Annotated in this window: 104 protein-coding genes and 2 pseudogenes (1 of these 106 running past the window's edge); 58 read left to right on the forward strand and 48 right to left on the reverse strand. The window is 59.3% G+C overall.

The window, feature by feature from the left end:
- The 6 genes from ALO80_RS26135 to ALO80_RS26160 form a co-directional block, all read left to right on the forward strand.
- Positions 1-840: hypothetical protein (locus tag ALO80_RS26135; RefSeq protein WP_055011069.1), on the forward strand; the 840-nt coding region annotated here is incomplete at its 5' end.
- Positions 840-1,196, forward strand: coding sequence for a hypothetical protein (locus tag ALO80_RS26140; RefSeq protein WP_055011070.1), 357 nt, complete (start codon positions 840-842; stop codon positions 1,194-1,196). The genes ALO80_RS26135 and ALO80_RS26140, both read left to right, overlap by 1 nt.
- Positions 1,189-1,467, forward strand: coding sequence for a tail fiber assembly protein (locus ALO80_RS26145; protein WP_055011071.1), 279 nt, complete (start codon positions 1,189-1,191; stop codon positions 1,465-1,467). Before ALO80_RS26140 ends, ALO80_RS26145 begins: the two co-directional genes overlap by 8 nt.
- Positions 1,468-1,527: 60 nt before the next feature.
- Positions 1,528-2,073 carry a glycoside hydrolase family 19 protein gene (locus tag ALO80_RS26150; RefSeq protein WP_055011072.1) on the forward strand — a complete coding sequence of 182 codons (546 nt, stop codon included), beginning with the start codon at positions 1,528-1,530 and terminating at the stop codon, positions 2,071-2,073.
- 95 nt (positions 2,074-2,168) lie between these two features.
- Positions 2,169-2,348 (forward strand): hypothetical protein, encoded by a 180-nt coding sequence (locus tag ALO80_RS26155; RefSeq protein ID WP_055009974.1) that lies wholly within the window; start codon positions 2,169-2,171, stop codon positions 2,346-2,348.
- Positions 2,345-3,589, forward strand: coding sequence for an SGNH/GDSL hydrolase family protein (locus tag ALO80_RS26160; protein WP_055011073.1), 1,245 nt, complete (start codon positions 2,345-2,347; stop codon positions 3,587-3,589). The genes ALO80_RS26155 and ALO80_RS26160 overlap by 4 nt, the downstream gene beginning before the upstream one ends.
- A 246-nt stretch (positions 3,590-3,835) precedes the next feature.
- Here the strand turns inward: ALO80_RS26160 and ALO80_RS31470 are convergent, their stop codons facing one another.
- The gene (locus ALO80_RS31470; protein ID WP_055011074.1) at positions 3,836-4,180 is read right to left on the reverse strand and encodes a hypothetical protein; all 345 of its coding nucleotides are present in this window, start codon (positions 4,178-4,180) and stop codon (positions 3,836-3,838) included.
- Positions 4,181-4,379: 199 nt separating this feature from the next.
- Between ALO80_RS31470 and ALO80_RS30155 the strand changes: the two are divergent.
- Positions 4,380-4,541 (forward strand): annotated as a pseudogene (locus ALO80_RS30155) (YncE family protein); the annotation flags it as partial.
- A 78-nt stretch (positions 4,542-4,619) separates the two neighbouring features.
- Here ALO80_RS30155 and ALO80_RS26170 read toward each other — a convergent pair.
- Genes ALO80_RS26170 through glcD form a run of 4 tightly spaced genes read right to left on the reverse strand, consistent with a single transcriptional unit; the run spans position 4,620 to position 8,855 of the window.
- A complete protein-coding gene (locus ALO80_RS26170) occupies positions 4,620-5,027 on the reverse strand; it encodes a heme-binding protein (protein ID WP_054985301.1) in 408 nt (135 codons plus the stop codon).
- Between the two features lie 41 nt (positions 5,028-5,068).
- Positions 5,069-6,295, reverse strand: a complete 1,227-nt coding sequence (gene glcF, locus ALO80_RS26175) for a glycolate oxidase subunit GlcF (RefSeq protein WP_055011075.1) — start codon at positions 6,293-6,295, stop codon at positions 5,069-5,071.
- Between the two features lie 2 nt (positions 6,296-6,297).
- Positions 6,298-7,356, reverse strand: a complete 1,059-nt coding sequence (gene glcE / locus ALO80_RS26180; protein ID WP_055011076.1) for a glycolate oxidase subunit GlcE — start codon at positions 7,354-7,356, stop codon at positions 6,298-6,300.
- Complete coding sequence (gene glcD, locus ALO80_RS26185) at positions 7,356-8,855, reverse strand: glycolate oxidase subunit GlcD (protein WP_055011077.1); 1,500 nt, start codon at positions 8,853-8,855, stop codon at positions 7,356-7,358. Before glcD ends, glcE begins: the two co-directional genes overlap by 1 nt.
- Positions 8,856-9,016: 161 nt before the next feature.
- On the opposite strand from glcD, the gene maiA reads away from it, so the two are divergent.
- Both maiA and hppD read left to right on the forward strand, forming a co-directional pair.
- Positions 9,017-9,652, forward strand: a complete 636-nt coding sequence (gene maiA / locus ALO80_RS26190; protein ID WP_055011078.1) for a maleylacetoacetate isomerase — start codon at positions 9,017-9,019, stop codon at positions 9,650-9,652.
- Between the two features lie 142 nt (positions 9,653-9,794).
- Entirely contained in the window at positions 9,795-10,871 is a 1,077-nt protein-coding gene (gene hppD / locus ALO80_RS26195; protein WP_055011079.1) for a 4-hydroxyphenylpyruvate dioxygenase, read from the forward strand.
- A 117-nt stretch (positions 10,872-10,988) separates the two neighbouring features.
- Here hppD and ALO80_RS26200 read toward each other — a convergent pair whose 3' ends face one another.
- Entirely contained in the window at positions 10,989-11,777 is a 789-nt protein-coding gene (locus ALO80_RS26200) for an IclR family transcriptional regulator (RefSeq protein ID WP_055011080.1), read from the reverse strand.
- A gap of 138 nt (positions 11,778-11,915) precedes the next feature.
- Here ALO80_RS26200 and hmgA point away from each other — a divergent pair, with 138 nt between their 5' ends.
- Both hmgA and fahA read left to right on the forward strand, forming a co-directional pair.
- Positions 11,916-13,220, forward strand: coding sequence for a homogentisate 1,2-dioxygenase (gene hmgA / locus ALO80_RS26205; RefSeq protein WP_055011081.1), 1,305 nt, complete (start codon positions 11,916-11,918; stop codon positions 13,218-13,220).
- Positions 13,220-14,515 carry a fumarylacetoacetase gene (gene fahA, locus ALO80_RS26210; RefSeq protein WP_055011082.1) on the forward strand — a complete coding sequence of 432 codons (1,296 nt, stop codon included), beginning with the start codon at positions 13,220-13,222 and terminating at the stop codon, positions 14,513-14,515. The genes hmgA and fahA overlap by 1 nt, the downstream gene beginning before the upstream one ends.
- Before the next feature lie 19 nt (positions 14,516-14,534).
- Here fahA and ALO80_RS26215 read toward each other — a convergent pair whose 3' ends face one another.
- Positions 14,535-15,149 carry a TetR/AcrR family transcriptional regulator gene (locus ALO80_RS26215; RefSeq protein WP_054985292.1) on the reverse strand — a complete coding sequence of 205 codons (615 nt, stop codon included), beginning with the start codon at positions 15,147-15,149 and terminating at the stop codon, positions 14,535-14,537.
- Positions 15,150-15,343: 194 nt separating this feature from the next.
- Here ALO80_RS26215 and ALO80_RS26220 point away from each other — a divergent pair, with 194 nt between their 5' ends.
- The 3 genes from ALO80_RS26220 (at position 15,344) to ALO80_RS26230 (ending at position 18,782) form a co-directional block, all read left to right on the forward strand.
- Positions 15,344-16,435: an MBL fold metallo-hydrolase gene (locus tag ALO80_RS26220; RefSeq protein WP_055011083.1), complete on the forward strand. Its 1,092-nt coding sequence runs from the start codon at positions 15,344-15,346 to the stop codon at positions 16,433-16,435.
- A gap of 119 nt (positions 16,436-16,554) precedes the next feature.
- Positions 16,555-17,778, forward strand: coding sequence for a cyanate transporter (locus ALO80_RS26225; RefSeq protein WP_055011084.1), 1,224 nt, complete (start codon positions 16,555-16,557; stop codon positions 17,776-17,778).
- Positions 17,779-17,846: 68 nt separating this feature from the next.
- A complete protein-coding gene (locus tag ALO80_RS26230; protein ID WP_055011148.1) occupies positions 17,847-18,782 on the forward strand; it encodes a LysR family transcriptional regulator in 936 nt (311 codons plus the stop codon).
- A 6-nt stretch (positions 18,783-18,788) separates the two neighbouring features.
- On the opposite strand, the gene ALO80_RS31665 is transcribed toward ALO80_RS26230, so the two are convergent.
- The 6 genes and pseudogenes from ALO80_RS31665 to ALO80_RS26255 all read right to left on the reverse strand — a co-directional run bounded on the left by ALO80_RS31665 (position 18,789) and on the right by ALO80_RS26255 (position 23,956).
- The gene (locus ALO80_RS31665; RefSeq protein WP_083493421.1) at positions 18,789-18,938 is read right to left on the reverse strand and encodes a hypothetical protein; all 150 of its coding nucleotides are present in this window, start codon (positions 18,936-18,938) and stop codon (positions 18,789-18,791) included.
- A gap of 118 nt (positions 18,939-19,056) precedes the next feature.
- Positions 19,057-19,734: a type 1 glutamine amidotransferase domain-containing protein gene (locus ALO80_RS26235; RefSeq protein WP_055011085.1), complete on the reverse strand. Its 678-nt coding sequence runs from the start codon at positions 19,732-19,734 to the stop codon at positions 19,057-19,059.
- Between the two features lie 144 nt (positions 19,735-19,878).
- On the reverse strand, positions 19,879-21,096 hold the full coding sequence (locus tag ALO80_RS26240; RefSeq protein ID WP_055011086.1) for an aldose 1-epimerase family protein: 1,218 nt from the start codon (positions 21,094-21,096) through the stop codon (positions 19,879-19,881).
- Positions 21,097-21,397: 301 nt separating this feature from the next.
- Positions 21,398-21,730 carry a DUF7693 family protein gene (locus ALO80_RS26245; RefSeq protein ID WP_055011087.1) on the reverse strand — a complete coding sequence of 111 codons (333 nt, stop codon included), beginning with the start codon at positions 21,728-21,730 and terminating at the stop codon, positions 21,398-21,400.
- 83 nt (positions 21,731-21,813) lie between these two features.
- A pseudogene (locus ALO80_RS26250) lies at positions 21,814-22,730 on the reverse strand (hypothetical protein).
- A 65-nt stretch (positions 22,731-22,795) separates the two neighbouring features.
- Positions 22,796-23,956 carry a TDT family transporter gene (locus tag ALO80_RS26255; protein WP_055011088.1) on the reverse strand — a complete coding sequence of 387 codons (1,161 nt, stop codon included), beginning with the start codon at positions 23,954-23,956 and terminating at the stop codon, positions 22,796-22,798.
- 130 nt (positions 23,957-24,086) lie between these two features.
- Here ALO80_RS26255 and ALO80_RS26260 point away from each other — a divergent pair, with 130 nt between their 5' ends.
- Positions 24,087-25,040: a LysR family transcriptional regulator gene (locus tag ALO80_RS26260; protein WP_055011089.1), complete on the forward strand. Its 954-nt coding sequence runs from the start codon at positions 24,087-24,089 to the stop codon at positions 25,038-25,040.
- Here ALO80_RS26260 and ALO80_RS26265 read toward each other — a convergent pair.
- The 11 genes from ALO80_RS26265 to ALO80_RS26315 form a co-directional block, all read right to left on the reverse strand.
- The gene (locus ALO80_RS26265) at positions 24,974-26,392 is read right to left on the reverse strand and encodes a lipid II flippase MurJ (RefSeq protein ID WP_055011090.1); all 1,419 of its coding nucleotides are present in this window, start codon (positions 26,390-26,392) and stop codon (positions 24,974-24,976) included. The genes ALO80_RS26260 and ALO80_RS26265 overlap by 67 nt on opposite strands.
- A 15-nt stretch (positions 26,393-26,407) precedes the next feature.
- Positions 26,408-27,229 carry an acyltransferase gene (locus ALO80_RS26270; RefSeq protein ID WP_055011091.1) on the reverse strand — a complete coding sequence of 274 codons (822 nt, stop codon included), beginning with the start codon at positions 27,227-27,229 and terminating at the stop codon, positions 26,408-26,410.
- Positions 27,226-28,641, reverse strand: a complete 1,416-nt coding sequence (locus tag ALO80_RS26275; protein WP_055011092.1) for an O-antigen ligase family protein — start codon at positions 28,639-28,641, stop codon at positions 27,226-27,228. The genes ALO80_RS26270 and ALO80_RS26275 overlap by 4 nt, the downstream gene beginning before the upstream one ends.
- Positions 28,641-29,741: a glycosyltransferase family 4 protein gene (locus ALO80_RS26280; protein ID WP_055011093.1), complete on the reverse strand. Its 1,101-nt coding sequence runs from the start codon at positions 29,739-29,741 to the stop codon at positions 28,641-28,643. Before ALO80_RS26280 ends, ALO80_RS26275 begins: the two co-directional genes overlap by 1 nt.
- On the reverse strand, positions 29,732-30,949 hold the full coding sequence (locus ALO80_RS26285; protein ID WP_055011094.1) for a glycosyltransferase family 4 protein: 1,218 nt from the start codon (positions 30,947-30,949) through the stop codon (positions 29,732-29,734). The genes ALO80_RS26280 and ALO80_RS26285 overlap by 10 nt, the downstream gene beginning before the upstream one ends.
- A gap of 3 nt (positions 30,950-30,952) precedes the next feature.
- Positions 30,953-32,266: a cellulase family glycosylhydrolase gene (locus tag ALO80_RS26290; RefSeq protein WP_055011095.1), complete on the reverse strand. Its 1,314-nt coding sequence runs from the start codon at positions 32,264-32,266 to the stop codon at positions 30,953-30,955.
- Position 32,267: 1 nt separating this feature from the next.
- Positions 32,268-33,446: a glycosyltransferase gene (locus ALO80_RS26295; protein ID WP_055011096.1), complete on the reverse strand. Its 1,179-nt coding sequence runs from the start codon at positions 33,444-33,446 to the stop codon at positions 32,268-32,270.
- Positions 33,446-35,437 carry a GumC family protein gene (locus ALO80_RS26300; RefSeq protein ID WP_055011097.1) on the reverse strand — a complete coding sequence of 664 codons (1,992 nt, stop codon included), beginning with the start codon at positions 35,435-35,437 and terminating at the stop codon, positions 33,446-33,448. Before ALO80_RS26300 ends, ALO80_RS26295 begins: the two co-directional genes overlap by 1 nt.
- 17 nt (positions 35,438-35,454) lie before the next feature.
- Entirely contained in the window at positions 35,455-36,234 is a 780-nt protein-coding gene (locus tag ALO80_RS26305; RefSeq protein WP_054985274.1) for a polysaccharide biosynthesis/export family protein, read from the reverse strand.
- A gap of 133 nt (positions 36,235-36,367) precedes the next feature.
- Positions 36,368-37,825 (reverse strand): mannose-1-phosphate guanylyltransferase/mannose-6-phosphate isomerase, encoded by a 1,458-nt coding sequence (locus tag ALO80_RS26310; RefSeq protein ID WP_055011098.1) that lies wholly within the window; start codon positions 37,823-37,825, stop codon positions 36,368-36,370.
- The gene (locus ALO80_RS26315; RefSeq protein ID WP_055011099.1) at positions 37,825-39,261 is read right to left on the reverse strand and encodes an undecaprenyl-phosphate glucose phosphotransferase; all 1,437 of its coding nucleotides are present in this window, start codon (positions 39,259-39,261) and stop codon (positions 37,825-37,827) included. Before ALO80_RS26315 ends, ALO80_RS26310 begins: the two co-directional genes overlap by 1 nt.
- A 523-nt stretch (positions 39,262-39,784) precedes the next feature.
- Here ALO80_RS26315 and yegS point away from each other — a divergent pair.
- Complete coding sequence (gene yegS, locus ALO80_RS26320; RefSeq protein WP_055011100.1) at positions 39,785-40,702, forward strand: lipid kinase YegS; 918 nt, start codon at positions 39,785-39,787, stop codon at positions 40,700-40,702.
- Here the strand turns inward: yegS and ALO80_RS26325 are convergent.
- Together ALO80_RS26325 and ALO80_RS26330 are read right to left on the reverse strand one after the other, a co-directional pair.
- On the reverse strand, positions 40,686-41,348 hold the full coding sequence (locus ALO80_RS26325; protein ID WP_055011101.1) for a response regulator: 663 nt from the start codon (positions 41,346-41,348) through the stop codon (positions 40,686-40,688). The two genes, yegS and ALO80_RS26325, sit on opposite strands and share 17 nt — an antisense overlap.
- Positions 41,349-41,510: 162 nt before the next feature.
- Positions 41,511-41,942, reverse strand: coding sequence for a hypothetical protein (locus ALO80_RS26330; protein ID WP_054985269.1), 432 nt, complete (start codon positions 41,940-41,942; stop codon positions 41,511-41,513).
- 451 nt (positions 41,943-42,393) lie between these two features.
- Here ALO80_RS26330 and ALO80_RS26335 point away from each other — a divergent pair, with 451 nt between their 5' ends.
- Positions 42,394-43,320: a chemotaxis protein CheV gene (locus ALO80_RS26335; protein ID WP_054985268.1), complete on the forward strand. Its 927-nt coding sequence runs from the start codon at positions 42,394-42,396 to the stop codon at positions 43,318-43,320.
- A gap of 102 nt (positions 43,321-43,422) precedes the next feature.
- Positions 43,423-44,232, forward strand: a complete 810-nt coding sequence (locus ALO80_RS26340) for an MOSC domain-containing protein (protein ID WP_055011102.1) — start codon at positions 43,423-43,425, stop codon at positions 44,230-44,232.
- A gap of 48 nt (positions 44,233-44,280) precedes the next feature.
- On the opposite strand, the gene ALO80_RS26345 is transcribed toward ALO80_RS26340, so the two are convergent.
- Positions 44,281-46,209, reverse strand: a complete 1,929-nt coding sequence (locus ALO80_RS26345) for a transglycosylase SLT domain-containing protein (protein ID WP_054985266.1) — start codon at positions 46,207-46,209, stop codon at positions 44,281-44,283.
- 204 nt (positions 46,210-46,413) lie between these two features.
- Between ALO80_RS26345 and ALO80_RS26350 the strand changes: the two genes are divergently transcribed.
- Complete coding sequence (locus tag ALO80_RS26350; protein ID WP_055011103.1) at positions 46,414-48,324, forward strand: ATP-binding cassette domain-containing protein; 1,911 nt, start codon at positions 46,414-46,416, stop codon at positions 48,322-48,324.
- A 67-nt stretch (positions 48,325-48,391) separates the two neighbouring features.
- Here the strand turns inward: ALO80_RS26350 and ALO80_RS26355 are convergent, their stop codons facing one another.
- A complete protein-coding gene (locus ALO80_RS26355; protein ID WP_055011104.1) occupies positions 48,392-48,832 on the reverse strand; it encodes a universal stress protein in 441 nt (146 codons plus the stop codon).
- A gap of 130 nt (positions 48,833-48,962) precedes the next feature.
- Between ALO80_RS26355 and ALO80_RS26360 the strand changes: the two genes are divergently transcribed.
- The 7 genes from ALO80_RS26360 (at position 48,963) to ALO80_RS26390 (ending at position 57,402) form a co-directional block, all read left to right on the forward strand.
- Positions 48,963-49,400: a hypothetical protein gene (locus ALO80_RS26360; RefSeq protein ID WP_055011105.1), complete on the forward strand. Its 438-nt coding sequence runs from the start codon at positions 48,963-48,965 to the stop codon at positions 49,398-49,400.
- Between the two features lie 649 nt (positions 49,401-50,049).
- Complete coding sequence (gene fadB, locus ALO80_RS26365) at positions 50,050-52,215, forward strand: fatty acid oxidation complex subunit alpha FadB (RefSeq protein WP_055011106.1); 2,166 nt, start codon at positions 50,050-50,052, stop codon at positions 52,213-52,215.
- Between the two features lie 4 nt (positions 52,216-52,219).
- Positions 52,220-53,395, forward strand: coding sequence for an acetyl-CoA C-acyltransferase FadA (gene fadA, locus ALO80_RS26370; protein ID WP_054985261.1), 1,176 nt, complete (start codon positions 52,220-52,222; stop codon positions 53,393-53,395).
- A 103-nt stretch (positions 53,396-53,498) separates the two neighbouring features.
- Complete coding sequence (locus ALO80_RS26375) at positions 53,499-53,735, forward strand: DUF1653 domain-containing protein (protein WP_054985260.1); 237 nt, start codon at positions 53,499-53,501, stop codon at positions 53,733-53,735.
- 114 nt (positions 53,736-53,849) lie between these two features.
- Positions 53,850-56,462 (forward strand): type I DNA topoisomerase, encoded by a 2,613-nt coding sequence (gene topA / locus ALO80_RS26380; RefSeq protein WP_055011107.1) that lies wholly within the window; start codon positions 53,850-53,852, stop codon positions 56,460-56,462.
- A gap of 123 nt (positions 56,463-56,585) precedes the next feature.
- Entirely contained in the window at positions 56,586-57,107 is a 522-nt protein-coding gene (locus ALO80_RS26385; RefSeq protein ID WP_055011108.1) for a DUF6586 family protein, read from the forward strand.
- Between the two features lie 61 nt (positions 57,108-57,168).
- Positions 57,169-57,402, forward strand: coding sequence for a hypothetical protein (locus tag ALO80_RS26390; RefSeq protein ID WP_003315798.1), 234 nt, complete (start codon positions 57,169-57,171; stop codon positions 57,400-57,402).
- 18 nt (positions 57,403-57,420) lie between these two features.
- Here the strand turns inward: ALO80_RS26390 and sulA are convergent, their stop codons facing one another.
- Together sulA and lexA are read right to left on the reverse strand one after the other, a co-directional pair.
- On the reverse strand, positions 57,421-57,891 hold the full coding sequence (sulA, locus tag ALO80_RS26395) for an SOS-induced cell division inhibitor SulA (protein ID WP_055011109.1): 471 nt from the start codon (positions 57,889-57,891) through the stop codon (positions 57,421-57,423).
- Between the two features lie 9 nt (positions 57,892-57,900).
- Positions 57,901-58,509 carry a transcriptional repressor LexA gene (gene lexA, locus ALO80_RS26400; protein ID WP_003315796.1) on the reverse strand — a complete coding sequence of 203 codons (609 nt, stop codon included), beginning with the start codon at positions 58,507-58,509 and terminating at the stop codon, positions 57,901-57,903.
- A gap of 258 nt (positions 58,510-58,767) precedes the next feature.
- Here lexA and psrA point away from each other — a divergent pair, with 258 nt between their 5' ends.
- The 3 genes from psrA to ALO80_RS26415 all read left to right on the forward strand — a co-directional run bounded on the left by psrA (position 58,768) and on the right by ALO80_RS26415 (position 61,370).
- On the forward strand, positions 58,768-59,484 hold the full coding sequence (gene psrA, locus ALO80_RS26405; RefSeq protein WP_054985256.1) for a transcriptional regulator PsrA: 717 nt from the start codon (positions 58,768-58,770) through the stop codon (positions 59,482-59,484).
- A gap of 137 nt (positions 59,485-59,621) precedes the next feature.
- Positions 59,622-60,620 (forward strand): beta-N-acetylhexosaminidase, encoded by a 999-nt coding sequence (nagZ, locus tag ALO80_RS26410; protein WP_174518977.1) that lies wholly within the window; start codon positions 59,622-59,624, stop codon positions 60,618-60,620.
- Between the two features lie 9 nt (positions 60,621-60,629).
- Positions 60,630-61,370: an S-methyl-5'-thioinosine phosphorylase gene (locus ALO80_RS26415; protein WP_054985254.1), complete on the forward strand. Its 741-nt coding sequence runs from the start codon at positions 60,630-60,632 to the stop codon at positions 61,368-61,370.
- Between the two features lies 1 nt (position 61,371).
- On the opposite strand, the gene ALO80_RS26420 is transcribed toward ALO80_RS26415, so the two are convergent.
- Complete coding sequence (locus ALO80_RS26420; protein WP_055005375.1) at positions 61,372-61,911, reverse strand: cytochrome b; 540 nt, start codon at positions 61,909-61,911, stop codon at positions 61,372-61,374.
- A 218-nt stretch (positions 61,912-62,129) separates the two neighbouring features.
- On the opposite strand from ALO80_RS26420, the gene ALO80_RS26425 reads away from it, so the two are divergent.
- The 3 genes from ALO80_RS26425 to ALO80_RS26435 are packed head-to-tail and all read left to right on the forward strand — an operon-like array spanning position 62,130 to position 65,157.
- A complete protein-coding gene (locus ALO80_RS26425; RefSeq protein ID WP_055011110.1) occupies positions 62,130-62,915 on the forward strand; it encodes an endonuclease/exonuclease/phosphatase family protein in 786 nt (261 codons plus the stop codon).
- Complete coding sequence (clsB, locus tag ALO80_RS26430; RefSeq protein WP_055011111.1) at positions 62,912-64,162, forward strand: cardiolipin synthase ClsB; 1,251 nt, start codon at positions 62,912-62,914, stop codon at positions 64,160-64,162. The genes ALO80_RS26425 and clsB overlap by 4 nt, the downstream gene beginning before the upstream one ends.
- Positions 64,159-65,157 (forward strand): lysylphosphatidylglycerol synthase domain-containing protein, encoded by a 999-nt coding sequence (locus ALO80_RS26435; RefSeq protein ID WP_055005372.1) that lies wholly within the window; start codon positions 64,159-64,161, stop codon positions 65,155-65,157. Before clsB ends, ALO80_RS26435 begins: the two co-directional genes overlap by 4 nt.
- Positions 65,158-65,219: 62 nt before the next feature.
- On the opposite strand, the gene ALO80_RS26440 is transcribed toward ALO80_RS26435, so the two are convergent.
- Positions 65,220-66,128 carry a MurR/RpiR family transcriptional regulator gene (locus ALO80_RS26440; RefSeq protein ID WP_054985249.1) on the reverse strand — a complete coding sequence of 303 codons (909 nt, stop codon included), beginning with the start codon at positions 66,126-66,128 and terminating at the stop codon, positions 65,220-65,222.
- 272 nt (positions 66,129-66,400) lie between these two features.
- Here ALO80_RS26440 and ALO80_RS26445 point away from each other — a divergent pair, with 272 nt between their 5' ends.
- The 15 genes from ALO80_RS26445 (at position 66,401) to ALO80_RS26515 (ending at position 85,987) form a co-directional block, all read left to right on the forward strand.
- Positions 66,401-68,338: a bifunctional 5-dehydro-2-deoxygluconokinase/5-dehydro-2-deoxyphosphogluconate aldolase gene (locus ALO80_RS26445; RefSeq protein WP_055011112.1), complete on the forward strand. Its 1,938-nt coding sequence runs from the start codon at positions 66,401-66,403 to the stop codon at positions 68,336-68,338.
- 46 nt (positions 68,339-68,384) lie between these two features.
- A complete protein-coding gene (gene iolE, locus ALO80_RS26450; protein WP_055011113.1) occupies positions 68,385-69,290 on the forward strand; it encodes a myo-inosose-2 dehydratase in 906 nt (301 codons plus the stop codon).
- A gap of 13 nt (positions 69,291-69,303) precedes the next feature.
- Positions 69,304-70,113, forward strand: coding sequence for a 5-deoxy-glucuronate isomerase (gene iolB / locus ALO80_RS26455; RefSeq protein ID WP_055011114.1), 810 nt, complete (start codon positions 69,304-69,306; stop codon positions 70,111-70,113).
- Positions 70,114-70,140: 27 nt separating this feature from the next.
- Positions 70,141-71,643: a CoA-acylating methylmalonate-semialdehyde dehydrogenase gene (locus tag ALO80_RS26460; protein WP_055011115.1), complete on the forward strand. Its 1,503-nt coding sequence runs from the start codon at positions 70,141-70,143 to the stop codon at positions 71,641-71,643.
- 35 nt (positions 71,644-71,678) lie between these two features.
- Entirely contained in the window at positions 71,679-72,509 is an 831-nt protein-coding gene (locus ALO80_RS26465; RefSeq protein WP_055011116.1) for a TIM barrel protein, read from the forward strand.
- Between the two features lie 85 nt (positions 72,510-72,594).
- Positions 72,595-74,532, forward strand: a complete 1,938-nt coding sequence (gene iolD / locus ALO80_RS26470) for a 3D-(3,5/4)-trihydroxycyclohexane-1,2-dione acylhydrolase (decyclizing) (protein ID WP_055011117.1) — start codon at positions 72,595-72,597, stop codon at positions 74,530-74,532.
- Positions 74,533-74,597: 65 nt separating this feature from the next.
- On the forward strand, positions 74,598-75,608 hold the full coding sequence (locus ALO80_RS26475) for a Gfo/Idh/MocA family oxidoreductase (protein WP_055005368.1): 1,011 nt from the start codon (positions 74,598-74,600) through the stop codon (positions 75,606-75,608).
- 53 nt (positions 75,609-75,661) lie between these two features.
- Entirely contained in the window at positions 75,662-76,522 is an 861-nt protein-coding gene (locus ALO80_RS26480) for a sugar phosphate isomerase/epimerase family protein (RefSeq protein WP_054986462.1), read from the forward strand.
- A gap of 66 nt (positions 76,523-76,588) precedes the next feature.
- The gene (locus ALO80_RS26485) at positions 76,589-77,608 is read left to right on the forward strand and encodes a Gfo/Idh/MocA family protein (protein ID WP_055011118.1); all 1,020 of its coding nucleotides are present in this window, start codon (positions 76,589-76,591) and stop codon (positions 77,606-77,608) included.
- A gap of 475 nt (positions 77,609-78,083) precedes the next feature.
- Positions 78,084-79,013: a sugar ABC transporter substrate-binding protein gene (locus tag ALO80_RS26490; RefSeq protein WP_055011119.1), complete on the forward strand. Its 930-nt coding sequence runs from the start codon at positions 78,084-78,086 to the stop codon at positions 79,011-79,013.
- A gap of 69 nt (positions 79,014-79,082) precedes the next feature.
- A complete protein-coding gene (locus ALO80_RS26495) occupies positions 79,083-80,660 on the forward strand; it encodes a sugar ABC transporter ATP-binding protein (protein WP_055011149.1) in 1,578 nt (525 codons plus the stop codon).
- 47 nt (positions 80,661-80,707) lie between these two features.
- Positions 80,708-81,733, forward strand: coding sequence for an ABC transporter permease (locus tag ALO80_RS26500; protein ID WP_055005366.1), 1,026 nt, complete (start codon positions 80,708-80,710; stop codon positions 81,731-81,733).
- A gap of 301 nt (positions 81,734-82,034) precedes the next feature.
- On the forward strand, positions 82,035-82,439 hold the full coding sequence (locus ALO80_RS26505) for a TraR/DksA family transcriptional regulator (RefSeq protein WP_002554078.1): 405 nt from the start codon (positions 82,035-82,037) through the stop codon (positions 82,437-82,439).
- A gap of 563 nt (positions 82,440-83,002) precedes the next feature.
- Positions 83,003-84,223 (forward strand): methyl-accepting chemotaxis protein, encoded by a 1,221-nt coding sequence (locus ALO80_RS26510; RefSeq protein WP_375233013.1) that lies wholly within the window; start codon positions 83,003-83,005, stop codon positions 84,221-84,223.
- A gap of 270 nt (positions 84,224-84,493) precedes the next feature.
- Positions 84,494-85,987 (forward strand): T6SS phospholipase effector Tle1-like catalytic domain-containing protein, encoded by a 1,494-nt coding sequence (locus ALO80_RS26515; protein WP_055011121.1) that lies wholly within the window; start codon positions 84,494-84,496, stop codon positions 85,985-85,987.
- A 19-nt stretch (positions 85,988-86,006) separates the two neighbouring features.
- Here the strand turns inward: ALO80_RS26515 and ALO80_RS26520 are convergent, their stop codons facing one another.
- Positions 86,007-86,246 (reverse strand): DUF2789 domain-containing protein, encoded by a 240-nt coding sequence (locus ALO80_RS26520; RefSeq protein WP_055011122.1) that lies wholly within the window; start codon positions 86,244-86,246, stop codon positions 86,007-86,009.
- A gap of 444 nt (positions 86,247-86,690) precedes the next feature.
- Between ALO80_RS26520 and ALO80_RS26525 the strand changes: the two genes are divergently transcribed.
- Positions 86,691-87,158, forward strand: coding sequence for a hypothetical protein (locus ALO80_RS26525; RefSeq protein WP_055011123.1), 468 nt, complete (start codon positions 86,691-86,693; stop codon positions 87,156-87,158).
- Positions 87,159-87,177: 19 nt separating this feature from the next.
- On the opposite strand, the gene ALO80_RS26530 is transcribed toward ALO80_RS26525, so the two are convergent.
- The 7 genes from ALO80_RS26530 to ALO80_RS26560 form a co-directional block, all read right to left on the reverse strand.
- Complete coding sequence (locus tag ALO80_RS26530; protein WP_054986470.1) at positions 87,178-87,558, reverse strand: Na+/H+ antiporter subunit G; 381 nt, start codon at positions 87,556-87,558, stop codon at positions 87,178-87,180.
- Positions 87,555-87,833, reverse strand: a complete 279-nt coding sequence (locus tag ALO80_RS26535) for a K+/H+ antiporter subunit F (protein ID WP_002554071.1) — start codon at positions 87,831-87,833, stop codon at positions 87,555-87,557. Before ALO80_RS26535 ends, ALO80_RS26530 begins: the two co-directional genes overlap by 4 nt.
- Positions 87,830-88,318: a Na+/H+ antiporter subunit E gene (locus ALO80_RS26540; protein WP_054986471.1), complete on the reverse strand. Its 489-nt coding sequence runs from the start codon at positions 88,316-88,318 to the stop codon at positions 87,830-87,832. The genes ALO80_RS26535 and ALO80_RS26540 overlap by 4 nt, the downstream gene beginning before the upstream one ends.
- On the reverse strand, positions 88,315-90,000 hold the full coding sequence (locus ALO80_RS26545) for a monovalent cation/H+ antiporter subunit D (protein WP_055011124.1): 1,686 nt from the start codon (positions 89,998-90,000) through the stop codon (positions 88,315-88,317). Before ALO80_RS26545 ends, ALO80_RS26540 begins: the two co-directional genes overlap by 4 nt.
- Complete coding sequence (locus ALO80_RS26550) at positions 89,997-90,341, reverse strand: Na+/H+ antiporter subunit C (RefSeq protein ID WP_002554068.1); 345 nt, start codon at positions 90,339-90,341, stop codon at positions 89,997-89,999. The genes ALO80_RS26545 and ALO80_RS26550 overlap by 4 nt, the downstream gene beginning before the upstream one ends.
- The gene (locus ALO80_RS26555; RefSeq protein ID WP_055011125.1) at positions 90,341-93,259 is read right to left on the reverse strand and encodes a monovalent cation/H+ antiporter subunit A; all 2,919 of its coding nucleotides are present in this window, start codon (positions 93,257-93,259) and stop codon (positions 90,341-90,343) included. The genes ALO80_RS26550 and ALO80_RS26555 overlap by 1 nt, the downstream gene beginning before the upstream one ends.
- A 160-nt stretch (positions 93,260-93,419) precedes the next feature.
- Positions 93,420-94,343 carry a DMT family transporter gene (locus ALO80_RS26560; RefSeq protein ID WP_055011126.1) on the reverse strand — a complete coding sequence of 308 codons (924 nt, stop codon included), beginning with the start codon at positions 94,341-94,343 and terminating at the stop codon, positions 93,420-93,422.
- Between the two features lie 110 nt (positions 94,344-94,453).
- Here ALO80_RS26560 and ALO80_RS26565 point away from each other — a divergent pair, with 110 nt between their 5' ends.
- Both ALO80_RS26565 and ALO80_RS26570 read left to right on the forward strand, forming a co-directional pair.
- Positions 94,454-95,023, forward strand: coding sequence for a helix-turn-helix domain-containing protein (locus ALO80_RS26565; protein ID WP_054986475.1), 570 nt, complete (start codon positions 94,454-94,456; stop codon positions 95,021-95,023).
- Between the two features lie 42 nt (positions 95,024-95,065).
- The gene (locus ALO80_RS26570; protein ID WP_055011127.1) at positions 95,066-96,469 is read left to right on the forward strand and encodes an FAD/NAD(P)-binding protein; all 1,404 of its coding nucleotides are present in this window, start codon (positions 95,066-95,068) and stop codon (positions 96,467-96,469) included.
- A gap of 151 nt (positions 96,470-96,620) precedes the next feature.
- Here ALO80_RS26570 and ALO80_RS26575 read toward each other — a convergent pair whose 3' ends face one another.
- Together ALO80_RS26575 and ssuD are read right to left on the reverse strand one after the other, a co-directional pair.
- On the reverse strand, positions 96,621-97,727 hold the full coding sequence (locus ALO80_RS26575; RefSeq protein ID WP_055011128.1) for a sigma-54 interaction domain-containing protein: 1,107 nt from the start codon (positions 97,725-97,727) through the stop codon (positions 96,621-96,623).
- A complete protein-coding gene (ssuD, locus tag ALO80_RS26580; protein ID WP_054986478.1) occupies positions 97,727-98,866 on the reverse strand; it encodes an FMNH2-dependent alkanesulfonate monooxygenase in 1,140 nt (379 codons plus the stop codon). The genes ALO80_RS26575 and ssuD overlap by 1 nt, the downstream gene beginning before the upstream one ends.
- A 389-nt stretch (positions 98,867-99,255) precedes the next feature.
- Between ssuD and ku the strand changes: the two genes are divergently transcribed.
- Positions 99,256-100,161 (forward strand): non-homologous end joining protein Ku, encoded by a 906-nt coding sequence (ku, locus tag ALO80_RS26585; RefSeq protein WP_054986479.1) that lies wholly within the window; start codon positions 99,256-99,258, stop codon positions 100,159-100,161.
- A gap of 20 nt (positions 100,162-100,181) precedes the next feature.
- A complete protein-coding gene (gene ligD / locus ALO80_RS26590) occupies positions 100,182-102,806 on the forward strand; it encodes a DNA ligase D (RefSeq protein ID WP_055011129.1) in 2,625 nt (874 codons plus the stop codon).
- Between the two features lie 62 nt (positions 102,807-102,868).
- Here ligD and pssA read toward each other — a convergent pair whose 3' ends face one another.
- Positions 102,869-104,212 (reverse strand): CDP-diacylglycerol--serine O-phosphatidyltransferase, encoded by a 1,344-nt coding sequence (gene pssA, locus ALO80_RS26595; RefSeq protein ID WP_055005359.1) that lies wholly within the window; start codon positions 104,210-104,212, stop codon positions 102,869-102,871.
- Positions 104,213-104,455: 243 nt separating this feature from the next.
- Positions 104,456-105,598 carry a glycerophosphodiester phosphodiesterase gene (locus ALO80_RS26600; protein ID WP_055011130.1) on the reverse strand — a complete coding sequence of 381 codons (1,143 nt, stop codon included), beginning with the start codon at positions 105,596-105,598 and terminating at the stop codon, positions 104,456-104,458.
- 317 nt (positions 105,599-105,915) lie between these two features.
- Between ALO80_RS26600 and ALO80_RS26605 the strand changes: the two genes are divergently transcribed.
- From ALO80_RS26605 to ALO80_RS26615, 3 genes are all read left to right on the forward strand, one after another.
- On the forward strand, positions 105,916-106,848 hold the full coding sequence (locus ALO80_RS26605) for a 2-hydroxyacid dehydrogenase (protein WP_055011131.1): 933 nt from the start codon (positions 105,916-105,918) through the stop codon (positions 106,846-106,848).
- A 110-nt stretch (positions 106,849-106,958) separates the two neighbouring features.
- On the forward strand, positions 106,959-107,693 hold the full coding sequence (locus ALO80_RS26610) for a CTP synthase C-terminal region-related (seleno)protein (protein WP_055011132.1): 735 nt from the start codon (positions 106,959-106,961) through the stop codon (positions 107,691-107,693).
- A complete protein-coding gene (locus tag ALO80_RS26615) occupies positions 107,690-108,016 on the forward strand; it encodes an antibiotic biosynthesis monooxygenase family protein (RefSeq protein ID WP_055011133.1) in 327 nt (108 codons plus the stop codon). The genes ALO80_RS26610 and ALO80_RS26615 overlap by 4 nt, the downstream gene beginning before the upstream one ends.
- A gap of 3 nt (positions 108,017-108,019) precedes the next feature.
- Here the strand turns inward: ALO80_RS26615 and ALO80_RS26620 are convergent, their stop codons facing one another.
- From ALO80_RS26620 to ALO80_RS26630, 3 genes are all read right to left on the reverse strand, one after another.
- Positions 108,020-109,438 (reverse strand): short-chain fatty acid transporter, encoded by a 1,419-nt coding sequence (locus tag ALO80_RS26620; protein ID WP_055011134.1) that lies wholly within the window; start codon positions 109,436-109,438, stop codon positions 108,020-108,022.
- Positions 109,439-109,615: 177 nt separating this feature from the next.
- A complete protein-coding gene (locus tag ALO80_RS26625) occupies positions 109,616-110,272 on the reverse strand; it encodes a CoA transferase subunit B (RefSeq protein WP_054986487.1) in 657 nt (218 codons plus the stop codon).
- 41 nt (positions 110,273-110,313) lie between these two features.
- Entirely contained in the window at positions 110,314-111,015 is a 702-nt protein-coding gene (locus ALO80_RS26630; RefSeq protein WP_054986496.1) for a CoA transferase subunit A, read from the reverse strand.
- A 128-nt stretch (positions 111,016-111,143) separates the two neighbouring features.
- Here ALO80_RS26630 and ALO80_RS26635 point away from each other — a divergent pair, with 128 nt between their 5' ends.
- The 3 genes from ALO80_RS26635 to ALO80_RS26645 all read left to right on the forward strand — a co-directional run bounded on the left by ALO80_RS26635 (position 111,144) and on the right by ALO80_RS26645 (position 113,137).
- The gene (locus tag ALO80_RS26635) at positions 111,144-112,034 is read left to right on the forward strand and encodes a LysR family transcriptional regulator (protein WP_055011135.1); all 891 of its coding nucleotides are present in this window, start codon (positions 111,144-111,146) and stop codon (positions 112,032-112,034) included.
- Positions 112,035-112,123: 89 nt separating this feature from the next.
- Entirely contained in the window at positions 112,124-112,405 is a 282-nt protein-coding gene (locus tag ALO80_RS26640) for an outer membrane protein assembly factor BamD (RefSeq protein WP_055011136.1), read from the forward strand.
- A 123-nt stretch (positions 112,406-112,528) separates the two neighbouring features.
- Positions 112,529-113,137 (forward strand): LysE family translocator, encoded by a 609-nt coding sequence (locus tag ALO80_RS26645; protein ID WP_055011137.1) that lies wholly within the window; start codon positions 112,529-112,531, stop codon positions 113,135-113,137.
- 8 nt (positions 113,138-113,145) lie between these two features.
- Here the strand turns inward: ALO80_RS26645 and ssuE are convergent, their stop codons facing one another.
- Positions 113,146-113,723, reverse strand: partial view of an NADPH-dependent FMN reductase gene (gene ssuE, locus ALO80_RS26650; RefSeq protein ID WP_055011138.1) — the 3' portion only. The gene runs 4 nt beyond the window's last position; 578 of the gene's 582 nt are visible here — the last part of the coding sequence; its start codon lies off the right edge, out of view; it ends in the stop codon at positions 113,146-113,148.

Here is a 113,723-nt window from a genome sequence, read left to right on the forward strand (position 1 = left end):
ATGTCTATCTCGCCGAACTATCAGGGCGCAACCAATGGCGCTGGCGGTTATGCGCTCGCTCCGCTACAGGGCTACGTCAAGGAATCCGCTGACCGGCTGCGGGCGCTGGTGCTCCAGTATGGTGACAAGCTTGCTGCTCTGGGCACCACTGGCAACTATGACATCTTGCCACTAGCGAAGGGTGGGACCGGCGTAGCTGTGACGAGCAATGCGGCATTACTGGTTGCCCTCGGAGCCATGCCGTCATCAGGTGGGGCATATGCGCCGAAACTGCAAAGCCTTCAGGTCTCTCAGGTATCCGTCAGTGCTACGCAAGGCGGCTTTGTCGGCTGGAACGAAGGGAACATTGCCGGTTTTAGCGGCGAGATGGCATTCGTCTGCAACAAGGGCGGCGGGACTGGAGGCTTCACATTCAGTACCGTAAACGCCAACAACACAGAACGCACCGGGGTGGCCACGCTCACTTCGGCAGGTGTTTTCAACGCTGCCGGAATTCAGGTGGCAGGGCGAAATGTTGTTGAAGCAGGAAGCAATACAAATGGGAATTTTGTTCGCTTCGGAGACGGAACGCAGATATGTTGGAACCGAGCTTACGCATTCGGTCCATCAGGTGCAGGTACTACGGCTACGGCATTCTGGACGCCGCCCATGCCATTTGTTGGAAACGCCGCAGAAGTAAGCGTCACTCTTCAATTTGCGGAATCAAATGACAACTTCACCTGCACACGCATCAGTGGGTACATGGTTGCAGGCAGCGAAACGCGTGCAACCATCACAGCAAACTTTAGCGTTTCTCAGGTCTACAGACTCGGATTGATGGCTATAGGAAGGTGGTTCTGATGAAAATTAATCTTACGCCCCAGCGCCGAGACGATACGCTCGAAGCTTATAAATACGGGAGCACTATCGTCGTCAATGGTGAGTCATTTGACTTCTCGCCAATGCTGGAGGGATCAACCCTGCCAAGGTCTGCAATATCCTCTATCTGGCTTGAGGGGGATGTTGAGCTAAATAATGGCGAGCTTGAAATAACTTTGTTAATCCCGCTTCCGCAAAACTATAGCCAAGAACAGGCGTTTCCTGTTCCGCTTCTGAATGTTCCTGACGGGCTGATACAGTTACCTCAACCCCTGCCTATTCCAGTAATGCGCTTGCAAGAAGACAGCCCTGAAATCAAGGAGCAGTCCAATGAGTAACATAGATTGGTCACGTCTGATCACCAAGGAAATGAAGCAAGAGCAAGCCGCCAAGCAGCGCCTGGCCGATGTGGTTAGCGAAATTGCCCGCCTTCGAAAGATCGCGGACTACACAATAGCCCCTCTTCAGGATGCCGTGGATATCGATGACGCTACTGCCGATGAGGTGGCGTCACTGAAAGCCTGGAAGCAATACCGGGTTGCTCTAAATCGAATCCCGACTCAGCCCGGCTACTTCGAGTCTATCGACTGGCCAGTGATGCCAAGCTGAATCAGAAAAAACAACGAGCCCCGCCATCGAGCGGGTATTTTTTTGCCCGGAGAAACACTGATGCCGATCACCGCGCAGCAACTACTGCAGATCCTCCCGAACGCCGGCCAGAAAGCCGGCGTTTTTGCACCCGTTCTCAACACGGCCATGAACAAGTACCAGATCGTCACGGTGCCACGCATTGCGGCGTTCATTGCTCAGGTCGGTCATGAGTCTGGCCAGTTGCGTTACGTGCGCGAGCTGGGCGGCAGCGCCTACCTGTCAAAGTACGACACCGGCAAGCTGGCTGAGCGCCTGGGCAACACGCCGGAGGCCGATGGAGACGGCCAGCTCTACCGTGGCCGTGGCCTGATTCAGGTTACGGGCCGGGCCAACTACGAGGCGTGCGGCGAAGCGCTGGGCCTGGACCTGATCAACCATCCTGAATTGCTCGAGCTGCCAGATCACGCAGCCATGTCGGCTGCATGGTTCTGGGACAGGGCAAAACTCAACACGCTGGCAGACAAGGGCGACCTTCTCCAAATCACTCGCAGAATCAACGGTGGCACGAATGGTCTCGCCGATCGGCAGGCGCTGTACGCCCGGGCATTGAAGGTGCTGGCGTAAACACCGTGCTCCACTCGACCAATCCATTTCAGGCCATAGGCCGCAGGGGGAATGCTGTGCAGACAGTGACGAAACAAGAAACCTACGACCGCACCATGAAAGTGACATTGGCAGTAAAGGCGAACGGCGGATCGGTGTCAGTCCAGATCCAGGCCGGTGATAGCTGGATCAATACCGACACGTTCTGGAAAGACGGCGGCTATCAGCTGAGCATTCCGCCAGCGACAATCCGCTATGTGCCAACCGGTGGCGCTGCATTTGAGGTGTACGCATGAGCCTTCTGGTCAACCCGATCCCAAGCCGCCAGCCGATACGCCGCGGACTTGGTCTGCTGGGCGATAGCTTCTCGGGCAACTGCCACACTATCGCGGCGACGGCCTTCGGTACTGAGGCGTATGGCTACGCGGCCTGGATCGCGGCGCGCACCGGCCTGTTTCCAAGCTACCTCGACAACCAGGGCAAGGTCGGCGACCACACCGGGCAGTTCCTGGCCAGGCTACCGGCCTGCATTGCGTCGTCGACGGCCGATCTGTGGCTGCTGTTATCCCGCACCAACGACAGCACCACGGCAGGTATGGGCCTGGCTGACACGAAAGCCAACGTGATGAAGATCGTGACCGCGGTCCTCAACACGCCGGGCAAGTACCTGATCGTCGGCACTGGTACGCCGCGCTTCGGTAGCAGGGCGCTGACCGGGCAGGCGCTGGCCGATGCGATCGCCTACAAAGACTGGGTGTTGACCTATGTCAGCCAGTTCGTGCCGGTCGTGAATATTTGGGATGGCTTCACAGAAGCCATGACGGTGGAGGGTCTGCACCCCAATATCATTGGCGCTGAATTCATCAGTTCGCGCGTGGTGCCGATCATCAATGCCAACTTCGAATTCCCCGGCATCCCGCTGCCCACCGATGCTGGCGACGTTTACTCGGCCATCCGGCCCTACGGCTGCCTCAATGCCAACCCGCTGATGGCGGGCACTGGCGGCACTCTACCGGCGGGCGTGAACGCTGTGGCCGGATCTGTTCTGGCGGACAGTTACAAGGCGGTGGGCTCTGGCCTGGCCGGAATCACCACTCGCTGGTACAAGGAGCCTGCCGCGCTTGGTGAGGCGCAGTGCATCGAGCTGGGCGGGAGCATGGCGGCGGCGGGCGGCTACATTTACGTGCAGCCAACGGCCAACGTTGTGCAGGCCAACCTAGCAGCCGGTGACGTTATTGAGATGGTGTCGGCGGTGGATATCGTCGGCTCGTCGCGCGGCATATTGGCCTGGGAGGCTGAGTTGACCATCACCAAGCCCGTCAGCGGGGCCTCGACCACAATCTACTATCGCTCGATGGACAAGTACCAAGAGCCGTTCACCATGCCGGCACGCTTTGCCGGGGCGCTGGAGACGCAGCGCGGCACGATTGACCTGACTGAAACCGTGATCACGTCACGTATGGGGCTGTACCTGGCAGCAGGCGTGCCGCAGGGCTCGACAGTCAAGGCCGCGCAGTTCGGCATCAGGAAGGTTTAAGTGCCATCAGGCCGTGTGCTAGAGCGAATCCCGTAATCTGGAGTTCGTGAAGTTTTTCCCCGTTATGGCTGATTCGCGGTTCTGTCAACCAAACTTCCTTTCTGATCCGCCGATTTGTCAACTTGCGCAAAATCGCAAGTTGGCAGACCGGGAATATTTTCTGGAATATTCTGATGTGGATTATGTAGCGCGGCTAGGCAAGGCCGGGCAGATCGGGAGTCGCAAGGTGTAACGCTGCTTCGACTGCTACGCCTCGCCGCCCCATCTTTCAGGGCTGATTCCCGCTTCTCTCATCACCTCGCGATGCTGGGCGATGACGTACTTCTGCGAGTTGATTGTCGCCCAGGAATCGCAGGCGTCGCGTAGCAAGTCAGATATCCGGCTGTCCGCATCCCTCAGCTTTATCCTGAGCTTGTCACGCTCGAGCGCCGCATCGTTGTGCATGTCGATGAGCTTCGTGACGTGCTTGCGATATCGGTCGACCTCGTCGCGCAGCAGTCTGTTTTCTTCCGCCACCAGGTGAGCGTGCTGTTTAAGCATCTGTTCCTCTGTGGGGCAGAACGGCCAGTCTTCGGCGTAATCGATGTTCATGATGGATGATTCTCAATTGCTGTATGGGCATACAGTAGTTGAGTGGTTCAGATTTGGGGAGTGGTGTTCGTCGGCAGGACGCCGGGGGAGGGTTTGGTGTGCGTAAACTCGTACCACTTTTCGTACCAATCAATGTGCCCTATAGGGGGTTTTAGTGCCATTCAGTAGCGCTGTAACCCCCTATTTACCGCATCTGTCATACACCTGTAACTACGACGTGTACCGGATCGACACCGTCAAGGGAATCGCCACCTGTATCGCGTACTTTCCTTCGGTAGGTGGCGCGGTGCTCAACAGCACGGGGACGTATATCTATTCCACCCACCCGGACATGAGCTGGATTTCGATCTACAGGTTGTAGCAGCTTCTGCGAAGCCTGCTACGACCGATTACAGAGACGCAGTGGCTGGATGTCTCTGTCATCGGGCGGCTTTAACGATCAGTCGGCATTCAGCGCAGCGATACCAGCTTTGGCGATCCGGGCATCCTGCTCGGCCTTCACGCCGGAAACACCTACCGCGCCAACCACCTGGCCATCAACGATGACCGGCACACCGCCTTCCAGCGAGGTGAGCAGCGGAGCGCTGAGGAATGCAGTGCGCCCTCCGTTGATCATCTCTTCGTAACCCTTGGATTCACGTTTGCCGAGTGCCGAGGTGCGGGCTTTTTCGATCGAGATATAGCTGCTGATCGGCGAGGCGTCGTCCAGTCGCTCGAATGCCAGCAGATGGCCGCCGTCATCAACGACAGCAATGGCGACAGCCCAGTCATTGGCCTGCGCCTCATCGCGTGCGGCACCCAGCATCAGGCTGACTTCGGTCTGGGTCAGGACGGCTTTGATTTTCATTGAGTTCTCCGGAGCAGTGGTTATCGATTAGCAGTTCAGTGTCAATCAGGAGTGCCAAGCGCTTGGTCAATCAGCTCGATCCAGTGTCGCACCGGCGTCCGGCCAGCACTGGCGAGGTGCGTCTGACAGCCGATATTGGCGGTGGCGATGACCTGAGGTTTGCCGCTTTCCAGCGCGTTCATGCGGTTGTCGCGTAATTGCCGGGCCAGCGCCGGCTGGGTGATGGAGTAGGTGCCGGCAGAGCCACAACATAAATGACCGTCCGGCACAGCGGTCAGGTTGAAGCCTAGTCGAGTCAGCACGCGTTCTACTTCACCACCGAGTTTTTGTGCATGCTGCAGGGTACACGGGCAGTGAAACGCCAGCCGCGTGTCGGCCTTGATGCCGAGGGTTTCCAGCGGTTCGTCGCGCAGTACTTCGACCAGATCCTTCGTACGGGCGCTGATGCACATGGCCTTGTCGGCGTAGGCCGGATCATGTTGCAGCAAATGACCATAGTCCTTGACGAAGGCACCGCAACCGCTGGCTGTCTGGATAAGGGTTTCGGCACCGCCCTGGAGAGCAGGCCACCAGGCGTCGATGTTACGTCGCGTCCGATCCAGCCCCGCGTCCTGTGCATTCAGGTGGTAATCCACAGCGCCGCAGCATCCGGCCGTGCTGACTGGGGTAATACCGATACCCAGACGATCGAGCACGCGTGCCGTGGCGGCGTTGGTGTTGGGTGACAGGCCTGGCTGCACGCACCCCTCAAGCAACAGCACCTGACGCGCATGAGCGCAAGCCGGGCGACGCCCGGCAGCATGGACCGTTACAGGCAGTTTGGCTGCCAGTGTCTGCGGCAATAACGGCCTGAACTTCATGCCCACTCCGGTCAGGAACCGGAACAGGCCTGCATGGGGGACTATCTGGCGCAAGCCTTCACGCAGCAGGCGCTGGCCGAGCGGGCGGGGGACCAGGGCATCGACTGCCGCACGGCCGATGTCCAGCAGGTTGTGGTAATCCACGCCGGACGGGCAGGTGGTTTCGCAGTTGCGACAACTCAGGCAGCGGTCCAGGTGCACGCGAGTCTTTTCGGTGACGTGCTGGCCTTCCAGGACCTGCTTGATCAGGTAGATTCTGCCGCGTGGACCGTCCAGTTCATCACCCAGTAACTGATAGGTCGGGCAGGTGGCATTGCAGAAGCCGCAATGCACGCAACTGCGCAGGATACGCTCGGCTTCATCGGCACGTGGCAGGGTTCTGGCGTGTTCACTCAGTGTGGTCTGCATGCTTAAAACTCCGCGTACAGTCGGCCGGGGTTGAAAATGCCTTGCGGGTCGAGCCGGGTCTTGAGTGCCTGATGGTAGCGCAGCAGAGGTGCGGCCAACGGCTGAAAGGGGCTGTCGACAACGCCTGGGCTGAAGCAGGTTGCATGTCCGCCAAGCGCCGTCGCGATTGCTCGGATGGCTTCGCCGTCAGCGTCGGATTTAAGCCAGCGTTGCGCGCCCCCCCAATCGATCAGTTGTTCGCCTGGCAGATCCGGCATGCCGCTGTCGGCAGGCACGCAGAGCCGCCACAAGGGACGCGGGTCGAGGAAAAAGGGCAGGCGCTGTTCGTTCAACTGTTGCCAGTACACAGCCTCAAGCAATTCGCCGCCGAGCCGCTCATGGGCGGCGGCCACCGAGCTTTCACCGCCTTCAAGGCGCAGGCGCAGCACCTGACCGTCGTGGCTGGCAGCACTGATCGGTATCGGCTGCCGGCCCCATTCAGTGAGGCAGGTCAAGGCACGCGTGCAGTCCATCTCCAGCGCGATGCTGCTGCACAGCCGCGGCCTGGGCAGCACTTTGAGCGACACTTCGGTCAACACCCCGAGGCAGCCGAAACTGCCCGCCATCAAGCGCGAAACATCGTAGCCTGCGACGTTTTTCATGACTTCGCCGCCGAAATGCAGGTGCTTGCCGAGCCCGGTGATGACCCGCGTACCCAGTACAAAATCACGTACCGAGCCACTCCACGGCCGGCGCGGCCCCGACAGCCCCGCAGCGACCATGCCGCCAAGCGTCGCTGCGCCGAAATCGGGCGGCTCGCAAGGCAGCATCTGGCCTGCGCCGTCCAGCGCCTGCATCAGTTCGATCAATGGCGTACCGGCGCGGGCGCTGATCACCAGTTCTGTCGGGTCGTAACTGACGATGCCACGGTGTTCGCGGGTATCGAGCACTTCGCCTGCTGTTTCACGGCCGAGAAATACCTTGCTGTTGCCCCCTTGAATCCGTAGCGGCGTGCTGTCCTGGAGGGCCTGATTGACTCGCTCAAGCAGCCTCTGGCTGGCGTCATTGTCCATTGCGCTCATCAGAAGCGCTCCAGTTCGGGAAATGGCAACTGCCCGGCATGAACATGCATGGCACCGAACTCCGCACAGCGATGCAGGGTCGGGATGTTCTTGCCAGGATTGAGCAGGCCGCTGGCGTCGAACGCGGCCTTGATGGCGTGGAAGAAGGTCAGTTCGTCACTGTTGAACTGCGCGCACATCTGATTGATCTTCTCGCGACCGACACCGTGCTCGCCGGTGATACTGCCACCGACCTTGACGCACAGTTCGAGGATTTTGCCGCCCAGCGCTTCGGCGCGCTCCAGCTCACCCGGTTGATTGGCATCGAACAGGATCAGCGGGTGCATGTTGCCGTCGCCAGCATGAAAGACATTCGCCACGCGCAATCCGTATTGCCCGGACAGTTCCTTGATACTGCGTAATACGCCCGGCAACTCGCGCCGCGGGATGGTGCCGTCCATGCAGTAGTAATCCGGCGACAGACGGCCGACGGCCGGAAAAGCGTTTTTGCGTCCGGCCCAGAAGCGCGCCCGCTCGGCCTCGTCCTGTGCCTGGCGTACTTCGGTCGCGCCGGCCAGGGTCAATACCTCGCGAACCCGTTCGCAATCGGCATGCACGTCGGCTTCGACCCCGTCCAGTTCGCAGAGCAGGATAGCTTCGGCGTCGACCGGGTAGCCTGCGTGAATGAAGTCTTCGGCGGCGCGAATCGCCAGATTGTCCATCATCTCCAGGCCACCGGGGATGATGCCTGCGGCAATGATATCGGCCACCGCACGTCCGGCTTTTTCTACCGAATCGAATGCCGCCAGCAGTACGTTGGCCACTTGCGGCCTGGGCAATAGCTTGACCGTGACCTCGGTGATAACACCAAGCATGCCTTCGGAGCCGGTAAACAGTGCCAGCAAGTCGAAACCGGGCGAATCCAGCGTGTCGCTGCCCAGTGTCATGGGCTCGCCCTCGACGGTCAGTATCTCGACCCTGAGCAGGTTGTGCACGGTCAGTCCGTACTTGAGGCAATGCACGCCACCGGCATTTTCCGCCACGTTGCCGCCGATGGAGCAGGCGATTTGCGAGGAGGGGTCAGGCGCGTAATACAGGCCGTGGGGCGCTGCTGCCTGGGAAATGGCCAGGTTGCGCACACCGGGCTGAACCCTTGCCAGACGAGCGGCCGGGTCAACATCGAGGATCCGGTTGAAGCGTGTCATCACCAGCAGTACGCCTTTTTCCAGCGGCAACGCACCCCCTGAAAGCCCGGTGCCCGCACCACGAGCGACCACCGGTACACGATGCGTGTGGCACAGCCTGAGCAGGGTTTGGACTTCTTCGACATGACGCGGCAATACCACCAGCATTGGCGTGGTGCGATACGCCGACAGCCCGTCGCATTCATAGGGCCGCAGTTCTTCGGGACGATGCAGGATGTCCAGATCCGGCAGTTGCCGTTGCAGCGCATGCAGTAACTGCTGTTTGTCGACCGCAGGCAACACGCCGTCGATGCGTTCGTCGTAAAGAATATTCATGCCGTCCCCCTGCGTTATTTTTTTATCGGGTTAGTGCATCGTAGCTCATTCGGCTCAAGCCTTGAGTTGACAGCGTCGGGTGGATCGCGTAATTTACGCATTGCGTAATATGGTTATGAAAATAATAAAGACAGCACCCGTGCGTCGGGCAGGCGATTTCCGTGGACCTATTCACTTACTACCGCTCGACATCCAGTTACCGTGTGCGTATTGCGCTGGCCCTCAAGGGGCTGGATCACACTGCCATCCCGGTCAATCTGTTGCTCGACGGCGGTGAGCAGCGCCAACCCGGTTACAAGGTGCTCAACCCGCAGGGCAGAGTGCCCTCATTGAGGCTTGACGATGGTGTTGTCATCATCCAGTCACTGGCGATCATTGAATATCTGGAAGAGTGTTACCCGCAGCCTGCGTTACTGGCGCATGACCCTGTCATGCGGGCTCGGCAACGGGCCGTCGCAGGGCTCGTCGGTTGTGATATTCACCCCTTGCACAACGTCTCGGTGCTCGACCGGTTGCGCAGTCTGGGGCACGATGAGGCTGCTGTTCTGGCCTGGGCAGGCCACTGGATCGGCGAAGGTCTGCAGGCTGTCGAGCAGTTGATCGCAGAGAGCGGTTTCTGCTTTGGTGCGAGCCCCGGTCTCGCGGACGTTTACCTGTTACCCCAGTTGTATGCGGCCCATCGCTACAACGTCGATTCGAGTGCATACCCGCGTATCCAGCGGGTCGAGCGTCTGGCCATGCAACATGCGGCCTTTCAACAGGCGCACCCCGATGCACAACCGGACAAGCCGGAGTAGGCTGCCCTCATGAAGATTCTCGGTCTGCAACTGATATTTGGTGATTTCCTCGCACGCAGCGTGCGAGGGATTCCGTGTGCGCCGCCCGCAGGGACGTGATTGCGTTGATAACCCACTCTCACTTTCCTGCAAGGAGCCAGTCATGGCTGATCTCTATGAAAATCCAATGGGCCTGATGGGCTTTGAATTCATCGAATTTGCGTCACCTACCCCCAACAGCCTGGAGCCTGTGTTTCAGATGATGGGCTTCACCAAGGTCGCCATTCACCGCTCCAAGGACGTGACCCTGTATCGCCAGGGCGCGATCAACCTGATCCTCAACAACGAGCCGCACAGCCTGGCGTCCTACTTTGCCGCCGAGCATGGTCCCTCGGTATGCGGCATGGCGTTTCGCGTCAAAGACGCGCAAAAGGCCTACGGCCGGGCGCTTGAACTGGGCGCACAACCACTGGAAATCGCCACCGGGCCCATGGAACTGCGTCTGCCCGCGATCAAGGGCATCGGTGGCGCGCCGTTGTACCTGATCGACCGTTTTGGCGAAGGCACGTCGATCTACGACATCGATTTCAACTTTATCGAAGGCGTTGAGCGCCACCCGGTCGGTGCCGGTCTGAAATTCATCGATCACCTGACCCACAATGTGTACCGCGGCCGCATGGCGTACTGGGCGAGTTTCTATGAAAAACTGTTCAACTTCCGCGAGCTGCGTTATTTCGACATCAAGGGCGAATACACCGGCCTGACTTCCAAGGCCATGACCGCTCCGGATGGCATGATCCGTATTCCGCTGAACGAGGAGTCGTCCAAGGGGGCCGGGCAGATCGAAGAGTTCCTGATGCAGTTCAATGGCGAGGGCATTCAGCATGTGGCGTTCTTTACCGACGATCTGATCAAGACGTGGGATGCGCTGAAAGCGACCGGCATGCGCTTCATGACCGCGCCGCCGGATACCTACTACGAAATGCTGCAGGGACGCCTGCCCGATCATGGCGAACCGGAAGCCGAACTCAAGTCGCGCGGCATCCTTCTCGATGGCTCCTCCGAGAGCGGTGAGCGCCGACTGCTGCTGCAGATATTTTCCGCAACCCTGATGGGCCCCGTGTTCTTCGAGTTCATCCAGCGCAAGGGCGATGACGGCTTTGGCGAAGGCAACTTCAAGGCGCTGTTCGAATCCATCGAGCGGGACCAGATCCAGCGTGGGGTACTGAGCCCGGACTGATTCCCTGACCTTTGGGGGCTGCGGAGCGGTAGACCGCTCGTCATGCCCATAGACGTTGGCGTGCGGCGCTTTGCGCTTCGCGCCAGATGTTGACTACGCGACGTTGCACTGGCTGCCCTAAACCGGCAGCCTGCCACCCATACGCTCGCTGATCGCCACGGCGGTCTCTGACAGGCGCCGAGCCGCCAGGCTGTGCGCCTCATCAGTCAGCACCGATCCTGGCCCCACCACGGTAATCACCCCCACCAGCTTGTCACCCATCGCAAACAGCGGGGCCGACGCTGCGTTGATGCCAGGCATCAGCAAGCCCTGAATCTGGTGGACGCCCGTCGTACGGATCTGCTCGTGATGCAGCTCGACGTCGTGCAACTGGTCGTTATCGAGAAGGGGCACTTCCTGTTGGCGAAGCCGGACGGTGTCGCGGTCTGCCAGAAAGCTGTCGAACACCAGGCCGGTAGACGAGCCGAGCAACGGCAGTACCGAGCCAATCTGCGTGACCAGCGTCACTGCGCCCACAGACGGCTCGACATACACCACAGTCGGGCCCTGGTTGCCCCATACCGCCAGAAAGCAGGTCTGGTTCAGTTCGTCACGCAAGCTGGCCAGCCACGGTGCCGAGACCTTCAGTACATCCAGCTTGCCGAGTGACGCCAGCCCGACCTGCAATGCCTCGCGGCCCAGCCCGTAATGATTGTTGACAGCATCCTGTTCGGCAAAACCACTGGCAATCAGCGCCTGCAGATAACGATGTACCTTGCTGGCGGGCATGCCCAGATGGTCCGCCAGCTTCGACAACGACGTAGAGGGTGAGAGTTCGGCCAGCGCTTTGAGCACGCCCAGCCCGACCTCTGCGGCCTGAACCTTCTGTTGACGTCCGCCTGTCGGGCTTTCGATTTCCTGGGTCATGGGTGCTGTGCGCCGCTCGGTAAAGGCAGCTTTATAGCTTGACCGGCTGGCAAACTCAAATTACGTTATGCGTAATGAGTTTACGTTAAATGATGTTTCATCCTGTCTCTGTTCGACCCATAACAACAAGAGGTCCAGATGGCTATCCGTTCCAGTTCCGACGCATTGGCTTACCAGTCGGGCTTTGGCAACCAGTTCAGCAGCGAGGCGCTGCCCGGTGCATTGCCCATTGGCCAGAATTCTCCCCAAAAGCACCCGCTGGGCCTGTATGCCGAGCAGTTCTCCGGCACCGCGTTCACGGTCGCACGCAGCGAAGCCCGGCGTACCTGGCTGTACCGCATCAAGCCTTCGGCTGCTCATCCGCCTTACCAGCGCCTGAATAAGCAGATCGCCGGTCATGAGCAGGGCCCGATCAACCCCAACCGGCTGCGCTGGAATGCCTTCGACATCCCTGCCGAGGCTGCCGACTTCATTGACGGCCTGATCCCCCTGGCCAGTACCTCGGCAGCGGATCAGGCCGAAGGCGTCAGTGTCTACGTTTACGCAGCCAATACCTCCATGCAGCGCGCCTTTTTCAATGCCGACGGTGAATGGCTGATTGTGCCGCAACAGGGGCGACTCAGGATCATCACGGAAATGGGCCTGCTGGACATCGAGCCGCTGGAGATTGCCGTCCTGCCGCGCGGTATGAAGTTCAGCGTGCAACTGCTCGACAACAGTGCCCGCGGTTATGTCTGCGAGAACCACGGTTGCGCCTTGCGCCTTCCGGAGCTGGGTCCGATTGGCAGCAACGGGCTGGCCAATGCCCGGGATTTCCTGACGCCGGTGGCCTGGTTCGAAGACAGCGATCAACCGATGCAACTGGTGCAGAAGTTTCTTGGCGAATTGTGGTCGACACAACTGCAGCATTCACCCTTCGACGTGGTGGGCTGGCACGGCAACAACGTTCCATACAAATACGATCTGCGGCGTTTCAACACCCTGGGCACGGTCAGCTACGATCATCCGGACCCATCGATTTTCACCGTGCTGACCTCGCCTGGGGCCATGCACGGCCAGGCCAATATCGATTTCGTGATCTTCCCGCCGCGCTGGATGGTGGCGGAAAATACCTTTCGCCCGCCGTGGTTTCATCGCAATCTGATGAACGAGTTCATGGGGCTGCTCGACGGTGCCTATGACGCCAAGGCCGAAGGTTTCATGCCTGGTGGTGCCTCGCTGCACAACTGCATGAGCGCTCATGGCCCTGATAATGTCACGTCAGAAAAGGCCATCGCTGCCGACCTGAAACCGCACAGGATCGAGAACACCATGGCGTTCATGTTCGAAACCGGCAAGGTATTGCGCCCAAGTCGTTACGCGCTCGATTGTCCGCAACTGCAAACCGATTACGACGCCTGCTGGAATGACATGGCCAGAACGTTCAACAGGGGACCGCTCTGATGACTGCTCACCTCAATCGCCACAGCTGGGTGGCATCGGCCAACAATCACCCTGATTTTCCGCTGCAGAACCTGCCGCTGGGCGTATTCAGCCACGGCGAAACCGGTCCGCGTGGTGGCGTGGCCATTGGCGATATGATTGTTGATCTGCGTGCAGCAACAACCGCACGGGTTTTTCACGGGCAGGCGGCAGAAGCTGCCGAAGTGGCCAGCCGCGACCAGCTCAACGATTTTTTTGCGCTGGGCGCATCTGCCCGTCTGGTATTGCGCAGCGCATTGCTGCAACTGCTGGATGCGGACAGCCCGCAGCGTGGCAGTCTGCAAACAGTCACAGGCCTGCTGCTGCCGATGAGCGAATGCACTCTGCACATGCCTGCGCGGGTGGGCGATTACTCTGACTTCTATGTCGGTATTCACCATGCGCTGAACGTCGGCAAGCTGTTCCGCCCGGACAACCCGCTATTGCCGAACTACAAATACGTGCCGATTGGCTATCACGGCCGGGCATCGACCCTGTGTACGTCCGGAACGCCTGTCAGACGGCCCCGCGGGCAGACCCTCGCGCCAGGGCAGGAAGTACCGGTTTTCGGACCTTGCAAACGCCTGGATTACGAACTGGAACTGGGCGTATGGATCGGGCCGGGAAATGCTCAGGGCGACGCCATCGGGATCGATCGGGCTGCCGAGCACATCGCCGGGTTCTGTCTGCTCAACGACTGGTCGGCACGCGATATTCAGGCGTGGGAATATCAGCCGTTGGGACCTTTTTTGTCCAAGAGCTTTGCCACGACGATTTCGCCCTGGGTGGTGACCGCCGAAGCGCTGGCACCGTTTCGCTGTGCTCAGCCGGCACGTCCCGAGGGCGATCCTCAGCCGCTGCCATACCTGCTTGATCAAGGCGATCAGCAGGGCGGTGCGCTGGACATCGAGCTGGAGGTGCTGCTGCTGACAACCATGATGAAAGCCCAAGGGCTGGCGCCTGAACGGCTGGGCCTGAGCAACTCGCTGAACATGTACTGGACAGTGGCGCAGATGGTCGCACACCACAGCGTCAACGGGTGCAAGCTGCAACCGGGCGATCTGCTTGGCACCGGAACGCTGTCCGGTCCGCAGGAAGGTCAGCATGGCAGTCTGCTGGAGATGACCCAGGGCGGCAGGCAACCCGTGACGTTAGCCAACGGCGAGGAGCGAATGTTTCTGCAGAGTGGCGACGAAGTGATCCTGCGTGCCCGCTGTCACCGCCCCGGGCACGTGTCGATCGGCTTTGGCGAGTGCAGGGGCGTTGTGCTCGACTGAAAAACCGGATCGGTCAGCATCAGTGGGTTATTTCATACCAACCCAGAAACATGTTCAGTGCAGACTCAACCACATCATTTTGCTCCTGAGGATTGAGCAGGGCGGCATTGAAGGTGACCTGTGGCCAGAATGCGAACGATTTGAGCAGAGCGTGCATCTGCGTGGCTGCAAAGCCAGGATCGACAGGCTTCAAACGACCGTTTTTCTGCGCCGCCCGGATCCAGGCACTGAAGGTCTCTTCGCGTTCGTTGATACGCGCCATCCACACCTGAGCGCGCTCGGGGGAGTGAATGGTGGCACCTACCACGACACGGGCCAGGTCGAGAAAATGGCTGTTGGTCAGGTTGCGCATCTTGCCCCAGAGCAGATCCCGAAGTTGCTCGCGCAAGCTGACATCCGGGTGGTAAATCACTTCCGACTGCGGTGGAGCGCAGCTCCAAAGGCGCTGAAGCATCTCCGCGAACAGCTCTTCCTTGCTGGGGAAATGGTTGTAGACCGTGCGTTTGGAGACCTCGGCTCGTGCCGCGATGCGGTCCATGCTGGTGACTTCGAAACCACGATCGCCAAATTCGGCAATAGCTGCCTGGACGATGGATTCGCGTTTCTGATCGGTAAGGCGCATGGGTGCGGTCATAGGTTCGCTTCAAACGTACGTTTAGAGAAAATTACACTCAGCAGTTTACTTGTCGCCAAGGATCATGCAAGCTTAAAACTACACCGTGTAGTGTAAAAAACTGTTACATATTTTTCATCGAGCATCCTGCAACGGGATCACGTACGAAGTATGCACGGCTGGAGCCTCAACCTGTCCCCAGGAGTCAGCACACCATGGCCTCGACACATCAGAAAAAGGATGCTTCTTCACTGCCTGTCTTGTCCCGTCACGAGGGGCGATACCGGAACCATGCGACGATGAAACCGGCAAGTCTGCTGCGAACACTTCGCATTTTCTGGGATCAGGCGTTCAACAAGCCCAAGGATACGCGCCCGGCAGGTGAGATTCCGGTGCAGCCGCTGTCGCGCCAGCAACTGCTGGCAGCCCCGAACAACACCGTATATCGCCTTGGGCATTCGACGGTGCTGCTCAAACTGCGTGATCAGTTCTGGCTGACCGATCCGGTGTTTGCCGAGCGCGCGTCGCCGGTACAGTGGGCAGGACCGCAGCGCTTTCACCAGCCGCCGATCAGCCTCGAAGAGTTGCCACCGATCAAGGCTGTGATTCTTTCGCACAACCATTACGACCATCTGGATCGCACGGCTATCAAGGCCCTGACCGACAAGACCGAGCATTTTCTGGCACCGCTTGGAGTGGGCGATACGCTGATCGAGTGGGGGGTGCCTGCACACAAGGTACGTCAACTGGACTGGTGGCAGTCCACGCAAGTGGCAGGCATCGAATTTGTCGCTACCCCGTCGCAGCACTTCTCCGGGCGTACGCTGCTCGACAGCAACCGGACTCTGTGGGCGTCCTGGGTGATGATCATTGGTGATCAGCGGATCTTCTTCAGCGGCGACAGCGGCTATTTCGATGGCTTCAAGACCATCGGCGAGCAATACGGGCCGTTCGATCTGACGCTGATGGAAACCGGGGCCTACAACGTTGAGTGGCCGCACGTGCACATGCAGCCCGAGGAGACGCTGCAGGCGCATCTGGATCTGCGCGGTCGCTGGCTGCTGCCGATTCACAATGGCACCTTCGACCTGTCCATGCATGCCTGGCACGAACCGTTTGATCGCATTCTGGCGCTGGCCTGGGAGCAGAATGTATCAATCACCACGCCGATGATGGGGCAGCCGTTCTACGTGCAATACCCGTGTCGGGGTTTGACCTGGTGGCTGGGTGTCGATGAAGCTGTCGAGGTCGAGTCTGCGCAGACAGGTAGTCCAGCGCCCTGCAAATGCCGTCGCCAGAACGCCTGAAGATTGCCTGCGGTATCGCCGAACTGATTTCTCGATAGCACGATCCAGAATTTGATTTGCCCTGTCAGCATACGCCCGGCTTAATCGTGACCCCTCGACGGCAATGGTGGCGGTACGGTATGCAGGCGCGTGGCTTGGCGGTTCGGAATATAGGGTTGATGGCCAGTATCGTACTGGTGGCACTTAACTTGCGCCCTTCGATGGCTGCGGTCGGTCCATTGCTGGCTGCAATACGCCTGGAGGTGCCACTGGGTTTCGGGGCCGCCTCGTTGCTGACCATGCTGCCGGTCATGGCTATGGGCCTGGCGATGTTTTTCGGGATGGGCATTGCCCGCCACCTGGGGGCGCATCGCAGCATCATGTTGTCGCTGTGGGTTATCGGTGTGGCAACTCTGGCACGTCTGTTTCTCGACTCTGCTGTCGAGCTGATTGTCAGCGCGGTGCTGGCGGGCTTTGGCATTGCCTTGATTCAGGCGCTGATGCCCGCGTTGATCAAATCGCGCTTCAAGGCCAATGTCTCGTTGTGCATGGGGTTGTATGTCACCGCGATCATGGGTGGCGCGGCGCTGGCCGCGTCGTTCAGCCCGCTGGTGATGAACGGCAGCGGCAGCTGGCGCGCCGGTCTGGCAGTGTGGTCGCTCCTGGCGCTATTGGCATCGTGCGTGTGGTTTGCCCAGCGGCATGTGTCAGAGGCAGACGCGTCAACCGCTGCTCGGGTTCGGCAGACTTTCTTCTACACGCCACGGGCCTGGATGCTGGGGGTCTTTTTCGGGCTTGGTACAGCAGCCTATACCTGCGTGCTGGCATGGCTTGCCCCGTATTATCTGGAAAATGGCTGGAGCGAGCAGGGTGCAGGGCTGGTGCTGGGCTTTCTGACCCTGATGGAGGTCGTATCGGGTTTGCTGGTTCCGGCGCTGACCAATCGCAGCCGCGACAAACGCGTGGCTCTGGCGGTGCTGCTGGTGTTGATGATGATCGGTTTTGCCGGGCTGATTCTGATGCCGCGGCAGTTGGGTCTGTTGTGGGCCTGCTTGCTGGGGTTGGGCATCGGCGGCCTGTTTCCGATGAGTCTTGTCGTGTCCATGGATCACCTTGATGACCCGCAACAGGCGGGCGATCTGACTGCATTCGTGCAGGGTACAGGGTATCTCATCGCCAGCCTGTCGCCGCTGCTTGCCGGAGTGATCCGAGACCTGACGGGCAGTTTCGCCGGCGCATGGTGGTCACTGATTGCGCTGGTCGCGGTCCTGCTGTTGATGGTGGTGCGACTCGATCCTCGACGCTATGCTGATCACCTGCGCAGCGCCCGTCTCAGACCTGTAATCAATGGCGATACGGCATGATTGCATTTTGATGCTATCTTGTTCGCGTGGATCTGATCGTCCGATCGCAGCGCCAGCGAGATGCCTCGATGCTCAACAGTAATGCCCTGAGAAAGCTGGACATGCAGGACCTGATGGTCTTTGTCTCAGTGTATGAACAGCGCAACCTGACCTTGGTCGCGGAAGCGTTGCATGTCAGCCAGTCGACGGTCAGTTATTGCCTGAAAAAGCTGCGTGCCAACTTCGAAGACGACCTGTTTATCTGCACCCGCAATGGCATGCGCCCGACCCGCAAGGCGTTAGCCATGCACGCCCATGTTCAGCAGATTCTCGAGTCGGTCAACTTGTGCCACGACGGCCTGAACCTGTTTGATCCAACCCGCAGGCAAACCACCTTCACGGTATGTGCTCCGGAATATTTCGAGCTGCTGGTGTTGCCGCATTTGATGCGCGATTTTGTCGCCGCAGGTTTTTCAGTGACGGTAAACGTCCAGAAGCTTGCGAAGCAATTGCCAGCCGAGCAGTTGAACGATGGCCTTTTCGACCTTGCCCTGGGATTCGGCCCGGGTTTTCACCGAGTGCCGGACAGCCTGATTTCGCAAGTGTTGCTTGAAGACGATCTGGTTTGTGTCATGGATTCGCGGTTTGCACCGCTCAGCGCTCTGATCGACACTCAAACCTTCGTCAAGCACCGCCATGTCTACCCCACGCCGTGGACGTCCGACACCAACATGGTAGATGGCTGGCTGCAACGTCAGGGGCTGGAACGCAATATCGTCGCGCGCGCCAACAGCTACCGCGCCGCACTGCAATTGCTTGAAGGCACTGATTTCATTCTGGTCTTGCCACGACGCATTCAGACTCTGCTGGGCAATGAACCCTGGATTTCAGTGTTCGAGCTGCCGCCGGACCTGCCCGGCTTCAGTCTGGACATGCTGTGGAGCGCTCAGGCCGATCAGGACGAGGCCAGTGGCTGGCTGCGTGAACAGGTTGTGAAAGTCTGTGCCGAGCGCGGCTTGCTCTGACGCGCGTCAGTTGCCGGATTTGTCTTTCTGCGGGTCTGGTGAGGTGCCAGGTCTCGGCTGCTCGCCCTGTTGATTGAGCTGCTTGTTCTTCTCGCCCACCTTGCCGGCGTTTTCCGCTTTGTGATCGAGGTCTTCACGTTTGGATTCATCTGCCATGATCGTATTCCAGATTATTGGGTTATCTGATGGTTGGTCAGTGGCGGATCTGCAAGATTCGATTTGAATGACGTGCGGTAGGGTGCGATGTTTTCGGGCACCGAACCGCACACACCGGTCAGTTCAGCAGGGTAAGCACGTCCTTGGCCGCCTGGGCGGAACTGGCCGGGTTCTGCCCCGTCACCAGCTTGCCATCGGTCAGCACATAGACGCCCCAGTCATCCCCCTTGGAGTAATCCCCGCCCAGCGTCTTGAGCGCGTCCTCTACCAGAAAGGGCACGACGTCGGTGAGGCCAACGGCTTCCTCTTCACTGTTGGTGAAACCGGTGACACGGCGACCCTTGACCAGCGGCTGACCGTCTGGCGCTTTTACATGGCGCAGCACGCCAGGCGCATGGCACACCAGACCGTGCGGTTTGTCGGCCTTGGCAAAGGCTTCGATCAGCTTGATCGACAGCGGGTCTTCGGCCAGATCCCACAGCGGACCGTGACCGCCAGGGTAGAACACCGCATCGAAATCGGCAGCGTTGACATCGGCCAGGCGGCCGGTAGTGGCCAGCACGTTCTGGGCATCGGTATCTTTGGCGAAACGCTCGGTTTCCGGGGTTTGGGCGTCGGGCTCGTCGCTTTTCGGGTCAAGTGGCGGCTGACCGCCAGCAGGCGATACCAGCGTGACCTCGGCACCGGCATCCTTGAATACGTAATAAGGCGCTGCAAACTCTTCGAGCCAGAAACCGGTTTTCTTGCCGGTGTCGCCCAGTTGGTCATGGGAGGTCAAAACTATCAGGATTTTCATATTCGTGCTCTTCGTTGAAGGGTTGAGAGTGTGTAGACACGCGAAACCTTCAGGTGTTGTCAGAATATTTTACGACCGTCACGTTTCAAGGCCGGATTTCAGCGCAGTGGCCTGCGTCGAAACCCGGCGTTGCTCAGACGAGGATCACTGCTCCTTGGTCAGGTCTACCAGCGGCTCCTTACGCACTTCGGTTTCGCGTCCGTCCTGAATGCTCTTGACCTGGCCAAGCGCTTTGTCGACAGCCCCCTTGTCAGCCAGCAGGCTGTAGCTGATCTGGAACTGACGTTGCTCTTTGGGCGCAATGGTCGGCACCAGATTCAGCGGGCGCTGAAAGCGACGGTTGTAGGAGAAGCTGGTCCCCGGTTCCAGTCCGGTCACGTAGCCCTGACCTTTGGTGTCCGTGTTTTTCCACAGTGAGAACACCGGCAGCTGTCTGGTATTGAAACCAACGGACACACCCAGGCTGCCAGCCTTGTTGTGCAGTACAGTGAGCGTGTCGCCCTTGGCATCGCCATAGGGGACGACGTTGTAGACCGTCTCGTCATAATCCGGCGTCGGTGCACGGTAGGTCTGCCAGTCACCCAGATCACCCTTGGCTTTCTCGTTGAACGGAGAGACCTGCTTGACCGGTGCCTCAAAGCGCGCCCCTTGCTCCAGGAACGGCGTGCTGAAATTGCTGTGGTACAGCGCCTGGTATTCCTTCGGGTAATCGCCATTGTTGGTCAGCGTGTCGTTAAGCGAGAAGCTCGTGCTGCCGGGCTCGGTGACCAGCTCGGTCTGTACCGAGAAGTCGACTTTCTTGAATGCCTGCTCCTTCAGTTCGCCCTTGAGCCGTATTGCATAAGGCGGCTTTTCGTCGATCTCCAGCGTCACCTTGCTGGCCGGAATGTTCGCAGCACGGCCGTGCAGCGTCAGCAGCTCGCCGTTGTCCATGCCCGGATGGCCCACCCATTCGTATCCGCAGCGGGTCACCAGTTCGTTGAACCCTTCCAGCCAGCCCAGTCCGCCGCGACCATTGAGTTCGATGAATGCCGGGTTGACCACGTCCTTGACAGGCGAATCCCAGCCCATACGCACATCGCCCACCGATGCCTGCAGCACGTTCATGCCACGGGTCGGGACGACTGAAAGCTTCATTGTGCCGTTGTCGATATCGATGATGCTCACGCCTTCCTGACGACCGCCGTGCAGGGTGCGCATCGTGATCGTGAAGGGCTTGTCGGTCTTGACGCCCAGTTGCTGACTGGTGATCTGTTGATTCTGCGCAGCCTTGTCGGTGTCCAGGAGCACGTAATCCCAGGCAAACGCACTGGAAGCGGCAGCAAGGGCGCCGAGGCCCACGAGCAGAGGAAGGGATTTCATGGCGATGGTCCTTCTGTAATTATTGGAATTATAGTTTTGCCTATTGTCTGAACGCCTGTTTAACGCTCAGTTAAACGATTCAGCAATCGATTGAGTCTAGCCAAATCGGAAGCGGCTGTGGAGCTGTATTTCAGTGAGGTGCTCAGCGGCCACGCTGAGGTCTTCGTGAGGTGGCTCACGTACGCAGGTGGCGGGCACATGTCGCGCCTGTGAGCGGGGCGGCGATTCGCCTGGATCGCGCTATCGTACTGACAGATCACCAAGAGAACAGACAACCGCACTGTCCTCTTGGTGAGCGAGCCTATTCCTGCGGTGCGGGATAGTCACTGTGCATCTGGCTGGCTTCTGCCTCACCCAGCAAACGCTCGATCTGCGCATGCTCCCAGCCACTGAGCAGGCTGACCGGATCGGTGCGCAACCAGCTTTCGAATGAGCCTTCCCGTCCTTGCGGGCAGCGGCACGCACGGCAGCGGGTCGGGCTGCCTTCGGTTATTTCCAGGGTCAGCAGCCAGCTGTCGATTTCGACGTGCTGCAGCCCTGAGGCAGTGGGGGCGCCGATACGCTTGAGTATCCGGGTGCCCATCGCAGCATCTCGCAGTTGCTGGTATACCTCACGAGTCGTCAGCGCTTTCATAGGCTTTCCGCAGTTCCATTTTGCCGAGTAAAGCACAATTCCGAATCGTGCCATGTGAGATAACCGCTCACGCCCACTGTGGTTCAGGGCTTCAGTGCCGCACCGAACAGGCTTTCGATCTCGGGCCGGGTCTGGTTGATCGCGCCCAGTTGACGGATAAGCTCGGCCTGTCTGCTGCCGCGTATGCCTGCGGTAGTCATGATTGCGTCACGCACGTAGGTATAGACCCCGCTGACACCAAACGGAGTGATATAACGAACGTGCCTGCTGATGCCTTGAGTGAGGGCCTTGAACTGTTCGCTGGCGTAATAGGTCCGACGGGCCCAGGCCGATTCGAATACCAGCTCCATCATGACAATGTTCAGGCGTGATTCCTCGACCGTGTGATTGACATCGGGCGCGGGCGGGGCGGGCTGGGCGTTGTCGTAGGGCAGTGCGAGGTGCAAACGCAGTTTGAGCACGGCACCGGCACCGGCCATTTCGCGGGCGAGCTTTTCAATGGCTGTGCGGGCGGCTGGCAGGTCATCGCCAGCGAGGTGAAAATGCAGGTGCAGTTTGTCCAGTGTGGCGGTTTCGTTGGGATCGGATCTGGCAGACGATCCACCAGTGTGCTGGAGCCATCCGGCACGTCATAGGCGATGGTTTCTTCGAACATGTTCTGTTCATCGGAGAACAACAAGGCGCTGGCGTCCTTGAATTGCTTCTGATCCTCGGCAGACAGAAAACCGATCTCCACGCCGCCATCCAGCACGTAGTCAGGCAATGGCTTGATGTCTTCGATCACCGGCCACAAATGACCGTCCTTTTCACGCGTCAGGTGATGCTGAACATACCAGCCCAGGCCTTGAAGCCTTGCACACAGCGGGCCGTGAACATCACGCCAGTAGGTGGCGAACACATCGTGGGGAACTCCCGTCCTGCGCAGGACTGTGGTGTAGGAATTAATGACGATGTTCTCATCGCGAGCGCCGTAGTTACCGGAAAACCCTGAGGTGTGCATGAGTGCTCTCTGTTCTGAAGATGTCTATCTCAGGCGCTTCGTCCCCGGCGTAAGTTCAAGGAAATTTACCGGCGGATACATTTGGCCGAAGCGATACAGGGCGAGACGAACAGATGCCCGCGGTAGGCACCTGCCAGCGTACGTGTCGACACCATCAACCACATCAGCGTCAGCAGCGCGACGAGTCCTGTGCCGAAGGCATCGAAAAAGCCCAGGTGCAGTGCAGCGCCGAGTTTAAGCGTCGCCAGTGCATACACGCCGAGCGGAAAGGTAAATGCCCACCAGCCCAGATTGAACTCCATGCCCTGCTTGAAGTAGCGCGCCGTGATCAATACGGCCAGCGCCATCCACCACAAACCCAGACCCCAGAACAACGTACCGACCACCACGCCGATGCCCGCCGCCACCGTGCCGACCGACGCCAGACCGTGAGCGGCAAAGATGGCCGGGGCTTCGCTGCCCATCACCAGCATGCCCAGTGCACCGGTGCCGATGGGACCGAGTGCAAGCCAGCTCGAGGCCGCCATGCTTTCATGAGGCAGTTTGTGCAATGCCAGGCGCAGCAACAGAATCACCAGAATGCTCAATGCCACCGGCACCGAGTAGGCCCACAACACGTAGCTGGTGACCAGCACAGCGAACTGCGAGTCTGCGGCGGCAAGATGCGGCGTGAGCAACCCGCCGCAGGCTGCTGCAACTTCTGCCGCCACCACGGGCAACAGCCAGACAGCGGTCATCTTTTCGATGCTGTGGTCCTGACGGGTGAACATCATGAACGGGATCAGCACGCCACACACCATTGCCATCGCCACGTCCAGCCACCACAACGCTTCTGCGAGTGGAACGATGGCGGTGCCCCAGCGCGCAGGTCCGTACACCAGCAGGCCGCTGATGATCGTCGCCAGTCCCATGGGAATGGTGCCGAAGAACATTGATACGGTGGAATGGCCGAACACCTGACGCGCCTCGTCGAAAAACAGCAGCCAGCGGCAGGCGTACATTACGCTGAAAAGCATGAACAGGCCGATGTTCAGGAACCACAACGCTTCACCCGCTTCGCGCACTGCTGCCATGTTCCCTGGCAGTTGCGCCAGCGCCAGCGACAGAACGCCGGTGCCCATGGTCACTGCGAACCAGTTGGGGGTGAATTGCCGGATCGCCTCACGCGGGCTTGCCAGCGCTGTAAGGGGCGTGTGGTCCTGGATGAGAACGACGAACCTGTTCATGACAGGTCTCCTGTTGATGGTTGCGGAACAGGCCGTCAGTCTACGAAGCCACGGTAAATCTTCTAAACGGGTAATCTATCTTCTTGTTACCTGATTTTCAGGTAGATATTTCCGGCAACGGAGTTCGCCCTTGAGACTTAACCTGCGTCAATTACAGATTTTTTGCGCAATTGCCCGTTCTGGCAGCACGACCAGCGCTGGCCAAGCGTTGTCGTTGTCCCAGTCAGCCACCAGTGCAGCATTGAACGAGCTGGAAGGCGCGCTGGGCACACGGCTGTTTGATCGGGTGGGCAAGCGGCTGGCCCTCAACGATAACGGTCAGACCCTGATGCCCCGTGCCATGAAGCTGCTGGAAAGCGCCCAGCAAATCGAAGACAGCTTTCTATTGCCCGGTGCGGCCTTGAATGCTCGTCTGCGCATCGGCAGTAGCAGCACCATCGGCAATTACGCAGTGCCACAGATCGTCGGCACTTTGCGCAGGTCGACGCCTCTGCTGCGGGTCGATGTGGACATCGGCAACAGCGCGCTGATCGCCCGAAAGGTTGCGCAGTTTGAAATCGATATGGGCCTGATCGAGGCTCCGTGTCATCTGCCCGAGCTGATTGCCGAGCCGTGGCTGGTCGACGAAATGGTCATCGTTGCCGGCTGTGGTCATCCGCTGGCCCGGCAGAACCACGTTTCGCTGGAAGAACTGCAGAGCGCGGAATGGCTGTTGCGTGAACCGGGCTCGGGCACTCGGGAAGAGATCGAACACCTTTTGCTCAGGCATTTGCACGATCTGCAGGACATGCGCCAGGTCGGCAGCTCGGAAGCGATAAAGCGCACCCTTGCTCAAGGCATCGGCATCAGTTGCCTGTCCCGTCGGGTCGTCGCCGACCTGCTGGCAAGCGGGCAACTGCGCACACTCGCCAGTCCGCTGCCTGCGCTGAATCGCCGGTTTTTCATGATCAGGCACCGCGACAAGTTCATTTCACCGAGCCTGGAGCGCTTCAGGGAGGCCTGCCGAGAAGCTGCCGATCAAGCGTTCACGCTGCGCCACGGTTTGAGCCACAACGCCAGTCCGACCAGCAATGACGCGCCATAAAGACAGCTCAGGCCCAGTTGCAGCCAGATGTCATGCAGTGGATGCAGCAACAGGGCGGCGAAGATCATCAGCAGGCTGGCCAGCAGCCAATGACTGCGCCAAGGCAAAGCGTCCAGCAACGACTGGCGACGCATCAGCAGCAGGCCTGTAACCAGCGCGCCACCCAACGCGGCGATGGCGATCCCGGTGAGGCCCAAGGCAAAGGGCAACGCCGCCAGCAGCAGCAGCGCGTTGCACAGGCTGCCGATCAACTCGCAGTTGAGCGGCAGGCGTGTGTCGCCAGCCGCATAGGCATAGCGCGCCAGCAGGGCATTCCAGGCACCGAACATCAGCGGTACGGCAAACCAGGCCAGCAGCCCCGGCAGCGGACCCTCATGGCTCTGGCTGGGCAGCAACAGTGTCACCAGCGCGCCAGCTGCACCGATCAACCCGGCCACCGCCGGCAGGGTCAGCAAGGTGGCGCTGCCCAGCCCGCGTCGGAGCAGCGACAGGCGCTGATCGCCGGCGCTGCCGCTCATCAGCCCGAGCAGTACCTGGTTCAGGCTCATCAGTGCAATCAGCGGCAGGTTGATCAGTTTGCGCGCCAGGTTGACCCAGGTCACCGCGCCTTCACCCAGCAACGAAGCCACCATTCGCTCAAGCAGGGCAAGCCCTTGGCTGGCCAGGTTGCTGCTCAGCAGCGGGCCGATACGTTGCAGCAGTTCACCCATTGCGCCAGCTTCCGACCGCCACTGCCAGGGTCGCCAGCCCGAGCGATACAGCGCAGGCACCAGTACGCCCGGCATCAGCACGCTGCCCAGCACGCAGGCACCGGCCAGCCCGTCTGACGTCGAGGCGTGGCTGAATGTGGCGAGGTAGATGACCGGCGGCAGATTGAAAAGCAGCGAGCCAAGCCCGGCCAGCACGAAGCGCGACCGGGCTTGCAACGGTATGCAAAACAGCGCATGCAGCATGAAGCCCGGCGCGCACCATGCCAGCCAGCGCAGGCCGCCGGCCGCCTGCGCATAACCGTCGGCGTCCAGCCCCGGACCGATAAGGCGCACCAGCCCCCCGGCACCGATCGCCAGCACTGCGCTCAATACCACGCCGGTCAATAACAGGCGCGGTGCCATACCGCCCAGCCAGCGTTGTTGCCGGTCTGCGGAGCGCTGTTGATAAAGAGGCAATGCGGCAGCGCTGAGCAAGCCTGCGGCGAGCGACATGCGCAACGCCTCGGGCAGGAACATCGAGACCAGAAATGCATCGCTCTGCCCCCCGGCTCCCCACGCTGCCACCAGTAGCCATTCACGGGCGAAACCGGCTGCCAGGCCGGTGAGGGTGGCCAGTGTCAGCCAGAGTGTCGAACCCAGCATCGCGTGCGGCGCTGATCAGTGAAACAAGGTGAACAGGCCTTTGCCGCCCACCTTGTAGTTGAGGTTTCGAGCGCGCTCGCCTTTGATTTCGGCATTCGGCCCACTGACGATGGCGTATGGAGGAACCGGTTTGGAGACCACACTATTGCCGCCCACTACCGCACCTTCGCCGATGTCTGCACCGAACGAGAGCAGCGCACGGCTGCAGATCCATGCGTAGTCGGCGATGAATACCGGTCCGCCCACTGCCCAGAACTCCGGCTCGTTGAGGTCATGTCCACCCGCGATGATCAGCACATGTGAAGCGATGGTGACGTGATCGCCAATCACCAGCCCACCCCGTGCATCCAGCTGACAATGCCATCCCACGGTGGTGTCGTTGCCGATGCGCAGACTGTCGACACCGAGCACCTCGGTATTGCGCCAGACGGTCGAGCCCTTGCCGATCTTTGCTCCGCCGATGCGCAACCACAACAGGCGCAGGGTATGGCTGGGAATCTTGCAGATCAGAATGTTGTAAGCCTGCTCCCAGGTTCGCAGCATGCGGTCGCGCAGGGTTGGCCAGTTGATTCCGTACAGTGGAATGAGGGCACCCTTGGTCTCATTGGCCAGCAGCTTATAGAAGCGCCGTGCCAGCGGGTGCTCGATGCGAGGCTCGATGTCGAGGTAGCAAATGAACGACAGGGTGCGTTCTTTGATTCGCGTTTCGAAGCACACTTCGTTATCCAGCATCCACTGGTAGGCGGCTTCCAGCTCTTCGAGCGGTACCGCCATCTTGCGCGCATAGTCGGGCAGTGCCTCTCTGAGATTATGAGAATGCATCATGCGGTGTTTCATGAGGAGGCTCCCGGCTCGGGTGAGGCGTCAGGGTGTTTAAGAGGGGTTGCGGTTTTGCCGCGCAGGCGTGTGGTTTCATGCAGGCTGATGCCGACAAATAGCCAGAACAAGGCAACCAGCACGCTGGTGAAACTGAAGTAGTGGTCAAACAGGCCGCTGAGCAACGCAGCCAGCACGCCCGTGGTGCAGCCAAGCGCAATCGCGTTCTCCGGAGTCAGTACGACCCGGTCGCTGCCTGGGCGAACTTCCTTCCACCAACTGACGGTAATGGCTATGAACAGCAGCATGCCCGGCAGGCCGATCTTGTAGATGAAATTCAGCCACAGATTGGAAATGCCGAATTTCGTATAACCCAGTACTGGCGGGTCGGTCTTGAAGCCGATGCCGAAAGGGAAGGTGGCCACCGCGTCGGGAAAATTGCTGTATTCGAGGAAGCGGATCGCGGTACTGACGTCGTCACTGGTAAACAGCCCCATCAGCCTGTCCTGCAGCGGCGGGTAGAACATCAGCAGGAAAATGCCGGCCACCATCCCGCCCATCAGCAGCCGTCCCAGATGTGGAATGCGTCGCCGGGCCATCAGCAGCATCACGGCGATCAGACTCAATAGTGCCCCGCGTGAGCCGGTCAGCAACAGGCCGATGGCGCCCAGTACCGCTACCGCCAGGCCCAGCCTGCGAGCCGAACCTGTGCGCGTCATGCCGAAGCAGAACGCCAGCGGCAGCAGCATCGCCAAGGCACCGCCTGCCACGTTGGGGTGCATCCACGGCGAGCCCATGCGGCTGGCGAGCGACAGCAGGCTCTCGCTCAGGATGTCCGCGCCGCTGTAGCCCAGACTGCCGAGAATCGGAATGATGGCAGTTGCCGAGCCTTTGGTTATATAGACCGTGATCGATAACAGCAACAGCAGCAGAGTCCCGCCAAGCAGCGCCATGACTGCGCTTTCCAGAGTCTTGGGGTCCCTCAGCAGGCGCGGTACCAGAAACAGGATCGACAGGTTGAACAGCCAGCGGACCCAGTTGATCGGGCCGTTGCCCTCTGCGACGACGGTCAACTGACCGACCAGAAACGGGAACGCACTGAACAGCATCAATGCCACCAGCAGTTTTTCGGTGCGCAGCATTTTGGGCACCGTGTTGCGTTCCTGAAAGACTGCGTGCAGCAGGTAGCTGGCCCAGGTCAACATGATCAATGCTTCGGAAACCGTGGTACGAACGCCGATCTGAATCGTAGAGTAGGGCAGGAAGGTCCCGATCAGGCAAAACAGCAGAAGCCCGCGTAGCGGACGACGAATGATCGTCGCAGCCGCCGCCAGACCGATTGCTGCCGCCACGACGAACGGTGCAGGCAGCATGCAGATCATCACGCCGAATATCAGGCTGAACATCAGCCCCAGGGGCAAGGCCAGTGGCATCAGCGTAATTCCTCCAGCGTCGCGTGCACGCGTTCGCAAAAGGCTTTCAACTGGTAGCGCTCGGTCCATTGTCTGGCAATTGCAGGGTCGTCTTCAGGCGCATGCGACAAAGTACCCATCAGCCTGATGAGGTTGCCGCTGTCGACAGGCGAAAAGCGTGGGCTGTCGGGCGGGGCGATTTCGTCCAGCGAAGAGCCTGTGGCCACAGCAACCGGTGTGCCGGTACTCAAGGCTTCGATGACCGGCAGCCCGAAACCTTCGCTTCTGGACGGTTGCCAGAGCCGATCGGCATTTTTGTACACCGCGTGCAGTTCAGCATCGCTCAGACCGCTCAGGACGTGCAGCCCCGGTAACTGACGCTGCGCTTCGGTCAGCGGGTCATCGCCGCCGACCAGCACCAGCTCCGGGGTATCGACGAACTGCATGCGTGCGGTTTGCCAGGCGTCGACGAACCACTTGATGTTCTTGCGCGGTTCGCGCGTGCCCACGCACAGCCAGTAACGCAGGGGCAGCCGCAGCGCACTGATATCGGCGGGCTCGCCCTTGAAGCCTTCTATCAGCAGCGGCACTACGCGCAGCTTGCCCTTGGCTTTGGGGAACAGGCGCGCGACTTCGTTGGCGGTGAATTGCGAAGGCACCCAGACCTGGTCGGCCACTCTCAGTGACCAGGCAATCGACAGGTAATCGGTCAGCCGGTAGATCCTGGCCTTCAGCCGCGAACCGTGGCTGTTGTGCTGAGTGATCTGAAACAGATCGTGCAACTGTAATACATAGCGCATGTCAGCCGGCTTGCGCCCCAGTGGCAGGCCCATGTTGATATTGGCGAAGTAGATCTGCACACCTGCATCGCGCAGCGCCTCGGGCAGGAACGAGCCTTCGAAGCGCAAACGGTCCGGCAGGCGATGTACCGAATCCAGCGGTGTCGCCCAGCGCGGGGTATGCATTAAGCGGCGTACCGGATGATCGTAGGGGGCCACACCGAACAGCTGCAGTTGCACATCCGGATGTTCACGAAACGCCTGTTCCAGGGCGAGGTTCTGGCGACCGATGCCGCTGGTGGGATAACCGGCTGCCGCGCGGTAGTCGAGTCCTATACGCATGAGCGCGATCCTTGCTTGGGGTGCGAAAAACGGGTGTAGATCACTTCCAGTTGGGCGGCCGAAACGGACCAGTCGTGGCGGGAGCGAACATAAACGCGGCCGGCCTCGCCGATCTGGTCGAGCCGGAGCGGTTTGTCGGTGTATTCGACAATCAGTGTTGCCAGCCCTGACGCCTCTTCGCTGCCCAGATAATGTTCGCCATTGGTGACCGCCAGCCCGGAGACGCCTTGCCCGGTAGTGACCACCGGCAGGCCGGCGGCCATGGCTTCCAGGGTCTTGAGCTTGGAACCCCCGCCCTGACGCAGTGGCGCAAAGAACATAGAGGCACTGGCCTGCAACACGCGCAGGTCGGGTACGAAACCCAGCCATTCGATACGCGGGTCAGGCCAACGCTCACGCCAGGCCTCAGGCAGACCGAAGCCACCAATGGCGAAGCGCACATGGGGGGCCTGAGCCCATACCAGTGGCATGATCTCGTCCAGCGCCCACTCGACGGCATCGATATTGGGGCCGTATTCGTAGTTGCCGATGAACAGTAGCCGATGGCTGTTACGGTCTGCATGAACGCTGGCGTAGTACGCGCAGTCGACACTGTTGACGACATAGGAGGTGGCCCTGCCACTCAGGCGCGAAAGTACCTTGGCGTCGTCTTCGGTGACCGCGATCAATTCGCTGGTCTGGCGGAACACGCGGGTTTCCCAGCGGCGATAGCGCCAGCGGTCGTAGACGGCGAAAGCATTGGCCCAGCGTGGCAAGCGGTCGTAACTGGCGGCACCCAGATCCGATTCGACATTGTGCTCGGTCAGCACGAACGGTTTGCCCGAGCGTTTGAGTGCTCGTTCGAACGGCTGAAAGAAGTAGGTGTGCTGCAACTGAATAATGTCCCAGTCCTGTTCAAGTAACTGTTCAAAGACCTTCTCCAGCTTTGGTGCGTAACCGTTGACGCTGGCCAGCATCGGTGCTGGCGCAAAAGCCACGGCCAGCAGTGTGCGCGGGCTGAGCAACGGGCGGCGATCGATCACGATCAAGCGTTCCAGCCAGGGCTCCAGTGCCGCACGGGCGCTGTCGTCCAGCGCGATCTTGGACTGGACCAGCAAGGTGATGCGATGGCCGCGCGCTGCCAGGTTGCGCAGCAAATGGTATTCCCGGGTTTTGCCGCCGCTGGTGGTTGGCCAGGGCAAGTAAGGGAGCGTCCATAAAATTCGCATGGCTCAGGGCTTCCATTCCAGAATTTGCAGAGTCGGCTTCAGCAGCAGGGTGACGCCCTGGCTGCCCGACAGTGGAGTCCGGCTGCCGGTCAATGGGTCATGCACGACCGCTTCGGTGATGTTCGGGAAATTCAGCGAGGTGCCGGTCGCGCTCCAGAACATCAGCAGATGAGCGCCATCGTCACGGGTCCACGGCACTGCGTACAGATCGTCCGGTACACGGCTCACTGCGGGCGGTTCGGCGGGTTGCAGGCGCGGCCCGGTGACGTTCAGAAAATTCTTCAGCGCGGTATAGACCGGTTTCGGGCTGGCTTGCAGGTCAAGCAGGCCGTAGCCCTGATCGCGAGCCGAGGCGCGCTCGTCCAGATCACTGAGGTTGAACAGGAAGATGCGCTGGAAATCCATCGCACTCATCAGCGCCAGCCGTCGCAGGGTGTAATCGGACTGGCCGGAAGTGCCGATCAGCCGTTGCATTTCCACGGGGCCATCATAACTTGACCAGCCCCATTCGGTGGCCCACACCTGCTTGACGCCATTGCTGTGCAGTAACTGATTCATGGCACCGGCGCGCACCAGAAAATCGCGGTCCGGTACCGAGTCGCCTTCCGGGTATTCGGAATACGGATGATATGCCGCAACGATATTCTGCTGCCCCAGGCCATTATCGAGCAGGCTCTGCAACATGTAGCCAGAGGTGCTGTGCATCTGACTGTAATAGGCCATGCCGGCGGTGACGATGGTCTTGTCCGGCAGGGCTGCGCGAATTGCGTCGGCCGTGGTGGTCAGCAGGCGCCCGTAGGCGGCCGGGTCCTCCTTGGGCAGCCAGACAATGTTCGGCTCGTTCCAGACCTGCCAGTTGTTCACCTGTGGATAGCGCTGGGCGAGGGCGGTCATGCGTGCCGCAAACACGTTGAAATCCTTCGGCGGATACTGATCACGGCTCTTGGCATCGGCTGGCGCGCTGCTGGCGAAGGGCGCCGAGCCCACCAGATACGCGACCGTGTTGTAGTTGTGTGCCTTGATCGCTGCCATCGCGGCATCCAGTTCGGTCAGCGCGTAACGATCCTTTTGCGGCTCGATCACTGGCCAGTGAATGGTCAGGCGCACCCAGTTCAGACCTAGTTCGTCCAGGCGGCTCATCTGTTGCTGGTAGATGTCAGGCGCAAAATATTGAAACTGCACGTTGACGCCCAGAAAATCCGCCCAGACCACCTCGCGAGGTGCCTTGAGGACCGTTGCCGCCTGGGTGGTGCCACTTATTGCCGCGCTGAGCAGTACAGTGGCGACGAGTTGCCGGAATCTGGACGGACGTTGCATATCACTTCTCCTCGCAGGCCTGGCGAAATACATCCCGAAAATGTTCTGCGGTGTGGCTCCAGACTCTGGCCTTGCCCATCTGCGAGGCGTTTTCGGCCCATTGCGTGACCAGGTCCGGGTTTGCGCAGACACGTGCCAGCGCCCTGGCCAGTCCTTCCACGTCGCCTTGCGGGTAGATAATGCCGTTGCCATGCGAGACTTCCTCGGCAAACGAGCGCGCATCCGAGGTAATCACGCCTCTGCCACACGCCACTGCCCACGACAGCGCCCCGCTGGTGCCACGCAGCTTGCCGAGGATCTTCAGTTTGCTCGATTCGCGATAGGGCAGGATCATCACGTGATGGGCCTGAATAACCTGCGGTATCTGCTCTGCTGGCAGGTCCAGTTGCCAGTCGATCAGATCGACCAGGCCCAGCTGTCGGATACGCAGTCGCAGCTGTTCCAGGTAGCTGCCGGACGGTCCAAAAGCCATTTCCGGCTCGCTGCCACCTGCCAGGGTCAGGCGCACGGTTGACCGCAGCGCAGGCTGTGCGGTGAATACACTGGCCAGCGCATCAAGCAGGTCCTCGATGCCCTTGCCGCGATAAATAAAGCCGAAATACAACAGACGCAAGGGTTGCAAGGGTGGCAGGGGAACCGGGGCGATGGCGACGTTGCCGTGGCTGATCACTGCCATCTGTGCACTTTTCAGCCCCATGCGCTGACGCAGGCTCTGGCTGCCTGCCTGGGTCAGCGTTACCAGTCGGGTCATATGTCGCGCCAGTTGCCGTTCTTCATGCAGGCACAGCGGGTCGGCCAGTACCGTGGCCATTTCCGGCAGGGGCGAACGCATGCTACCGACTATCGACAAGGGCCAGGGCAGCTTCTCGCGCCGCCAGACCAGCCGCTCGGGATCGTGCACCGTCGCGGTCAATGGCAACGTCGGGAAACGTCGACGCAGGGCGCGCAGGGCCTGGAACTCTGCGAGCCTCCCGCCGCCCAGCTCCGCGTGGACCAGATCGATTTTGCTCCAGTCCGTTTCGGCCACGCGCAGCTCTGCGGCGCGTGGATCGTTGCCGACACCCTGCAACGGTGTGCTGACTTGCAGGCCCAGTTCTTCGAGCGCGTGCCGCAGGTGCCCGGCGTAATCGGCGATGCCGTTTTGCTCGGGTGGCAGCGGCGCAAGCAGTGCGATGTGCATCAGCCTCGGCTCCCGATCCGCTTGAGGAAGCTCAGCACCTGCTCGGGTACCTCGAAGCGCCGGCGGTTGATGATGATCCCGTCGACTTTCTTGAACGCGGTATTCAGGTTGTTCAGCGTGTCTTCAAGCATGGGTACGGTAGTGTCTTCGGCGCGTACCACCAGCACGATCAGGTCAGCCTTGCGCAACAGCACAAAGGCATCCTGATTGGCGGAAAGCGCCGAAGCGTTGATCAACACAATTTCACCGGGACTGGCCGGGCCGCGGCCTTCGGTGCGGACCCGATGGCCCTGTTCGGTCAGCAGCATGCTCAGCCGCTCGATCACGAACGATACGCCTGCGCCGGATTTGACCGAGGTGAAGCCGATGGTCAGGCCGCGCTCGTCCACCTGATCGAGCGGCAGAATGCCGTACACCCGGTGCAGATTGGAGGTGAAGGCACCGCTGCGTTCCTGAGCACGTTCCAGATCGGGCAGGCTGGTCCAGACCGGGACGCGGAAGCTGCTCTCGATTTTGTCGCCATCATGAATACGCTGGTCGAGCAGGTAGAAGAAGTACAGGGCCACGGCGCCTACCACCATGCTCAGCGGGAAGGCCAGGAGCAGCATCAGCAGGCTTTTCGGAAATACCCTGCTGGGGTTGAAGGTCGCGTCCTCGATGGTCGCGATATTGCTGATCTGGCTATTGTCCAGTTCACGGTCGATACGCGATTTTTCCAGGCTGTCCTTGTACAGGGCATAGCTTTTCTCGGCCGCATCCAGCTCGTTCTGCAGCCGTGAAAGCTCCGGCTCCAGATTCAATGCCTGCTGACGATCGCTTTCCAGCTGGGCTATCTGCGCGTTCTGCTGAACAAGCTGGGTCTGCAAGCGCGCATAGCTGGTCTGCTGGTCGGCATACACGTTCTGCATGCGGTTGTAGATAGGGTTGGGCGTGATGCTTTCGGAACGCTGTACGGTAGCTTCCTGTTCCTTGAGCAGCTTCTTGAGGTTATTGACTTCCTCGTTGATCGCACGAATCGGCGGTGCCTCTTCCTTGAACGAGCGAAGCATTTCCTGACGCTCCACTTCTTTGCCATTGATACGGTTCTGCAAATCCTGGCGATTGGGGTTGAGGGCCAGTTCGCGACCTGCCGAGACGGTCTTGGGCTGCTCTGCCAGTTGTTTCTTCAGCAGGTCCAGACCTGCCTTGGTAGACGCAATGGAGCGGGTTGTATTGTTGCGCTCGGTACGCAGGTCGTTCAGCCCCTGCGAGGTATCCGCCAGACGCTGGGCAATACTCACTGCGCTCAACTGGTTCAGGTAATTCTGGATCTGCTTCTTGTACTCGATGATGTTCGCACCGGTCGTCTTCACTTCACCTTCGTAGAAGGCGTACAGGCTGACCCGGCCCAGCGTCTTGGTGCGTTGCGCCTGATACTCGGTGATCCAGGTCTTGAGCACGGTCTGAGCGACTTCCGGGTCGTTCCAGGTAAATCTCAGCTCCATCACCGACGAGCCGGGTTCATGGCTGACCTTGAAGTTTTTCTCCAGATCCTCGGCAAGACGTTCTGCCTGCGAGCGGTGCTCCACCAGGCCGATAAACTGCAGCACGTTGCGTACGCCGTTGACCACCGCCCCCACGACTGCCTTGAGACCGTTTTTCACCGACGCCAGAACGCCGGTTTCGGGTGGCACCATAGACAGTTCGGCCAAGTATTTCTCGGACACTGCACGCATGATCGGTCGCCCGCTGAGCATGCGCTCCTCGTCGAGAAGCGGGTCACGCAGGCCGCTCGGTATCACGATAGCCTGACGGTCGGACAGCTCGATAGGCACAGTGCTGCTGTCGCGACCGGGTTTGACCAGCAGTAGCGCAGTGGACTCATAGCGGTTGGGGAGCAGAAACGCGCCGAGAAGAATGATGACGAAGGTCGCCAGCACGGTGATCCTGACTTCGCGCTTGAAAATGAACAGCAGGCGCAGCAGGTCGCGGAATGAGCGGATGTTGATCATGTCTGTTTCCCTGACAATTAATTGTTGTTGCGCAGCTCGTAGTTCAGGCCCAGTCCGATCGACTTCGCGAAGGGGATCAGCTGGTTGAAGTACAGGGACACGCCGTCAACCTTGTTGCCGACCGATGATTTGGGAACGAACACGATATCGCCGCGTTTCAGCAGCACCGGCGCTGTAGGGCCACCTGCGCCGCCTGCCCAGAGAAACTTGCTGTAGTCGAAGAAGTAGGTCTTGTAGAGCCCGTTTTCCTCCTGGCGCAGAAGCGCGACCAGGCCCGCGTCCGCATCGAGCGCCACGCCGCCCGCGCCGACAATCGCCTGATCAAGATTGGTGGCAACGTTCACCGGCAGGGTGACCGAGTTGCGCACGGCACCGCCGACAAACACGGTATTGCCCGGTGACTGAGAAATGTTAATGGTCAGTGCAGTTTCGCGGTAAACATTCTGCAGCTTGTTTTCCAGCAGGTCATTCAACTGCTGGAGTGTCAGCCCGGCGGCCTTGACGGTGCCGATGTAAGGGTAGGAAAAGGTGCCGTCATTGAGCACCTGAAACAGGGTCAGCTCGTAGATCGAGTTGGCCGTAAACGCCGAAATCGAGGGTGCCTCGCCACTGTTGCGAACGATTCGAAGGGTATCGCCAGGGCGTATTCTTTCCGGCGGCAGCGGTTTGCCCGCCAGTGCGCGGCCCGCCGCCTGACCGGCCTCAATCTGCGCACGGTCATCCGGCAAGCCGACCCTGGAAGGGGTATTGCATGCACTCAACAGCAATAAGCTTGCGATCAGCATCATGCTTTTCATTGGTCCTGAACTCCTGTCGTGCACAAATACGGCTCCCTGACGGGTAATAAATTCATGTTGGCGGGTACTGCCTGTTCCGGTTGCTATCGATGAAAGGTCGGTGGATCATACGGCGCGTGCTGCCGCTTGCTGATCAGCTCTTCACAGCCTTGTCGGGCACACGCCCATAAATATCGGTAAAGCGCACGATATCGTCTTCGCCCAGGTACTCGCCGCTTTGCACTTCGATCATCACCAGATCGATCACCCCAGGGTTGACCAGTCGGTGGGTGAAGCCCGGCTTGATGAACGTGGATTCGTTGGTATCAAGCATGAACTCACGCTCGCCGTTGGTAACCGTGGCCATACCGCTGACGACGATCCAGTGTTCGCTGCGGTGATGGTGCATCTGCAGCGACAGTGAAGCCTGCGGACGAACCACGATGCGCTTGATCTTGAAGCGCTTGCCTTCTTCGAGCACGGTGTAGGTGCCCCATGGGCGAGTGACGGTGCGGTGCAGCCGGTAGGCATCATGCCCCTGGCGTTTGAGCTCCTGAGCGATGATCTTGACGTCCTGACTGCGGCGTCCGTCTGCGATCAGCAACGCGTCGGGGGTGTCGATGATGATCAGATTGTCGAGGCCGATGGCACCCACCAGACGTTTGGGCGAGTCGATGTAGCAATTGCTGACGTCATGCAGCACAGCTTCGCCATTGCAGTAGTTGCCTTGGGCGTCGACGGGAGACAGTTCCCGGACTGCCTGCCAGGAGCCGATATCACTCCAGCCAAGCTGGCAGGGCACCACGGCGACCTTTTCGGAGCGTTCCATCAGCGCGTAATCGATGGAAATGTCAGGTGCCAAGGCAAACGACTCACTGTCCAGTTCGATCTGCAGTTCACGATTGCCTTCCTTGCGCGGGCTAGCCCCCAGGCATGTGCTGACTGCGTTCAGCACATCAGGGGCGTGAGTGCGCAACTCTTGCAGCACGGCATCGGCACGCATGCAGAACATCCCGGCATTCCAGAAATGCAGACCACCGTCCACATAGCCCTGGGCAGTAACGGCGTCGGGTTTTTCGACAAAACGCGCGACCTGGCAGGCGTCGGCATTGAGCACAGGGCCTTTTTCGATATAGCCAAAACCGGTTTCCGGTGCGGTTGGCACAATTCCGAATGTCACCATCCAGCCCTCTGCGGCGAGCTTCTGTGCGGCGGCCACTGCTCTGGCAAACTCCGCGGCATCGGTGATCAGGTGATCGGCAGGCAGTACCAGCAACTGCGCCTCATCGCCGTACAACTGGCTGACATGCAGCGCAGCGGCGGCAATGGCGGCGGCGGTATTGCGCCCGAAGGGCTCGAGGATGAAATCCAGGCGCGCATTGCTTTTATTCAACTGGCGGTAGTCGTCCACCGTGCGGAAATACACTTCCCGGTTGGTCACGGTCAGCAGGCGATCGACGCCAGGCAGGCCGACCGCACGCAGGAACGTTTTCTGCAACAGGCTCTGGCCGTCGGGAAGGCGCATGAACGGCTTGGGCATGGCTTCACGCGAGACTGGCCACAGGCGAGTGCCGGAGCCGCCGGCGATGATGCAGGGAATGAGAGTGCTCATCAGTAAGCCTCACGAGTGAATAGCACTGCAGGCACAGTGCGCATAAGAATGTAGAGGTCAAACCAGACAGACCAGTTTTCTATGTACTCAAGATCGAACTCGACGCGTTTTTCGATTTTTTCCACGGTGTCGGTTTCACCACGATAGCCGTTTATCTGCGCAAGCCCGGTGATCCCCGGTTTAACGCGATGCCGCGAGGTGTATTCCTTGACCGCTTGCTCGAACAGGATTCCTGCAGCCTTGGTGGCTGTCGCGTGAGGGCGCGGCCCGACCATCGACATACTGCCTGCCGCAACGTTGAACAACTGTGGCAGTTCATCCAGGCTGGTTTTGCGAATGAAGCGCCCGACCCGTGTGATTCTGGCATCGCCCCGGGTAGTCTGCCGTTCGGCCGTTGCATCGGCCTGGTGTTGATGCATCGAGCGGAACTTGAATACTTCGATCAGGCGATTGTTGTAGCCATAGCGTTTCTGGCGGAAAAACACCGGGCCCGGGGAGTCCAGCTTGATCGCCAGCGCGACCAGCAGCATCACAGGCGACAACGCCAGTAATGCGAGTGATGACAGAACGATATCTTCGGCGCGCTTGATGAACGGCGACCAGCCACTGAGCGGCAGATCCGACGCATTGAACATCGGCAGCCTGGCCACTTCGGTAATGCGGTTATGGGTATGCCGGAAGGCAATCATGTCCGGCACCAGCAGTACGTTGACCGGTAACCTGCGCAATTCGCGGATGATGTAATCCATGCGGTTTTCCGCGGTCCAGGGCAGGGCGACCAGCACCTGAGTCACTTTTTCTTCACGAATCAGCCGCTCCAGGTCGCTGGTATTGCCCAGCAAGGGAAGGTTGGCCACGGTTTTGGGCATGCGACCAATACGGTCGTCGATAAAGCCGGTCACCCCCGAACGGATGTCCTGATGCTCAAGCAGGTACTCGGCCAGGCGCAGGCCATTTTCAGTAGCGCCCAGAATAACGGCATGTTGCAGGAACACACCCTTGCGCATCTGGTGTTTGAACAACATCAGCAGCAGCAGGCGAATGATGCCGAACAGCGCAAGGCTGGTCAGATACCAGATCAGTAATTCTTCCGCAGAGAGGTAGCCGAACAGCCCCATTGCCTGCTGCATGAACAACAGGAGCCCGAACGCAGCGGTCCAGGCGAGTGCCATGGCACCCATGCGCAGGTCGTTGCTGAACAACGCTTCGGAATAGACCCCCATGGCCTGAAATACCAGCACGCCGACAAAGCCGAAAAACAGCAGCATGGTCAGGTAGCCCTGCTGGGTTTCCGGGCCGCCGTCCTTGATCAGCAACATGATCACCAGGCCCGGCAGGATGCAGGCAATACCATGGGCCAGACGGATGCCGAAAAGAAAGTATTCGACCAGGCTGGTGCGGGTCAGCGAAAGACTGTCGACGGGCTGCAACCTCATAAAGCTCCTTTACTCCCTGTGTGCGTCTGAATCCTGCTGATCCTGAACGTCTGTCGATGGCATGTTTGCAGAGTCAAAGAGGTATCTCTTCGCCAGTATTGTCCAAGCGTAGCCAGTTACGTGCTGCGGTCATGACCAATCCGGACTGTCTTTTGTGAATATCACTTTATATATGTCGTCCTGTTCCGGATTTTATTTAAGGCTTTTCAATCATTTGTAGATGAAACTTCCTTCAAGCGAGGGTATTGCTGTCAGTAAAGCTCATGAAACAAATAGCGACAGTGCAAAAGTGTTCCAACCCTGACGCAAACCTTGAACCAGAGAGTTTCATCTCAGGTTTGGCCCAGTATTGGCAGGGGTCTGACCGGTATTCGACGATGTGGAAAAAAATTCCGCAGACAGGTGGGCTTTTTTGATGTGTGCGGGGTCACAGTCATGCGTCGTGCGAAATACATGCGGGCGCTGATAACAGAAAGAGCGTCGCTCGCAGGCTTCAATTCGTAGGTTCGGCAGAGGAGGTGTCATGACACAACGCAGGGCAATGCTCATTCTTCACGGTAAACAGGCACTCAATGAGGACGTGCGTGATGCTGTTGCCGACAAACGCAAGCAGGGCTGGGAGCTCGACGTAAGGCTGACCTGGGAAGCTGGCGATGCCCAGCGGCTGGTCAGCGAAGCACTTGCGTCCGGGCACCGGCACATCGTGGCAGGCGGCGGTGACGGTACGTTGCGCGACATCGCCGAAGCCTTGGCGCTGGCTGAAACGAAGGCCAGTCTGACTATTTTGCCGCTGGGCACTGCCAATGACTTTGCCCGCGCTGCCGGGGTGCCTCTTGATGTATCCCGAGCCCTGCAACTCATGGATGTACCCCCACGTGCCGTCGATCTTGGGGAGGTAGGTGGCAAGCTGTTCCTCAATATGGCCACCGGTGGCTTTGGCAGTCAGGTGACGGCCAACACCTCCGAAGACCTGAAAAAGGTACTGGGCGGCGCGGCCTATCTGTTTACAGGTCTGACAAGGTTCAGCGAGCTGCACGCTGCCCACGGCGAACTTACCGGCCCGGATTTCCACTGGCGTGGCGATCTCCTGGCGCTGGGTATTGGCAACGGCCGACAGGCTGGCGGTGGCCACGAGTTGTGTCCGACCGCACTGGCCGATGATGGCCTGCTGGACATCAGCATCCTGCCAGCGCCTCAGGAAGTGGTCGGCACGCTCAGAAGCCTGCTGGAGGGCGGGCTGGGGATCGACAACATGTTTATCCGCGCACGTCTGCCCTGGGTAGAGCTCAAGTCGGCGCAAGGGCTGGATATCAATCTGGATGGTGAACCGTTATCGGGTGAAGACCTTCGGTTCGAGGCACGACCGGGGGCGCTGCAAGTGCATTTGCCGGCGGACTCACCTGTGCTGGGCCGTGCGCCGATGCTCAATCATCCAGGCTGATGATTCGTTCGCGGACGCAAAACAGTACCAGCCCGGCGACGTCAAAAATCTGCAGCCGCTTCATGATCTGGGAGCGGTGCGTTTCGACGGTCTTGATACTGAGCCCCAGCCCGTCGGCGATTTCACGCGTGGATTTGCCGCGTACGATCAGGCGCAGGATTTCCAGCTGGCGAGCCGTCAGGTTATACCGCTCCTTTGCCGCCCGGGCTCTGTCTGAGCGGGTGCCGCGCAGGGCGCGCTCGATTACCGTATGGGCGATGGCCGGGCTCAGGTAGCGTTCGTTATTGCGCAGTGCTTCCAGTGCCTGTTCCAGCTCGGTAGCGGTGGTGTCCTTGAGCAGATAGCCGCGGGCTCCGATGTCCAGCGCACGCATGATCATGTCCGGATCGGTGTGCATGGACAGGATCAAGACCTTGCAATGGGGTAGCACGGTCAACAGGTGCTCGAGCGCCTCAAGCCCATCGACGCTCTTCATCCAGATGTCGAGCAGAATGATGTCGGGTTTGAGCCTCTGCGCCAGACTCGACAACTGCGCACCGTCAGCCGCTTCGCCGAGAATCGCGTAGCCTGGCATGTCTGCAACCAGCGCTCGCACACCGGCTCTGATCAGGGAGTGGTCGTCGACCAGTAACAGATTGCAGGTCATTGTGGCTTCTTGTGTAAATGGGACCGCTTATGCGTGCAATCCCGGTTCAAACTTTAAAACGGTTTTGAAAGCAATGAAGACAATGGACGGAAAACACTGACGTGACAACACCACCCCAGTGAACCTGCAATGCTACATCCAGTGATTGCCAGTGATTGAACGTTATCGCTGGGTTGCATCCTTGGCCACGCATGATTGCGACGAAACGCTGGCCAGCTTTTCCAGCAGTTCCAGCTGTTCGTTATTGTCCATCGTCAACTCCCCCGTTTGCGGGTCAAGAAGCTCGACCTGCCAGGACATCAGCATCAGGCAGTGTTTGACTGTCAGCAGGGTTTCCCGGGAGAGTTCGCTGGCCTGACTGCCGGTCTTCAGCAGTTGACACAGCTGGCGTGAAAAATCGGCAATGCAGGGCACAGGCGCGGCTTCCGCTTCCTGTGCCAGCGTGCGCAAGGTCGTCAGAAGGCAGCCGGTGGCGTCCTCGTCGTTGGGGATCAACTCAAGGTGCGAAAGACATTCTTCCGACTTGTGCAGAAGTGCCTGAGAGGTGCTCAGGAACTCGTCATGCTTATGCTGCCAATCATTGTTGCTCAGCATCCTTTGTCTCCACTGATCATGGATAGCGAACTTCCGCCCGCGGCGAATGGCTGACAGTTAATGTCGATTTCAAACGAAAGTATGTAGGGCGTTTCTGAATGTTGCCAGCGCCGCTCGACTGCAAGGATTGGAAAGCGAGCACGAACCGGACCCCATTCTTGTATTGAGAATGGCGTCACAATAGTGGCAATTAGATGTTGATCATATCAGGTTATCCCCGATTGACTTTTAGCAGGTTTTTTGAAAGCTGCTTCAGAAAGGCGCTGTGCCTGCGCGCCTCCCTGATCAGGCCTTCGTCGTATTTGTCTGACTGGAAAGCGACACCAGTAAAGCATGATGGTAAAGTGACATCAATGATTGGGAATGGCCTTTCATCGCCATTAAGGTCCGGCTGGTTTCAGCCGATACAGGCTCAACAGACTCATCGTGACCATTGCTTCAGGAGCTCATAATGGCAGGCATTCTCGACACAGTAGATCAGCGCACACAACTGGTGGGCGAGAATCGCCTGGAAATCCTCATGTTTCGCCTTGCCGGTCGGCAATTGTTCGCGATCAACGTGTTCAAGGTCCAGGAAGTATTGCAGCTACCCAAGCTGACCCTCATGCCGCAACGTCACTCGTTCGTGTGTGGCGTAGTCAATCTGCGTGGCCAGACCCTTCCGGTAATCGATCTTTCCCAGGCTATCGGCATGCGGCCGCTGGTCCCGGGCCCCGGCAGTACCATCATTGTCACCGAGTACAATCGCTCGGTTCAGGCCTTTCTGGTCGGCGGTGTGGACCGCATCGTCAACATGAACTGGGATGCAATCATGCCGCCGCCGGCCAGCGCCGGCCGCCAGCATTATCTGACCGCCATCAGCAAGGTCGATGACCAACTGGTAGAAATCATCGACGTTGAAAAAGTGCTCGCCGAGATCGTGCCGTACAACGCCAAGGTGTCCCGTGAGAAGCTTGAGGACCCGGTGCTGGAAAATGCCCGCGGTCGAGAGGTGTTGCTGGTCGACGACTCCAAGGTGGCACTGGCGCAGTTGCGCGACACGCTGTCGCAATTGGGTCTCAAGCTGCATGTGGCGAGCGATGGTCTCAAGGCGCTGAACATGCTCAAGGCCTGGGCGGACGCAGGTGAGAACGTTCATGAAAAGCTGCTGATGGTATTCACCGATGCCGAAATGCCGGAAATGGACGGTTACCGCCTGACCACTGAAATCCGCAACGACCCGCGTCTGCGCAGTCTTTACATCGTTCTGCACACCTCGTTGTCCGGCAGCTTCAACGAATCGATGGTCAAGAAGGTCGGTTGCGACAACTTCCTCTCCAAATTCCAGCCCGACAAGCTGGTTGAAGTGGTACGTGAACGTCTTTTGATGATTGGCTGATATTTCACGCGGTCGCTGATCGCGGATGCCTGCCGCTCCGGCTTCGGATAAGCTTTGATGTCTGCATCAACGCTTATCCAGCCATCAAAGGAACCGGCTCCCATGTTACGTCTCAGCTCGCTCTATCGTTACCCTCTCAAGTCCTGTAAGCCGGAGACCATGCAGCGTGCGTCGTTTGACCGGTTGGGGCTGGAGGGGGATCGACGCTGGATGCTGGTCGATGAAAGCAATGGCCGGTTCCTTACCCAGCGAGCCCTGCCGCACATGTCCCGATTGTCCGTGTTGTGGAATCCCAGTGGCGGCGTGACCCTGTCGGCTCCCGGTTTCGAGCCTCTGGATGTGGCGATTCCTCTGGATGTCGACTCGAACCTGCGGGGTGTGACAGTCTGGCGAGACTCGTTGCAGGTGCCGGACGCCGGCGACGTGGCTGCTCGATGGGTAAGCCGTTTTATCGGCAAGCCCACGCGCATGGTGTATATGCCTGTCGAGCGGGCACGCCGGATGCCTGGCGGTCACGGTCACGATGAAGGTCACGTGAATTTCGCCGACGGTTTTCCGTTGTTGTTGATCGGGCAGGGCTCGCTCGACGATCTGTCAGGGCGTCTGGGCAGGCCATTGGAGATGCTGCGCTTCAGGCCCAATCTGGTGATCGAAGGGGCTGAGGCCTTTGCCGAGGATGGCTGGAAGCGCATTCGCATTGGCAACATCGAGTTCCAGCTGCTCAAGCCTTGCGCGCGCTGCATCCTGACCACTGTCGACCCGGCCACCGGCGAGCGCAGTCCGGATCGCGAGCCTTTCGCTACACTCAAGACCTATCGGGAAGTAGAGGGCAATGTTCTGTTTGGTCAGAATGTGATCAACCTCGGGTTGGGTGAGCTTGAAACGGGTATGACGGTCGAAGTGCTGGAATAGAAGGCGTCTGGCGCCAGGAGTGCTCTGCGGAGCACGCCTGGCGACGGATCACAGGTCGTCGAAGAACCGCTCGTGCCAATCTACCAGCGGTTGAGGTGAGTTGAGCTTCTGGCCGTAGATCACCGAATATGACAACACGTTCTGTACGTACTGACGGGTTTCATCGAACGGAATGCTCTCGACCCAGACATCGAAGGCCAGGTGGTTGGCACCTCTGAGCCATTGCCGTACGCGTCCTGGCCCTGCGTTATAGGCCGCCGAGGCAAGCACACGATTGCCGTTGAACTGGGCGTGCACCGAACTCAGATAGGCGGCACCCAGCTGGATGTTGGTATCCGGGTCCAGCACCTGCTGCGGCGAGGCCAGCGGGATGCTGAACTTGCGGGCAGTTTCCTTGGCGGTGGCAGGCATCAGTTGCATCAGGCCGCTGGCGCCGACGCCCGAGCGCGCGTCATCCATGAAGGCGCTTTCCTGACGTGTGATGGCGAACACCCAGCTCGAGTGCAGGCCGCGTACCTTGGCTTCGCGAACCAGTGTGTCGCGATGCGCCATCGGGAAACGTATGTCCAGATCATCCCAGTATTGGGCCTGGCTGATCGTGCGAATGGCTGGGAAGTACCATTTCAGGTCATAGGCCAGTTTGGCCTGGGCAACCATCTCGTCACGATTGAACAAGCGGCTCACGTGATACCACTCACGACGCCCGTCGACAATCTCCCCGCGATCATGAAACTCCAGTGCACGACGTACGCCGGGGGTATTACGCACCTTGTTGATCAGCGCCTGACTGAGTACCAGCGGCTTGTTATTGAGTTGATAAGGGCTCTGCGTGCGGTCGGCGGCCAGAAATCCGTAGAAATCGCGCTCTTTGGCAACATCCTTGTACAGGGCGGCAATCAACGGGCTGTTCGGTTGAGCCAGTTCCAGCGAGCGGGCTTCCCAGTAACGCCAGCGATTGGTTGCAGCAAGGTCCTTGGGCAGTCGACGCGCCAGTTCGTAGGCGTCCTCCCAGCGGCCCAGACGCAGCAGCAGACGCATGCGCCACTCGGTAACGGTGTTGTCGCGCAGTTCGGGGTCGTACCGGGTCATGACCTCCAGCGCGCGGTCATCGTAGCGGCGCGCCAGGGTCAGGCCGATCTCCTTGGCAATTTCCACCTGCTCCTCGCGGGAGAAGTGCATCGTTGCCGCGTAGCCGTCGAGCATCGACAGGGCTTTTTGCGGATCCTCCTTGGCCAGTCTGCGCAAGCCAAGGCCGACTACATCGGACATGGCTTCATCCACCGGTGCGAACTGCCCGGGGTTGTTGACCATTTCAGGCTTCTGGGCGACAGCCAGTAGCAGGCGTCCCTGCGGTGCCAGCGAGTTGAGGCTGTTGACCAGCGTGCTGGCCAGGCTGTAGTTGCGCGCCTGAGCGGCGAGCTTGGCCCGCTGCCAGCGCTTCTGCTCGGTCAACTGGCCGGCGGCTGCCCATTGTGCGAAAAACCCGTCACAGGCGGCTGGCAGCGTCTTGCCGGTCATCCATAGTTTTTCCGCGCTGGCGTAGCCCTCGGCGCGCTTGTTGTTATTCAACTGGTACTGGCCGTACAGGCAGTCAAGTTCGACGAAATTCATCTTCGGGTCGTAGTACTTGACGAACGGTTGCCAGTCACCGCGCTCTGCCAGCCAGCGCAACCAACGCAGCTTCATCCAGTTGGCCTGGGGCAGATCACCATGTTCGGCAAGAAACTTCTCGATTTCTGCATTGCTCGCGGTCTTCAGGCGAGCTGTCAGCTCGTCGTATTCGAGGTAAGGCTCCAGCGGGTAATCAGCCAGCGCCGTGCTGTACATCTGATACGGGCCCGAGTCGCCCTTGGCCAGCGCACGCTTTGCTTCGTCGTAATACTTGCGTTGTTGGTTGAGGTCTGCCGCATGAGCAGTCTGAACGGCGGTGGTGGAGAGGAGCAGGCACGATAAAAAGCTGAACAAACGACTGCGCATGAGACTTCCGAGCAGATGAGTCGTGAAAAGTATCGCTAGCTTAGCCTTTTGCCAGCTCATGGTGAAAGCATTGCCGACGAGCTTGTCTCATATGGAAATAATTGTCGGTTGTGAAGGCTGTGTGGAAGTTGTTACGGGTGCCACGATTCCCGACATCCGCGTGTTATCTCAGGTAGAATGCGCGCCCGGTTTTTGGAGAAGCTCATGACCCTGCTCAAATTCAGCGATGTGTCCCTTGCTTTCGGCGCGATGCCGTTATTGGACAAGGTGTCCTGGCAGATCGCCCGTGGTGAGCGGGTGTGCATCATCGGCCGTAACGGTACAGGCAAGTCCAGCATGTTGAAGCTGGTCAAAGGCGTTCAGAAGCCTGATGACGGGGCTGTCTGGCGTGCACCCGGCCTCAAGATTGGCGAGTTGCCCCAGGAATTGCCGGTAGCCGACGGACGGACCGTATTCGACGTGGTAGCCGAAGGCCTGGATGGCGTCGGTGCCTTGCTGGCCGAGTACCACCACCTGGCGCAGAATTGCGTCACCGAGGAGGACCTGAACAAGCTGATGCATGTTCAGCAAGACCTCGAAGCCCGCGATGGCTGGCGCTTGCAGCAACTGGTCGAAAGTACGCTCAGCCGGTTGCAGTTGCCTGCCGACAAGACCCTTGCCGAGTTGTCCGGTGGCTGGCGTCGCCGTGTCCTGCTGGCCCAGGCGCTGGTTTCCGAGCCAGACCTGCTGCTGCTGGACGAGCCGACCAACCACCTGGACATCGGTGCCATTGCCTGGCTTGAAGAAGCCCTCAAGGATTTTCAGGGTGCAGTGCTGTTCATTACGCACGACCGGGCATTCCTGCAAAACCTTGCGACCCGCATTCTCGAGCTGGACCGTGGTGGCCTGATCGACTGGGACGGCGATTACGCCAGCTTCCTCGTCCACAAGGAAGCCGCACTGGCCGCCGAAGAGACCTCCAACGCACTTTTCGACAAGCGCCTGGCTCAGGAAGAAGTCTGGATCCGTCAGGGCATCAAGGCGCGTCGTACCCGCAACGAAGGCCGCGTGCGTGCCCTCAAGGAGCTGCGTGTAGAGCGCAGCGAGCGCCGCGAGCGCACCGGCAAGGCCAATATCCAGCTCGATACTGCCGAGAAATCCGGCAAGCAGGTCATGGTCCTCGATAACGTCAGCTTTGCCCATCCGGGCGGGCCGACCCTGATCAAGGATTTTTCCATGGTCCTGCAGCGCGAAGACCGTATCGGCCTGCTGGGTGCCAACGGCACTGGCAAGACCACGCTGCTCAAGCTGATGCTCGACAACCTGCAACCGACCAGCGGCAAGGTAGAAGTTGGCACGCGTCTGGATGTCGCCTATTTCGACCAGTTGCGTCACCAGCTCGATCTGGAAAAGACCGTGATCGACAACGTTGCCGAGGGGCGTGATTTCATCGACATCGATGGCCAGAGCCGTCATGTTCTGAGCTACCTTGGCGACTTCCTGTTCAGTCCGCAGCGTGCCCGCACCCCGGTCAAGGCGCTGTCGGGTGGTGAGCGTGCCCGTTTGTTGCTGGCCAAGCTGTTCAGCAAGCCAGCCAACCTGCTGGTGCTCGACGAACCGACCAACGACCTGGACGTGGAAACCCTGGAACTGCTTGAAGAGGTGCTGCTGACGTTCAAGGGCACCGTGCTGATGGTCAGTCACGACCGGGCATTCCTCGACAACGTCGTCACCAGTACCCTGGTATTCGAGGGTGAAGGCAAGGTTCGCGAATACGTGGGCGGTTATCAGGACTGGTTGCGTCAGGGCGGTTCGCCGCGTCTGCTGGGCGTTGCCGACACCAAGTCCGGCAAGGCCGAGCTGGCCAGCGCTGTGGTGCAGGCTGCACCGGTTGCCGCTCAGGACATGCCGGTCGCGAAGAAGAAGCTCAGCTACAAGCTTCAGCGTGAGCTGGAGGCGTTGCCAGGGCAGATCGATGAGGTCGAAGGCAAGATGGCTGCCCTGAACGCGGAAATGGCCGAGCCGGGCTTTTATCAGCGTTCAGCCGAGCAGACCGCAGCAGTGCTGGCGCAGTTGGAAAACCTGCAGGCCGAGCTGGACAAGCTCCTGGAGCGTTGGGCTGAACTGGACGAGTAATCGCACTGAGAGTCCGTGTCATGCAGAAAAGCCCGGGTGACCGGGCTTTTCGTTGTACCTGGTCGGATTACTCGGGTTTCTTCAGGCTCACCGCCAGCACATCGCACGGCGCACCATGCAGAACGTCGTTGGCGGTCGAACCGAGCAGCAGGGCCAGCCCATGACGGCCGTGACTGCCGACAACGATCAGGTCGCAAGCCTCGCTCTTCGCCAGCTTGTGGATTTCCTGGCGTGGCTGGCCGAAAACCATGTGGCTTTCGCTGTTTTCCAGCTGAGGATACTTGAGCTTCAGCTTCCCGAGCTTTTCTCTGGCCTGATCGATCTGTTGCTGCTGCAGTTGCGAAAGGTCCATGGGGACGTCGCCACCGAACGCCATTGCGATCGGTTCGACGATGTGCACGACCGACAATTTTGCTTCGCTGGCCGTTGCCAGCAAGCTGGCGCGACGGATGACCGGGTCACACTCATCGGTGAGGTCAATGGCAACCAGAATGTGTTCGTATGGCATGAGGGTGTCCTCCGGGAGAATTGCGATGGTGGGAGTATGGCTCTTTCGTTTGCATCTGGGCAGACCCTTGTGCAACTCATTGTTTTCAAAAGTGTTGTGAGATGCCTGAGATCGGGTGGGGGCAAGAAATATGACGGTCTGGATAGTCCTGTCAATCATTGGTGTAATGCTGAGCCCGTTGGTGTGGTTGCGCTCGTCGCGCCATCAGAGCGGCAGAATGGCGCTGCGTATGGAGGCGCGACGTCTGGGCATGGGCATGCAGCTGGCTCCACAGGAGTGGCCGCACTGGCTGAAGAAGGAGCCGCCCAGCCCTTGTGCCCAATACCATCGGCCGCGTCTGGGTTCGCACGCGGATGCCTGGGCGTACTGGCAAAGCGAGCCGGGTGTCTGGCGCAATCGCTGGCGCGAGGTCTGTGAAGATACGAAACTGTTGCCTCATCTGGGGACGCTGCCCGCAGATGCCTACAAGGTCGAGGCTGACGGACAGATGATTGCCGTGTACTGGGCGGAGCGGGGCGAGGCGGAAGTGTTGCAGCGTATTGATACGGTGCTCAAGGCGCTGGCCTGAAACCGACCGGCAGAACTTGAATCGCAGGCATTAAAAAGCCCGATAACAACATCGGGCCGGGGTTGGCCAGGCAGGCCGATAATTCGTCGCGTGCCGACAGGCTTTCGCCGCCATGTCGGCTTCCGCTGTTGCGCACCCGCAAATCAGCTGCATTGCGAGCCTCTTGTGGCGCAGTGCTGCGACTCTAGCCCTTTTGCTCCTTTTTGTCGCGATTCCTGCAAATATTTTTTGCGCGTGCCCTCAGGCGGTGCGTTCAAGCCTGATTTTTCCAGGGGCATGACGCTGTGCCTGATGTTTTCAGGAGCGGCTGCAGCCCTGCGTAAGGTCATTATCATTCCTGCGAATGATGGCGGATCGCGGCCAGTCGTGGGCATTATGGAGCGCCCGCATATTCGTGCGAAAACGAAGATTTCTGAGTGTTTTGTCGAATTGACAATCTCACGGTTATGTCCGAAGGTGTGCGTACCCAAATCAAACGGGCGTATGAAATGATCGTTTGGTCGTCAGAAAGCTCTGACAGAATCCTGACTACCACGTCGCGGCGGGTAAACGTGTGATTTGGCGTGTTCATCGACGGCGACGTCGTAGCCCCGTCTGACATCAATGTCCGGCGGGTATTGTTCAGCTTCCATATTGTGGAGATCAGTTGATGATTTACGAAGGTAAAGCCATCACGGTTAAGGCTCTTGAAAGTGGCATCGTCGAATTGAATTTCGACCTCAAGGGTGAGTCCGTCAACAAGTTCAACCGTCTCACCCTCAATGAACTGCGTCAGGCCGTCGATGCACTCAAGGCCGACGCTTCCGTCAAGGGCGTTATTGTCACCAGTGGCAAGGACGGATTCATCGTCGGAGCCGACATCACCGAGTTCGTCGACAACTTCAAGTTGCCGGAAGCTGAACTGGTCGCGGGCAATCTCGAAGCCAACAGGATTTTCAGTGATTTTGAAGACCTGGGCGTGCCGACTGTCGTGGCGATCAATGGTATTGCGCTGGGTGGTGGTCTGGAAATGTGCCTGGCCGCAGACTACCGGGTCATCGCCAGCAGCGCTCGTATCGGTCTGCCCGAAGTCAAACTGGGCTTGTACCCGGGGTTCGGCGGCACTGTACGCCTGCCGCGTATCATCGGTGCCGACAACGCAATCGAGTGGATCGCGTCAGGTAAGGAAAACTCCGCAGAAGACGCACTGAAGGTCGGTGCCGTCGATGCGGTAGTTGCGCCCGAAAAGCTCCAGGCAGCCGCGCTTGACCTGATCCAGCGCGCAGTTTCCGGCGAGTTCGACTACAAGGCCAAGCGCCAGCCCAAGCTGGACAAGCTCAAGCTCAATGCCATCGAGCAGATGATGGCTTTTGAAACCGCCAAGGGTTTCGTCGCCGGTCAGGCCGGACCCAACTATCCGGCACCGGTCGAAGCCATCAAGACCATTCAGAAGGCGGCCAACTTTGGTCGCGACAAGGCGCTGGAAATCGAAGCTGCCGGTTTCGTGAAGATGGCCAAGACCTCTGCTGCGCAGAGCCTTATCGGCCTTTTTCTGAACGATCAGGAACTGAAAAAGAAAGCCAAGGGCTACGATCAGGTTGCCAGGGATGTGAAGCAGGCCGCCGTGCTGGGCGCCGGTATCATGGGCGGTGGTATAGCTTATCAGTCGGCGGTCAAGGGCACGCCGATCCTGATGAAGGATATCCGCGAAGAAGCCATTCAACTGGGTCTGAACGAGGCCTCCAAACTGCTGGGTGGCCGTCTGGAAAAAGGTCGCCTCACTGCGGCGAAGATGGCCGAGGCGCTTAACGCGATTCGTCCTACGCTGTCCTACGGCGATTTCGGCAATGTCGACCTGGTGGTCGAAGCGGTTGTCGAGAATCCTAAGGTCAAGCAGGCGGTACTGGCCGAAGTCGAAGCCAACGTAGGTGAAAATACTATTCTGGCCTCCAATACGTCGACCATTTCGATCAGTCTGTTGGCTCAGGCCCTCAAGCGCCCTGAAAACTTCGTCGGCATGCACTTCTTCAATCCGGTGCACATGATGCCGCTGGTGGAAGTGATCCGTGGCGAGAAGTCCAGCGAAGAAGCGGTCGCCACGACCGTTGCCTACGCCAAGAAGATGGGCAAGAACCCGATTGTAGTCAACGACTGCCCAGGCTTCCTGGTCAATCGCGTACTGTTCCCATATTTCGGTGGTTTCGCCAGACTGGTCAGCGCCGGCGTGGATTTCGTGCGCATCGACAAGGTCATGGAGAAATTCGGCTGGCCGATGGGACCTGCCTACCTGATGGACGTTGTCGGTATCGACACAGGCCACCATGGCCGTGATGTCATGGCCGAAGGTTTTCCTGACCGCATGAAAGACGGCCGTCGCTCCGCGATCGACGCGTTGTACGAGGCTAATCGCCTGGGGCAGAAGAACGGCAAGGGCTTCTATGCCTACGAGACAGACAAGAAGGGCAAGCCCAAAAAGGTCAATGACCCGGCTGTGCTGGATGTGCTCAAGCCGATTGTCTACGAGCAGCGTGAAGTGACCGATGAGGACATCATCAACTGGATGATGATTCCATTGTGCCTTGAAACGGTTCGCTGCCTGGAAGACGGCATTGTCGAAACCGCTGCCGAAGCCGACATGGGCCTGATCTACGGTATTGGTTTCCCTCCATTCCGTGGCGGTGCGCTGCGCTATATCGATTCCATCGGTGTTGCCGAATTCGTTGCCCTGGCTGACCGCTACGCCGAGCTGGGTGCCCTGTATCAACCGACCGCGAAGCTGCGTGAGATGGCCTCAAATGGCCAGAGCTTCTTCGGTCAAGCGTCTTCCGAGGAATGAACGAATGAGCCTTAATCCAAGAGACGTCGTGATTGTCGACTTCGGTCGTACTCCGATGGGCCGCTCCAAGGGCGGCATGCACCGCAACACCCGCGCCGAGGACATGTCCGCGCATTTGATCAGCAAGCTGCTCGAACGCAACAACAAGATTGACCCGGCCGAAGTCGAGGATGTGATCTGGGGCTGTGTCAACCAGACACTGGAGCAGGGCTGGAACATCGCGCGCATGGCGTCGTTGCTGACCCAGATCCCGCACACCTCCGCCGCCCAGACGGTGAGCCGTCTCTGTGGTTCGTCCATGAGCGCGCTGCACACCGCTGCGCAGGCAATCATGACCAACAACGGTGATGTATTCGTCATCGGTGGCGTGGAACACATGGGCCATGTGAGCATGATGCATGGCGTGGACCCGAACCCGCATATGTCCCTGCATGCCGCCAAGGCGTCCGGAATGATGGGCCTGACCGCTGAAATGCTTGGCAAGATGCATGGCATCACTCGCGAACAGCAGGATGCCTTCGGCTTGCGCTCCCACCAGTTGGCCCACAAGGCAACGCTGGAAGGCAAGTTCAAGGACGAGATCATCCCGATGCAGGGCTATGACGAAAACGGTTTCCTCAAGGTCTTCGACTACGATGAGACCATTCGTCCGGACACCACCCTGGAAAGTCTTGCGGCTCTCAAGCCGGCGTTCAATCCAAAGGGCGGCACCGTGACTGCAGGTACTTCTTCGCAGATCACCGATGGCGCGTCGTGCATGATCGTCATGTCGGCCCAGCGTGCCCAGGACCTTGGCATCCAGCCTCTGGCGGTGATCCGCTCGATGGCGGTGGCCGGTGTCGACCCTGCGATCATGGGCTATGGCCCGGTCCCGGCGACCCAGAAGGCGCTCAAGCGCGCCGGTCTGACGATTGCCGATATCGACTTCTTCGAGCTTAACGAAGCCTTCGCTGCACAGGCCTTGCCGGTGCTGAAAGATTTGAAAGTGCTCGACAAGATGAACGAGAAGGTTAACCTGCACGGCGGCGCCATCGCTCTGGGTCATCCGTTCGGGTGTTCCGGTGCGCGCATCTCCGGCACTTTGCTCAATGTCATGAAGCAAAACGGCGGCACCTTCGGCGTGGCCACCATGTGTATTGGTCTGGGGCAGGGCATCGCGACCGTTTTCGAACGCGTCTGATTCCTGTGTGTGATGCGAGCCGGGGCTTGGTGCCCCGGCTTTTGTTTTTTGAAAAATGGTTTTTCAGCGAATTTTTTTGAACGTGTTACAAGAGGACCGCAGCATGCATCTGCAACCAGGGCTCTATCGCCATTACAAAGGCCCGCAGTATCGGGTTTTCAGTGTTGCCAGGCATTCCGAAACCGAAGAGGAAGTCGTGTTCTATCAGGCTCTCTACGGCGATTTCGGGATGTGGGTGCGCCCCTTGAGCATGTTTCTGGAGACTGTCGAGGTTGACGGCGAGCACGTCCCGCGCTTTGCTCTGGTTGAGGCTGAAGCCAGCCTGTTTTCACGAACGTGAGAGGGAATTGCACAACAGGCTGTGCTTGACCTCACCTTGTAGCCACTATATATAGCGTGGCCTTTACAAGCTCCTCACTGTCTTTCATCTAGTTATTCAGGAATCTTCTGATCCATGGGCAAATCGCTGGTCATCGTGGAATCCCCGGCTAAGGCCAAGACCATCAACAAGTATTTGGGTAACCAGTACGTGGTGAAGTCGAGTATCGGCCATATCCGAGACCTGCCCACCAGCGGTTCGGCGAGTGCCGCAAAGGATCCTGCCGTCAAGCGGGGCAAGGCTGCTGCGGGCGAAGGCCCGGTACTGACGCCGAAAGAAAAGGCGCAGCGCCAGCTGGTCTCGCGCATGGGAGTCGACCCGGAACACGGCTGGAAAGCCAAGTACGAGATCCTTCCGGGCAAGGAAAAGGTCATTGAAGAGCTGCGCAAGCTCGCCAAGGATGCCGACACCATCTATCTCGCGACGGACTTGGACCGCGAAGGGGAGGCCATCGCCTGGCACCTGCGCGAAGCCATCGGTGGGGATGACAGTCGATACAAGCGCGTGGTGTTCAACGAAATCACCAAGAAAGCCATCCAGGAAGCGTTTTCCAGGCCTGGCGAGCTGGACATTGCACGAGTCAACGCTCAGCAGGCGCGTCGGTTTCTTGACCGCGTTGTGGGCTACATGGTCTCGCCGCTGCTCTGGCAGAAAGTTGCCCGTGGCCTTTCTGCCGGGCGGGTGCAGTCGGTTGCGGTAAAGCTGGTGGTGGAGCGCGAGCGTGAAATACGCGCGTTCAACCCTGAAGAGTACTGGGAAATCCACGCCGACCTGGGCACTGCCAAGGGTGCCAACGTGCGTTTCGAAGTGGCTCGTGAAAACGGTGAAGCGTTCAAGCCGTTGAACGAAACCCAGGCTATGGCGGCCCTTGCAAAGCTCAAGGCGTCCAGCTACAGCATCGTCAAGCGTGAAGACAAGCCGACCAGCAGCAAGCCTTCGGCACCGTTCATTACCTCGACTCTGCAGCAGGCGGCGAGCAATCGTCTGGGCTTCGGCGTAAAGAAGACCATGATGATGGCTCAGCGCTTGTATGAGGCAGGCTACATCACCTATATGCGTACCGACTCGACCAACCTGTCGGCGGACGCGGTGAGCATGGCGCGTGACTATATCGAAACCGAGTTCGGCAAGAAGTACCTGCCAGAGGCACCCAACGTCTACAGCAGCAAGGAGGGCGCACAAGAGGCTCACGAAGCGATTCGACCCTCCGACGTCAACACCCACCCGACCAAGCTGGCAGGGATGGAGCGTGACGCCGAGCGGCTTTACGAGTTGATCTGGCGTCAGTTCGTCGCCTGCCAGATGCTGCCGGCCCAATACCTGTCGACCACCGTTACGGTCGCCGCGAGCGATTTCGAACTGCGTGCCAAGGGCCGTATTCTCAAGTTCGATGGTTACACCCGTGCCTTGCCGCAGATGGCCAAGCCGGGCGACGATGACGTTCTGCCGGACATGGCGCAGGGCGAATCCTTGAAGCTGAACAAGCTCGACCCGAGCCAGCACTTCACCAAGCCGCCTGCGCGTTACTCGGAAGCGAGCCTGGTCAAGGAGATGGAAAAACGTGGCATTGGCCGCCCGTCGACTTATGCGGCGATCATTTCGACCATCCAGGACCGTGGCTACGTGGCGTTGCACAACCGCCGCTTCTACTCGGAAAAGATGGGCGACATTGTCACCGGACGTCTGTCCGAAAGCTTTTCCAACCTGATGGACTACGGCTTCACCGCCGGGATGGAAGAAAACCTCGATGACGTTGCTCAGGGTGAGCGCGACTGGAAGAACGTCCTGGACGAGTTCTACGGCGATTTCCGCAAAAAGCTCGACGTGGCCGAGGCCGCTGATGGCGGCATGCGTGCCAACCAGCCAGTGATGACCGATATCCCTTGCAAGGTGTGCGGTCGGCCGATGCAGATCCGCACTGCCTCTACGGGTGTGTTTCTGGGTTGTTCCGGCTACAGCCTGCCACCCAAGGAGCGTTGCAAGGCGACTGTCAATCTGACTCCCGGCGATGAGATTGCCGACGACGATGAAGGCGAGTCCGAGTCGCGGGTGCTGCGCGGCAAGCATCGCTGCCCGATCTGCAGTACGGCAATGGACGCGTATCTGCTCGACGAAAAGCACAAGCTGCACATTTGCGGCAACAACCCGGACTGCACGGGGTATGAGATCGAGGAAGGCACTTACCGGATCAAGGGCTACGAAGGCCCGAGCCTGGAGTGTGACAAGTGCGGCAGCGAGATGCAGCTCAAGACCGGTCGTTTCGGCAAGTTCTTTGGCTGCACCAATCCCGAGTGCAAGAATACCCGCAAGTTGCTGAAAAGCGGCGACGCGGCACCGCCTAAAATGGACCCGGTGAAGATGCCGGAGCTCAAGTGCGACAAGGTCGACGATACCTACATACTGCGTGACGGCGCTTCGGGTCTGTTCCTGGCTGCCAGCCAGTTCCCGAAGAACCGTGAGACCCGCGCACCGCTGGTCATCGAGATCGCGCCGCACAAGGACGAAATCGATCCCAAGTATCATTTTCTTTGTGAAGCGCCTAAGAAGGACCCGGATGGTCGTCCGGCAGTGATCCGCTACAGTCGCAAGACCAAAGAGCAGTATGTCCAGACCGAAGTAGAGGGCAAGCCTACAGGCTGGCGTGCGTTCTACGACGGCAGCGCCTGGAAGGTCGAAGACAAGCGCTGATCGCAAGCGCCCGAGTCGAAGGGCCCGGGCGCTGTTTTCGACAGGCGCGAGCCTGTGTCGCCAGACTGTCGTGACGCTACAGGCTATGCTGTTCACTATCCCATCGTTGTGGAGCGACTCGCCATGGCTCATGAACTCTATACCCGTACCAACCAGAAGATCTATTTCGCAGGGCTCGCGCTCGAAGCGCTGGGAAAGGCGGAGAAGGGGCAGGCGGTCAACGCCCCTGCGTTGCTGCAGGCCGAGCGTGAGTCAGCGCTGTTTCACCTGTATGGCGCGCTGCTGGGCTTGTGTCACGAGATAGCGGGGTTCTACCGCTTGCCGCAAGCCGGCACGCGTCGTGCGGAAGAATTACTGACTCAGGAAGTGCTTGACGCCATTGCCATTCCCGAGATGGCCGAGCTGGTGGAACTGGCGCAGAATCGCCAGACATGGCTAGCGCAGTTGCTCGCGGCCTATAACGCATTGTACGAGCCGCCTCGTGCGCCGAAAAAGCTCAAGGGTGATGTCACGCAGCCGATGATACAGGCTGTGAACCTGGACGCTGAGCCGGAGTCTGAACTGACACGTGAAGAGCTTGAAAACTGGCGTCAGCAACTCAAAGGGTTGGCCATCCGTTTTCGTGAAGGCCTGAGCGAGTGCTGAAAACCAATGAAGTGCAGGCTGGCAGGCTGTTACAATGCCCGCCTCTTGCGGAGTAACTGTAATGCCTACCTCTTTCCTGGAAATTGTCGAACTGCCTGACGGGCGCATCGAACTGCGTCGTGCCGATGATGAGGGCTCTCTGGTAACGCTTGATTTTTCTGCCGATGCCAAAGCGTTCATGCAAGGTCAGCATGTTGAAGTCGCCAAAGCCATGTTGAGCGTGGGTGTGCAGATGGCTGGTCGTCTGGCAGAAGGCGAGATCGAAAAGGATGACGTACCCCACGTTCTGCACTGATCGACGATTGGGCCTTTGTTAGCCCAGCCGGATGTTCAGGCTCTGCGCTTCCCCGATTTTTGCAGCACTGATCAATTGCTGGCGCGCCACGCTGCCAAGCGGGCTGATCCAGCTCACCACCGTATGGCTACGGCCCAGTCGAAGTGCTTCACGAGTCAGTTCCAGCACGCATTGTGTGCCACGCGGCTGCAACAGCAAAATCCGCTCCCTGTTGAGCCCTGCATCGCGCAACCAGGTCTGAGTCAGGCTTGACGGTGGGGCGATCAGCGTTAGCCAGCGTGCATCGATTTCCTCGCTCAGTTCCCTAAGAATTGGAGCCAGAAGGTTAAGGCAGTTCCCGGCAGCGCCGCGCAGAGACAGTTCACTGAAGGGTTCCGGGTCGTCTCCCCAGGGTGCTTCGACTGCATCTGCAAGCAGCGGAGCAATGGGCTGCGCCAGAAACGCCTCGAACAGTGGCAATTGTGAATGCGGTGCTTGATGGAACTGCATAACGTCTCCTTAGCGGCGAATGACGCCGACGCTCAAACCTTCGATCACCAGTTCCTGATCCTTGAGATCGACCTCGATGGGGGCGAAATCAGGGTTCTCGGCCAACAGCCAGACCTTGCTGCCTTCACGCTTGAAACGTTTGACGGTGACTTCATCGCCAATCCGGGCCACTACAATCTGGCCGTTGCGGGCTTCGCGTGTGGTATGCACCGCCAGCAGGTCGCCGTCCAGAATGCCGACGTCCTTCATGCTCATGCCGTGAACGCGCAACAGGTAATTGGCGCTGGGGTGGAAGAAGGAAGGATTGATGTTGCAGGACTCTTCGATATGTTGCTGGGCCAGAATCGGTGCGCCAGCGGCAACACGGCCAATGACCGGCAGGCTGCTGTCGTCCGGCCGCGCTTCGAAGCCGGGTATGCGGATGCCGCGTGAGGCTCCCGGGGTCATTTCGATGGCGCCTTTGCGAGCCAATGCCTTCAGGTGTTCTTCCGCTGCGTTGGGCGATTTGAAACCCAGCTCCTGAGCGATTTCCGCACGTGTCGGCGGAAAGCCGTTGTCTTCCAGGCAGCGTTTGATGAAGCCCAGGATTTCAGCCTGGCGTGGCGTCAGTTTGATCATGAGAGGCGCTCTGGCTTTTTATACAGTGACTGGGATTATATACAGTGAAGGCGCGTTGGCAATCATCCTTTTCACTTTCGCTGCCAGACGGTGCTCGGGGTAAATAACACGCCTTTTGTCCAAAAGCGCTGCATGGGCTGCTTTCTGTCATTTAACATCCATTTTCGTGACTGTTCGGCCACAAAATGAACGGGTCTGCTTGACAAGCGGGTCGCCTGATACGTATGTTTCAAACGTTCGTTTGTTAGGCAGAGAGCCATGGCACAGTCGGAAACCGTTGAACGCATTCTTGATGCTGCCGAGCAGTTGTTCGCAGAAAAGGGATTCGCTGAAACCTCCTTGCGTCTTATCACCAGCAAGGCGTCGGTCAATCTGGCTGCGGTGAACTATCACTTCGGTTCGAAGAAGGCGCTGATCCAGGCGGTGTTCTCGCGCTTTCTCGGGCCGTTCTGCATAAGCCTCGACCGCGAGCTGGAGCGGCGTCAGGCAAAACCCGAACACAAACCAAGCCTGGAAGAGCTGCTGGAGATACTCGTCGAGCAGGCACTTGTCGTTCAGCCGCGAAGCGGTAATGACCTGTCGATCTTCATGCGCTTGCTGGGACTTGCTTTCAGTCAGAGCCAGGGCCACCTGCGCCGCTACCTCGAAGACATGTACGGCAAGGTGTTCCGTCGCTACATGACGCTGGTCAACGAAGCCGCCCCGCGTATTCCGCCTATCGAACTGTTCTGGCGCGTGCATTTCATGCTTGGTGCTGCCGCGTTCAGCATGTCCGGTATCAAGGCCTTGCGCGCGATTGCCGAGACCGATTTCGGCGTCAATACCTCCATCGAGCAGGTCATGCGCCTGATGGTGCCGTTTCTGGCCGCAGGCATGCGTGCCGACACCGGCGTCAGTGACCCGACTATGATTGCCGCCCAGCTCAGGCCGCGCAGCAAAAGCAGCAGCGGTGCGCCTGCGACCGCAAAGGCCTGACGCTTCAGGCCTTAATCCTGACGCTTTAAACCTGAGTAATGCAGCGGCGCATCGCATTGCGTCGGGCTTCAGGATCAAGCACCATGCCGGATTGGAAACAGGCACTGGTATGTAAGGGTTTTTCTATGAGTTCTGGCCTGCAAGGCTCCCTGATGGTCGATGTCGCCGGCACCTGGCTGACCAGCGAAGACCGTCAGTTTCTGCGTCAGCCCGAAGTGGGCGGTTTGATCATCTTCGCCCGAAACATCGAGCATCCACGTCAGGTTCGTGAGCTGAGTGCGGCTATTCGCGCCATTCGCCCCGACCTGCTGCTGGCTGTGGATCAGGAGGGTGGCAGGGTCCAGCGTCTGCGTCAGGGTTTTGTGCGTCTGCCGCCAATGCGTGCCATTGCCGACAAACCCGATGCTGTGCTGCTGGCCGAGCAATGTGGCTGGCTGATGGCGACCGAAGTGCTGGCTGTCGGGCTGGACCTGAGCTTTGCCCCCGTGCTGGACCTGGATCATGAGCGCAGCGCTGTCGTCGGGTCGCGTTCTTTCGAAGGCGACCCAGAGCGTGCGGCGTTGCTGGCAGGGGCGTTCATTCGTGGCATGAACGCGGCTGGCATGGCGGCTACCGGCAAGCATTTCCCCGGTCACGGCTGGGCTGAAGCCGACTCCCACGTGGCTATCCCGAATGACGAGCGCAGCCTTGAACAGATTCGTGCTGCCGATCTGGTACCGTTTGCACGCCTGAGTCAACAACTCGCTGCAGTCATGCCCGCCCATGTGATCTACCCGAAGGTCGATTCACAGCCAGCCGGTTTTTCAAAGCGCTGGTTGCAGGGCATCCTGCGTGACGAACTGAAATTCGACGGTGTTATTTTCAGTGACGATCTGTCGATGGCCGGAGCCCATGTGGTCGGTGATGCCGCCAGTCGTATCGAGGCGGCGCTGACGGCGGGTTGCGACATGGGACTGGTGTGCAACGACCGTGCTGCGGCAGAACTGGCACTCAGTGCGGCACAGCGTCTGAAGGTCAAGCCTTCGTCGCGCATCGCCCGCATGCGTGGTCAGGCATCGGCCAGCACCGACTATCGGCAACACCCGCGCTGGCAGGCCGCGCTTCAGGCGCTGCGCGCTGCCCAACTGATCGATTAAGGATTTGCGATGACTGTTTACGCGATTATTGGCGGTACCGGCCTGACTCAACTGGAAGGCCTGAACATTCGGCAATCCTTGCCGATGAACACGCCTTACGGCGTACCTTCCGGCGAAATACAGATCGGCGATTATGCCGGTCGCGAAGTGATGTTTCTGGCGCGCCACGGTCACCCGCACCGATTGCCGCCACACCAGGTCAACTACCGGGCCAACATCTGGGCCTTGAAACAGGCTGGTGCGCAAGCGATTCTGGCGGTCAATGCAGTGGGTGGTATCCACCCGGCAATGGGTACCGGGCATTTTTGCGTGCCGCATGATCTGGTCGACTACACCAGCGGTCGCCAGCACACCTTCTTCGCCGATGACCTGGAGGAAGTCACGCATATCGACTTCAGCTACCCCTACAGCGAAGCGCTGCGGGCGCGGCTGATTGCGGCGCTGGCCGCTGAAGGGTGCGCGTTTTCCGATCGTGGCGTCTATGCCTGTACTCAGGGGCCGCGCCTGGAGACGGTGGCCGAAATCGTCCGCCTTGAGCGCGACGGTTGCGACATCGTCGGCATGACCGGTATGCCCGAAGCCGCTCTGGCTCGTGAGCTGGAGCTTGAATATGCCTGTCTGGCGCTGGTCGTGAACCCGGCGGCCGGCAAATCGACCACCGTCATCACCATGGCGGAAATCGAACAGGCCCTGCGCGACGGAATGGGCAAGGTCAAGGCCACCCTTGCCCGGGTTCTGTCAGCCTCCTGACTTACAGCATGCGCTTCAGGGTATTGTCCTTGCGCACAAGGTGATGCCAGAGCGCTGCGACTATATGCAGGCCGATGACGTAGTAAAAGATGGAGCCCAGCAGCTTGTGCACATCCTCGAACGTCTCGGCCGTGCGGTCGGAGGTAGGCAGTGGCCAAGGTATCTGCAGGTCGGTGAGGGGAACAGGTAACGCGCCTTTTTCAATCATTACCGTCAGCAGGCCCAGTAAAGGCTGGGCAAACAGAAACGCATACAGCGCGTAATGGGTCAGCGTTGCAGCCAGCCGCAACGCGCCTTCAAGCGGCGGCGTGATGCCGGGCGGATGATGTCTTCTACGCTCGGCGACGCGAAAAAACGCCATTACCAGAATCACGATCCCGACCCAGAAATGGCTCTGCACTACCAGCGTGCGGTATTCCGAACCCTTGCCAAACTGGGTACGGCTCAGAATCAGGGCATAGGCCAGCACAATCATGATGGCCATGATCCAGTGCAGCCATCTGGCTCTTGCGGTGTAGCGTTGAGAAGTCAGTGCATCCACGTTTGGATTCCTTGTCGCTTTTTTTCAGGCCTGGTAAGCAGTTTAGGCCGTTGACCGGAGCCCTGCGTTTCATTCGCCCCTGATTTTTTTTAACGGTAGGGCGGTGCCAGTAGAGGCATGCCATTGAGTATGGCAAATACGCAGCAAGGGCGACACGCGACGGAACCTGTGCGCATGGGTGGCTTCATATGACGTGAATATTCACCCGGGAGCAAGTCTTGACCAGTGCCAATCCGCCTGTCGGCCCGACAACGCCAGTGTCCGCCAGTGTTTCATTGAATGTACTGACCATGAACATGCACATGGGCTTTGGCATTTTCAATCGCCGCTTCATTCTGCCGGAGTTGCGTGAGGCCGTGCGTACTGTATCGGCCGATATCGTGTTTCTTCAGGAAGTGCATGGCGAACACCAGAGTCATGCGCGCAGCGTCAAGGACTGGCCAACGATTTCCCAGTACGAATTTCTTGCCGACAGCATGTGGAGCGACTTTGCCTATGGTCGCAACGCGGTGTATCCGGATGGCGATCACGGTAACGCGCTGCTGTCCAAATACCCCATCACCCGGCACGAAAATCTCGACATTTCCATTCATGGCACCGAGCAGCGAGGTTTGTTGCACTGCATTCTGGAGGTGCCGCACGCTGGCCCGGTGCATGCCGTGTGTGTGCACCTGGGACTACGTGAAAGCCACCGGAGTCAGCAGCTCAAATTGCTTACTGAACTAATGGCGCGTCTTCCCGAAGGCGAACCGGTGATCGTGGCCGGGGATTTCAACGATTGGCGCCAGCGCGCCGATGCGTTGTTAAAGGACACCGGGTTGCACGAGGTGTTTGTCGAGCGATTTGGCGCACCCGCCAAGAGCTTTCCGGCCCGTTGGCCTTTGCTCAGGCTGGACCGGATCTATGTCCGCAATGCGACTTCCCATCGGCCGAAGGTGTTGTCCAGCCGACCGTGGTCTCACCTTTCCGATCATGCACCGCTTGCGGTGGAGTTGACCTTATGAGCAATACGGCAGGGCAGTGGTGCGATGGCAACTCGGTGGAGTTGCTGATCAATGGCGAAGACTTCTATGCACGAGTATTCGAGTGCATACGTGCTGCGCGTAAAGAGGTGCTGATCGAGACCTTCATCATCTTTGAAGACCGCATCGGCGAGGGTTTGCAGCAGGCATTGCTCGAAGCGGCAGCCAATGGTGCAAACGTCGTGGTCACGGTGGATGATTACGGGACTTCGGACCTGAGTTCGACATTCGTCAAAACCATGATCGATGCCGGTATCCAGATTCAATTGTTCGATCCGCGCCCGCGGTTCATGGGCATGCGCACCAACCTGTTCCGCCGTCTGCATCGCAAGGTGGTGGTGATTGACGGCGAGCTGGGCTTTATCGGCGGCATCAACTACAGCGTCGATCATATGACCGACACCGGTCTCACTGCCAAACAGGACTACGCCGTTCTGGTACGCGGCCCGATTGTGGGCGATATCCATCAGAGCGCGCTGAATATGCTCAGCACGGCAGTTCGGGCGAAGTTGCCACCGGTACCGCTCAAGCTGGACCGTGCCGGTGACGCCCGCATGTTGCTTGCCGAGCGAGACAACGGCGAACACAGCACCGATATCGAAGAGCAGTATCTCAAGGCTATTCGCGCTGCGACTCAACGCATCACGCTGGCCAATGCGTATTTCTTCCCCAGCTATCGCTTTCTGCGTGAGCTGCGCAATGCATCACGACGGGGCGTCAAGGTCACGCTGATTCTGCAAGGCCAGCCAGATATGCCGTTTGTACGGGTCTGCTCACGGTTGACCTATACCTACCTGCTGCGCGACGGCGTCGTCATTCACGAGTACAAACAACGCGCGTTGCACGGCAAGGTTGCATTGATCGATCAGGAATGGTCCACGGTGGGCTCCAGTAACCTTGACCCGCTGAGCCTGGCGCTGAATCTGGAAGCCAACCTGTTCATTCGCGACCGGGCACTCAACGATCATTTGCAGAGCCACCTGATGGAGCTTGCTGCTGCGCACAGCACTCAGATGAGCCTTAAAGGCGCGGCGCGCGGCCAGTGGTGGCGTGCGCCGATGATCGTGTTGAGCTTCTTTTTCCTGCGGCGTTTTCCGGCGATTGCCGGTTTGTTCCCGGTTCACGGCGTACGCCTCAAGCCCATACGCGCCGGTGACGTGGTGCCAGAAGCGAAAGTGATCGAGCAGCAGCAGAATAACCACGAGATGGACCAGGAGAAAACCTCATGACCCAGGCCGCAAGTGCAGCGCCGCAAAGTGCGCAGGGAGCCAAATGGAAATGGGCAAAGCGGGTGTTCAATCTGTTTTTCTTCATTGCCGTCCCGGTTCTGTTGTTTCTGCTGGTCAAGAACCTTGACTGGCAAGAGGTGAAGCAGGCGCTGGCGTCTTACAAGGCCAGCACGCTGGCCATCGCAGCCGTTGTGGCGTTTGCCAGTTATGCTACTTATTGCGGCTTCGATGTGCTGGCGCGCTATTACACCCGTCACAGATTGTCGATCAAACAGATCGTGCCCGTGACGTTTGTCTGCTATGCGTTCAACCTCAACCTCAGTTCATGGGTGGGCGGCATCGCCTTGCGTTATCGGCTGTATTCCCGGCTGGGACTGGATGTTTCGACCATCACCCGGATTCTCAGCCTTAGCCTTATTACCAACTGGCTGGGCTATATGTTGCTGGCCGGTTTTGTGTTTTCGATGCGTTTTCTGGAATTGCCTGAAGAATGGTCGATCGGCACCACTACCCTGCAACTGATCGGTTTCGGACTGTTGGCCGTGTGTTTTGCCTACTTGTTGGCCTGCCGGTTTTCCAAAAAACGCTCTTGGACCGTGCGTGATCAGGAATTCAATCTGCCGTCGATGAAGCAGGCCTTGATGCAGGCCAGTCTGGGTGCCCTGAACTGGTCGTTGATGGCCGCCGTGATTTACACGCTGCTGCCCGACAAGGCCTTTTATCCGGCGATTCTCGGGGTGCTGCTGATCAGCAGTATTGCGGGTGTCATCACCCATATTCCAGCGGGGCTCGGCGTGCTTGAAACAGTCTTCATTACCTTGTTGGCGCACCAGTTCTCCAAGGGCAGCCTGCTGGCCGCTCTGATCGGTTACCGCGCTATCTATTTTCTGCTGCCGCTGCTCATTGCATTGGTGGTGTACCTGGTGCTGGAGAAGCGCGCGAAGAAAATGGGCGAGAAGAACCAGCAGCGAATGGGTGAGCAGGCGAAGTCCTGAGCGACGTGAATCAACGCTTTGTCTGCTCGTGCAGAGCGGTGTATCGAGTCTGGCACCCGCTCTCAATCATCGAACCCGACCTGTTCATGTATCTCGTCGACTTTCAGCTCCAGTCGGTACGCCACTGCGATAAACAGTGCCTGGCACAGGCACAGGGTGGCGCTCAGCGAGCGGAAGGCGAATGAACTGCCTTCATTGACCAGCAATACCGAATTGGCGCGCTTGGCCAGGGGCGACAGGTTGCTGTCGGTGATGATCAGCGTCTTGGCCTGATGATGCTGGGCGATGCGCAGGCAGTGCTGGGTTTCCTTGCCGTAAGGCGTGAAGCTGATCGCAATCACCAGATCATTGGCGCGCACGCTGCGCATCTGCTCGCGATAGCTGCCCCCCAGGCCGGAAATCAAATGAATACGCTTGTTGGTGTGTTGCAGGTTGTAAACCAGATAATCCGCCACCGCGAATGAGCGGCGCACGCCCACGACATAGATGTTGTCGGCGTTGACCACCAGGTCCACGGCCTTTTCGAATTCATCATCGTCCAGTTCTGCACTCAGACGTTCCAGCCCGGAGAGCGTAGCGCTCACGCATTCGCGTGCCAGATCGCCGGCGTTGGCCTTCTGCGATTTGTTGGCAATCATGCTGCGGATACGCTGCTGGTAATTCTGTACCGGCGTGGTCTTGTGCGTGTACGCCTCGCGAAACAGCGCCTGCATTTCGCTGAAGCCGCTGAACCCGAAGCGCTGGGAGAACCGCACAATCGCCGAGGGGTGAACTTCGCACTCGCGGGCGATATCACTGATCCGGTCAACCATGATCCGGTCGCTCTGCTGGCTCATATAACTGGCGATCCGCTTGAGCTGACGCGGCAACCCGTCGTACTCGTCAGTGATCAGCCGCAGCAAGCCTTCGGCACTGTTCGGCGGCATGTCGAGGCTCGTCTCGGGCAGTGTGGGCTGATCGGCGCTGGTCATATTCAAATCCTTTCTGCTTGTCAGGGCGATTTTTCGGGTGACGCCTTTATGAGCCTGACGGTGAAGGCTGCCTGTGGCAGGGGCGATGACTATATCTTACCCGTCTACGCATTGTGCCAGCACTTGAATAGCGGTATGGAAAAAATATTCCACTGAAAATAATTATAGAATAAATATTGATTGATCAGGCTCGACGTTTTACGCTGCATTCACAAAGCAGCGCGTACACAGGTTGCAAGCGCTGCAGGCTGATAAAAATAACAGGAGCCACCATGGGCCAGACACGCTTTGCCACTGGGCGTCAGTTGGATCTGATCTGCCTTGGACGCCTGGGCGTCGATCTTTATGCGCAACAAGTAGGCGCACGCCTGGAAGACGTTTCCAGCTTCGCCAAGTACCTGGGCGGCTCATCGGCCAATATTGCCTTTGGCACTGCCAGGCTGGGGCTCAGGTCGGCCATGCTGAGCAGGGTCGGTGACGACCATATGGGCCGCTTTCTGGTCGAATCGCTGGCGCGTGAAGGCTGTGATGTCAGCGCCATCAAGCGCGATCCCGAACGTTTGACTGCCATGGTGCTGCTGGGCCTGAAGGACCGTGAAACGTTTCCCCTCGTGTTCTACCGCGAAAACTGCGCTGACATGGCCTTGCGCGCCGAGGATATCGACGAGCAGCAGATCGCGTCGAGCAAGGCCCTGCTGATCACAGGCACGCATTTTTCCACTGAGCAGGTATTCAAGGCCAGCAGTCAGGCGCTCGACTATGCCGAGAAGCACGGCGTCAAACGTGTGCTGGATATCGATTACCGCCCGGTCCTCTGGGGGCTGGCGGGCAAGGCAGATGGCGAAACGCGGTTTGTCGCCGATCAGAAGGTCAGCCAGCATGTGCAGCGCATCCTGCCGCGTTTCGACCTGATCGTCGGCACTGAAGAAGAATTCCAGATTGCCGGTGGCTCCACCGATTTGCTCACCGCCCTGCGTACGGTGCGTGAACTGAGCGCCGCGACGCTGGTCGTCAAGCTTGGTCCGCAAGGTTGCACGGTGATTCACGGTGCCATTCCTGCGCGCCTTGAAGATGGCGCAATCTACCCAGGTGTGCGCGTTGAAGTGCTCAACGTTCTGGGTGCAGGTGATGCATTCATGTCCGGGTTCCTCAGCGGCTGGCTCAAGGATGCCAGCGACGAGCGTTGCTGCCAGCTGGCCAATGCCTGTGGCGGGCTGGTGGTCTCGCGCCACGCCTGTGCACCCGCGATGCCCACCCCGGCAGAACTCGATTATCTGTTCAACAGCCCGGAACCCATTACCCGCCCGGATCAGGATGTCGTTTTGCAACGACTGCATCAGGTCAGCGTGCCGCGCAAGCAATGGCGGCAGTTGTTCATCTTCGCCTTCGATCATCGCGGCCAGCTGGTCGAACTGGCTCAACAGGCCGGACGCGACACGGGCAGTATCAGCCATCTCAAACAACTGTTCGTGCAAGCGGTCGAGCGTGTCGAGGCCGGCCTGCGCCAACGCGGTATCGAAGCCGATGTCGGGCTGCTTGCCGATCAACGCTTCGGACAGGATTCACTCAATGCGGCGACCGGCCGTGGCTGGTGGGTTGCGCGTCCGGTAGAAGTGCAGGGTTCCAGGCCCCTGGCGTTCGAACATGGTCGCTCCATTGGCAGCAATCTGCTCGCCTGGCCGCAGGAGCAGATCATCAAGTGCCTGGTGCAATATCACCCCGATGACGAGCCAATGCTGCGCCTGGAACAGGAGGCGCAGATCAAGGCGCTCTATGACGCGTCGAAAGTCAGCGGTCACGAACTGTTGCTGGAAATCATTCCGCCCAAGGATCACCCGTCGCCCCATCCAGATGTGATGGTCCGGTCGCTGAAGCGTTTGTACAACCTGGGCATCTACCCCGCCTGGTGGAAGATCGAAGCGCAGAGCGCGCAGGTCTGGCAGCAGTTGGACGAGTTGATCCAGCAGCGTGATCCCTACTGCCGCGGCGTGGTACTGCTTGGGCTCAACGCACCGGTCGAAGACCTTGCCGCCGGTTTTGCCGAAGCCCGACATAGCCGCGTCTGCCAGGGGTTTGCGGTCGGCCGGACAATATTTCGCGAGCCAAGCCGGGCCTGGATGGGCGGAGAAATAGACGATGCAGCGTTGGTCAGTCGGGTGCAGAGCACCTTTAACTGGTTGATCGAGTCCTGGCGCGAAAGCCGCGCCTGATTCTTTCTTGATCTGACGTCGCGATAACAACAAAAAAGGTGCAGCCATGCCCGTTTCCACTTCAACACCCAGGATCCGCATCGGCATCAATCCGATCTCCTGGAGCAACGATGATCTGCCCGCTCTCGGTGGAGAAACGCCGTTGAGCACTGCCTTGAGCGAAGGCAAAGCCATCGGTTACGAGGGGTTTGAACTCAACGGCAAGTTTCCGAAAGATGCCAAAGGGGTCGGCGATGCGTTGCGGCCCCATGATCTGGCGCTGGTTTCCGGCTGGTATTCGAGCCGTCTGGCGCGACGCTCGGCGGCCGAAGAAATTGCAGCCATTACCCCGCACGTTCAGTTGCTCGCCGAGAACGGCGCTTCGGTATTGGTGTATGGCGAAGTAGCCGACTCGATTCAGGGGCAACGCATCCCGCTGGTCGAACGACCGCGCTTTCATACCGATGCGGCCTGGCGCGAATACGCCGAAAAGCTCACCGAACTGGCGCGTTCCACGTTATCCAGGGGCGTGCGCCTGGCGTATCACCATCACATGGGCGCTTACGTCGAGTCGCCACAGGATATCGACCGGCTGATGGCGCTGACCGGCGAGGAAGTCGGGCTGCTGTTCGATTCCGGGCATTGCTACATGGGCGGAGGCGAACCTCTGCAGGTCTTGAGCAAACACATCGGGCGTGTCTGTCATGTGCATTTCAAGGACGTACGCAAGCCCGTGGTGCAATTGGCACGCAATAATCTCTGGAGTTTTCCGGACTGCATCATCAACGGCACGTTCACCGTCCCGGGTGACGGCGATATCGATTTTTCAGCACTGCTGAAGGTGTTGCTGCAAGCCGATTACAGCGGCTGGCTGGTGGTCGAGGCTGAACAGGACCCGGCAGTAGCGCCGAGCTATGTGTACGCCAAAAAGGGTTACGACACGTTGCGCCAGCTGCTGGCCGATGCGCAATAAGGAGGACTGAACCATGAATCTGCTGACCAAGAGCAAACCCCAGGGCCGTGACATCGTGGCGCTGGCACCCGGCTCGCTCGACTATGTGAGCTTTGCCGCCTACCGTCTGGAGACCGGGGAGCGTCTGCCTCTCAGCGCAGAGCACAACGAACTGTGCGTGGTCTTGCTGGCCGGGCACGCCAGCGTGACCGGCGAAGCACCGGGGCAGGGCGCTTTCGGTTGGGACAACATCGGCGACAGGCAATCGGTGTTCGAAGAGAAATCACCGTTCGCGGTCTACCTGCCGCCCGGGAGTCAGGCCGAGTTTGTCGCGCGCGGGCCGGTGCATCTGGCCGTATGCACCGCGCCAGGCGATGCAGGCAAACACCTTCCGGCCCGGCTGATCATGCCCGGCAGCATGAAGCGCAGCGTGCGCGGCAAGGGCGCCAACACCCGCTACGTGTGCGACATCCTGCCGGACAGTGAACCGGCGCACTCCCTGCTGGTGGTCGAGGTGCGAACCCCTTCGGGGCACTCCTCCAGCTACCCGCCACACAAGCACGACCGGGACAACCTGCCCCATGAGAGCTTTCTCGAAGAAACCTACTACCACCAGGTCAACCCGCCGCAGGGTTTTGTCTTTCAGCGGGTCTATACCGACGACCGCAGCATCGATCAGGCGATGGCCGTGGAAAACAATGATCTGGTAACGGTGCCCAAAGGCTATCACCCAGTGTCCGTGCCCTACGGTTACGAATCCTATTACCTGAACGTGATGGCCGGTCCGACGCGCGCCTGGCAGTTTCACAACGATCCACAGCACAGCTGGCTGCTGGATCTCTGATTTCCCCTTTTTTTCTGGAGGCATGAGATGAACGAGTCACCGGTGATCGGTCACTACATCAACGGACAGCTTGAAGACGGTGATGGTGAGCGCTACAGCGATGTCTTCAACCCGGCCATTGGCACTGTTCAGGCGCGTGTTGCGCTGGCCAGCGCGAAGACTGTGGATGAAGCGGTCGCATCGGCCAAAGCGGCGTTTCCGGCCTGGGCCGACCAATCCTCGCTACGTCGGGCGCGAGTGATGTTCAAGTTCAAGGAGTTGCTGGACCGGCATCACGACGAGCTGGCGCAGATCATCTGCCGTGAACACGGCAAGGTGTTGTCCGATGCGCGCGGTGAGGTCGTACGCGGTATCGAGATCGTCGAATTTGCCTGCGGCGCGCCGAACCTGCTGAAAAGCGATTTCAGCGACAACATTGGCGGCGGTATCGATAACTGGAATTTGCGTCAGCCGTTGGGGGTCTGCGCCGGGGTCACGCCGTTCAACTTTCCGGTCATGGTGCCGTTGTGGATGATCCCCATGGCACTGGTGACCGGCAACTGCTTCATTCTCAAACCTTCCGAGCGCGACCCCTCGGCCAGTCTGCTGATGGCGCGCCTGCTCAAGGAGGCTGGTCTGCCCGATGGTGTATTCAACGTGGTGCAGGGCGACAAGGTGGCAGTTGATGCCCTGTTGCAGCACCCCGACATCGAGGCCATTTCCTTCGTGGGTTCGACTCCGATTGCCGAGTACATCCATCAACAGGGCACTGCCCATGGCAAGCGCGTGCAGGCGCTGGGCGGGGCCAAGAATCACATGATCGTGATGCCTGATGCAGACCTCGATCAGGCTGCCGACGCCCTGATCGGGGCAGCCTATGGTTCAGCGGGTGAGCGCTGCATGGCAATTTCCATTGCCGTGGTGGTGGGCGATGTCGGCCAACAGTTGATCGACAAGCTGCTGCCACGCATCGATCAGCTCAAGGTGGGCAATGGCATGCAGGCCGACTCGGACATGGGGCCGCTGGTCACCGCAGTGCACAAGGCCAAGGTCGAGGGCTTTATTGAGCAGGGCGTAAAAGAGGGCGCGAAGCTGATCGTCGACGGCCGCGGCTTCAAGGTTCCGGGGGCCGAGCAGGGCTTTTTCGTCGGGGCAACGCTGTTCGATAACGTCACGCCGCAGATGCAGATCTACAAAGAGGAAATCTTCGGTCCGGTGCTGGGCATCGTGCATGTCGCGGATTTCGCCAGCGCCGTCGAGCTGATCAACGCACACGAATTCGGTAACGGTGTGTCGTGCTTCACCAGCGATGGCGGCGTGGCCCGTGCCTTTGCTCGCAACATCAAGGTCGGCATGGTCGGTATCAACGTACCGATTCCGGTGCCCATGGCCTGGCATTCGTTCGGCGGCTGGAAACGTTCGCTGTTTGGCGATCACCATGCTTATGGCGAAGAGGGCCTGCGTTTTTACAGTCGCTACAAGAGCGTCATGCAGCGCTGGCCGGACAGCATCGCCAAAGGTCCCGAGTTCAGCATGCCAACTGCCAGGTAACCTTTATCAATGGAATGTTGTGGAGAACAAGAACAATGAGCCAACCCCTGCGTTTCGCACTGAATCGGATGGTCGCGCCGCGCCTGTCTCTGGAGGCTTTCGTGGATCTGGCTGTGAAGCTGGGTGCCGATGCCATCGAGATTCGCAACGACCTCAAGGGTATCGAGATCGAAAATGGCACTGCGCCTGAGGTCGTTCGTGACCTGTGTGCTGCCAAGGACATCCAGGTGCTGTCGATCAATGCGCTGTACCCGTTCGACGTCTGGAATGAAGAGCGCGCCGCCCAGGCGACGAAGCTTGCGCGGTATGCACGCGACTGTGGTGCGCGCGGTCTGGTGCTGTGCCCGCTGAATGACCGCGCCGATTCGCGTAACGGCTCGCAGCGCGCTTCGGGGTTGCGCACCGCGCTGACTGCGTTGGCACCGATTCTTCGTCAGCACGGGATCCTCGGCTTCGTCGAACCGCTCGGCTTCGAGGAATGTTCTTTGCGCCTCAAGCGTCAGGCGGTGGATGCGATCAGGGCAGTGGGCGGGCTGGATGTCTACCGGCTGGTTCATGACACCTTTCATCACCATCTGGCCGGCGAGGTCGAGCTGTTCCCGGAACTGACCGGGCTGGTACATATCTCCGGTGTCGAGGATGCGCAGGCACCGCTCAGCAGTATTCGCGATGGCCATCGCGTGCTGGTTGGCGAAGCCGACATACTGGGCAATGCATCGCAGATCGAGCGTTTGCTGGACAGTGGCTATCAGGGCCATCTGTCGTTCGAGCCATTTGCCGAAAGCGTTCATGCACTGGACGACATTCCCCTGGCAATAGCGGCCAGCATGACGCATTTGTCACGAGCCGTTTCGCAGCGTCACTGATCAGGCAGCGTCATGTGACAGCAGCGCCCTGATACGGAGTAAGGCCGTAAGGGCGAGCCACCTCAAACAAGAACAAGGTGCGAACATGAGTACAACCCGACTGACCATGGCTCAGGCTCTGGTGAAGTTCCTTGATAACCAGTACGTCGAAGTCGACGGCGTGCAGAGCAAATTCGTCGCTGGCATCTTCACCATTTTCGGCCACGGTAATGTGCTGGGGCTTGGGCAGGCCCTGGAGCAGGACTGTGGCGATCTGGTCGTTCATCAAGGCCGTAACGAGCAGGGCATGTGCCACGCCGCCATCGGTTTTGCCAAGCAGCACCAGCGTCGCAAGATTTACGCTTGCAGCTCTTCGGTGGGCCCGGGTGCGGCGAATATGATCACCGCCGCCGCAACGGCTTCGGCCAATCGCATTCCGCTGTTGCTGTTACCGGGTGACGTCTATGCCAGCCGTCAGCCCGACCCGGTGCTGCAACAGATCGAGCAGTTTCACGAGCTGAGTATCAGCACCAACGATGCGTTCAAGGCGGTGAGCAAATACTGGGACCGCATCAACCGCCCCGAGCAGTTGATGAGTGCAGCGCTCAATGCCATGCGGGTGCTGACCGATCCATCCGACACGGGCGCCGTCACGCTGGCGCTGCCTCAGGATGTGCAGGCCGAGGCCTACGATTACCCGGACAGCTTCCTGCAAAAACGCGTGCACCGTATCGACCGTCGTCCGCCGAGCAAAGCCATGCTCGACGACGCATTGAGGCTGTTCGGCAACAAGCGCAAGCCATTGCTGATCTGCGGTGGCGGTGTGCGTTATTCCGGTGCGGCAGATGCTTTGCAAGCCTTTGCCGAACGTTTCGGTATCCCGTTCGCTGAAACCCAGGCAGGCAAGAGTGCAATCGTTTCGGCGCACCCGTTGAACATGGGCGGTATTGGTGAAACGGGCACGCTGGCGGCCAATCAGCTGGCGAAAGAGGCGGACCTGATTATCGGCGTCGGCACTCGTTACAGCGATTTCACCACAGCCTCGAAATGGCTGTTCCAGAACCCGGATGTGCAGTTTCTCAATCTGAATGTCGGTGCCTTCGATGTGCAGAAACTGGACGGCGTGCAGGTGCTGGCCGATGCACAGGTGGCACTGCAGGCATTGACCGAAAGTCTGCAAGCCAGCGGCTACCGTGCTGCCTGGGGCGATGCGCCGCAGACAGCCCGTGCACAACTGGATGCCGAGGTTGATCGCTTGTATGCGGTCGAGTATCAGGGCGAGGATTTCGTCCCGGAGATCAACGATCACCTGGACCCGGCCGTGTTGCGCGAATTTATCGAATTGACCGGTTCGTGCCTGACCCAGAGCGGCGTGCTGGGCATCCTCAACCAGAGCCTGCCTGCCGACGCGGTGATCGTTGCGGCGGCAGGCAGCCTGCCCGGTGATCTTCAGCGTGCCTGGCGCAGCACCGGGGTTGACACCTATCACGTCGAATACGGTTACTCATGCATGGGCTATGAGGTCAACGCTGCACTGGGCGTGAAGCTCGCGGCACCGCACCGGGAAGTATTTGCGCTGGTCGGCGATGGCTCTTACATGATGCTCCACTCGGAGCTGGCGACCTCGATTCAGGAGCGGCGCAAGGTCAACGTGGTGTTACTGGACAACATGACCTTCGGCTGCATCAACAACCTGCAAATGGAGCATGGCATGGACAGCTTTGGCACCGAGTTCCGTTTCCGCAATCCGGAAACGGGCAAGCTCGATGGTGCTTTTGTGCCGGTGGATTTTGCCATGAGTGCTGCCGCCTATGGTTGCAAGACCTACAAGGTCAGTACCGCCGAGCAACTGCGCCAGGCGCTCGCCGATGCACAACGTCAGACGGTATCGACGCTGATCGACATCAAAGTCCTGCCCAAGACCATGATCCACAAATACCTGTCGTGGTGGCGTGTCGGGGTGGCTGAAGTGTCAACGACCGGCACCACGGCTCAGGTTTACGAAAAACTCAATCGCGAGCTGGCCAAGGCGCGTCAGTACTGATCACTTTTATCGTTCGGCACCCGTGGCCCTTTCACGGAACATCCAATAAAAAAAGGAACATGAAAATGGCATTGAAACTCGGCGTAATCGGTACAGGCGCAATCGGTCAGGATCATATCCGGCGTTGCAGTAAAACACTGGTCGGCAGCCAGGTGGTAGCCGTCACCGACATCAATCTGGAGCAGGCGGCCAGGGTGGTGCGCGAGCTGGACATCAGCGCCGAGGTGTATGCCGACGGCTACGCGCTGATTGCCGCGCCCGACGTCGAGGCGATTCTGGTCTGCTCATGGGGGCCGAGCCATGAAGCGTTTGTGCTGGCGGCCATTGCTGCAGGCAAACCGGTCTTCTGCGAAAAGCCGCTGGCGGTGACCGCCGAGGGGTGCCGACACATCGTCGAGGCCGAGATTGCCAGCGGCAGGCGCCTGGTCCAGGTCGGCTTCATGCGCCCCTATGACCAGGGTTATCGTGCCCTCAAAGCGGTTATCGACAGTGGCCGGATTGGTGAGCCGTTGATGCTGCACTGCGCACACCGCAACCCTCGGGTCGGCGAGAACTACAAGACCGACATGGCCATCACCGACACGCTGATTCATGAACTCAATGTACTGCGCTGGCTGCTCAACGATGACTACGTGTCGGTTCAGGTGGTATTCCCGCGCAAGACCAGCAAGGCCCTTGCGCACATGAAAGACCCGCAGATCGTGATGCTGGAAACGGCCAGAGGTACGCGCATCGACGTCGAGGTCTTCGTCAATTGTCAGTACGGCTACGACATTCAGTGCGAAGTGGTGGGCGAGAGCGGTATCGCCAGGCTGCCCGAACCCTCGCACGTGCAACTGCGCAGCGAAGCCAAACTGTCGACCGCGATCCTGATGGACTGGAAGGACCGTTTCATCGCCGCCTATGACGTTGAATTGCAGGACTTCATCGACGGCGTCAGCGCCGGTACCATTAACGGGCCGTCGGCCTGGGACGGCTATGCCGCAGCGGTGGCCGCCGACGCCTGCGTTCAGGCGCAGAACAGTGGAGCGGTTGTGCCGGTGACCCTGGAAATGCGTCCTGCGTTCTATGGCTGACAGAGTCTGTCGCCAGTCAGGCTATCTCTCGAACAACACTACAGGGAGGCATCATGCGTATCGCACTGGATCCTTACATGTATCGACACCTGTCGCTGGGTGCGATGGTCGATAAGGCGGCGGAACTGGGCTACGACTACATTGAACTGTCACCGCGCGAAGATTTCATGCCGTTCTACAAGTACCCGCGTGTGGATCGTGCGCGGATCAGGGAGTTTCGCAGAGCCCTGACGGACGCCGGGGTGAAACTCTCTTCGCTGCTGCCGTTGTACCACTGGGCTGCGCCGGATGAAAATCTGCGTATCGCAGCGGTGCGCAACTGGAAGCGGGCGATCCAGATCGCCGTGGAGATGGACTGCGATCTGATCAACACCGAATTCAGCGGTCAATCCGACGCTCCGCTGGTGTGTGAAAACCAGTTCATGAAGTCCATGGATGAGCTGATGCCACACTTCGAGCGAGAAGGCATCCGGCTCGATATCCAGGCGCACCCTTACGACTTCTGCGAGCGCAACAACGAGTCGGTAGACATCATTCGCGGGCTGGACCGCGACTGGATCAATTACCTGTACGCCGCGCCCCATACCTTTTTCTACGACGACGGCCTGGGAGACGTTGCGTCCATGCTTCGGTACGCGGGTGACAAGCTCACTCACCTGATCATTGCCGACACCTATAATCACCGTGCTTCGTCCAGTCTGCGCTATATCGTCAACCCGCCCGGCGTCACGGCAACGGTGCATCAGCATCTGGACATCGGGCAGGGCGAGGTGGACTGGACGGCGTTCTTTTCGACGTTGCGCGAGATCGATTTCGACGGTATCGCCACAGTGGCCGTATTTGCCTGGGAGGAGCGCGCAGATGAGTCGAGCCGATTCATGCTGGAACGGGTCAAAAGCGAGCTGCTGCGTTGATACGGCGGCATCCAATACACGACCCTTGGCTGCGGCCATGAGGTTCATGGACTACAGGAGATATCCATGCGAGCAGGGCTGGTGGGCTACGGCAAAGGCGGGCGTTACTTTCATGCAACGCTGATTTCGAGTTTGCCCGGTGCCACATTTGCAGGCGTTGTCACCCGGTCACCCGAGCGAAAACAGGAAGTGGTCAACGACCATCCCGGCGTGGCAACCTTCGACACGCTGGCCGAAATGGTCGCCGCCGGAGTTGATGTGGTGGTGATTTCGACGCCGTTGGCATCGCGCCGGGCGTTGATCCTCGAGGCGATAGAACTGGGCGTCGCGGTGGTCAGCGACAAACCCTTTGCCAGCGATGCGGCTCAGGCCCGCGAACTGGTGGACGCGGCAGAACGGCGAGGCGTACTGCTCAGCGTTTATCAGAACAGGCGCTGGGATTCCGACTTTCTCACCGTGCGCAAACTGATCGACAACAAGGCGCTGGGGGATATCAGCCGGTTCGAGTCCAGCATCGAACGCTACTCGCCGCGCTCCGTCGGCAAGGCCAGCGGAGGCGGCATGCTGCGTGACCTCGGCAGCCATCTGGTGGATCAGGCGCTGGTCTTGTTCGGGCCGGTCGAGCGGGTGTACGCAGAACTGCAGTTCGCTGCGCCCGGAGACGAACTGGACCATACATTTTTCGTGTCCTTGAGCCATGCCGGTGGCGTGACTTCGCATCTGTCCGGCAGTTGTCTGCAAAACACTGCCAAGCCCCGTTTCAGGGTCAGCGGATCAAAAGGCTGTTACAGCGTCGAGGGGCTGGATGGCCAGGAGGAGGCTGCATTTGCAGGCCTTACACCGCGGTCCGAGGGCGAGCGCTGGGGCGTCGAAGAGCATCGACGCTGGGGGTGGTTCGAGAAGGGTGAGCATCGCGAACGTGTGCCTTCGGAGCGCGGATGCTGGCTTGAATTCTATCGCCAGCTGCAGGAAGCCGTTGACCGGCAGGGCAGTAATCCGGTCAACCCTCATGATGCCATTGCCTCGGCGCAGGTTATGGATGCAGCCCGTTTGAGCGCCAGTGAAGGAAGGGTTGTGATGCTGTAATCGGCTACATTGCAACTCGCCAGCAAGAGAGCCCGACGCCTGACAAGCGTCGGGCTTTGTCGTAAAGGCATCCGAATAAAAATGAAATGGAATAAAATTCTAAAATCAGTTGAATTGGAAAATATTTTCCAATAGAGTCTTTTTCAGGTTACCGACTATCGAATCACTCGGGCTTTGAAGTTCTTCAAGGCCACGAGAAGCAAGCCAACAAAAACAAAACAAAAAATAGGTACTGTCGATGAAAACCCCTACCTCTGGCCTCACTGCCAAGCGTTCTGTCACCTCGTCATTCTGGATTCGGACCATGGAGCGATTTTTCACGATCGTTGCCCGTGGCATGTGCGTGCAGCACAAGGACGCCCGATTGTTTTGCATTCCCGGAGCGACGGGCATTCGCCTGCCTCGCTGAAAGGCCGTACCGGTTCTACGTCGTTACCAGGTCCCGACAACAACAAGAATTTGGAGACAGACCCTCATGAACACCAAGGTTCGCATTACCTCCCTGGCGGTGGCCCTGATGCTCGGCAGCAGTGCTGCACTGGCTGATATCAAGGTAGGGGTTGCCATGTCGCAGTTCGACGACACTTGGCTGACCTACCTGCGTCAGGACATGGGTGCCAAGGCCAAAGCCATGCCTGACGGTGTGGCGCTTCAATTCGTCGATGCCCGTGCAGATGTCAACAAGCAGATCGATCAGGTCAAGGAGCTCATCAACAAGAAGGTCGATGCCCTGATCGTCAACCCGGTGGACACCGCTGCGACAGCCAGTATCACCAAGGCGGCAGTCGCTGCCGGTATTCCGCTGGTCTACGTCAATCGCCGCCCGGATGATCCAAAACTGCCCGAAGGGGTTGCGACTGTCACCTCGGACGATACGGAGGCGGGCCGGCTGCAGGCGCAGTACATAGCCGACAAAATGGGCGGCAAGGGTAGCGTGATGATTTTGCTGGGTGATCTGGCCAACAACTCGACGCAGAACCGCACCAAGGGCGTCAAGGAAGTGCTGGCCAAATACCCGGGCATCAAGATAGATCAGGAGCAGACCGGCACCTGGCTGCGTCAGAAGGGCATGGACCTGACCAATGACTGGCTCACTCAGGGCCGAAAATTCAACGCAGTGATGGCCAACAACGATGAAATGGCCATTGGCGCTGCAATGGCACTGAAGCAGGCTGGCGTCGAAAACGGCACCGTGTTTGTCGCGGGTGTCGACGGTACGCCCGACGGGCTCAACGCCGTCACCAAAGGCGACCTGGCCGTCTCCGTTTTCCAGGATGCCAAAGGGCAGGCCGACGGGGCGATTGATGCCGCTGTGAAAATGGCCAAAAAGGAAAAGGTCGAGCCTCAGGCGATCATCATTCCTTATCGTCTGATCACGCCTGAAAACGTCGCTACCTTCAAATAACAGCAATCGACACGCCGGGGAGGAGCCTGAAATGTCCTCCCGCAGCCTGCCGCTTGAGGAGTCATGATCATGTTCGGTTCCGCTACTGCCAATCCGCCCGCGCAACGCGATCTGCCATCCAGTGATGTCGATGGTCTCACACCGGGTGCCGAGCCCCCTTACCTGCTGGAAATCAGCCACATCAGCAAGGGCTTCCCCGGTGTCATCGCACTCAACGATGTACAACTGCGTGTGCGCCCTGGCAGCGTGCTGGCGCTGATGGGCGAGAACGGAGCAGGGAAGTCGACGCTGATGAAAATCATCGCGGGCATCTACCAGCCGGACTCGGGCGAAATCCGCCTGCGTGGCAAGCCGGTTCGCTTCGAGACACCGCTTTCAGCCTTGCAGGCGGGCATCGCCATGATCCATCAGGAACTGAACCTGATGCCGTTCATGAGCATCGCCGAGAACATCTGGATCGGTCGCGAGCAGCTCAACGGCCTGCACATGGTCGATCACCGGGAGATGCACCGCTGCACGGCCGAATTGCTGGAGCGCCTGCGTATCAGGCTCGACCCGGAGGAACTGGTCGGCACGTTGAGTATTGCCGAGCGGCAGATGGTGGAGATCGCCAAGGCCGTGTCCTACGACTCGGATGTGCTGATCATGGACGAGCCGACCTCGGCCATTACGGAAACCGAAGTCGCTCACCTGTTTTCGATCATCAGCGACCTGCGCGCCCAGGGCAAGGGCATCATCTATATCACCCACAAGATGAACGAAGTTTTCGAAATCGCCGACGAAGTGGCAGTGTTCCGCGACGGCGCTTATATCGGTCTGCAACGCGCCGAAAGCATGGATGGCGACAGCCTGATCACCATGATGGTTGGCCGTGAGCTGACTCAGCTGTTTCCCGAGCGGGAAAAACCGGCAGGCGAGGTGCTGCTGTCAGTCAGCAATCTTTGCCTGAACGGCATTTTCAAGGGCGTGAGTTTTGACCTGCGTGCCGGCGAGGTTCTCGGTATTGCCGGGCTGATGGGATCGGGCCGGACCAATGTGGCCGAAACCCTGTTCGGCATAACCCCCAGCGACAGCGGCGAGGTCCGTTTTGATGGCAACGCGGTGCATATTGGCGATCCGCATCAGGCTATCGAACTGGGCTTTGCGCTGTTGACGGAGGACCGTAAATTGACGGGGCTGTTTCCATGCCTGTCGGTGATGGAAAACATGGAGATGGCCGTGCTGGCCAACTATGCCGGCAACGGTTTCGTGCAACAGAAGGCTCTGCGCGCACTGTGCGAAGACATGTGCAAGAAGCTTCGGGTCAAGACCCCGTCGCTGGAGCAGTGCATCGACACATTGTCGGGCGGCAATCAGCAGAAGGCGCTGCTGGCGCGCTGGCTGATGACCAATCCCAAGGTACTGATTCTGGACGAGCCCACCCGCGGTATCGATGTGGGTGCCAAGGCGGAAATCTATCGCCTGATCTCCTTGCTGGCCAGTGAGGGTATGGCCGTCATCATGATTTCTTCGGAGCTGCCGGAGGTTCTCGGCATGAGTGACCGGGTGATGGTCATGCACGAAGGCGAAATGATGGGCATCCTCGATCGGGGCGAAGCAACCCAGGAAAAAGTCATGCATCTGGCTTCCGGCCACAAGGTTCATTGAGTTCGCACTACAGGGCTCGGTAGAAGAAGAACAAAAGGGGAACGAACATGAGCAACGCGATCTTGCAAAACAAACCGGCGCTGGCACCCACCAAGAGCAAACGGCGGCTGCCAACCGAATTGAGCATTTTTCTGGTGCTGATCGGCATAGGCCTGATCTTCGAGCTGTTCGGCTGGATCGTCCGTGACCAGAGCTTTCTGCTCAACTCTCAGCGGCTGGTGCTGATGATCCTGCAAGTGTCGATCATCGGCTTGCTGGCTATCGGCGTGACCCAGGTGATTATCACGACAGGCATCGACCTTTCGTCCGGCTCGGTACTGGCGCTGTCGGCAATGATTGCCGCGAGTCTGGCGCAGACTTCCGACTTTTCCCGTGCGGTATTTCCCTCGCTGACCGACCTGCCGGTGTGGATTCCGGTGGTAGCCGGTCTCGGGGTCGGGCTGCTGGCGGGTGCCATCAACGGCAGTATCATAGCCATAACCGGCATTCCGCCGTTTATTGCCACGCTGGGCATGATGGTCTCCGCGCGCGGTCTGGCGCGTTTCTATACCGAAGGTCAACCGGTCAGCATGCTCTCGGACTCCTACACGGCTATCGGACAGGGCGCGATGCCGGTAATCATTTTCCTGGTGGTGGCGGTTATCTTTCACATCGCCCTGCGCTACACCAAGTATGGCAAGTACACCTACGCGATCGGCGGCAACATGCAGGCGGCGCGTACCTCCGGGATTAACGTCAAGCGTCATCTGGTAATCGTCTACAGCATTGCCGGACTGCTGGCCGGGCTGGCGGGCGTGGTCGCTTCGGCGCGGGCCGCAACCGGGCAGGCAGGGATGGGCATGTCCTATGAACTGGACGCCATCGCTGCAGCGGTTATAGGCGGCACGAGTCTTTCCGGTGGGGTAGGTCGGATCACCGGCACTGTGATCGGCGCGCTTATTCTTGGGGTCATGGCCAGTGGTTTCACCTTTGTCGGTGTGGACGCTTATGTTCAGGACATTATCAAAGGGCTGATCATTGTGGTGGCGGTGGTAATCGATCAATATCGCAACAAGCGCAAGACCAAGCGCTGATTGGATAGAGTGTACGAAAGGGCCTTGAAGGCCCTTTTGTGCGTTTGATGTTGCAGGAACCGATTCGCTGTACGTGGGTCAGAGCCTCATCAAGCAGCATGCTGACCGGGTCTTTCGCCCGCATTTAAAGGGTTTTACGGCAATTGCTGCGCAAAAATCCTTCAATTGTGTTGCCGAGCCCGCTAGCCGGCCTTAGACTGCCGCCCCTCGTAAATTGAGTGCCAGGTGGCGCTTGGAGATTATTGGTTTGCACGGCAACGTCAGGCCGCTCCTCAATGCACGTTTTTTTATAGAGAAATAAATGACAAAGGAAAAGTTGCTGGCCATGCCGGCCGATGACTACATGAACGCCGAGCAGCACGCTTTCTTCGTCGAGCTGTTGCAGGGCATGAAGGTCGAGATCCACGAGCGAATCGAGCAGAGCCGTATTGCGATCGAGAGCCTGGACACGCCTGCCGACCCTGCAGACGCCGCTTCGGTCGAAGAAGAGCGTCACTGGCTGGTCAATGTGATCGACCGCGACCAGCGCATGCTGCCCCAGTTGGAAATGGCCCTCTCGCGTATTGCCGACGACACCTTCGGCTGGTGCGACGACAGCGGCGAGCCAATCGGCCTCAAGCGTCTGCTGATCAGCCCGACCACCAAGTATTGCATTGAGGCGCAAGAGCGCCACGAGCAGATCGACAAGCACCAGCGCCAGGCCTGATCACAGGCAGCAGCGACTGAGTGACCAGACCGGGAGGCAAGCGATTGCCTCCCGGTTTTGTTGTGCCCGGAATTTGTCGACGCCTGAATTGCCCGCTACGACCAACAGCGCATGGCATAAGGCCGTTATGTGGCGTTTAATAAGCGCTATAACGATAAATACCGACGGGGTGACGCAGCATGGCCGAGAACCTATCCATGGCAGCCGGATTACCGCTGGCCGATGCTTCAGGCCGTGCATCGAGGTGGTGGGTGCCAGCCGTGCAAAGTACCGTGTTGTGCCTGCTGTTCGCCGCCATGAGTGTGGTCGGCCTGTCTCTTTATGTCGCCATTCCTGTGGCGTTGCTGGTGGCCTGGCTGCCGCTTCTGACGCGCAAGAGGCCGCCGGGCTCACAAGTCGAGGCCGGTGACAGCGATATAGCGCTGCTGACCCGGGATCTTTCCCGCACGACCAGTCACAACGCGCTGTCTGCGGCCCAGGTGGCGTTTTCTGTCGGGCATTTGGCGGGCAAGGTGCAGTCGCAGCTGGGTGCTGCCGGACAGATAGTCAGCAGCGCCGAGCAGATGATCGCCACCGAGCAACAAACCGCCCAATTGAGTCAGCAGGCACTGGTAGCCGCCAGCGAAGCGCGCCAGCGCAGCGAATCGGGAAGCAGTGTTCTGAATGAGTCCATCGAGCGTATGCACATCTTGAGCCAGCGTGCTGTCGGCAGCCGTGAATTGATCGAGGCGCTGAGCCAGCGCAGTGAAGAGATTCAGCGTGTGACGCTGGTCATTCAGTCTATTGCCAGCCAGACCAATCTGCTGGCGCTCAATGCAGCCATTGAAGCCGCCCGCGCCGGTGAGCATGGACGCGGCTTTGCGGTGGTCGCTGACGAAGTGCGCGGGCTTGCTGGACGTACTGCCAGCGCTACCGGGGAAGTCGGGCAGATGGTGGCGGATATCCAGCAGCGCACGGCACAGGTCGTGGAGCAGATCCGCGAGCTGTCGTCCGATCTGGATGTGGGTGTCGAGCAGGTCGAGCTGACCGGCCAGCATCTGGGCAACATCGCCCGGCTTGCGGTTGAGGTAGAAAGCCAGGTCAGCGAAATTGCTCAGGGCGCAAGAAGCAATCAGGACCAGTTGGCGAGCCTGTTCAGCGCCGTAGAGCATATGCGCAGTGATCTAGCCGTCAGTGACGAACAAACCCGGCAACTGGCCAAAGCTGCAGTGCAGATGGAGGGGCAGGCCGAGACCATTAGCCAGCGTCTGGCTCAGGTCGGTCTGGATGATTATCACCAGCGTATCTATGATCTGGCCCGGGAGGGTGCACGGCTGATCGCCGAAAGATTCGAGGCCGATATCCAGCAGGGAAAGGTCAGCCTCGACGACTTGTTCGATCGCAATTACAAACCCGTCCCCGATACGTCGCCCACTCGCTTTACCACGCGTTTTGATCGTTATACCGATCAGGTCCTGCCGGCGTTGCAGGAGCCGTTGCTCTCGCGCCACGAAGGTCTGGTGTTCGCCATCGCCTGTACGCAGCAAGGTTATGTGCCGACGCACAATAATGCGTTCAGTCAGCCTCTGACGGGCGATGCGACGGTGGACAATGCGCGTAACCGAAGCAAACGCAAGTTCGATGATCGTACCGGCATTCGCTGCGGTAGCCACCAGCAGCCGGTGTTGCTGCAAACCTACACCCGTGACACGGGCGAACTGATGCATGACCTGTCTGTGCCCATAATCGTCTGTGGGCGACATTGGGGTGGTTTACGCCTCGGCTACAAACCGCAAGGGCGTTGATCACTGCAGACCGGGGAATCACGCTGGCGAGCGATTCAAATCATTCGCCCCTGTTCAATAAAGTGACGCAGTGGAACGTGGTTGGATGAGTGTGTAGGTATTTATTTATAAATACTAAGTTTACGCCTGTGAAAGGTGTAGGAGTTGTCTGAAAACACGCTGTGCGACTTGACCGCTCACTGTCTTTAAGCAAGCTGTTTAAATCAACGTTATTTACGTTTTGATTTAAGTGCGGCCTTTTCATGGCCTGCCTCTAAGGACGGAAAAGTTATGAGCGATAAATGGAGTGCCCAGCAAACAGCAGCAGTGTCAGACGTGGTCACGCGGCGTGTTACCGCGCGGGTCGGAATTTTCTTCGATGGCACAGGGAATAATCGTATCAACAGTCAAATCGGAGCCGACTGTCAGGCACTGTTTGAAGTCAATGGCGGGCAGCACATTAATGAGTGTGCAGGGCGTCATGTTCATCCTGGCAGTAGTTACAGTAACGATCCAAGCAATATAGCCCGGCTGGTCGATATCTATCGTCTGCAACCTGTTGCCGAAAATGACGGGGAAGGTTTGAAGGTTTATTACTCGATCTATGTAAGCGGAGTAGGTACTACCTCGGGTGGACGTGATTCGGTATGGCCGGGGCAGAGTTTCGGTCGGGGCACCACCGGTGTGGTCTCCAAGGTGGAAAATGCCTTCAGAAAGCTTGAAACGGTGTTGAAAAGATTTCCTCGGGATAACCCTGACTGCGTGCTGGAAGCGCTTGAGCTCGACGTGTTCGGTTTCAGTCGAGGTGCTGCGTCGGCCAGGCATCTGGCCAACGAAATACTGAAACAGGGGGCAGGCATGCTTGAGCCAATACTGCAAAGCCGCAAGGTCAGGCTCAGCGAGCATTTCAACTGGCGCAATGGCAGCGTTCGGCTCAAGGTTATCGGCCTGTTCGATACAGTCGCCGCCATCGGCAGTTTCAAGGACATGGGCAATACCCGGGATGCCAGCAACAGACGGGTCAATCTGTACCTGCCGCCGGGGTGTGCCCAGCAGGTCTTGCATCTGGTGGCTCGAGATGAATCACGACGAAATTTCGCGCTCAACAGCGTGCTGCCAGTGTGGCCCAGGGAAATTGTGCTGCCCGGCGCTCATTCGGATATTGGCGGAGGTTATCCTCCACAAATGGAAGAAAATGTACTGCTCACGCGTCCGCAAAGCAGCCTGGTCAACCGCGACAGCCCGTGCAACACCGCAGCGAGCTGGAAGGAAGCCGAGGCGCGATTGCTCGAAATGAACCGCAGTCACTGGATCGATCCGCTCGATAACCAGGCCTTTCTCAGGGTTCAGGCCTGCGAAAATAAATGTTACCCGTGCAGAAAAACGTTGACCGGGTTGAATGGCATGAGAACGATCGTTGCTGCAGTGGGTATGCATCGACAGGTCTTTGGCCATCTGTCGAGGGTGTCATTGCAGGTCATGCATGCGCTGGCCTGCGACGAAGGCGTACCATTCGAACCGCTGCCAAACAGCCCGGAATTCCAGCTTCCGCCGGAACTCGAGAATATTGCTGCCCGCCTGATCGACTATGCGCGAGGCGGACCTTACCTGCTGGACAGTCAAGATGAGCAGCTGCTGCGCTGGCGTTATATTCATCAATCCGCTCACTGGAACGCAGTGGTCGGCAGGGTGGGTACTTTTAGCGATGCTGTCTTCGTGCATGCTCCGCAACCGGGTGGCCGGGTATTGCATCCCAACGTTGGCCAGCCCGGTTATCCGCAGTAGCAATCAAGGCCCGGGTGGTTCACTCGGGCTTTTTATGCAGACGGACATTCAGCTCGTCTACCGGCATTGCCCATTCAGCGTCCTCATGCAGTTGTTCTTTGAGGAAGTCAGCCTGCTGCGGCGTCCAGAACTCTGCATCGATCAGCTTGACGTCGTCAGGCAGGGTGTGGGTGGTGATGAACGCTTCAATGCTCTTATCGTCAGAGTCGAGCCCCAACTGGGCGAACAGGTCGTTGATGGTAGTTGTAGTCTGTTCCATGTCATCTCCTCGCCGGGGGATATCCCCGTTTCATCAGTTCTCATGGGAGTGGTCGATACACGCAAGAGTTCGATGCATTTGGCCGCTGGGGAAAGATGGCCTTTTGTGCTCTGTCTACAAGTGATATGTTTCCAGCATCGCCGGGCCCACACTGATCGCGAGGATGGAACCCTTCCAGCCTTGAGTCGTGGTCAGGCTGGCTGCCGTTTCATGACGACAGCGCCTGTGCGACACCGCTGTGTACAAAAGGTATATATCCCGTAGCTGCCATGAGCCGGTAGAATTCGCCACCCGCCTGCACAAGGTTTGCGGCGGCGCTTTCAGCGCTTCTGCGTGCAGCGTGCCGGAAAGATTTCCGGCCGCCTGACGCGGTCTATGGATGAATCACTTTCTTGACTGCCCTGACATCAGGCAGCCTCATTTTCATGTTTGAGGGTTTGTACTTTGGCTGTAAGTAATCTGGATACCCACGCCTTGTTCGTGCTCGGCGATCTCCGCGCACAGTTGGTCAAGCAGTTTCAGTCCCGTTTTGTCTATGTCACCGAACAGTCAGCCGAAGGTATTTACATCGCTGAAATCGACACCGAAACCGCGCTGGTGGTCGATGACAAACCGCGCCTTGAACTCAAGGTTGGCGATCATTTCCGCGCTTCCGTGTTGCCAAGCCGAGAAGGTGGCAAGCTCGAATTGAAATTCCGTGAAATCAAGACCACCGTGTATGGCCTGGGCGAATATGCGTTCGTCGATATTCCTGAAGGTCACGGCATTGTGTTCAAGGAAGGTCAGACAGTTTTCATGGTATTTGCTGCAAAAGAGCAATTGCAGACCGGCATGAGCAAACTGTTGAAAGGCGCTGTCGGCAAAGCCGCGAAATGGCGCAAGGGTGAGCTGACCTTCAAGGCCAGCGAGTAACGCAGGCCAGGCTGTCGCTTCAGCCGCCTGCCGACTTTTCATTGCCATTACCGCTGCTGACTTCTGCGGGCACATCGTCACCGGCCATGCGCTTGCGGAACAGCGCCGTTCGCGCCAGCAGCAGGGTGGTGACAGGCACAGTGATCGCCAGCAACACCGGAATCAGCCATGCGTGAATCACCGGCTCTGACTTCAGCGCAGAGAAATAGATGATCGATGCCAGCGCGACGCACCAGGCGCCCAGTGTCGAAGCCAGAGCAGGTGGGTGCATGCGCTGGAAAAAGTCCTTGAGGCGCAGCAGTCCGAGTGCACCGGTCAAGGCGAACAGGCTGCTGGCGATCAGCAGCCCGGCGGTGAGTATTTCAGCCCAGAAGGGCACCGTGTTCGGCAGTCCGGTCATTCGATCACTTCTCCGCGTAGCAGGAATTTGGCCAGAGCAAAGGAGCCGACAAAGCCGAACAGGGCAATCAGCATGGCCGCTTCGAAATACGTGTCACTGGCGTAGCGGATACCCAGCACCAGCATCATCAGCATGGCAATGATGTAAAGGTAGTCCAGTGCCAGGACCCGGTCCTGTGCTGAAGGCCCCTTCAGCAGACGAAGCAGGGTGATGACCATCGCCAGGGCGAAAATCAGCAGGCTGATCAGGATGGCGTTGTCGAGCAGTGCACTCATTGAAAGATCTCCATCAACGGACGCTCATAGGTGGTCTTGAAGTGCTCGATGAATTGCGCCTCGTCTTCAAGGTCGAAGACGTGCATCAACAGTATGCTGCGATCCAGCGCCAGTTCCGACCACACAGTCCCTGGCACCACCGTCGTGACCGCCGCCAATGCGGCGAGACCGTGGGCGTCGTGCAGGTCCAGGGGAATACGCACGAAGGCCGATCGTGGCGGACGCCCCTCTAGTCGCCATACGCTCAAACCGACCTGAAGGTTGGAAATCACTACATCCCGGCCTACCCGCCACAGAAATTTCAGGATTGTGCCGGGTTTGCGGATGCGCACCGGTAGCGGGCGCAGTGGCGCCATCAGTAGCGGAGCAAGAAAACCCAGCACCGCGCCCAGCAGCAGGTGGCCGGGGCTGATCGACAGGTTCAATACCAGCCACAGCAGCCAAAGTGCCAGGGAGAGGAGCGGGGCGGGAAACAGGCGCTTCATGGTTGTCCCTCCAAACTCATGTCCTGACTGGTAGGGCCGGGTATCGGACGCGTGGCAAGAACCGACTGCACATACTGTTTGGGCTCATGCAGTGCCGCAGCGGTGTCCTGGGTATAGCGCAACAGGGGCTCGGCCTTGAACGTCAGCGCAACGCACAGGCCCAGCAGGATGACGATCGGCAGGCATTCGTTACGGCGCAACAGCGGCGAAGGACGCTCGTGCGGCGTCCAGAAGCGTTGCGTGCCAAGCCTTGCAAAAGCGATCAGCGACGCCAGTCCGGAAAAGATCAGCAAAGCGATCAGCATCCAGGCCTGGGGCGAGAGCGCTTCATCCTGCGCTACGTCCAGCCCCAGCGGGTTCATCAGAGCGCTCAACAGCGTGAGTTTGCCGATAAAACCCGACAGCGGCGGCATGCCGATGATCAGCAGCGCGCAGGCGATAAAGCTCAGGCCCAGAAAAGCCATGGTCATGGGGATGACCTGACCGACCACGACCTTCTGTTCATCGTCCAGGTTGGCGCCAGGAGGTGGATGCAGAGACTCCAGGGCCCGGGGCAATTGATCCACGTCGTCCTCCAGCGGGATCTCATTGGCCGAGCGCGAGCGTTCGATCAATTCACCGAGCAGGAACATGGCGCTCAGCGCCAGCGTCGAACTGACCATATAGAACAGTGCGCCCGAGGTCAGGCTGGGTTGGGCGAAACCGACTGCGGACAGCAGAATACCCGCCGATACCAGTATGCTCAGGCTGGCAAGGCGCTCCAAGCGCTGGGCGGCGATGATTGCAATCGCTGCAGTGAAGATCGTCGCCATGCCGCCGTAGATCAACCAGTCACCGCCAAAGAATGCCGATGCCCCGGCCTGGCCGGAAAACAGGAGCGTCCACAGGCGCAGCAGGGTGTAAACGCCCACTTTGGTCATGATCGCAAACATTGCCGCTACCGGCGCGCTGGCCGCCGAATAGGCCGGGACCAGCCAGAAGTTCAGTGGCCACATGCCTGCCTTGGCCAGAAATGCCGTGGCGAGAATGGCAGCGCCGGCATGCAGCAGGCCCAGGTCGGACTCCGCTACTTGAGGAATCTTGATCGCCAGGTCAGCGAAGTTCAGCGTGCCGGTCACTCCGTAGATCAGTGCAGCGCCGATCAGGAACAGCGACGACGCCAGCAGGTTGATTGAAATGTAATGCAGGCCGGTCGATACCCGAGCCCGGCCAGAACCATGCAGCATCAAGCCGTAGGACGCTGCCAGCAGGACCTCGAAGAACACGAACAGGTTGAACAGGTCGGCGGTCAGGAATGCGCCGTACAGGCCCATGAGCTGGATCTGGAACAGTGCGTGGAAACTGGCACCGGCCCGGTCCCAGCGCGCCAGCGCGAACAGCAGCGCGCAGACACCGACAATCCCGGTCAGCACCAGCATCAGTGCCGACAGGTGGTCCACCACCAGCACGATACCGAATGGCACTCCCCAGTTGCCCGGCAGGTAGACACCAATGGAGCCGCTGCTGCCGCTGTGCTGTACCCAGAAAAACAGCACCACGGAAATGCCCAGGCCGAGAATGCTGGAGAACAGGTTGATGCGCCCTTTGAGTGGCCGATGCTTTTCGCCCAGCCAGAGCATCAGCCCTGCGGTCAGCAGCGGCAGCAGGATCGGTGCGATGATCAGTTGGTTCAGCCAGCTCATGCCTTGGGCTCCCGGCCATCTACATGGTCGGTGCCGGTCAGGCCTCTGGAAGCAAGCAATACCACCAGAAACAGCGCTGTCATGGCGAAGCTGATCACGATGGCGGTCAACACCAGCGCCTGCGGCAGCGGATCAGTGTAATTGAGCAGGTCCTGCGGAATGCCGTCTTTGATGATCGGTTCTCTGCCGATGAACAGGCTGCCCATGCTGAAAATGAACAGGTTGACCCCGTAAGACAGCAGGCACAGCCCCATGACGACCTGAAAGGTGCGTGGCCGCAGGATCAGCCAGACACCCGAGGCGGCCAGCACACCGATGGCGATTGCAATGACTTCTTCCATCAGAGGATTCCTTGCGGGTTGGCGACAGGTTTGGGCAACTGGGTCGGACGATGGCTGCGCACCGACTGGTGCGCCAGTGCGGTCAGGATCAGCAGCGTCGATCCGACCACTACGGCGTATACGCCGACATCGAAGAACAGCGCGCTGGCGATGTGGATATCGCCCAGAATCGGCAAGTCGACGTGCGCGGTGTGTGTGGTCATGAACGGATAACCCAGCAGCATTGAGCCGGCTCCGGTCAGAACCGCACACAGCAGGCCCGTACCCATCCAGCGTAACGGCCGCAGGCTCATTTGCGCCTCTACCCACTGCGTGCCTGCAACCATGTATTGCAGAAGGAACGCCACCGACATCACCAGACCGGCAACGAACCCGCCGCCTGGCTGGTTGTGACCGCGCACGAACAGGTACATCGAGACGATGAAGGCAATCGGCAACAGCAATCGCACCAGTGCGGCAGGCACCATCATGAAACCGAGCGCCGTATCGCTGGCGCTGCGCGGGTTGACCAGGTCGGTCACCACGTCACGCGCCAACAGGCGTTGCTGTGTGGGCAGCAGGATGCTTTCCTTCGGCGGGCGGAAGCGTCGCAATAGGGCGAACACCGTCAGGGCCACCGCTGCCAGCACAGTGATTTCGCCAAACGTATCGAAGCCGCGGAAATCTACCAGCATCACGTTGACCACGTTGGTGCCCCCGCCTTGAGGCAGCGCACGGCTAAGGTAAAAGGACGAGATGGCGTTGGGTGTCTGGCGGGTCAGCATGGCATAGGACAATATCGCCATGCCCAGCCCGACGAGCACTGCCAGACCGAAGTCGCGTATCCGCCGGGTGCGAGCACGCAGGCGCGCACTGAGCGGGGCCACGTCTTCATTGCGGCGTGGCAGCCAGCGCAGACCGAGCAGGATCAGCACGGTGGTCACCACTTCGACGACCAGTTGGGTCAGCGCCAGATCGGGTGCCGAGAACCAGACAAAAGTGATGCAGGTCATCAGGCCGCAAACGCTGACCATGACCAGTGCCGCCAGGCGGTGATATTTACCCTGCCAGGCAGCGCCGATTGCGCAGGCAATCGCGATAAGCCAAAGCGTGACAAAGACCCCGGACCCCGGAATCTTTGGCCGGTCGCCCCAGGTCAAACCACTGAAATACATCGGAATGAAGCCGCCCAGAACGGCTGCCAGTACCAGCAGAAACAATTGCGGCTGCAAGCGTCGAGTGCTGACCTTGCGCTCGAAACGTCGCGCCCAGTGCATCATCACAACCTGGCTGCGTTCGAAGAAACGCTTGCCGTTGAGTCGTCCCACCAGCGGCGGGGCGGTGATGCGCTCCTGCTTGAGGGGCTTGCGCAACAATAGATACAGAATGATACCGCCAGCCATCGCCACCAGACTCATGACCATCGGCAGGTTCCAGCCGTGCCAGATTGCCAGGCTGTACTCGGGCAGCGTGCCGCCGACTACAGGCCGCGCCGCCGCCGCCAGCAGCGGGGCCACCGACTGCGCCGGGAAAATCCCCACGACCAGACACGTCAGCACCAACAGCTCGACGGGCGCACGCATCCAGCGCGGTGGCTCATGGGGCAAGTGCGGCAAGTCCTTTGCCGCAGGACCGAAAAACACGTCGACGGTGAAGCGCAGCGAGTAGGCAACGCTGAATATCCCGGCGATAGTCGCGATCACCGGCAAGGCAATCTCGACCCAGGCAGTGGCGGAAATGAACACGGTTTCGGCAAAGAACATCTCTTTGGACAGAAACCCGTTGAGCAGCGGCACCCCTGCCATTGAAGCGCTGGCGACCATCGCCAGTGTCGCGGTGTAGGGAAGCAGCTTCACCAGCCCGCTCAGGCGCCGAATGTCCCGGGTTCCGCTCTCGTGGTCGATGATTCCGGCCGCCATGAACAGCGAAGCCTTGAAGGTGGCGTGGTTGAGAATGTGAAAGACTGCGGCTACCGCGGCCAGCGGGCTGTTCAGACCCAGCAACAGCGTGATCAGACCCAGATGGCTGATCGTGGAGTAGGCCAGCAGGCCTTTCAGATCATTCTGAAAGATAGCTGCATAGGCACCCAGAATCAGCGTACAGGCACCTGCGCCGCTGACGATCCAGAACCATTGCTCGGTGCCTGACAGCGCCGGCCACATCCGCGCCATGAGAAACACCCCGGCCTTGACCATGGTCGCCGAGTGCAGATACGCCGACACCGGCGTGGGCGCTGCCATCGCATGAGGCAGCCAGAAATGAAAAGGGAACTGGGCGCTTTTGGTCAGTGCGCCGATCAGGATCAGGGTCAGCAATATCGGGTACAGGGCATGGGCGCGAATTGCGTCTCCGGACGCCAGTACCCGGTCCAGGTCATAACTGCCTGCCACATGCCCGAGGATCATCATGCCCGCCAGCAACGCCAGACCGCCCGCGCCGGTGACCATTAACGCCATGTAAGCGCCGCGTCGTGCATCGGCGCGGTGATGCCAGTAACCGATCAGCAGGAACGAGAACAGGCTGGTCAGCTCCCAGAAAAACACGATTTGAATCAGATTGCCGGACATTACCAGCCCGAGCATTGCACCCATGAACGCCAGGAAAAACGCGAAGAAGCGCGGCACCGGATCGTCTGGCGACATGTAGTAGCGAGCGTAGAGCGAGACCAGCGCACCAATGCCCAGCACCAGCATCGAGAACAGCCAGGCGAAGCCATCGATACGCAGAACGAAGTTCATTCCCAGGCTAGGCAGCCAGAAATACTCTTCGCGAATCACGCCGCCGTCGGCGATCTGCGGGAACCACAACGCCATCTGGATGGCGCCGATCAGGGCAACCAGACCCGCCAGAAACGATTCTGCGTTACGCGCGTTGTGCGGCAGGAACGCCGCCAGACAGCTGCCGATGAAAGGCAGAAGCAGTAGAACTATCAGGGACATAGGCTTCTAATCTGCAGGGGAATGTCAAGCATCATACGTGCCAGACACCCCGATACCAAAGGGACTGTTTCCGAAATTTCCTACAAAAAGTGTCTGCTGTTTTCAAGACAGCAGATCGTTGTCATGAAACAGGTATGTAACGGCGAAGCGAGCACCTGGCTCAATCGGCTCTGGACACGCCTTGTTCCTTGATGAGGCTCTGTTCGGCGGGCGCAGAGCGCCGCTTCATTTCGCTGACGATCACCCCGGCTACAATCAAGGCTGCACCCAGCAGGGCGATGCCCGGCAAGCGCTCACCGGCCAGTCTTCCGACAATCCCGGCCCAGACCGGTTCACCCGCATAGATCACGGTGGCACGCGTGGGCGAAACACTTTTCTGTGCCCAGTTCATGGCGATCTGAATAACCGCACTCATTGCGCCAAGGCCCACGGCACTGAGCACCAGCACCCAGGAAAAAACCGGCAGGCGTTCCTGGGTGGGGACAATCATCAGAAAGGCCAGAGCTGAAGCGGTTGCCAGCTGCACCACGGTAACTCTGCGTACATCGACCTTGCCGGCATAGGCACTGATCATGATGATCTCGGCAGCTATGGCCACGGCACTGATCAGCGTCACGATCTCGCCAGAGCTGAGTTGCAGGGCAGTACCTTGCGGTCCGGCGACCAGCATCAGCCCGGCAAAGGCGAGGATGATGCCCAGCGTCGGCATCAGACCTGGTCTTCGTCCAAGCACCAGCCATTGCAATAAAGGCACGCAAGGCACATAGAGCGCCGTGATGAACGCGGACTGGCTGCTGGGAATGCTCTGCAATCCGATGGTCTGCAGGCCATAACCGAGCATGATGCAGGTGCCGATGAAGACCCCGGCCTTGAGTTCAAGAAAAGTCAGACCGCGCAGCACCTTCGTCGAAAACAGCGCTACGATAAGCGCCGCTGCGGCAAAACGCAGACCGACGAAAAACATCGGGCCGCTGACGGTCATCGCGTGCTGGACCAGCAGGAAGGTGCCTCCCCAGAGCATGGTGATCATAATCAGCACGGCTTCTGCCTTGCTGATGCAGGGTAGACGGCTGATAGACTTCATGTCAGCTCGGGACTCCTGTGAAGGGCTATGCGTACGTCAAGCGCTGGACACCCTGACGTCGTCTTTGGAATGGGCAGTATAATGCGCAACGGTTTGATGTGAGTACTTGAATGCACAAAGAGAATACTCAACGCCCTCCGGTGTTGCAGCACGTCAGCCAGAACGTGCGCCGTTTGCGCAACGACGCCGACCTCAGTCAGACCGCTCTGGCGGAAAAGTCCGGGGTCAGCCGCCGCATGCTGGTCGCTATCGAAGCGGGCGAGAAAAACGTCAGTCTGGCAACACTGGACCGGGTGGCTGAAGCGTTGGAGGTGGCGTTCAGCGACCTGATTCAGGCCCCCGAAAATCGTGATTACAGCCGTATCAACGAACTGGCATGGGCCGGTACGATTTCAGGCAGCAAGGCCGTGCTGCTCGCCAGGGCGGTTGCCCGGCAAGAAGTGGAGTTGTGGGAGTTCTGTCTGGAGCCTGGGGATGCCTACGTGTCGGAAGCCGATCCGGATGGCTGGAGTGAACAGGTCTATATCGTGGAAGGGCATCTGACCCTGCGCTTCTCGGACCCTGCTGCCGTGCAGCAGGTCGGCCCTGGCGAGTTCTTCATGTTCCCCAGCAATCAGCCACACCGTTATTGCAATGAGGCTGATACACCCCTGCGTTTTGTGCGTAACGTCGTGCTCTGACCTTCCGACTCTTCTATTGCAATCCGACCGAGGCGCTGTTCGATGACCGAAGACCCTAACCAGACGGCTGACATTCTGATCATTGGCGGCGGTCTGAGCGGCACCCTGCTGGCGGTGCAGTTGCTGCGCAGAGCCGGCCAGCGTCGAATCCTGATCATCGAGACCCGCAGCGAGCTCGGCAGGGGCGAGGCTTACAGTGCAACGGAGCCGGGCCATACGCTCAATGGCAACGCGGCGCGGATGAGTGTCGATCCGGACGATCCGGATGACCTCACGCACTGGCTGACGGCCTATCTGGCCGAGGGCGGCTGGCCTGAAGCCGCCGTGCAAAAGGTTCCGGTCGCCGAGCTGTTTCCGCCGCGTGGCGTGTTCGGGCTTTATGTGCAGCAGCGCTTGCGTGAGGCCCGTGAAGCTGGCGAAGCGGCTGCTTCCATGGTAATGCATGTGCGCGGCGAAGCCGTCGATGTGCAGGTCCATGAACAGGGTGTGAGCGTCACGCTGGCTGACGGTCGCCTGTTGCGCGGCAGCCAGGCCGTGCTGGCGACGGGTATGTACGCCGCTTCGCGCACCCCCCGGCGCGAGTCGAACGAGCTGAACGCGGCAGCGCTGGATCCCTGGAATGTGCAGGCAATGGAGCAGCTCGATCCACAGTCCAGAGTGCTGATCATCGGCTCCGGCCTGACCATGGTCGATGCGCTGGTCTCGCTGGAAAAAGCCGGGCATCGCGGGCCGATTCAGGTCTATTCCCGGCACGGCCTGCTGCCCCATGTTCGACGCCAGCCGCCGGAGTGGTCCGACTTTCTGGCCCAGGACCCGAGTATTCGCAGCACTCGGCAACTGGTACGCAAGGTCCGCGAGCAATGCGAGCTGGCCATCGAGAGCGGCATCGATTGGCAGGCCCCGCTGGACACCGTGCGCGCCAACGTCGGCAGGCTGTGGAATCAGGCCAGCGACAGGCAGCGCCGCCAGTTCGTCCGCCATGTACGGCCCTGGTGGGAAAGCCATCACCATCGCTCTCCGCCACCCAGTGCTGCGCTGCTGGCAAAGCTGATCAGGCAAGGACGGCTGAGCATTGACGCCGCGTCATTGCAAAGTGTCGCAAGCCTGCCTTCCGGTCAGGTGCAGATCAGCGTTCGTCGGCGCGGTGACAGCAATCCCACGCAGATCCTCGGCGATGCCCTGATCAATTCCACGGGTATTGAATATGACTGGCGGCGAGTGGATCGCCCGCTGCCTCGGCAACTGCTGGAGCGCGGATTGATCCAGCCGGGACCTTTGGCGCTGGGCATCGCTGCCGATGCCGGTGGCGCGGTGCTCGACGCGCACGGTCACTGCTCGTCACGCCTGTTCGCCATGGGCCCGCCGCTGCGCGGCATGTGGTGGGAAAGCACCGCAGTGACCGATGTCGCACTCCAGGCCAAGGCGCTGGCAATGCGCTTGCCATGAGGTGCCGCCGCGTGATGGCCGGACGCAAAGCGTCTGCAACGGCATGCCCACGCGCAGCGCGGGCACCATAGCGTCTTGCGGATACCGCTCGTTCCCTCACGCTCCAGCGTGTAAAGGCCTTGCGTGACGCTCCGCGTCACCTGCCTGTGTATTACACCGACAGGTGCAACATTCGGTCGCCCTGCACGTTTTCACCCGGCCTGCGTTTGTTGACTGCCAGTTCACCGATCTTTATCAGTCGCGTACGTGTGACATTTCGCGTCAGGCCCAGCAAGCTGGCCGTGTGCACCTGATTATGGTGACAGAAGCGGTAGGCCGTTCTGAGCAATGTGTCTTCGACCTTCTCGTGCAATGCGCCGGCCTGTTCTTCGAACAACTTTTGAAACGCCCGATTGAGCAACTGTTCGGCAGATTCGTCAGGCGGATTCTGTTCGTCCTGACGCTCGATTCTCAGGTTCGACAGGCGCAGATCATCACGCTGAATGACGCCTTCCCGGCAGACCAGCAAGGTGTGATGAATGACGTTTTCCAGCTCGCGAATATTGCCTGGCCAACTGTAGGTCCTGAGCTTGTGCTCGGCTTCTGCACTGATTCTTACCGGGCCATGGCGCAGGCGCTGGCTATAGACCTCGATAAAGTGCCGCGCCAACGGCAGGATGTCGCCGGGCCGGTCGCGCAACGGGCTCAGTTCCAGGTTGACCACGTCCAGCCGGTAGTAAAGATCCTCGCGAAAATGCCCGGCGTTGATGGCTTTTTCCAGTTGTACGTTGGTGGCCGCGAGCACCCGCACGTCAATCGGCACGCTTTTGCGCGAGCCCAGACGGACGACTTCCCGTTCTTGAAGTACGCGCAGCAGCTTGACCTGCAGTGTCATGGGCAGGTCGCCGATTTCATCGAGAAACAGCGTGCCGCCGTTGGCCTCCTCGAACCAGCCAGCCTTGGCGCTGATCGCCCCGGTAAAGGCGCCTTTCTCGTGGCCGAACAACTCGGCCTCGATCAGGTTCTCGGAGAACGCGCCGCAGTTGACCGCCACGAACGGCTTGTCGCGACGTGCACTCAGCTCGTGGACGTGCCGTGCCACCAGCTCTTTGCCGGTACCGGTTTCACCAATGATCAGTACGCTGGCATCGCTGGGCGCAACCTGTCGCACATGAGCGAGCAAGGCCCTGGACTTGGGGTCCTCGAACACCTGCGCAGTAGCCCTGATCGAGGTCGCCAGCGCAGGCGAGTGCGGTAAGGTCAGCAGTTGCCCGGACATCACTTGGCCTGCGGGGGCAGATCGTTGGCGATCATTTCGCCGAACGGGCCCGTCAGGTTGGTGATGCCACGCCCCGCCAGACTGGCGTAGGGTTCAGGCAGCAACGGGAAGACCAGCTCGGCAAAGCGATACGCTTCTTCCAGATGCGGGTAGCCCGAGAAAATGAAGCTCTCGATGCCCAGGTCCGCGTATTCCTTGATGCGCGCCGCGACTTCTTCAGGGTTGCCGACCAGCGCCGTGCCTGCGCCACCGCGTACCAGGCCGACGCCCGCCCACAGGTTGGGAGCAATCTCCAGATTGTCGCGGCGGCCGTCATGCAGGGCAGCCATGCGTCGCTGGCCTTCGGAATCAAAGCGCGAGAAGGACTTCTGGGCTGCGGCAATGGTTTCATCACTGATGTGTTCGATCAGCGTGCTCGCAGCTTTCCAGGCTTCTTCACTGGTTTCGCGCACGATAACGTGCAGGCGAATGCCAAACTTCACGGTACGTCCCTTGCGGGCTGCCCGTTCGCGAACATCGGCCAGCTTCTGAGCCACGGCGGCCGGCGGCTCGCCCCAGGTCAGGTACACATCCACCTGATCGGCAGCAAGGTCATGTGCTGCGTCGGAGGAACCACCGAAGTACAGCGGCGGATAAGGCTTCTGAATCGGCGGGTAGAGCGCTTTGGCGTTCTGTACGCGCAGGTGCTTGCCTTCGAAATCGACCGCTTCGCCCTGCAATACCCGACGCCAGATCTGCAGGAATTCGTCGGTGACTTCATAGCGCTCACTGTGATCGAGGAAACTGCCGTCGCCGCGATTTTCGTCCGGATCGCCACCTGTCACTACGTTGATCAGCAAACGGCCGCCGGAAAGACGATCGAGTGTGGCTGCCATGCGAGCCGAAACAGTTGGGGAAATGATGCCTGGACGGATCGCCACCAGGTATTTCAGGCGCTCGGTCAATGGCACCAGCGCCGAAGCGATGACCCATGAGTCTTCGCAGGAACGGCCGGTTGGAATCAGTACCCCGTGATAGCCCAGATCATCGGCGGCCTGCGCGACCTGCTTCAGATAATTGAGGGTCACGGGACGTGCGCCCTTTGTCGTGCCCAGATAATGGCCGTCGCCGTGAGTCGGAAGAAACCAGAAAACGTTCATGACAAATCCTTGCAAGTGATCAGCTGAGTGAAAGCTGACGGGACCAACTGTTGGTTTGCAGACAGTTCGCCAACAGCGTTCGAGGTGGAGCCATTTATAGAACGTCTGATTTATTCCGCAAAAGAACGTTAAACCATATTTTTAGATCCTAAACGCATATAAGGACCATCAAAGTCTGTATGTCATCCTGCAGACCCTTCCAGGACAAGGCTTTGAACGTCTCGCGACCTCGCTCGCTATTGTGTTTATCAGGAGCCAAAGCGTTGACAGTCCGGTTATGAAAACAAAAAACCGCGCTTACCTGCGCGGGTTTTCCGGCACTCGTCAGGCTGTCGAAACTTTTGTCCGACCGGTCCTGTCACTTTTTCAAGATCAATAGGAGTCAGACCATGGCAAGGGCAATCTGGAAAGGCGCAATCAGCTTCGGGCTGGTACATATACCGGTCGCGTTGGTATCGGCGACAACCTCAACCAGTGTCGACTTTGACTGGCTCGACAAGCGCAGCATGGACCCGGTCGGCTACAAGCGAATCAACAAGGTCACCGGCAAGGAAGTGACCAGCGAAAATATCGTCAAGGGTGTGGCGTACGAAAAGGATCGTTATGTCGTGCTCAGCGAAGAAGAAATACGCTCCGCGCACCCAAAATCGACTCAGACCATCGATATATTCGCCTTCGTCGACAGCCAGCAGATCCCTTTGCAAAACATCGACACACCTTATTTTCTGACCCCGGACAAACGCGGCGAAAAAGTCTATGCACTGCTGCGCGAAACCCTGATCGATACCCGCAAGGTGGCGCTGGCCAATGTCGTGTTGCACACCCGTGAACATCTGGCGGCGGTCATGCCGCTGGAGTCGGCACTGGTGATGGTGATCCTGCGCTGGCCTGCCGACGTGCGCGAGCTCGACGCTCTTGAGCTGAGCGACGCGGTGACGGATGCGCAGTTGACCAAAAGCGAGCGCGACATGGCCAAGCGTCTGGTCAAGGACATGAGCGCCGACTGGCAGCCTGAGCAGTACCGTGACACCTTTCAGGACAAAATCATGCAATTGGTCGAAACCAAGGCAGGAGAAGGCAAGATCGAGGATGTCGAGACGGATCCGGCCGAAGAAGAGCGCAAGAGCGCCGATGTCATCGACCTCACCGACTTGTTGCGGCGCAGCCTGGCGGGCAAGGGTAGTGCGGGTAAAAGCAAACCGGGCAAGCCCGCGGCAAAAGAAAAACCTGCCGACAAGGACAGTACCAAGCCCAAACGACCTGCCGCTCGCAAGAAAACCAGTAAAGCCTCTTGAGCCATACGGAGACACCGGCCATGGCCAAGCCCGCCAGCGAGTACACACGCAAGCGCAATTTTGCCGTCACCTCCGAGCCTGCGGAGAGCCCGCGCAAAGGCAAATCCCGTTCGAAGCCCGGTGCGCTGGCTTTCGTGATTCAAAAGCACGATGCACGTAACCTGCACTACGATTTTCGCCTGGAACTGGACGGCACGCTCAAGAGCTGGGCGGTGCCCAAAGGGCCGAGTCTGGACCCCAGGCAAAAGCGGCTGGCCGTGCATGTCGAAGACCACCCACTGGACTATGCCGGTTTCGAGGGCAGCATTCCGCAAGGTCAGTACGGCGGCGGCGATGTGATTGTCTGGGACCGTGGGATCTGGCAACCGCATGGCGATCCGCAAAAGACCTATGAGGAAGGAAAGCTCAAATTCACCCTGGTCGGCGAGAAGCTCAGTGGCGACTGGGCACTGGTACGTACCCGGCTCAAAGGTAGCGGCAGCAAGGAGCAGTGGCTGCTGATCAAGGAAAAGGACGCCATTGCACGGCCTGCTGACGAATACGACATTACTCAGGAGCAGCCGCAGAGCGTGATCAGTGGTGCTCACGTCGGCAATGCTCATGCAGACAAAAAGCGCAGCACGTCGGCAAAGCCTCCGGTAAAACCTGCATCGGGCAAAACCGGAGCCTCGGCGTCAAAAACCGAGGCATCCGCTTCACCTGCAAAAACAGCGCGGAAGAAATCGAAGCCAGACTTCCCTGAAGCGCTTTCGCCGCAACTGGCGACGTTGGTGGATGCGCCGCCAGCGGGTGACTGGCTTTATGAGATCAAGTTCGACGGCTACCGCATTCTGACCCGCATTCAGGATGATGAAGTGCGTTTGTTCACCCGTAACGGTCATGACTGGACCGAGCGGCTGCCCGAGCTGGTCAAGGCGCTCAAGGGGCTGAAAGTAAAGGACAGCTGGTTCGACGGTGAGGTCGTGGTTCTTGACGAGCAAGGGCTCCCGGACTTCCAGGGGCTGCAGAATGCCTTTGACGCCGGCACCAGCAAAAACATCCTGTATTACCTGTTCGACATGCCGTTCCTGGGCGCAGAAGATCTGCGTGAAGTGCCCCTTGAACAGCGTCGTGAGGCCTTGAAACACGTGCTCCACGCTCAGCGCAGTCGCCTGTTGCGTTATTCGGATGCCTTTCAGGCCGGGCATCAGGACATTGTGGCGAGTGCTGCCGCAATGGGCCTGGAAGGGGTCATTGGCAAGCGTGCCGGGAGTGCCTATGTCGGCAAGCGCAACGCCGACTGGATCAAGCTCAAATGCCGGCTGCGACAAGAGTTCGTGATTGTCGGGTACTCCGCTCCGCAGGGCAGCCGCTCGGCATTTGGGGCCTTGTTGCTGGCGGTCAACGACGGCGATGAGGGACTGGTGTATGCCGGCAGGGTCGGCACCGGGTTCAGTGAAGCGACGCTTGCACAACTGCACAAACAGCTGAAAAAGCTCCACCGCAAGGATTCACCGCTGGCCAGAAAACTGTCCTCGGCTCAGGCCCGGGGTGTGCAGTGGGTCGAGCCAAAACAGGTCTGCGAAGCGGAATTCGCCCAGTGGACCCGCGAAGGCATTGTGCGACAGGCTGCATTTGTCGGATTGCGCAGTGACAAGCCAGCCACTGAGGTGGTGCGCGAAGACGCTCAGCCTGCCAGGGTTGCCAGTCAGGGCCAGACTAAAGCGAAGTCGGCAGCGCCCCGGAGCGGTAAAAAAACCGCTCAAGGCAAAGTGGATGTAGCCGGCACCGGCATCAGCCATCCGGATCGGGTAATCGACAGCAAGACCGGCACCAGCAAGGTCCAGCTTGCACAGTTCTACGAGTCTATCGCCGAGTGGATTCTGCCGTATCTGAACAAGCGTCCGGTGGCGTTGCTGCGTTGTCCGGAGGGCATCGACGGTGAGCAGTTCTTCCAGAAACACGCCAAGCATCTGGCGATTCCGCACATCAAACAGCTGGATCGTGCGCTGGATCCCGGACATGCCGCGCTGATGGAAATCGATTCGCTGCCCGCATTGGTCGGTGCTGCGCAGATGGGAGCCATCGAGTTGCATACCTGGGGCGCGACGCGTGACAGGATCGAAACGCCGGACCATTTCGTTCTGGACCTTGATCCCGATCCGGCGCTGCCCTGGCGCAGCATGATCGAAGCCACGCAAATGGTGCTTGCCGTGCTGGAGGAGCTTGGGCTCGACGCCTATCTCAAGACCAGTGGCGGCAAGGGCATGCACATCATTGTGCCGTTGGCGCGGCACGCAGACTGGGACACGGTGAAGGCCTTTGCCAAGGCCATCGCCGAGTTCGCCAGTCGTCAGTTGCCCGAACATTTCACTGCGACCATGGGGCCGAAGAACCGGGTGGGGAAAATTTTCATCGATTACCTGCGCAACAGCCGAGGCGGCAGCACAGTGACGGCCTATTCGGTACGTGCCCGGCCGGGGTTGCCGGTCTCGGTGCCGATTGCGCTGGATGAGCTGGCGGGTCTGAAGTCGCCGGCACAGTGGGACATCTCCAGCCTGGGGCAGCGCTTGAAGCAGCTCAAGGACGATCCGTGGGCCGGCTACAGCAACCGCCGCAAAATCACGCAAAAGATGTGGAAGCAACTGGGCGCGAAACAGCCGTGAGACGCCGTGTTTCATTCGCTGCAAGCCGACATGCCCTGGCATGTCGGCCGGCCGCCTGAGGGTCAGAGAATCCGGTACAGCAATCGCTCGACCCGGACCCGGCTGACGCGCTTGAGGAACTTGCGCACCCCTTCGGGATAATTGGCCAGTGTGTCGAGTTCGTCATACTGGTTGACGCGCTGGGTATTGCGCATCAGATGAGCGATTTCTGCGTCACGCGGCTCGCTCCAGAGGCCTTGCGGATCATCGATCAACAGCGCGTTTTCCAGGTCCAGATTGAATGCACGAGGGTTAAGGTTGTTGCCCGTCAACAGGGTATAGCGCTGATCGACCCAAATGCCTTTGAGATGGAACGTGTTATCGCCATGTTTCCACAGGTGCACGTTGAGGCGCTGCTGCGCGATTGCCTTTTGATGCTTGTGGGCAAAGCGCCGCAGACTGATTTCATACAGGTACGGCAGGGCCGAGATCACCTTGAACGGTTCGTCCGGGTCAATGAAGAAGTCGTTGGCGGTCTTGTCGCCAATGATGATATCGACCTGCACACCGCGCTTGAGCGCCCGGTTGATCTCACGGGTCACGGCCACCGGCAGGTTGAAATACGGGGTGCAGATGGTCAGCTGGATCTTGCTCGACGCAATCAGGTCGCAAATGGCTCGATTAAGGTTGTTACGTGGTCCGACGCCCAGCAGCGGAATCACCCGCAGCTCGCCGTTTTCCTTTTCACCCGCCGAGGTGTCGTAGGCGGCGCGCTTCAGATCGCTGCGAAAGGCGCGGATTTCACTGCGCAGGCTGCGCGAGTCGGGTGGCGATTGCAGGTCGAGGCGGTGCACGGCCGGTGACGGGAGTATTTCTCGCTGTACCAGATTCTGAAAAGCATCCGCCAGTGGTGCGCTTTCGATCAGGTGGTAACGGTCCAGGCGGTATTTGTCGAGCTTGTGCAGGTAGACGTTGTTGATGCTGGCACCGCTGTAGATCACACAATCGTCGATCACACTGCCCTTGAGATGCAGCACCCCGAACAGCTCGCGGGTTTGCACGGGCACGCCGTAGATCGGTACTTCTTCATCGTATTCAAGGTTCTGCGCCTGATACCAGGTCGAGTTGCCGGGCTGACGTCCGGCACCGATCAGCCCCCTCTGCGCACGGAACCAGTCAACCAGCACCACGACATCAAGCTCCGGCCGGGCAGCCTTGGCCGCGTACAGCGCGTCGAGGATCTCCTGGCCGGCTTCATCCTGTTGCAGGTACAACGCGATGATATAGATGCGGCGGGTGGCCGACGCGATCCTTTCCAGCAGACAGCGCCTGTAGTCGGCGGCAGAAGGAACAATGGAGATTGCATCGCTCGGCAAGGCAAAACCACGAAGTGCTGCCAGGGTCGAGCGTCGGAAAGTGGACGGCATAGGCCTCTCGATCGGAAAACCAATAGCGCATGAGCTTACACGAGAGTTGCGTGCAGGTGGCTGTCCCTGACCTGTTTCAAAGCATTGCGAAGCGTCTCGGGATGTTATGCCCATGGCGAGCGGTGTGACATCGGGGCACTGAGCGTCGGGCGTTCGCGACATTGGCCGATACGCTTTGAAGCTGGCGGGTACGATCGATTTTCGGGTGGCTGGCCGCATCGCGGGATGCGGCCAGTGGCTCGATCAGTAGCCGTTACGCTTGAGAATGGTGTGAATGCTTTCTTTCGCGGGGCGCCCGTAGAATTTCAACAGTTCAGCGGTACGGTTGGTGAAGAAACCATCGACCCCATCATTGCTGATGCGCTTGAAGTCATCGGCGGCGTCCACCGTGTAGGCGTGGATCACCATACCTTTCTCGTGGGTCAGGTTGTTCATCCAGGGCTTGACCAGGTCCATGTAGCTTTGGTCGCCGCCCTTGGCCAGTTGCGACGAAGGACCGGTGCCGATGGCACCATGGGCTTTGGCCCAGTCAATCCATTTCTGGAACTCCTCCGGTGATTTGACTTCCTGCGAAGCGTAGTAGGTGGCTTTGTCCTTGGCCCCCGAATCCTTGAACGCGACGCTGGATTTAGGCTCTATCGAGCCTTCGCCAATCCACAGCAGCATGACTTTGGGCACTTTCGGCATTTCTTTCTGCAGCAATTCCAGGCTTTGCTTCTCGAACGTCTGCAGTACCACGCGTCCCGGCATATGCGCGACGTTGACATGGCCGGCCGCTGCGGCGGGGCGCTGCGCGAGCCAGCCGCGTTGGGTCAGCACTTTTTTAAGGTCGGCTTCGACACCGGGAAACTTGTTCGGCACCTTGGTCTCGATGTACAGCCCCGGTTTGTTCGCGCCGCCTTCGGCGATGTCGATGACCTCATCCAGTGTCAGGATTTGCAACCCGGTGTAACTGTCGCGCGCCCTGTCGGGGTAGGCCTTGTTGAACCATGAACCAGCATCCAGTTGCTTGAGTTCCGCCAGCGTGAAGGTACTGACCGGGTCCTTGACCCGGGTCGGGAACACTTCGGCAATGTTGGTGGTGCGTTCCAGCACGTCATCGTGCAGCGCTATCAGTACGCCGTCCTTGGTGCGCTGGATGTCCATTTCCAGGTAATCGGCACCCAGATCGCGTGCCAGGGTATAGGCCGGAATGGTCTCTTCCGGCGCGTCGAATGAAGCGCCGCGGTGGGCGATCACGGCGGGCCAGGGCAGACCGTATTTCTCGCTCAATACCTTGCCTGGGGCATCCGCCGCCGCTGCCATGCCTGATGACAACATCAGGCTCGACATGACAGCCGCAGCCAAAAGGGTCTTTTTCAACAGGGTGGTGGAAAATCCTTGCATGGGCGGGTGTTTCCTTGTTTTTGAGAAGGCCTGTTTTGAGAAACCTGAGCACCAGCCGACAGGGCTGCCGTTGGTTTCGCTGCATGCAACGATAGCGCACTTGCGATCCCGGGTCTGGCAAGGCCTCAGGCTCTGGGCCTGAATTGGCTACGCTCGCCGAGTTTTCGTACAGAGCCCAGTGTCTCCGGCAAATGCGTCCACTTTATGAACACATAGTGCAGGCGAAAGCTTTTTTTCAGCGCGAACACCAGGGTGCGCTGCACAAGCGCGTCGAGTCGCGTTAAGGTCAGTGTTTTGCTGATCGGACGAGAACGCACATGACAACGGTATTGGTGCTGGTGGAAAACCTGGACACGTATTTGCCAATTCTGGAAAGCAGCGGTTTTCAGCTGATTCGTGCGCCGACGGCTGAACTGCGCGCCGAGGCAATTGCTGCGCACGGGCAGGAAATCAGTGCCGTTGTCACACGCGGACCGCTGGGTTTTTTCGCCGAGGAAATGGATGCACTGCCGCAGCTGCGCATCATTTGTGTGAGCGGTGCCGGCTACGAGAAGGTTGATCTGTCTGCTGCGCAGGCGCGGGGCATCCGTGTGACCAACGGTGCGGGCGTCAATGCCGCCACGGTGGCTGATCATACGCTGGCGCTGTTGCTGTCCCTGGTGCGTGACATCCCGCAGGCCGATGCCTCGGTACGGCGCAGCGAATGGCGCAAGGTGGTACGACCCTCGCTGGCGGGCAAGCGCCTGGGGATTGTCGGGCTGGGTGCCGTGGGGCTGGCGATTGCCAAGCGTGCAGCAGCGTTCGACATCGCCATCGGCTACCACAATCGCAAACCGCGCACCGATTGCGATTACACCTGGCACGCCACGCCACAAGCGCTGGCTGCCGCGTCGGATTTTCTGATCATCGCCACCCCCGGCGGCACCGGCACGCAGCATCTGGTCGATGCACAGGTGCTTGAGGCACTGGGTCCTGAAGGCTTTCTGGTCAATATTGCGCGCGCCAGTGTCGTGGACACTCATGCCTTGGTCGAGGTGCTCGAGAACCAGCGGATTGCCGGAGCCGCGCTGGACGTGTTCGACGATGAGCCCGCTGTGCCGGACGTGTTCAAGACGCTGGGCAATGTCGTGCTGACGCCCCATGTAGCAGGGCTGTCCCCGGAGGCCTCGAGAGACAGTGTGCAGATGGTCAACGACAATCTGCTGGCATTCTTTTCCGGAAAGCCGGTGCTGACGCCTGTGATTGACTGACCCGGCGTGCAGTGTTGCACGCCGGCATTGCAACGATGCCCATTCTGCTGGTTTTGATGCCTGTTTATAGTCCCCGCCCAGGTCATACGAAGTCGAACAGGGAGCAGGGCATGGGCAAAGCAGATAGCGTAGGCAACACGGTAAAGATCGGCCTGGTGGGGGATTTCAACGCGGATGTTCCAGCCCATCGGGCCATTCCTCTGGCATTGCAGATGGCGGCGGAGGTGCTTCAAATAACGGTCGGCTTCGAGTGGCTGCCTACGCCACAGATCGGCAACGGTGCACGGCTTGGCGAATTCGACGGTCTCTGGTGTGTGCCTGCCAGTCCGTACCTGGACATGCAGGGCGCATTGACTGCCATTCGTTTCGCCCGTGAGCAGCTCGTGCCGTTTCTTGGAACGTGCGGCGGCTTTCAGCACGCGTTGGTGGAGTACGCTCGCCATCAATTGGGCTGGGCAGACGCCGAGCACGGCGAAACGGCACCAGAAGCGCCAAACGTCATCATTAAGCCACTCAGTTGCTCACTGGTCGAATCGGTGGCAGCGGTTCAGTTGCAACCCGATACATTGATTGCCCGGGCGTACGGCAGGCTGGATATAGAAGAGCGTTATCACTGCCGCTACGGTCTGCGCCGTGAGCTGGAGTCCGCGCTGTTCGGCCAACGGCTCGAAATCAGTGGACGCGGCCCGGAAGGCGAAGTACGCAGTATTGAACTGCAGGGGCATCCGTTCTTCGTCGCCACGCTGTTCCAGCCGGAACGGGCTGCGTTGCAGGGCGAAATACCGCCTGTGGTCAAGGCTTTCCTGCGCGCTTGCAGCGCATTCGTACAGAGTACCGAATCATGATGGCCTCGCGCTTTGCCACGCCCTATTTTGCGGTCGTGTTCACCTCATTGCGTACGCCTGACGAAGGGCAGGCCTACGCAGATGCTGCGCGGCGAATGGTAGGTCTGGCCCGGCAACGGCCCGGCTTTTTAGGCGTGGAATCGGCACGCGGCGAAGACGGACTGGGGATCACCGTATCCTACTGGACCGATGAGACCGCGATTCTGGCCTGGAAACGGCAAGCCGAACATGCCGAGGTCCGCGAGCAGGGGCGTGCACGCTGGTATCAGGCGTTTACCACGCGAATCTGCAAGGTCGAGCGTGATTACGCGTTCGACAGCTAGCTATCAGGGCATTACCGGCGGCGTATAGGCCAGTGTAATGCCCAGTGCCCAGAGCAGAAACAGTACCAGTGGCGTGTGAACCAGCAACTGCACGAACGAGAACCCGATCAAGTCACGTGCTTTCAGGCCCAGTACGCCCAGCAGCGGCAGCATATAAAACGGATTGATCAGGTTGGGAAGCGCTTCGGCTGCGTTGTAGATCTGTACTGCCCAGCCGAGGTGATACTGCAGGTCATTGGCGACTTGCATCACATAGGGCGCTTCGATGATCCACTTGCCGCCGCCCGATGGAATGAAAAAGCCCAATATGGCCGAATAGACGCCCATCAGAATCGCGTAGGTGTCATGCGAGGCGATACTGGTGAAAAACGTCGAGATGTAATGCGCCAGGGTTTGCGCATCACCGCCTTTGACTGTAGTCAGCAGCGCGGCGATCGAGCCGTACAGCGGAAATTGAATCAACACACCGGTGGTAGTGGGCACCGCCCGTGCTACTGCATCGAGAAAGCTGCGCGGCCGCCAGTGCAGCAATGCGCCGAGCATGATGAACAGAAAGTTGTAAGTATTGAGTCCGGAAATCGCAGTGATCGCCGGTTTGTTCGAAAACTCGTTGAACAACCAGCCTGCTCCCAGCAGCACCATCAGGATGATCAGCAGCGGGCTATACTCCAGCCATTCGCCGGGCCGTGTGCGAGGTGGCAGTGGCGGCAGGTTGAAGGCCGGGTCGACACCGCAGGCCTTGGCGTCGCGAGCGCTGTTGGGACCTGGGGCGGTGGCATAGGCCACGATCAGTGAGATGACCACCAGTGCTGCGAGCATGACCCCGGATTGCCACAGAAAAATGGTTTCGGTGAAAGGAATCACGCCGGTGATCGCCAGGATGGACGGCGGCAGGCTGGCCGGGTTGGCCTGCAACTGCGCAGCCGAAGAAGACAACCCCAGCGCCCAGACTGCGCCCAGCCCCAGGTACGCGGCAGCACCGGCTGCGCGATAATCCATGCGCAGGTCGGTACGCCGGGCGAGGGCGCGTGCCAGCAAGCCGCCGAACACCAGTGACAGTCCCCAGTTGAGTAACGAGGCCAGCATGGAAATCAGCGCCACCCAGGCCACCGCCGAGCGTCCGTTGCGTGGCACCCGGGCCAGGCGGTCGATCAGGCGTACGGCGGGAGGTGAACTGGCGACCACGTAACCGCCAATGACCACGAAGGCCATTTGCATGGTGAACGGAATCAGGCTCCAGAACCCGTCACCGAATGCCTTGGCGGCCTCGGCCGGACGTGCGCCGATAGCCAGCGTTGCCAGGGTGACGATAACCACCGCCAATGCGGCAAATACCCAGGAGTCGGGAAACCAGCGCTCGGCCCACGCTGCACAGCGCAAGGCAAATCGGGCGGAACGGCTTTCTTCGATGTTGGCGGCCATCTGGGGCACCTCTTCTTGTCATTATTATCGGGGTCGAGCGCAAGGTGGTGTTACCACGTCGTGGCACCAAGCGTTCGCAAGCCATTCTGATGTTGGTCAGACGCCGCAGGAGCTAGCCGGGCCGTTGGCCACAGTCAAGCGCGAGCTTCATAACCAGGAGCCAGAGGCTCACGGTCCTCAAAAGCTCATCTCGATCACGTCATCCGGAACGATCAGTTTGCCGGCGGTCCTGGCTATGATCTCTTCGACGCTGACCCCAGGCGCACGCTCGCGGAGGATGAACGCACCGTTTTCAATTTCCAGGTACGCCAGGTCGGTCAGCACCTTGCGAATGCATCCCGCACCGGTCAGCGGCAGGCTGCAGCGGGTCAGCAGCTTGGATTCGCCGTCCCTGGATGCGTGGGTCATGGTCACAATGATGTTTTCGGCACCCGCCACCAGGTCCATCGCGCCGCCCATGCCCTTGACCAGTTTGCCGGGGATCATCCACGACGCGATATTGCCCTCGACATCCACCTCGAAAGCGCCAAGCACCGTCAGGTCGACATGGCCACCACGGATCATGGCAAAGGATTCGGCCGACGAGAAAATCGATGCTCCGATGCGTGCGGTAACTGTCTGCTTGCCGGCATTGATCATGTCCGCGTCGAGGGTGTCCTCGGTCGGAAAGGCGCCCATGCCCAGCAGGCCGTTTTCCGATTGCAGCATGACGTCGATGTCGTCCGGCACATAGTTGGCCACCAGCGTTGGAATGCCGATGCCGAGGTTCACGTAATAACCGTCCTTGAGTTCACGAGCGACGCGTTGAGCCATTTGTTCGCGAGAAAGTGCCATGGTCTGAATCTCTTTGTTGTTGTCTGCCCGAGGCGGCGCTATCAGGATTTTCTGACGGTGCGCTGTTCAATGCGTTTTTCAAACGTGCCTTGAATCACTCGATCGACATAAATGCCGGGCGTGTGGATCTGGGCAGGCAGCAATACGCCGGGTTCGACGATCTCCTCGACTTCCACCACGGTGATACGTCCAGCGGTGGCCGCTACCGGGTTGAAGTTTTGCGCGGTATGTCTATAGATGACATTGCCGAAGTGGTCGGCTTTCCAGCCTTTGATCAAGGCGAAGTCGCCGGTGATGGCTTCCTCCAGAATGACGTTGCGGCCATTGAACTGACGGGTTTCCTTGCCTTCAGCCACGGGGGTTCCATAACCGGTCGCGGTGTAGAACGCCGGAATGCCCGCGCCACCTGCGCGCAGTTTTTCCGCCAGGGTGCCTTGAGGGGTGAGTTCGACTTCCAGTTCGCCACTGAGCAACTGCTTTTCGAACAAGGCGTTTTCGCCGACGTAGGATGAAATCATTTTCCGGATCTGCCGGTCTTCGAGCAGTATGCCCAGGCCGAAGCCGTCAACGCCGCAGTTGTTGGAAACCACGGTCAGGCCTTTGATGCCCATGCGTTTGATCTGCATGATCAGGTTTTCCGGAATGCCACACAGGCCAAAGCCGCCGCAGAGCACAGTCATGCCATCGGTCAGCCCGGCGAGGGCTTCTTCGTAAGTCGCTACTCGTTTATCGAGTCCAGCCATGATGATCCGCCTTTTATAGTTGTTGACCGACAGTCGCACTGCCGGAGGATCGATGACTTGCATCTTCTCTCGTGAGCACTGATTTGTTAATTTTGTTTTTCTGATCAATTGATAAGAAAATCGAATAGATGAATGTCAAGCAGCTTCGCGCTTTTCTGGCAGTGGCGCAGTACTTGAGCTTTGCCCAGGCAGGGGAGCGGCTGAACATCTCTCAGCCGGCGTTGAGCCTGACGATCAAGGGGCTGGAGGACGACCTGGGCGGGCAATTGCTGACCCGCACCACACGCAATGTGGCGCTGACGCCCGAAGGCGAAACCCTGCTGCCACTGGCGCGCCAACTGATGGCCGACTGGGACAACACCGAAGAGCTGCTGCGCCAGCGGTTCACCTTGCAGACGGGGCGGGTTTCCATCGCCGCCATGCCATCATTCGCCGGCAATCTGCTGCCTGCGGCGCTGAAGGTATTCCGCGGACGCTACCCGCGGGTCAACGTTGCGGTGCATGACGTGATCAACGAACAGGTGCTGGAGATGGTGCGCCATCGTCGCGTCGAGCTGGGGATCGGTTTTGAGCCCGAGTCCAACGGCACCCTGTCGTTTACGCCGTTCTATATGGACCGTTTCGTGGCCGTGGTACCTGGAGAGTCGCCGCTGGCCGGGCGGGGCGAGGTGTCCTGGGCGGAACTGTTGCGCGAAGACTTTATCGCCCTGCAACGCCCTTCGGCCGTACGTTTGCTGCTGGAGCAGGCCATCGAGCCCAGGCACGGCAAGCTGGCGGTGGCGTTCGAAAGCCATCAGTTGTCGACCATCGGCCGTATGGTTGCCAACGGTCTGGGCGTAAGCGCCGTGCCATCGCTGTGTATAGGGCAGATGCACGAACTGGGGGCATGCTGCGTTGCGCTGGTAGAGCCGCGTATCGAGCGCCGTATCGGCCTGATGATGCTGGCCGATCACAAACTTTCCACTGCGGCCCAGGCGTTGCGCGAGGTATTGATCGAGGAGGCTCGGAGCAGTCGATAGCGACTATCACGGCGGATGATTTTTGCTGCAACGGGGGGGCGGCGTAACCTTGCTTCATTCCTGAAATGAAGCCCGCCCGGAGGCCCCAGATGAACCGTATGCTTGCCCTTGCGCTTGTCCTGACATTCACCGTTGCGCTGGTTTCCGGCTGCTCCACCCATCATGCGGTCGAGCAGCGTGCGTTCAGTGCCGAAGAAAGCCATCAACTGGCGCTTGAAGACCTGAACCGTCGTGGCCTGTCGTTTGAGGAGTATCAGGCGCGCAAGGCGCAGTTGATGGCCGATCCTCGGATTCAGCAGGCGCGGGAATTCGACGATAAAGGCGAAACAAGTGTTGACCTGGGTGTGACAGGCCAGCAGCCGCAAGGTTAACAGTCTGCTTCAAAACGATTTTTTGTGTAACTGTACGGCAGGAATTTACAGTCAACTGTCCGTGTGTTTCCTCTGCCGCTTTCGATAGGGTGAGCACCTGACTTACTGATCCGGACAGGCTGTATGGTGCTCTCTTTCGATTTGCTTCTTGCGTTCACACTCTTCGCGTTCGTCACCTCGATAACTCCCGGCCCGAACAATATGATGCTGCTGGCCTCCGGCGTGAATTTCGGTTTCAGCCGCACCCTGCCGCATATGCTCGGCATCAGCATCGGTTTTTTCGTATTGGTGCTGGCCGTCGGCTTCGGTCTGGGCAGTGTGTTCAAGGCGTGGCCCGTTCTCTACACGATCCTGCGCTACGTGGGGGCCGCCTACCTTCTGTACCTGGCCTGGAAAATTGCCACCTCAAAACCTGCTTCCGATGAGGTCGACAGCCAGGGCAAACCGCTGGGCTTCATGAGCGCCGCGCTGTTTCAATGGGTCAACCCCAAAGCCTGGATCATGGCGATCGGAGCTATTAGTACTTACACGCCGATGCAGGGCTATTTCTACAATGTGGTGGTAATTTCGGCGGTGTTTGCGCTGATCAACCTGCCCAGCGTAGGCATCTGGGCAGGTTTTGGCAGCTTGCTGCGCAACGTTTTGCGCGATCCGCTGGGGCTGCGTCTTTTCAACGGGGTGATGGCCTTGCTATTGGTGGCCTCGCTGTATCCGCTGTTTGTCGAGCATTGAGTCCGGGACTATAAAGCCAGTTGCAAATGCCCGCCCGCCTGCTTGTGACGAGCCTGCAAGCGTCGTTGCAGGCCGTGATGGAAGTGTTCCAGCCCCTCATGCAGGCGCTCGGTGAGAATTTCGTCCAGCGTGCCGCCTTCTTCATTGTCGTCGTAACTGATCTGCGTATCGATGGCGAAGATACCGTGCAGCACTTCCTGGGACTTGAGGGCAGACAGTACCGGTTTGAGTGCGTAATCCACAGCCAGCATGTGCGCAATGCTGCCGCCGGTGGCCAGCGGCAAGACCACTTTGCCATGCAGCGCGCGTTCGGGCAGCAAGTCGAGCAGGGTTTTCAGCGCGCCTGAAAATGACGCCTTGTAGACCGGCGTGCCGATCAGCAGGCCATCGGCCTGCCTGACCGCTTCGATAAATTCCAGCACTTGTGGGCTGTCGAAACGGGCAAAAAGCAGGTCCTCGGCATTGAAGTCACGTATGCGCAACGTGGTGACCTCAACCCCGTGGTTCTGTAACCAGCGGCTGGCATGGGCCAGTACGACGCCAGAACGGGATTTGGGCGAGGGACTGCCTGAAAGTGAAACAACGA

The sequence above is a fragment of the Pseudomonas caricapapayae genome (assembly GCF_001400735.1).
GTDB classification, from domain to species: domain Bacteria; phylum Pseudomonadota; class Gammaproteobacteria; order Pseudomonadales; family Pseudomonadaceae; genus Aquipseudomonas; species Aquipseudomonas caricapapayae.

Coding starts and splice junctions, on each gene's coding strand:
- ALO80_RS26140 (WP_055011070.1), top strand. CDS start 840: ATGAAAATTAATCTTACGCCCCAGCGCCGAGACGATACGCTCGAAGCT.
- ALO80_RS26145 (WP_055011071.1), top strand. CDS start 1,189: ATGAGTAACATAGATTGGTCACGTCTGATCACCAAGGAAATGAAGCAA.
- ALO80_RS26150 (WP_055011072.1), top strand. CDS start 1,528: ATGCCGATCACCGCGCAGCAACTACTGCAGATCCTCCCGAACGCCGGC.
- ALO80_RS26155 (WP_055009974.1), top strand. CDS start 2,169: ATGAAAGTGACATTGGCAGTAAAGGCGAACGGCGGATCGGTGTCAGTC.
- ALO80_RS26160 (WP_055011073.1), top strand. CDS start 2,345: ATGAGCCTTCTGGTCAACCCGATCCCAAGCCGCCAGCCGATACGCCGC.
- ALO80_RS31470 (WP_055011074.1), bottom strand. CDS start 4,180: ATGAACATCGATTACGCCGAAGACTGGCCGTTCTGCCCCACAGAGGAA.
- ALO80_RS26170 (WP_054985301.1), bottom strand. CDS start 5,027: ATGAAAATCAAAGCCGTCCTGACCCAGACCGAAGTCAGCCTGATGCTG.
- glcF (WP_055011075.1), bottom strand. CDS start 6,295: ATGCAGACCACACTGAGTGAACACGCCAGAACCCTGCCACGTGCCGAT.
- glcE (WP_055011076.1), bottom strand. CDS start 7,356: ATGAGCGCAATGGACAATGACGCCAGCCAGAGGCTGCTTGAGCGAGTC.
- glcD (WP_055011077.1), bottom strand. CDS start 8,855: ATGAATATTCTTTACGACGAACGCATCGACGGCGTGTTGCCTGCGGTC.
- hppD (WP_055011079.1), top strand. CDS start 9,795: ATGGCTGATCTCTATGAAAATCCAATGGGCCTGATGGGCTTTGAATTC.
- ALO80_RS26200 (WP_055011080.1), bottom strand. CDS start 11,777: ATGACCCAGGAAATCGAAAGCCCGACAGGCGGACGTCAACAGAAGGTT.
- hmgA (WP_055011081.1), top strand. CDS start 11,916: ATGGCTATCCGTTCCAGTTCCGACGCATTGGCTTACCAGTCGGGCTTT.
- fahA (WP_055011082.1), top strand. CDS start 13,220: ATGACTGCTCACCTCAATCGCCACAGCTGGGTGGCATCGGCCAACAAT.
- ALO80_RS26215 (WP_054985292.1), bottom strand. CDS start 15,149: ATGACCGCACCCATGCGCCTTACCGATCAGAAACGCGAATCCATCGTC.
- ALO80_RS26220 (WP_055011083.1), top strand. CDS start 15,344: ATGGCCTCGACACATCAGAAAAAGGATGCTTCTTCACTGCCTGTCTTG.
- ALO80_RS26225 (WP_055011084.1), top strand. CDS start 16,555: ATGCAGGCGCGTGGCTTGGCGGTTCGGAATATAGGGTTGATGGCCAGT.
- ALO80_RS26230 (WP_055011148.1), top strand. CDS start 17,847: ATGCTCAACAGTAATGCCCTGAGAAAGCTGGACATGCAGGACCTGATG.
- ALO80_RS31665 (WP_083493421.1), bottom strand. CDS start 18,938: ATGGCAGATGAATCCAAACGTGAAGACCTCGATCACAAAGCGGAAAAC.
- ALO80_RS26235 (WP_055011085.1), bottom strand. CDS start 19,734: ATGAAAATCCTGATAGTTTTGACCTCCCATGACCAACTGGGCGACACC.
- ALO80_RS26240 (WP_055011086.1), bottom strand. CDS start 21,096: ATGAAATCCCTTCCTCTGCTCGTGGGCCTCGGCGCCCTTGCTGCCGCT.
- ALO80_RS26245 (WP_055011087.1), bottom strand. CDS start 21,730: ATGAAAGCGCTGACGACTCGTGAGGTATACCAGCAACTGCGAGATGCT.
- ALO80_RS26255 (WP_055011088.1), bottom strand. CDS start 23,956: ATGAACAGGTTCGTCGTTCTCATCCAGGACCACACGCCCCTTACAGCG.
- ALO80_RS26265 (WP_055011090.1), bottom strand. CDS start 26,392: ATGCTGGGTTCGACACTCTGGCTGACACTGGCCACCCTCACCGGCCTG.
- ALO80_RS26270 (WP_055011091.1), bottom strand. CDS start 27,229: ATGAAACACCGCATGATGCATTCTCATAATCTCAGAGAGGCACTGCCC.
- ALO80_RS26275 (WP_055011092.1), bottom strand. CDS start 28,641: ATGCCACTGGCCTTGCCCCTGGGGCTGATGTTCAGCCTGATATTCGGC.
- ALO80_RS26280 (WP_055011093.1), bottom strand. CDS start 29,741: ATGCGTATAGGACTCGACTACCGCGCGGCAGCCGGTTATCCCACCAGC.
- ALO80_RS26285 (WP_055011094.1), bottom strand. CDS start 30,949: ATGCGAATTTTATGGACGCTCCCTTACTTGCCCTGGCCAACCACCAGC.
- ALO80_RS26290 (WP_055011095.1), bottom strand. CDS start 32,266: ATGCAACGTCCGTCCAGATTCCGGCAACTCGTCGCCACTGTACTGCTC.
- ALO80_RS26295 (WP_055011096.1), bottom strand. CDS start 33,446: ATGCACATCGCACTGCTTGCGCCGCTGCCACCCGAGCAAAACGGCATC.
- ALO80_RS26300 (WP_055011097.1), bottom strand. CDS start 35,437: ATGATCAACATCCGCTCATTCCGCGACCTGCTGCGCCTGCTGTTCATT.
- ALO80_RS26305 (WP_054985274.1), bottom strand. CDS start 36,234: ATGAAAAGCATGATGCTGATCGCAAGCTTATTGCTGTTGAGTGCATGC.
- ALO80_RS26310 (WP_055011098.1), bottom strand. CDS start 37,825: ATGAGCACTCTCATTCCCTGCATCATCGCCGGCGGCTCCGGCACTCGC.
- ALO80_RS26315 (WP_055011099.1), bottom strand. CDS start 39,261: ATGAGGTTGCAGCCCGTCGACAGTCTTTCGCTGACCCGCACCAGCCTG.
- yegS (WP_055011100.1), top strand. CDS start 39,785: ATGACACAACGCAGGGCAATGCTCATTCTTCACGGTAAACAGGCACTC.
- ALO80_RS26325 (WP_055011101.1), bottom strand. CDS start 41,348: ATGACCTGCAATCTGTTACTGGTCGACGACCACTCCCTGATCAGAGCC.
- ALO80_RS26330 (WP_054985269.1), bottom strand. CDS start 41,942: ATGCTGAGCAACAATGATTGGCAGCATAAGCATGACGAGTTCCTGAGC.
- ALO80_RS26335 (WP_054985268.1), top strand. CDS start 42,394: ATGGCAGGCATTCTCGACACAGTAGATCAGCGCACACAACTGGTGGGC.
- ALO80_RS26340 (WP_055011102.1), top strand. CDS start 43,423: ATGTTACGTCTCAGCTCGCTCTATCGTTACCCTCTCAAGTCCTGTAAG.
- ALO80_RS26345 (WP_054985266.1), bottom strand. CDS start 46,209: ATGCGCAGTCGTTTGTTCAGCTTTTTATCGTGCCTGCTCCTCTCCACC.
- ALO80_RS26350 (WP_055011103.1), top strand. CDS start 46,414: ATGACCCTGCTCAAATTCAGCGATGTGTCCCTTGCTTTCGGCGCGATG.
- ALO80_RS26355 (WP_055011104.1), bottom strand. CDS start 48,832: ATGCCATACGAACACATTCTGGTTGCCATTGACCTCACCGATGAGTGT.
- ALO80_RS26360 (WP_055011105.1), top strand. CDS start 48,963: ATGACGGTCTGGATAGTCCTGTCAATCATTGGTGTAATGCTGAGCCCG.
- fadB (WP_055011106.1), top strand. CDS start 50,050: ATGATTTACGAAGGTAAAGCCATCACGGTTAAGGCTCTTGAAAGTGGC.
- fadA (WP_054985261.1), top strand. CDS start 52,220: ATGAGCCTTAATCCAAGAGACGTCGTGATTGTCGACTTCGGTCGTACT.
- ALO80_RS26375 (WP_054985260.1), top strand. CDS start 53,499: ATGCATCTGCAACCAGGGCTCTATCGCCATTACAAAGGCCCGCAGTAT.
- topA (WP_055011107.1), top strand. CDS start 53,850: ATGGGCAAATCGCTGGTCATCGTGGAATCCCCGGCTAAGGCCAAGACC.
- ALO80_RS26385 (WP_055011108.1), top strand. CDS start 56,586: ATGGCTCATGAACTCTATACCCGTACCAACCAGAAGATCTATTTCGCA.
- ALO80_RS26390 (WP_003315798.1), top strand. CDS start 57,169: ATGCCTACCTCTTTCCTGGAAATTGTCGAACTGCCTGACGGGCGCATC.
- sulA (WP_055011109.1), bottom strand. CDS start 57,891: ATGCAGTTCCATCAAGCACCGCATTCACAATTGCCACTGTTCGAGGCG.
- lexA (WP_003315796.1), bottom strand. CDS start 58,509: ATGATCAAACTGACGCCACGCCAGGCTGAAATCCTGGGCTTCATCAAA.
- psrA (WP_054985256.1), top strand. CDS start 58,768: ATGGCACAGTCGGAAACCGTTGAACGCATTCTTGATGCTGCCGAGCAG.
- ALO80_RS26415 (WP_054985254.1), top strand. CDS start 60,630: ATGACTGTTTACGCGATTATTGGCGGTACCGGCCTGACTCAACTGGAA.
- clsB (WP_055011111.1), top strand. CDS start 62,912: ATGAGCAATACGGCAGGGCAGTGGTGCGATGGCAACTCGGTGGAGTTG.
- ALO80_RS26435 (WP_055005372.1), top strand. CDS start 64,159: ATGACCCAGGCCGCAAGTGCAGCGCCGCAAAGTGCGCAGGGAGCCAAA.
- ALO80_RS26440 (WP_054985249.1), bottom strand. CDS start 66,128: ATGACCAGCGCCGATCAGCCCACACTGCCCGAGACGAGCCTCGACATG.
- ALO80_RS26445 (WP_055011112.1), top strand. CDS start 66,401: ATGGGCCAGACACGCTTTGCCACTGGGCGTCAGTTGGATCTGATCTGC.
- iolE (WP_055011113.1), top strand. CDS start 68,385: ATGCCCGTTTCCACTTCAACACCCAGGATCCGCATCGGCATCAATCCG.
- iolB (WP_055011114.1), top strand. CDS start 69,304: ATGAATCTGCTGACCAAGAGCAAACCCCAGGGCCGTGACATCGTGGCG.
- ALO80_RS26460 (WP_055011115.1), top strand. CDS start 70,141: ATGAACGAGTCACCGGTGATCGGTCACTACATCAACGGACAGCTTGAA.
- ALO80_RS26465 (WP_055011116.1), top strand. CDS start 71,679: ATGAGCCAACCCCTGCGTTTCGCACTGAATCGGATGGTCGCGCCGCGC.
- iolD (WP_055011117.1), top strand. CDS start 72,595: ATGAGTACAACCCGACTGACCATGGCTCAGGCTCTGGTGAAGTTCCTT.
- ALO80_RS26475 (WP_055005368.1), top strand. CDS start 74,598: ATGGCATTGAAACTCGGCGTAATCGGTACAGGCGCAATCGGTCAGGAT.
- ALO80_RS26480 (WP_054986462.1), top strand. CDS start 75,662: ATGCGTATCGCACTGGATCCTTACATGTATCGACACCTGTCGCTGGGT.
- ALO80_RS26485 (WP_055011118.1), top strand. CDS start 76,589: ATGCGAGCAGGGCTGGTGGGCTACGGCAAAGGCGGGCGTTACTTTCAT.
- ALO80_RS26490 (WP_055011119.1), top strand. CDS start 78,084: ATGAACACCAAGGTTCGCATTACCTCCCTGGCGGTGGCCCTGATGCTC.
- ALO80_RS26495 (WP_055011149.1), top strand. CDS start 79,083: ATGTTCGGTTCCGCTACTGCCAATCCGCCCGCGCAACGCGATCTGCCA.
- ALO80_RS26500 (WP_055005366.1), top strand. CDS start 80,708: ATGAGCAACGCGATCTTGCAAAACAAACCGGCGCTGGCACCCACCAAG.
- ALO80_RS26505 (WP_002554078.1), top strand. CDS start 82,035: ATGACAAAGGAAAAGTTGCTGGCCATGCCGGCCGATGACTACATGAAC.
- ALO80_RS26510 (WP_375233013.1), top strand. CDS start 83,003: ATGATCGCCACCGAGCAACAAACCGCCCAATTGAGTCAGCAGGCACTG.
- ALO80_RS26515 (WP_055011121.1), top strand. CDS start 84,494: ATGAGCGATAAATGGAGTGCCCAGCAAACAGCAGCAGTGTCAGACGTG.
- ALO80_RS26520 (WP_055011122.1), bottom strand. CDS start 86,246: ATGGAACAGACTACAACTACCATCAACGACCTGTTCGCCCAGTTGGGG.
- ALO80_RS26530 (WP_054986470.1), bottom strand. CDS start 87,558: ATGACCGGACTGCCGAACACGGTGCCCTTCTGGGCTGAAATACTCACC.
- ALO80_RS26535 (WP_002554071.1), bottom strand. CDS start 87,833: ATGAGTGCACTGCTCGACAACGCCATCCTGATCAGCCTGCTGATTTTC.
- ALO80_RS26540 (WP_054986471.1), bottom strand. CDS start 88,318: ATGAAGCGCCTGTTTCCCGCCCCGCTCCTCTCCCTGGCACTTTGGCTG.
- ALO80_RS26545 (WP_055011124.1), bottom strand. CDS start 90,000: ATGAGCTGGCTGAACCAACTGATCATCGCACCGATCCTGCTGCCGCTG.
- ALO80_RS26550 (WP_002554068.1), bottom strand. CDS start 90,341: ATGGAAGAAGTCATTGCAATCGCCATCGGTGTGCTGGCCGCCTCGGGT.
- ALO80_RS26555 (WP_055011125.1), bottom strand. CDS start 93,259: ATGTCCCTGATAGTTCTACTGCTTCTGCCTTTCATCGGCAGCTGTCTG.
- ALO80_RS26560 (WP_055011126.1), bottom strand. CDS start 94,343: ATGAAGTCTATCAGCCGTCTACCCTGCATCAGCAAGGCAGAAGCCGTG.
- ALO80_RS26565 (WP_054986475.1), top strand. CDS start 94,454: ATGCACAAAGAGAATACTCAACGCCCTCCGGTGTTGCAGCACGTCAGC.
- ALO80_RS26570 (WP_055011127.1), top strand. CDS start 95,066: ATGACCGAAGACCCTAACCAGACGGCTGACATTCTGATCATTGGCGGC.
- ALO80_RS26575 (WP_055011128.1), bottom strand. CDS start 97,727: ATGTCCGGGCAACTGCTGACCTTACCGCACTCGCCTGCGCTGGCGACC.
- ssuD (WP_054986478.1), bottom strand. CDS start 98,866: ATGAACGTTTTCTGGTTTCTTCCGACTCACGGCGACGGCCATTATCTG.
- ku (WP_054986479.1), top strand. CDS start 99,256: ATGGCAAGGGCAATCTGGAAAGGCGCAATCAGCTTCGGGCTGGTACAT.
- ligD (WP_055011129.1), top strand. CDS start 100,182: ATGGCCAAGCCCGCCAGCGAGTACACACGCAAGCGCAATTTTGCCGTC.
- pssA (WP_055005359.1), bottom strand. CDS start 104,212: ATGCCGTCCACTTTCCGACGCTCGACCCTGGCAGCACTTCGTGGTTTT.
- ALO80_RS26600 (WP_055011130.1), bottom strand. CDS start 105,598: ATGCAAGGATTTTCCACCACCCTGTTGAAAAAGACCCTTTTGGCTGCG.
- ALO80_RS26605 (WP_055011131.1), top strand. CDS start 105,916: ATGACAACGGTATTGGTGCTGGTGGAAAACCTGGACACGTATTTGCCA.
- ALO80_RS26610 (WP_055011132.1), top strand. CDS start 106,959: ATGGGCAAAGCAGATAGCGTAGGCAACACGGTAAAGATCGGCCTGGTG.
- ALO80_RS26615 (WP_055011133.1), top strand. CDS start 107,690: ATGATGGCCTCGCGCTTTGCCACGCCCTATTTTGCGGTCGTGTTCACC.
- ALO80_RS26620 (WP_055011134.1), bottom strand. CDS start 109,438: ATGGCCGCCAACATCGAAGAAAGCCGTTCCGCCCGATTTGCCTTGCGC.
- ALO80_RS26625 (WP_054986487.1), bottom strand. CDS start 110,272: ATGGCACTTTCTCGCGAACAAATGGCTCAACGCGTCGCTCGTGAACTC.
- ALO80_RS26630 (WP_054986496.1), bottom strand. CDS start 111,015: ATGGCTGGACTCGATAAACGAGTAGCGACTTACGAAGAAGCCCTCGCC.
- ALO80_RS26635 (WP_055011135.1), top strand. CDS start 111,144: ATGAATGTCAAGCAGCTTCGCGCTTTTCTGGCAGTGGCGCAGTACTTG.
- ALO80_RS26640 (WP_055011136.1), top strand. CDS start 112,124: ATGAACCGTATGCTTGCCCTTGCGCTTGTCCTGACATTCACCGTTGCG.
- ALO80_RS26645 (WP_055011137.1), top strand. CDS start 112,529: ATGGTGCTCTCTTTCGATTTGCTTCTTGCGTTCACACTCTTCGCGTTC.